This window comes from Thalassobius vesicularis (genome assembly GCF_004799325.1).
GTDB lineage: Bacteria > Pseudomonadota > Alphaproteobacteria > Rhodobacterales > Rhodobacteraceae > Thalassobius > Thalassobius vesicularis.
The window spans coordinates 668,819-760,608 of record NZ_SSMD01000001.1 but is presented as its reverse complement, the minus strand read 5'-3'; the positions used below and the strand labels follow the sequence as shown (position 1 = coordinate 760,608).

The 91,790-nt window shown below is 64.1% G+C and carries 72 protein-coding genes (1 of these 72 cut by a window edge); 37 read left to right on the top strand and 35 right to left on the bottom strand.

Features of this window, described 5'->3' with window-relative positions; translation table 11 throughout:
- From E7681_RS03675 to E7681_RS03650, 6 genes are all read right to left on the bottom strand, one after another.
- Positions 1 to 310 (bottom strand): sugar phosphate nucleotidyltransferase (locus E7681_RS03675; protein WP_246032396.1); only part of this gene is annotated, 310 nt, incomplete at its 3' end.
- 140 nt (positions 311 to 450) lie between these two features.
- Positions 451 to 2,064 carry a glucose-6-phosphate isomerase gene (gene pgi, locus E7681_RS03670; RefSeq protein ID WP_425471368.1) on the bottom strand — a complete coding sequence of 538 codons (1,614 nt, stop codon included), beginning with the start codon at positions 2,062 to 2,064 and terminating at the stop codon, positions 451 to 453.
- Positions 2,065 to 2,143: 79 nt separating this feature from the next.
- Positions 2,144 to 3,010, bottom strand: a complete 867-nt coding sequence (locus E7681_RS03665; protein ID WP_136337897.1) for an aldose 1-epimerase family protein — start codon at positions 3,008 to 3,010, stop codon at positions 2,144 to 2,146.
- A gap of 8 nt (positions 3,011 to 3,018) precedes the next feature.
- Positions 3,019 to 3,849: a 3-deoxy-8-phosphooctulonate synthase gene (kdsA, locus tag E7681_RS03660; protein WP_136337896.1), complete on the bottom strand. Its 831-nt coding sequence runs from the start codon at positions 3,847 to 3,849 to the stop codon at positions 3,019 to 3,021.
- 4 nt (positions 3,850 to 3,853) lie between these two features.
- Positions 3,854 to 4,645, bottom strand: a complete 792-nt coding sequence (locus tag E7681_RS03655; RefSeq protein WP_136337895.1) for a 3-deoxy-manno-octulosonate cytidylyltransferase — start codon at positions 4,643 to 4,645, stop codon at positions 3,854 to 3,856.
- Positions 4,646 to 4,669: 24 nt separating this feature from the next.
- Positions 4,670 to 5,638 (bottom strand): KpsF/GutQ family sugar-phosphate isomerase, encoded by a 969-nt coding sequence (locus E7681_RS03650; RefSeq protein ID WP_136337894.1) that lies wholly within the window; start codon positions 5,636 to 5,638, stop codon positions 4,670 to 4,672.
- A gap of 127 nt (positions 5,639 to 5,765) precedes the next feature.
- On the opposite strand from E7681_RS03650, the gene E7681_RS03645 reads away from it, so the two are divergent.
- Positions 5,766 to 6,797, top strand: coding sequence for a glycosyltransferase family 2 protein (locus E7681_RS03645; protein ID WP_136337893.1), 1,032 nt, complete (start codon positions 5,766 to 5,768; stop codon positions 6,795 to 6,797).
- On the opposite strand, the gene E7681_RS03640 is transcribed toward E7681_RS03645, so the two are convergent.
- A complete protein-coding gene (locus tag E7681_RS03640) occupies positions 6,798 to 7,613 on the bottom strand; it encodes an ABC transporter permease (protein ID WP_246032395.1) in 816 nt (271 codons plus the stop codon).
- A gap of 88 nt (positions 7,614 to 7,701) precedes the next feature.
- Between E7681_RS03640 and E7681_RS03635 the strand changes: the two genes are divergently transcribed.
- From E7681_RS03635 to E7681_RS03625, 3 genes are read left to right on the top strand one after another with little or no spacing between them, the layout of a single operon-like run.
- A complete protein-coding gene (locus E7681_RS03635; RefSeq protein WP_136337891.1) occupies positions 7,702 to 8,931 on the top strand; it encodes a KpsE/RkpR family capsule polysaccharide export protein in 1,230 nt (409 codons plus the stop codon).
- A gap of 7 nt (positions 8,932 to 8,938) precedes the next feature.
- Positions 8,939 to 9,601, top strand: a complete 663-nt coding sequence (locus E7681_RS03630) for an ABC transporter ATP-binding protein (protein WP_136337890.1) — start codon at positions 8,939 to 8,941, stop codon at positions 9,599 to 9,601.
- Entirely contained in the window at positions 9,598 to 10,560 is a 963-nt protein-coding gene (locus E7681_RS03625; RefSeq protein ID WP_136337889.1) for an NAD(P)H-dependent glycerol-3-phosphate dehydrogenase, read from the top strand. Before E7681_RS03630 ends, E7681_RS03625 begins: the two co-directional genes overlap by 4 nt.
- A 1,304-nt stretch (positions 10,561 to 11,864) precedes the next feature.
- On the opposite strand, the gene ilvD is transcribed toward E7681_RS03625, so the two are convergent.
- The gene (gene ilvD, locus E7681_RS03620) at positions 11,865 to 13,706 is read right to left on the bottom strand and encodes a dihydroxy-acid dehydratase (protein ID WP_136337888.1); all 1,842 of its coding nucleotides are present in this window, start codon (positions 13,704 to 13,706) and stop codon (positions 11,865 to 11,867) included.
- A 273-nt stretch (positions 13,707 to 13,979) separates the two neighbouring features.
- Here ilvD and E7681_RS03615 point away from each other — a divergent pair, with 273 nt between their 5' ends.
- The 15 genes from E7681_RS03615 (at position 13,980) to E7681_RS03545 (ending at position 32,288) form a co-directional block, all read left to right on the top strand.
- Positions 13,980 to 15,560 carry a coiled-coil domain-containing protein gene (locus tag E7681_RS03615; protein ID WP_136337887.1) on the top strand — a complete coding sequence of 527 codons (1,581 nt, stop codon included), beginning with the start codon at positions 13,980 to 13,982 and terminating at the stop codon, positions 15,558 to 15,560.
- 43 nt (positions 15,561 to 15,603) lie between these two features.
- Positions 15,604 to 16,491 (top strand): hypothetical protein, encoded by an 888-nt coding sequence (locus E7681_RS03610; protein WP_136337886.1) that lies wholly within the window; start codon positions 15,604 to 15,606, stop codon positions 16,489 to 16,491.
- 56 nt (positions 16,492 to 16,547) lie between these two features.
- Positions 16,548 to 18,647: a coiled-coil domain-containing protein gene (locus E7681_RS03605; RefSeq protein ID WP_136337885.1), complete on the top strand. Its 2,100-nt coding sequence runs from the start codon at positions 16,548 to 16,550 to the stop codon at positions 18,645 to 18,647.
- Positions 18,644 to 19,570: a sulfotransferase gene (locus tag E7681_RS03600; protein ID WP_136337884.1), complete on the top strand. Its 927-nt coding sequence runs from the start codon at positions 18,644 to 18,646 to the stop codon at positions 19,568 to 19,570. The genes E7681_RS03605 and E7681_RS03600 overlap by 4 nt, the downstream gene beginning before the upstream one ends.
- A gap of 221 nt (positions 19,571 to 19,791) precedes the next feature.
- Positions 19,792 to 21,333 (top strand): hypothetical protein, encoded by a 1,542-nt coding sequence (locus E7681_RS03595; protein WP_136337883.1) that lies wholly within the window; start codon positions 19,792 to 19,794, stop codon positions 21,331 to 21,333.
- Positions 21,323 to 22,276 carry a glycosyltransferase family 2 protein gene (locus E7681_RS03590; RefSeq protein ID WP_136337882.1) on the top strand — a complete coding sequence of 318 codons (954 nt, stop codon included), beginning with the start codon at positions 21,323 to 21,325 and terminating at the stop codon, positions 22,274 to 22,276. Before E7681_RS03595 ends, E7681_RS03590 begins: the two co-directional genes overlap by 11 nt.
- The gene (locus tag E7681_RS03585; RefSeq protein WP_136337881.1) at positions 22,273 to 23,490 is read left to right on the top strand and encodes a glycosyltransferase; all 1,218 of its coding nucleotides are present in this window, start codon (positions 22,273 to 22,275) and stop codon (positions 23,488 to 23,490) included. Before E7681_RS03590 ends, E7681_RS03585 begins: the two co-directional genes overlap by 4 nt.
- Before the next feature lie 44 nt (positions 23,491 to 23,534).
- A complete protein-coding gene (locus E7681_RS03580) occupies positions 23,535 to 24,554 on the top strand; it encodes a hypothetical protein (RefSeq protein ID WP_136337880.1) in 1,020 nt (339 codons plus the stop codon).
- Positions 24,555 to 24,627: 73 nt separating this feature from the next.
- Entirely contained in the window at positions 24,628 to 25,749 is a 1,122-nt protein-coding gene (gene gmd, locus E7681_RS03575; protein WP_136337879.1) for a GDP-mannose 4,6-dehydratase, read from the top strand.
- An 11-nt stretch (positions 25,750 to 25,760) separates the two neighbouring features.
- Positions 25,761 to 26,501 carry a sulfotransferase domain-containing protein gene (locus E7681_RS03570; RefSeq protein ID WP_136337878.1) on the top strand — a complete coding sequence of 247 codons (741 nt, stop codon included), beginning with the start codon at positions 25,761 to 25,763 and terminating at the stop codon, positions 26,499 to 26,501.
- A 7-nt stretch (positions 26,502 to 26,508) separates the two neighbouring features.
- Complete coding sequence (gene fcl, locus E7681_RS03565; RefSeq protein ID WP_136337877.1) at positions 26,509 to 27,477, top strand: GDP-L-fucose synthase; 969 nt, start codon at positions 26,509 to 26,511, stop codon at positions 27,475 to 27,477.
- Positions 27,478 to 27,499: 22 nt separating this feature from the next.
- The gene (locus E7681_RS03560; RefSeq protein WP_136337876.1) at positions 27,500 to 28,948 is read left to right on the top strand and encodes a mannose-1-phosphate guanylyltransferase/mannose-6-phosphate isomerase; all 1,449 of its coding nucleotides are present in this window, start codon (positions 27,500 to 27,502) and stop codon (positions 28,946 to 28,948) included.
- Positions 28,949 to 29,029: 81 nt separating this feature from the next.
- Positions 29,030 to 29,605, top strand: coding sequence for a hypothetical protein (locus tag E7681_RS03555; RefSeq protein ID WP_136337875.1), 576 nt, complete (start codon positions 29,030 to 29,032; stop codon positions 29,603 to 29,605).
- Between the two features lie 119 nt (positions 29,606 to 29,724).
- Positions 29,725 to 30,813 (top strand): sulfotransferase family protein, encoded by a 1,089-nt coding sequence (locus E7681_RS03550; protein WP_136337874.1) that lies wholly within the window; start codon positions 29,725 to 29,727, stop codon positions 30,811 to 30,813.
- The gene (locus E7681_RS03545) at positions 30,810 to 32,288 is read left to right on the top strand and encodes a glycosyltransferase (protein ID WP_136337873.1); all 1,479 of its coding nucleotides are present in this window, start codon (positions 30,810 to 30,812) and stop codon (positions 32,286 to 32,288) included. The genes E7681_RS03550 and E7681_RS03545 overlap by 4 nt, the downstream gene beginning before the upstream one ends.
- 30 nt (positions 32,289 to 32,318) lie before the next feature.
- On the opposite strand, the gene E7681_RS03540 is transcribed toward E7681_RS03545, so the two are convergent.
- Positions 32,319 to 38,357 (bottom strand): glycosyltransferase, encoded by a 6,039-nt coding sequence (locus E7681_RS03540; protein ID WP_136337872.1) that lies wholly within the window; start codon positions 38,355 to 38,357, stop codon positions 32,319 to 32,321.
- A gap of 247 nt (positions 38,358 to 38,604) precedes the next feature.
- Here E7681_RS03540 and E7681_RS03535 point away from each other — a divergent pair, with 247 nt between their 5' ends.
- A complete protein-coding gene (locus E7681_RS03535) occupies positions 38,605 to 39,255 on the top strand; it encodes a sulfotransferase (protein WP_168733150.1) in 651 nt (216 codons plus the stop codon).
- Between the two features lie 3 nt (positions 39,256 to 39,258).
- On the opposite strand, the gene glf is transcribed toward E7681_RS03535, so the two are convergent.
- Complete coding sequence (glf, locus tag E7681_RS03530; protein ID WP_136337870.1) at positions 39,259 to 40,401, bottom strand: UDP-galactopyranose mutase; 1,143 nt, start codon at positions 40,399 to 40,401, stop codon at positions 39,259 to 39,261.
- A 170-nt stretch (positions 40,402 to 40,571) separates the two neighbouring features.
- Between glf and E7681_RS03525 the strand changes: the two genes are divergently transcribed.
- The 5 genes from E7681_RS03525 (at position 40,572) to E7681_RS03505 (ending at position 46,244) form a co-directional block, all read left to right on the top strand.
- Positions 40,572 to 41,660, top strand: coding sequence for a DUF2793 domain-containing protein (locus tag E7681_RS03525; protein WP_136337869.1), 1,089 nt, complete (start codon positions 40,572 to 40,574; stop codon positions 41,658 to 41,660).
- Between the two features lie 11 nt (positions 41,661 to 41,671).
- The gene (locus tag E7681_RS03520) at positions 41,672 to 41,992 is read left to right on the top strand and encodes a hypothetical protein (protein WP_136337868.1); all 321 of its coding nucleotides are present in this window, start codon (positions 41,672 to 41,674) and stop codon (positions 41,990 to 41,992) included.
- Positions 41,989 to 42,393, top strand: coding sequence for a DUF4376 domain-containing protein (locus tag E7681_RS03515; protein WP_136337867.1), 405 nt, complete (start codon positions 41,989 to 41,991; stop codon positions 42,391 to 42,393). The genes E7681_RS03520 and E7681_RS03515 overlap by 4 nt, the downstream gene beginning before the upstream one ends.
- Before the next feature lie 111 nt (positions 42,394 to 42,504).
- Positions 42,505 to 44,961 carry a calcium-binding protein gene (locus E7681_RS03510; protein WP_168733149.1) on the top strand — a complete coding sequence of 819 codons (2,457 nt, stop codon included), beginning with the start codon at positions 42,505 to 42,507 and terminating at the stop codon, positions 44,959 to 44,961.
- A gap of 170 nt (positions 44,962 to 45,131) precedes the next feature.
- Positions 45,132 to 46,244 (top strand): polysaccharide biosynthesis/export family protein, encoded by a 1,113-nt coding sequence (locus tag E7681_RS03505; protein WP_246032394.1) that lies wholly within the window; start codon positions 45,132 to 45,134, stop codon positions 46,242 to 46,244.
- 76 nt (positions 46,245 to 46,320) lie between these two features.
- Here the strand turns inward: E7681_RS03505 and E7681_RS03500 are convergent, their stop codons facing one another.
- The 6 genes from E7681_RS03500 to E7681_RS03475 form a co-directional block, all read right to left on the bottom strand.
- A complete protein-coding gene (locus E7681_RS03500) occupies positions 46,321 to 47,499 on the bottom strand; it encodes a nucleotide sugar dehydrogenase (protein WP_136337865.1) in 1,179 nt (392 codons plus the stop codon).
- 126 nt (positions 47,500 to 47,625) lie between these two features.
- A complete protein-coding gene (locus tag E7681_RS03495; protein WP_168733148.1) occupies positions 47,626 to 50,928 on the bottom strand; it encodes a calcium-binding protein in 3,303 nt (1,100 codons plus the stop codon).
- A 150-nt stretch (positions 50,929 to 51,078) separates the two neighbouring features.
- Positions 51,079 to 53,646: a calcium-binding protein gene (locus tag E7681_RS03490; protein ID WP_136337863.1), complete on the bottom strand. Its 2,568-nt coding sequence runs from the start codon at positions 53,644 to 53,646 to the stop codon at positions 51,079 to 51,081.
- A gap of 170 nt (positions 53,647 to 53,816) precedes the next feature.
- Entirely contained in the window at positions 53,817 to 56,129 is a 2,313-nt protein-coding gene (locus E7681_RS19255) for a M10 family metallopeptidase (protein WP_136337862.1), read from the bottom strand.
- A 72-nt stretch (positions 56,130 to 56,201) separates the two neighbouring features.
- Complete coding sequence (locus E7681_RS03480) at positions 56,202 to 56,606, bottom strand: hypothetical protein (protein ID WP_136337861.1); 405 nt, start codon at positions 56,604 to 56,606, stop codon at positions 56,202 to 56,204.
- 221 nt (positions 56,607 to 56,827) lie between these two features.
- On the bottom strand, positions 56,828 to 57,853 hold the full coding sequence (locus E7681_RS03475) for a replication initiator protein A (protein WP_136337860.1): 1,026 nt from the start codon (positions 57,851 to 57,853) through the stop codon (positions 56,828 to 56,830).
- Between the two features lie 417 nt (positions 57,854 to 58,270).
- Between E7681_RS03475 and E7681_RS03470 the strand changes: the two genes are divergently transcribed.
- Positions 58,271 to 59,650 carry an AAA family ATPase gene (locus tag E7681_RS03470; protein ID WP_136337859.1) on the top strand — a complete coding sequence of 460 codons (1,380 nt, stop codon included), beginning with the start codon at positions 58,271 to 58,273 and terminating at the stop codon, positions 59,648 to 59,650.
- Between the two features lie 107 nt (positions 59,651 to 59,757).
- Positions 59,758 to 60,771, top strand: a complete 1,014-nt coding sequence (locus E7681_RS03465; protein WP_136337858.1) for a ParB/RepB/Spo0J family partition protein — start codon at positions 59,758 to 59,760, stop codon at positions 60,769 to 60,771.
- A gap of 41 nt (positions 60,772 to 60,812) precedes the next feature.
- On the opposite strand, the gene E7681_RS03460 is transcribed toward E7681_RS03465, so the two are convergent.
- The 9 genes from E7681_RS03460 to cysQ all read right to left on the bottom strand — a co-directional run bounded on the left by E7681_RS03460 (position 60,813) and on the right by cysQ (position 68,881).
- On the bottom strand, positions 60,813 to 61,349 hold the full coding sequence (locus tag E7681_RS03460; RefSeq protein WP_136337857.1) for an NUDIX hydrolase: 537 nt from the start codon (positions 61,347 to 61,349) through the stop codon (positions 60,813 to 60,815).
- A complete protein-coding gene (gene rfbA, locus E7681_RS03455) occupies positions 61,349 to 62,218 on the bottom strand; it encodes a glucose-1-phosphate thymidylyltransferase RfbA (protein WP_136337856.1) in 870 nt (289 codons plus the stop codon). Before rfbA ends, E7681_RS03460 begins: the two co-directional genes overlap by 1 nt.
- Positions 62,215 to 63,060: a dTDP-4-dehydrorhamnose reductase gene (gene rfbD, locus E7681_RS03450; protein ID WP_136337855.1), complete on the bottom strand. Its 846-nt coding sequence runs from the start codon at positions 63,058 to 63,060 to the stop codon at positions 62,215 to 62,217. Before rfbD ends, rfbA begins: the two co-directional genes overlap by 4 nt.
- Positions 63,057 to 64,097, bottom strand: coding sequence for a dTDP-glucose 4,6-dehydratase (gene rfbB, locus E7681_RS03445; protein ID WP_136337854.1), 1,041 nt, complete (start codon positions 64,095 to 64,097; stop codon positions 63,057 to 63,059). Before rfbB ends, rfbD begins: the two co-directional genes overlap by 4 nt.
- A complete protein-coding gene (gene rfbC / locus E7681_RS03440) occupies positions 64,094 to 64,660 on the bottom strand; it encodes a dTDP-4-dehydrorhamnose 3,5-epimerase (protein WP_136337853.1) in 567 nt (188 codons plus the stop codon). The genes rfbB and rfbC overlap by 4 nt, the downstream gene beginning before the upstream one ends.
- A gap of 96 nt (positions 64,661 to 64,756) precedes the next feature.
- Positions 64,757 to 65,740: a UDP-glucose 4-epimerase GalE gene (galE, locus tag E7681_RS03435; protein WP_136337852.1), complete on the bottom strand. Its 984-nt coding sequence runs from the start codon at positions 65,738 to 65,740 to the stop codon at positions 64,757 to 64,759.
- Positions 65,741 to 65,749: 9 nt separating this feature from the next.
- A complete protein-coding gene (gene galU / locus E7681_RS03430) occupies positions 65,750 to 66,643 on the bottom strand; it encodes a UTP--glucose-1-phosphate uridylyltransferase GalU (protein ID WP_136337851.1) in 894 nt (297 codons plus the stop codon).
- Between the two features lie 152 nt (positions 66,644 to 66,795).
- A complete protein-coding gene (locus E7681_RS03425) occupies positions 66,796 to 68,058 on the bottom strand; it encodes a glycosyltransferase family 2 protein (RefSeq protein ID WP_136337850.1) in 1,263 nt (420 codons plus the stop codon).
- Between the two features lie 25 nt (positions 68,059 to 68,083).
- Positions 68,084 to 68,881: a 3'(2'),5'-bisphosphate nucleotidase CysQ gene (gene cysQ / locus E7681_RS03420; protein WP_136337849.1), complete on the bottom strand. Its 798-nt coding sequence runs from the start codon at positions 68,879 to 68,881 to the stop codon at positions 68,084 to 68,086.
- Between the two features lie 136 nt (positions 68,882 to 69,017).
- Between cysQ and E7681_RS03415 the strand changes: the two genes are divergently transcribed.
- Entirely contained in the window at positions 69,018 to 69,839 is an 822-nt protein-coding gene (locus E7681_RS03415; protein ID WP_136337848.1) for an ABC transporter permease, read from the top strand.
- Here E7681_RS03415 and E7681_RS03410 read toward each other — a convergent pair.
- Positions 69,836 to 70,438, bottom strand: coding sequence for an alpha-ketoglutarate-dependent dioxygenase AlkB family protein (locus E7681_RS03410; protein ID WP_136337847.1), 603 nt, complete (start codon positions 70,436 to 70,438; stop codon positions 69,836 to 69,838). The genes E7681_RS03415 and E7681_RS03410 overlap by 4 nt on opposite strands.
- A gap of 198 nt (positions 70,439 to 70,636) precedes the next feature.
- On the opposite strand from E7681_RS03410, the gene dnaK reads away from it, so the two are divergent.
- From dnaK to radC, 3 genes are all read left to right on the top strand, one after another.
- The gene (gene dnaK / locus E7681_RS03405; protein WP_136337846.1) at positions 70,637 to 72,553 is read left to right on the top strand and encodes a molecular chaperone DnaK; all 1,917 of its coding nucleotides are present in this window, start codon (positions 70,637 to 70,639) and stop codon (positions 72,551 to 72,553) included.
- A gap of 72 nt (positions 72,554 to 72,625) precedes the next feature.
- Complete coding sequence (gene dnaJ, locus E7681_RS03400; protein WP_136337845.1) at positions 72,626 to 73,771, top strand: molecular chaperone DnaJ; 1,146 nt, start codon at positions 72,626 to 72,628, stop codon at positions 73,769 to 73,771.
- A 78-nt stretch (positions 73,772 to 73,849) separates the two neighbouring features.
- The gene (gene radC, locus E7681_RS03395; RefSeq protein WP_246032393.1) at positions 73,850 to 74,581 is read left to right on the top strand and encodes a RadC family protein; all 732 of its coding nucleotides are present in this window, start codon (positions 73,850 to 73,852) and stop codon (positions 74,579 to 74,581) included.
- On the opposite strand, the gene E7681_RS03390 is transcribed toward radC, so the two are convergent.
- The 3 genes from E7681_RS03390 to secA form a co-directional block, all read right to left on the bottom strand.
- Complete coding sequence (locus E7681_RS03390) at positions 74,573 to 76,141, bottom strand: substrate-binding domain-containing protein (RefSeq protein WP_136337843.1); 1,569 nt, start codon at positions 76,139 to 76,141, stop codon at positions 74,573 to 74,575. The two genes, radC and E7681_RS03390, sit on opposite strands and share 9 nt — an antisense overlap.
- 24 nt (positions 76,142 to 76,165) lie before the next feature.
- Complete coding sequence (locus E7681_RS03385; protein WP_136337842.1) at positions 76,166 to 77,170, bottom strand: hypothetical protein; 1,005 nt, start codon at positions 77,168 to 77,170, stop codon at positions 76,166 to 76,168.
- A 115-nt stretch (positions 77,171 to 77,285) separates the two neighbouring features.
- Entirely contained in the window at positions 77,286 to 79,973 is a 2,688-nt protein-coding gene (gene secA, locus E7681_RS03380) for a preprotein translocase subunit SecA (protein WP_136337841.1), read from the bottom strand.
- A 176-nt stretch (positions 79,974 to 80,149) separates the two neighbouring features.
- On the opposite strand from secA, the gene E7681_RS03375 reads away from it, so the two are divergent.
- The 3 genes from E7681_RS03375 to mutT are packed head-to-tail and all read left to right on the top strand — an operon-like array spanning position 80,150 to position 82,644.
- Positions 80,150 to 81,004: a peptidylprolyl isomerase gene (locus E7681_RS03375; RefSeq protein WP_136337840.1), complete on the top strand. Its 855-nt coding sequence runs from the start codon at positions 80,150 to 80,152 to the stop codon at positions 81,002 to 81,004.
- A 3-nt stretch (positions 81,005 to 81,007) separates the two neighbouring features.
- Positions 81,008 to 82,234 carry a bifunctional glutamate N-acetyltransferase/amino-acid acetyltransferase ArgJ gene (argJ, locus tag E7681_RS03370; protein ID WP_136337839.1) on the top strand — a complete coding sequence of 409 codons (1,227 nt, stop codon included), beginning with the start codon at positions 81,008 to 81,010 and terminating at the stop codon, positions 82,232 to 82,234.
- An 11-nt stretch (positions 82,235 to 82,245) separates the two neighbouring features.
- The gene (gene mutT, locus E7681_RS03365) at positions 82,246 to 82,644 is read left to right on the top strand and encodes an 8-oxo-dGTP diphosphatase MutT (RefSeq protein WP_136337838.1); all 399 of its coding nucleotides are present in this window, start codon (positions 82,246 to 82,248) and stop codon (positions 82,642 to 82,644) included.
- Between the two features lie 379 nt (positions 82,645 to 83,023).
- Here the strand turns inward: mutT and infB are convergent, their stop codons facing one another.
- Genes infB through rimP form a run of 4 tightly spaced genes read right to left on the bottom strand, consistent with a single transcriptional unit; the run spans position 83,024 to position 88,387 of the window.
- Complete coding sequence (gene infB / locus E7681_RS03360) at positions 83,024 to 85,537, bottom strand: translation initiation factor IF-2 (RefSeq protein WP_136337837.1); 2,514 nt, start codon at positions 85,535 to 85,537, stop codon at positions 83,024 to 83,026.
- A 9-nt stretch (positions 85,538 to 85,546) separates the two neighbouring features.
- On the bottom strand, positions 85,547 to 86,164 hold the full coding sequence (locus E7681_RS03355) for an RNA-binding protein (protein WP_136337836.1): 618 nt from the start codon (positions 86,162 to 86,164) through the stop codon (positions 85,547 to 85,549).
- Positions 86,165 to 86,189: 25 nt separating this feature from the next.
- Entirely contained in the window at positions 86,190 to 87,797 is a 1,608-nt protein-coding gene (gene nusA / locus E7681_RS03350) for a transcription termination factor NusA (RefSeq protein WP_136337835.1), read from the bottom strand.
- A gap of 2 nt (positions 87,798 to 87,799) precedes the next feature.
- Entirely contained in the window at positions 87,800 to 88,387 is a 588-nt protein-coding gene (gene rimP / locus E7681_RS03345; protein WP_136337834.1) for a ribosome maturation factor RimP, read from the bottom strand.
- Between the two features lie 189 nt (positions 88,388 to 88,576).
- Here rimP and E7681_RS03340 point away from each other — a divergent pair, with 189 nt between their 5' ends.
- Positions 88,577 to 89,275, top strand: a complete 699-nt coding sequence (locus E7681_RS03340; protein ID WP_136337833.1) for a DUF998 domain-containing protein — start codon at positions 88,577 to 88,579, stop codon at positions 89,273 to 89,275.
- On the opposite strand, the gene pip is transcribed toward E7681_RS03340, so the two are convergent.
- Entirely contained in the window at positions 89,272 to 90,255 is a 984-nt protein-coding gene (gene pip, locus E7681_RS03335; protein WP_136337832.1) for a prolyl aminopeptidase, read from the bottom strand. The genes E7681_RS03340 and pip overlap by 4 nt on opposite strands.
- A 49-nt stretch (positions 90,256 to 90,304) precedes the next feature.
- On the opposite strand from pip, the gene ubiG reads away from it, so the two are divergent.
- Positions 90,305 to 91,051: a bifunctional 2-polyprenyl-6-hydroxyphenol methylase/3-demethylubiquinol 3-O-methyltransferase UbiG gene (gene ubiG, locus E7681_RS03330; RefSeq protein WP_136337831.1), complete on the top strand. Its 747-nt coding sequence runs from the start codon at positions 90,305 to 90,307 to the stop codon at positions 91,049 to 91,051.
- Complete coding sequence (locus tag E7681_RS03325; RefSeq protein WP_136337830.1) at positions 91,048 to 91,350, top strand: YciI family protein; 303 nt, start codon at positions 91,048 to 91,050, stop codon at positions 91,348 to 91,350. The genes ubiG and E7681_RS03325 overlap by 4 nt, the downstream gene beginning before the upstream one ends.
- On the opposite strand, the gene E7681_RS03320 is transcribed toward E7681_RS03325, so the two are convergent.
- Positions 91,351 to 91,790: the 3' portion of a MarR family winged helix-turn-helix transcriptional regulator gene (locus tag E7681_RS03320; RefSeq protein ID WP_136337829.1), read on the bottom strand. It continues 1 nt past the right edge of the window; only the last 440 of its 441 coding nucleotides appear in the window; only part of the start codon is in view: it crosses the right edge, with 2 bases visible at positions 91,789 to 91,790; it ends in the stop codon at positions 91,351 to 91,353. It abuts the gene before it with no gap.

The window sequence follows — 91,790 nt, the reverse complement described above, 5'->3', positions numbered from 1 at the left end:
CATAGGCGATCTCGCCCGAGTCCATGTTGGTGGTTTCCAGCACTTTCAGCAGCTTGTCCTTGCCTTTGCGCTCCAGCTCGGCCTGCAGCGTCGGCGAGTGGTCAAAGTAATCCTCGAGCGCGGATTTCCCGCGCGAGGTGACAAAGATGAACTCTTCGATCCCGGCCGCTCGCGCCTCGTCGATCGCGTATTGGATCAGCGGGCGGTCAACCAGTGTCATGATCTCTTTCGGAACCGATTTCGTCGCGGGCAAAAAGCGCGTCCCCAGACCGGCAACCGGAAAAATCGCCTTGGTAACCTTGCGTGTCATCATGCAGTCCTTTGAAAATATCTTTACCCAAAGTCTTACCGGATTGTGCCCGCCGGTTTCCACCGCTGATTTGACGCGGGGGCCAGCAGGGCAAGGCGATTTTCCGGGATTGGCCGGAAAATGCCCATCGGGGCGCACGATCAGCTGTGGGCGGCGCGGATAAATGCGACCAGCTGCCGCGTCGAGCCATCCTTGGCCACAGCACTTTCCTGGCCTTCCAGAATCGGGCGCAGGGCGGTGGCCAGTTCCTTGCCCAGCTCGACCCCCCATTGATCGAACGAGTTGATGCCCAGGATCACGCCTTCGGCAAAGACCCGGTGTTCATAGAGCGCCACGATCTGGCCCAGCCGGTAGGGCGTCAGCAGATCGTAGATCAGCGTGGTCGAGGGCCGGTTGCCCGTAAAGGTGCGGTGGCGCGCCAGGGTTTCGGCGCGGGGGCCGGTCAGGCCGGCGGCGTGGGCCTCTTTCAGGGCGGCTTCGTAGGGGCGTCCACGCATCAGCGCCTCGGACTGGGCCAGGCAATTGGCGGCCAGCAGGCGGTGATGATGCGCCAGCTCGGGTTCGTGCCCGCGCGCGCCCAGCAGGAATTCGCAGGGCACGATCGAGGTGCCCTGATGGATCAGCTGATAGAACGCGTGCTGCCCGTTGGTGCCCGGTTCCCCCCAGACCACGGGTCCCGAGGGGCCGTTCAGCGCGCTGCCGTCCAGGGCAACGGACTTGCCGTTGCTCTCCATCTCCAGCTGTTGCAGGTAGGCGGGCAGGCGGGTCAGGCGCTGTTCATAGGGCAGCACGGCGCGGGTGGGATAGCCGCAGATCTGGTGATGCCAGATGCCGACCAGCGCCAGCAGAACGGGCAGGTTCTCGGCGGCGGGGGTGTCGCGGAAATGCGCGTCCATCGCGGCACCGCCCTGCAGGAAGGCGTCGAAATCATCCGGTCCGATGGCCAGCATCAGGCTCAGCCCGATGGGGCCCCACATGGAATAGCGCCCGCCGACCCAATCCTCGAAGCCGAAGACGCGCTCGGGCGGGATGCCGAAGGCGGCGGTCTTGTCCTCGGAGGTGGACAGCGCCACGAATTGTGCCGCCGGATCGGCCACGCAGCGCCCCATCCAGGCGCGGGCGGTGGCGGCGTTGGTCATGGTCTCGACCGTGGTGAAGGTCTTGGAGCCGACGATCACCAGCGTCGTCGCCGGGTCCAGCCCGGCCAGCGTGTCATGGATCTGTGCGCCGTCCACGTTCGAGACGAAATGCACCCGCGGTCCGTCGCAATAGGGCGCCAGCGCCAGCGTGCCCATCACCGGCCCCAGATCGGACCCGCCGATGCCGATGTTGATCACATCGGTGATGCGCCCGCCCGCCCCGGTGAAGGCGCCGCTGCGCACATCCGTCGCAAAACGGGCCATGCGGGCGCGGGTCTCCAGCACTTCGGGCATCACGTCCTGGCCATCGACCAGCACCTTTGTGCCTTCGGGGGCGCGCAGGGCGGTGTGCAGCACGGCGCGGTCTTCGGTGGTGTTGATCTTTTCGCCGCGAAACATCGCCTCGCGCCGGGCGGGCAGATCGCAGGCCTCGGTCAGCGCGATCAGCGCCGTAAGACGGGCATCGTCCAGAGAGGTCTTGCTAAAGTCGAACAGCATCCCGTCGAAAAGGCGGGAAAACCGTTCGGCGCGGTCGGGATCGGCCGCGAACAATGCCGCAATCCGGCAGTCAGGGTCCTGCTTGTGCAGGCGCAGCAAGTCATTCCAAGGCATCATCAAATCTTTAAAACACGGTCTGTTGCGCAAGCTACCCGGTTGCGGGCTCAGGGACAACAGGCGGGGACGGAGGGACGCGTCATCCGAACGGTGTGACGCTCCATCTGAACGAGAGGCTGTCGCCCGGCGGCAACAGGATCGTGCCGGGGCGGTCCTCGATCGCGGGGCCGTCGGTGGTGCGGGCGGCGGTGCCGTGCCAGGGCTCGATGCAGACGAACGGCGCGCCGGGTTTCGTCCACAGCGCCAGATCGGGCAGGTTGTCGAAGCCAAAGCGCAGTCGCGGGCCGGTGTCGGGGCCGTAGGTCAGGCCGGGGATCGCGCTGCCGGGAAACAGCATCGCGTCGGCCTCAAACAGGCTCTGTTCCAGCGTTAAACGCCCCTCGGCGAAGGGCGAGGGGTGGCGTTCGGGCGGCAGCAACCCACCCGTCAGGCGGGCCATTTCGGGATTTGCGCCACCGTCCAGCGTGACGTGATGCGGCTGGCCCTCGGCACCGGGCAGGGGCCAGCGAAAGGCCGGGTGAAAGCCCAGCCCAAAGGGCAGGGGGGCGATGCCGGGGTTCGTGACGGTGGCGGTGACGCGCAGGGTGGCCCCGTCCAGGCGATGGGTCAGCTCCAGCCGGAACGCGGGCGGATAGACGGCGCGGATCGCATCGCCAGGCGTCAGCACATGGGTGCAGGCGGTCGGATCGGCGCTGACTAGCGCAAAACGGCTGCGGCGGGCGAATCCGTGCTGGGCCATCGGGGCGTCATGTCCGGCGACGGTGATCCGATCCCCGGGCGCGCGGCCCACGATGGGAAACAGGATCGGTGAGCGCCCCGACCAGAAGGCCGGATCGCCATTCCACAGGTAGTCACGCCCCTGCGCGTCGCGCAGCGATTGCATCTCGGCGCCCAGGTCGCTGACCGTGACAGAGAGGTGATCGTTGGCAATCCGGGTCTCTGTCATGGTCGGGCTCAGAGCGTTTTGGCCAGGGCGTCGAAGTCGCGCAGCGTCTTGATCAGCGCGCCCATCTGATCGACGGGGATCATGTTGGGTCCGTCGCTGGGGGCGTTGTCAGGGTCTTCGTGCGTTTCGATGAACAGCGCCGAGACGCCGACCGCGCAGGCCGCGCGCGCCAGAACCGGGGCGAATTCACGCTGGCCACCGCTGGTGGTGCCTTGCCCGCCGGGCTGTTGCACCGAGTGCGTGGCGTCGAACACCACCGGATAGCCGGTGCGCGCCATGATCGGCAGGCCGCGGAAATCGGTGACCAGGGTGTTGTACCCGAACGAGGTGCCGCGATCGCACAGCATGATCCGGGTGTTGCCGGTGCTGGCGATTTTCTCGGCCACGTTGGCCATGTCCCAGGGCGCCAGGAACTGGCCTTTCTTGACGTTGATCGCAGCCCCGGTTTCACCGGCGGCCAGCAGCAGGTCGGTCTGGCGGCACAGGAAGGCGGGGATTTGCAGCACGTCGCAGATTTCGGCGGCGGGGGCGCATTGGGCGGCATCGTGCACGTCGGTCAGGACGGGAACGCCGAATTCTTCCTTGATGCGGCCTAGGATTTCCAGGCCCTTCTCCATCCCCAACCCGCGCTGCGTGGTGATCGAGGAACGGTTGGCCTTGTCGTAGCTGGCCTTGAAGATGAACTTGGTGCCGGTGGGGGCGCAGGCCTCGGCGATGCGTTCGGCCATCATGCGGGCGTGGTCCAGGCTTTCCAGCTGGCAGGGGCCGGTGATCAGGGAAATCGGGTTGGCGCCGCCGATCTCGATCCCGCCGATAGAGACGATTTTAGGCTCTAACATGGGCTCAAAGCTCCTTCAGGACCGAGTTGATGCGGGCGACGTCTTCGGGGTTGTTCAGCTCCCAGAACACGCGGCCGCGGCCTTCGACGATGACACAGGCGACGGTATGGCCGTTTTCGAGGAAGCGCAGCTGCTCCAGCCCTTCGCGTTTTTCCAGCGCGCCCTCGGGCCAGCCGGTATAGGCGCGCAGGGCGTCGGGGCGGTAAGCGTAGACGCCGACATGGTGATAGACCGGGATGTCATCGGCGGGCACCTTGGCGGGGTCGATATAGGGCAGCACTTCCTTGGAGAAATACAGCGCATGGCTCGCCCGGTTGAAGACGGCGGTGGTGCCACCGACGCGGCCGGCTTTGCGGTCCTCGACGAAGTGGCCATAGGTCAGCGGATCGCATTGCAGCACCGGCGTGGCCACCTGCGCCTGCGGGTCGCGCGCCATTGCGGCGATCAGGTCCTCGACGAACCACTCCGGGGTCAGCGGCGCGTCGCCTTGCAGGTTCACGACCAGATCGGCCTCGACCGCGCCCGAGGCAAAGGCCTCGGCACAGCGGGCGGTGCCGTTTTCACGCTCGGGGCTGGTCATGATCACCGAGGCGCCAAAGCTTTCGGCCTTGGCGCGGATACGCTCGTCATCGGTGACGACATGCACCTCGGCCACGCCTTTGACGCGGCAGGCGGCCTCCCAGCTCAGCTGGATCAGGGTCTTTTTCTCGCCCGAGGGCAGGGTCAGCTCGGCCAGCGGCTTGCCCGGATAGCGGGTCGAGGCGTAGCGGGCGGGGATCAGGATCACGGTCTTCATCGAGGGGCCTTTCAGGCTGGAAGATCAGGCGACGCCTGCGCGCAGCAGGTCATGCAGATGCAGGATTCCCACGGGGGCGCCGTTTTCCACGACGAACAGGGTGGTGATCTTGCGGGAATTCATCAGCGCCAGCGCCTGCGCGGCCAGCAGGCTGGGCGGCACGGAGACGGGGTTCAGCGTGGCGACCTGACCGGCGGTGGAACCCATCAGCCGCGCCATGTTGCGGCGCAAGTCGCCGTCCGAGACGACGCCGGCCAGCTTGCCATCCTGCACCACGCCGGTGGTGCCAAAACCCTTGGAGGTCATCTCGAGCAGGGCTTCCTCCATCGGGGTGTCGAAATCGACCAGCGGCAGGGCGTCGGCCTTGTGCATCAGTTGGGCCACGGTGGACAGCTGCGCGCCCAGCTTGCCGCCGGGGTGGAAGGTGCGGAACTGGTCGGGCTGGAAATTGCGCTGCTCCATCAACGCCACGGCCAGCGCGTCGCCCAGGGCCAGCGCCAGGGTGGTCGAGGTCGTGGGGGCCATGCCCATCGGGCAGGCCTCGGGCGCGGGGGGCAGCAGCAGGCGGTAATCGGCGGCCTGCATCAGCGTGCTGCCCTCGCGCGAGGAAATCGCCACCAGCGGGATCGAGAACCGCCGCGTATGGGCCAGAACGTCGCCCAGCTCCTGCGTTTCGCCGGAGTTCGAGATCAGGACGCAGATGTCGTCGGGCGTGATCATGCCCAGATCGCCATGGCTGGCCTCGGAGGCATGCACGAAGAACGAGGGCGTCCCGGTCGAGGCCAGCGTGGCCGAGATCTTGCGCCCGATATGGCCGGACTTGCCGATGCCGCAGACGATGACCCGGCCCTTGGTGGCCAGGATCAGGCGGGTGACGGCGGGAAAATCGGCGGGGATGTGATCGGCCAGAAGGTGCAGCGCCTGGGCCTCGGTCGTCAGGACGCGGGCGGCGGCGGCAAGGATCGCATCGGCAGAGGAATGATCGGTTACCATGCCCTTGCATGTGTCACAGGACGCCCCCCCGTTCAACTGGTATCGCGGGGGGAAACTCGGCGGGAAAACGCCGTTGAAACCGTTGGGGCAAACCCCGTAAGAGGGCTGTAAAGGCAGGATCGGGCGCATGGACGGCATCAAACAGACAGATCAGGGCCCGGATCGGGTGCAGGAATGGGGACATGCGGGCCGGCTGGTGGCCGTGGTCGTCACGCATAACCGCCTGGACAAGCTGAAGGTCACCGTGGCGCGGCTGCTGGCCGAACCCGCGCCGCTGCTGCAGGCGGTGGTGGTGGTCGACAATGTCAGCACCGATGGCACCGGCGACTGGCTGGCCACTCAGGACGACCCGCGGCTGGTGGTGCAGACCAGCACCGCCAATATCGGCGGGGCAGGCGGGTTCGAGAACGGCATGAAACTGGCGGTCGAACGCTTCGATCCCGACTGGCTGGTGGTGATGGACGACGACGCCCGCCCTGAACCGGACGCTTTGGCCGCCTTCCATGCCCTGGCGCCCATTCAATGGGATGGGATCGCGGCGGCGGTCTATTTCCCCGATGGCCAGATCTGCGAGATGAACCGCCCCTCGCGCAACCCGTTCTGGCACGCGCGCGAGTTCCGCCGCACCCTGTTCGGTGGTGGGCGTGGCGGGTTCCACCTGGAACCCTCGGCCTATCAGGGGCCGGCGCAGCAGATCGACGTGACCTCGTTCGTGGGGTTCTTCATCAGCCGGGCCGGGGTGCAGCGGATCGGCTATCCCGATGGCGGGCTGTTCCTGTATGGCGATGACGGGCTGTATACGCTGGGGCTGACCAAGGCGGGCGGGCGCATCGGGTTCGAACCCTCGGTACGGTTCGAGCATGACTGCTCCACCTTCGCGGATCAGGCGCAGCGGGGCCGCTTTGTGCCGCTGTGGAAGGTCTATTACTACCACCGCAACCTGCTGCTGCTGTACCGGATGGCGGCGGGCTGGCTGTTCTGGCCGGCGATGGCACTGATCCTGCCGAAATGGCTGCTGAAGATGCGCGCCCATGCGGGCGAGCGCGGCGCCTTTCTGCGGCTGATGGGCCTGGGGATCGTGGACGGGCTGCTGCGGCAGACCTCGCGCACGCTGGAGGACATCCGCGAGGTGGCCGGGGACCGCGCAGGCGACCGCTGATCAGTCGTTCAGGATGTCGCGGTGGAACCGCCGCATCAGCAGCAGCCCGAACAGCAGCGTCACCAGGCTGACCGTCAGCACATAGGCATTGTCCACGTATTGCGCCCGGTACATCGGGTAAAAGCCCGAGCGCATCTCTCCGACGATATGGACCAGCGGGTTCCACCACAGGATGTCCTGGATTGCCCGGGGCAAGCTGTCGAAGGTGAAGAAGATCGCCGAGGCCAGAAACAGTGGGCGTGTGGCGATGGACCAGATCACCTCCCATGTCGGATACAGGCCGATAAGCGCGCAGTTCAGCGTGCCGATCGCCAGCCCCAGCAGCATGGCCAGGGTGAAAGAGGTGACGATCGGGCCGATGTCCAGCACGGTGCGGGTGTCGGTCACCATCAGCAAGCCGGCCATCAGCAGATAGGCCACCAGGATATTGGTCAGTGAATTCAGGATGAAGCGGGCAAAGACCGCGTCGATCCAGCTGACCGCCGGATACATCAGCAACGGCCGCGAGAAGTTGATCGCCCGCGCCACCGCGTTGGAAAGGTTCTGATATAGGCTGAAGGGCAGAAACCCGGTGGCATAAAAGATCAGGAAACTGTTGCCGATCGGCGGGTTGCGGATGATCAGCGAAAACCCCGCCCCCAGGATCAGAATCGCGCCCAAGGGTTCCAGCAGGGCCCAGACATAGCCCCCCGGAGAGCGCCCGTAGCGGGTGCTCATCTCGCGCAGCATCAGGGCCGAGATGGTGCGAAACGCGGCAAAACTGCGGTGATGCCCCGCACCTGGGGTATGGGCAGGCAGGTCGGACGGAGACGCCATGGCCGGTTTCCTGTACTGGTCAACTTGGCAGTGTTTATGTAGACAGACGGCAACAAATTCAAATGGCTTCCGCCAGGAGCGTATTTTCATGACCGATGTTTCGCAGGCGCCGGCGCAGCAACCGGCAGGTCAGGGCAATTCCGCAAAACCGGGTGCGAAATGGCCCGGTGCGCAGCGCACCAAGCCGCTGGCAGGCCCCGCCCGCATGAAAAAGCGCCACGGCCGCCTGGTCAAAAGCTTCATCGGCCTGGTGATCGTGCCCTTCCTGATCGCGTCCTTCTACCTGTGGGCCATCGCCGACGACCAGTATGGCTCGACCGCGGGGTTCTCGGTGCGCAAGGACGAAGGCAATGCCGCCTCGGAACTGCTGGGCGGGCTGGCCTCGTTCGCGGGGGGGACGGCCTCGGGCGACAGCGATATCCTGTATGAATTTATCCAGAGCCTTGAGATTGTGCGCGCGGTCGATGCCGCGGTCGATCTGCGCGGCCATTACAGCGAGAACTGGCTGAGCGATCCGGTCTTTGCGCTGTGGCCCGATGCCACCTCCGAGGACCTGCTGGATTACTGGCAGCGCATCGTGCGGATTTCCTTTGACCAGTCCACCGGACTGATCGAGCTGCGCGTGCTGGCCTATTCCGGCGAGATGGCCCAGAAGGTCGCGACCGAGATCCTGAGCCAGAGCCAGAACATGATCAACGATCTGAACGAGCAGGCCCGCGCCGACGCGCTGCGCTATGCCCGCCAGGATCTGGACGTCGCCGTCAGCCGCCTGAAAGAGGCGCGCGAGGCGCTGACGCAGTTTCGCTCGCGCACGCAGATCGTGGACCCCGAGGATGACCTGAAGGGCCGCATGGGTGTGATGAATAACCTGCAGCAGCAGCTGGCCGAGGCGCTGATCGAGCATGACCTGCTGTTGCAGACCGCCGCCGCCAACGACCCGCGCGTGGTGCAGGCCAAGCGCCGCATCGACGTGATCCGCGACCGTATCCGTATCGAGCGCGAAGCCTTTGTCAGCGAGACCTCGGAGACCGGCTCGGTCGGCGAGGATTACCCCAAGCTGATCTCGGAATTCGAAGGGCTGACCGTGGACCGCGAATATGCCGAGCAAGCCTATCGCGCCGCGCTGGGGGCGCTGGAGCTGGCCCGCGCCAAGGCCGACCGCCAAAGCCGCTATCTGGCCGCCTATATCCAGCCGACGCTGCCGACCAGCTCGGAATTCCCGCGCCGTTTCGTGCTGTCGGGGCTGGCGCTGCTGTTCCTGACGCTGTTCTGGTCGATCCTGGCGCTGATCTACTACAGCATCCGCGACCGCAACTGAGGCCAGCATGATCCGGTTCGAGAACCTGACCAAAAGCTTTCAGGTGCGCGGCCAGCGCAAGGTGGTGATCGACAACCTGGACGCCACCCTGCCCACCGGCAAATCCCTGGCCCTGCTGGGGCGCAACGGGGCGGGCAAGTCCACGCTGATGCAGATCATCGCTGGCACCATGCGCCCCGACAGCGGGCGGGTGATCTCGGACGGGTCGATCTCGTGGCCGGTGGGGTTTGGCGGATCGTTCCACCGTGAATTGACGGGCGCGCAGAACGTGCGCTTCATCGCCCGCATCTACGGCGTGGACACCGAAGAGCTGGAGGATTTCGTGCGCGATTTCGCCCAGCTGGGCCCGCATTTCAACATGCCGCTGCGCAGCTACTCGGCGGGGATGAAATCGCGCCTGGCCTTTGGCACCTCGATGGGGATCCAGTTCGACACCTACCTGGTGGACGAGGTCACCGCCGTGGGAGACGCCGCCTTTCGCGAGAAAAGCCGCGCGGTCTTTACCGAACGGATGAAGCAATCCAGCGCCGTGCTGGTCAATCACGACATGGGTCAGCTGCGCGAGTTCTGCGACGCCGGTATCGTGTTGGAGCGCGGCCACCTGGAATATTTCGACAACCTCGAAGAGGCGATCGCCCGGCACGAGGAAAACATGGAACGCACCCGATGAGCGGGGCCGGCGTGATCGGGGCAGGGGCCTTTGGCACCGCTTTGGCGATGACACAGGGCGCGCGCGGTGGGCGCGTGGTGCTGTGGGGGCGCGATGCACAGGCCATGGCGGCGATGCAGGCGGCCCGCGAAAACGCGGTGCACCTGCCCGGCGTGCCGCTGCCGCAGGGGGTGCTGGCCACCGCCGATCTGGCCGCGCTGGCTGGGCTGGACGTGATCCTGCTGTCGATCCCCACCCAGGCCTTGCGCGGGTTTCTGCAGCAGACCGGCCCGGCCCTGGGGAACGCGGTACTGGTTGCCTGTTGCAAGGGGGTCGAGCGTGGCACCGGCCTGCTGCCCACGCAGATCATCGCCGATGTGCTGCCCGGCGCGCGCACGGCGGTGCTGACCGGGCCCAGCTTTGCCACCGATATCGGCCGGGGCAAACCCACCGCGCTGACCCTGGCCACCGATCTGCCCGACGGTGCGGCGTTGCAAGAGCGGCTCTCGACCCCGGTGCTGCGGCTCTATCTGAGCGACGATCCGGTCGGCGCCCAGCTGGGCGGTGCGCTGAAGAACGTGATCGCCCTGGCCGCCGGCATGGTGATCGGCGCCGATCTGGGTGAAAGCGCACGCGCCGCGCTGATGACCCGCGGCTTTGCTGAGATTGTCCGTCTGGCCACCAAGCAGGGCGCACATCCCGAAACCCTGTGGGGCCTGTCGGGCTTTGGCGATCTGATTCTGACCTGTTCCTCGGAAAAGTCGCGCAACTTCAGCCATGGCATCCGCTTTGCGCGGGGCGAGGCTGATCTGGGCGGCAAGACCGTTGAGGGCGTGATGACCGCCCATGCTGTTAGCGAGCAGGGGGCGGGGATGGATCTGCCGGTGATCCACATGGTCTCGGCCCTGCTGAAGGGCGAGATCTCGGTGCCGCGTGCGATGGACGCTCTGCTGCAACGCCCGTTGAAGTCCGAACGCTAAACCACCTTTCCTGGAAAACCAAACCCCGCCCATTTGCACCAGCGTGGCCAGATCGTCGCGACCATTGGACGAGTCACGCCGCGTTAGCGGGGGCGAATTTTGCGGGTTGAATAGGCGCGATTTGGGGCCGGTTGAGCTGGGGCGCGGGGGCATGGCGGCCCGGTTGAACTGGGGCCATTTTGCAGGGTTGCGGGGTTGAATAGGCGGGGGTTGCGGCCCGGTTGCCCGGTTGAACGGGGGCGATTTTGCAGGGTTGCAGGGTTGCGGGGTTGCCCGGTTGAACTGTGGCGATTTGAGCCGTGCATCTCGTCTCGGGTGCGATGCGAAAGGTTCGATTTGCGGAAATGTCACCTATTCGAGCGGGAAAATCGTTATATTACAATGGGTTGCGGCGTGATCTGGCTGCGGGTCCTTCTTTTCGACCTTAAACCTGGGCGGGGGCGCGGAGCCGCGATTCATGCTCGATTTCAAATTTTCCTCAATAACGCTGGTAAGATTATGAGTTTGGCTCAAGTTCGTGTATGTTTATCCAATTAACATTAAGCAACTGGCGGTAGAATAGTCAAACCATGACTTTTCGGCCAGGATGGCGTGAAATCCACCCCAAAACTGCGAATTTTTCCAGAGTGTGGTAGGCCCGACAAATTCGGCGCAAATGGGATAGGATCAATCTTGGCTCAGATGCGATAGGATCAATTTCCTGGTCGAACTAGACAGCCTAGACAGCCTAGACAGCTCAAGGGGGTAGCTGTCTAGGTGTTTTTCCCATTGGAATCAGTGCTTTACGCCAAAATTAGACAGCTAGACAGCTATTTGGGGTAAAGAGTATACAAGCTGAAAATACAACAAGTGGCTAAAGCGAGGGTAAACCATGGAAATGGGATACAGCCCATTTGCCATACACCCGTTATAAAAACACCCCTTGGGGCACTATATAGGGCCGAATAGCTGTCTAGGCTGTCTAGGTCGCTTTTATCAATTAAAATCAATAAGTTACGCCCTAGACAGCTTAAAATGAGCTGTCTAGGGCTGTCTAGGCTGTCTAGCTGACGAAATTCCAGGTCGATTTAAAACGATGATCGAATACAGCCTAACATGCCAGTTTTTGCATGTTTCGATATATCCCATCTTCTCGCAAATGAGATACAGACGATGATCGCATAGGATCAATCATGCAGAATTTCGCATGTTAGGCTGTATCCCATTTTGATGGGATCGGAGGTCGTTGTTCGAAAGAAAATGCCTGCCAAAATTTGGCAGGCATTATGCTTCACAATCGCTGATCTACAACCTTTTGGGTTGTATTATTCCTCGCCGGGGATGATCCGCACGCCGCCCTTGGCGGCCGAGGAGGCCAGCATCGCATAGGCGCGCAGTGCGGTGGACACCTGGCGCGGGCGGGGGGCTGCCGGTTTCCACGGCAGCGGGCCCTTGGCGGCGCGGCGCGCCTCCAGCGTGGCGTCGTCCACGGTCAGGTTGATGGTGCGGTTGGGGATGTCGATCTCGATCAGGTCGCCGGTTTCCACCAGGCCGATCAGCCCGCCTTCTTCGGCTTCGGGCGAGACGTGCCCGATCGACAGGCCCGAGGTGCCGCCCGAGAAGCGCCCATCGGTCAGCAGGGCGCATTTCTTGCCCAGGCCTTTGGATTTCAGGTAGCTGGTCGGATACAGCATCTCCTGCATGCCCGGGCCGCCGCGCGGACCTTCGTAGCGGATGACCACCACTTCGCCCTCGGAGACCTTGCCGGTCAGGATGCCGGAAACCGCGTCGTCCTGGCTTTCGAACACTTTGGCGGTGCCGTTGAACTTCAGGATCGAGTCATCCACGCCCGCGGTTTTCACGATGCAGCCGTCCAGCGCGATGTTGCCATAGAGCACCGCCAGGCCGCCATCTTTCGAGAAGGCGTTTTCCACGTTGCGGATCACGCCCTTGGCGCGGTCGCGGTCCAGTTCCTTGTAGCGGTTCTCGGTCGAGAACGCCTGCGTGGTGCGCACGCCGCCCGGGGCCGCGCGATAGAACTTGTCCACGGCCTCGTCATTGGCGCTCATGATGTCCCACTTGGCGATGGCCTCGGCCATGGTGGCCGAGTGGACGGTGCGGGCGTCGCCGTGGATCAGGCCGCCGCGGTGCAACTCGCCTAGGATGGCCATGATGCCGCCGGCGCGGTGCACGTCTTCCATGTGCACGTCCTGCTTGGCGGGCGCGACCTTGGACAGGCAGGGCACCTTGCGCGACAGGCGGTCCATGTCGGCCATGGTGAAGTCGACCTTGCCTTCGTGCGCGATGGCCAGCAGGTGCAGCACGGTGTTGGTCGAACCACCCATCGCGATGTCCAGCGACATGGCGTTCTCGAACGCGTCAAACGTGGCGATCTCGCGCGGCAGCAGGCCGGCTTCTTCGCCTTCGTAGTGACGCTTGGTGATGTCGACGATCTTACGACCGGCCTCTAGGAACAGCTCCTTGCGGTCGGCATGGGTGGCCAGCATCGAGCCGTTGCCCGGCAGGGCCAGACCCAGGGCCTCGGCTAGGCAGTTCATCGAGTTGGCGGTGAACATCCCCGAGCACGACCCGCAGGTCGGGCAGGCGGCGCGTTCGATCGCGTCGACCTGTTCGTCGGTGTAATTGTCATCGGCCGCCACGACCATCGCGTCGACCAGGTCCAGCGCCTGTTCCAGATCGTTGATCGTGACCTTGCCGGCCTCCATCGGGCCGCCCGAGACGAAGATCACCGGGATGTTCAGGCGCATCGCGGCCATCAGCATGCCGGGGGTGATCTTGTCGCAGTTCGAGATGCAGACCATCGCGTCGGCGCAATGGGCGTTGACCATGTATTCCACCGAATCCGCGATCACCTCGCGCGAGGGCAGCGAATACAGCATCCCGTCATGGCCCATCGCGATACCGTCATCCACGGCGATGGTGTTGAATTCCTTGGCGACACCGCCGGCGGCCTCGATTTCGCGCGCGACCATCTGGCCCAGGTCCTTCAGGTGGACGTGGCCGGGCACGAATTGCGTGAACGAGTTCACCACCGCGATGATCGGCTTGCCAAAATCGCTGTCGGTCATGCCGGTGGCACGCCAGAGGCCACGGGCCCCCGCCATGTTGCGGCCATGGGTGGAACGCCGGGAACGGTAATGCGGCATGGGGTATTCCTTCAAAGCTGGCGGCCCGCGGGGCCTGTCAGGGCGTAGGGATAGCGTAATTCGCGGCGGCAGAACAATGGCCGAAGCTGGGATTGCGGGGCATGGGGTCCGGATTCTTGCGCAAACCCTTGTGAGCGGGGGGCATTGTTTGTGGGCAGGGTGCTGATTTTTGCACGACCTGCGGCGGCAAAGACCTTGGCCTTTCCATTGAAACTTTTTAGGAAAGGGGTGCTAAATACATATTGAGAAATTGAATTTAAGGGCAGTGACTCTATGGCGGACAGACTGGCGGCCGATCATGGGCCGGGAGAGGGCGAGACGACGCGGATCAGTGTCTGTTATGCCGCCTTGCAAGCCGGGGATGACCGCTCCTCTGCTGTGTCCGATATCCTGACGGCGGCGTTTGCGCCCGATGAGGTCGCCTCTGTCGGGGATCCGGCCCAGGCGACCGGCCCTGTCCTGTTCCCGCTGGAGGCCCCGGCCGCCGATCTGGCGCGCCATCTGCAAGAGGGCGCCGCCCCCGCCGCCGCGTTGGCGGATTGGGTGCGCCGGACCCAGGCCAACCTGACCCTGTTGCGCGGCCATCGCCGCCGTCTGGTGCTGGTCGCGCTGGACGCGTTGTGTGCCGCCGATCCCACCTGCCTGGAGGCGCTTTCGCGCCGCCTGAAGCTGGAGTTGCGTGCCGATGTGCCGACGTCTGCCCCGGTTCTGGCAGCACCGCTCTATCTGTTGCTGGCGCGCGAGCTTCTGGCCTCGGACCCCGATGCGCAGGCCCTGGCCGAGGAACTGCGCGCGATGATGACCGGCGGGTCGGGCATGGCGCCGACCGGGCTGGACGCCGTGACCCTGATCTGGAGCCGGGACCGCCAGCGCCAGGACGCCCTGGCCGAGGCCACCCAGGCCGGTGCGCGTCTGCAAACCGACCTGTCCCGCCTGAACCGTGACCGCAAGGTCGCCGAAGATGAACTGGACCGCCTGCGCGAGCGCTCGGCCGAGGAGGTGGAGCAGGTCAGCCTGCTGCGCGACACCCTGGCCCAGACCGTCCAGCTGATCGAGGATATGGAAACCCGCCTGACCAGCCGTGAGGCCGAGCTGGACGAGCTGCGCCAGGCGGCCGCCGGGCAGTCCGATCTGTTGGTAGGGCTGGAACAGCAGCTGAAGGCCGCCAAGAAGGCCCGCGCCGAACAGGCGCATGCCGCCGAGCAACGCCATGCCGCGCTTGCCCAGCAGGGCAAGCAGCTGGAAGCCGATCTGCGGGCGCAGCTGGACGCCCTGACCGAAGAGCGCGACCTGCTGGCCCTGAGCCTGCAAGAGGCGCTGGAGCAGGCCGCCGCGCAAGAGCGCGATAACACCGACCTGCGCGGGCGGGTCGGGGACGAGAAATTGCTGAAGGCCGTCAACCGCGCCCAGGACCGCCGCTTCCAGACCGCCCTGGTGGAACGGCGCCTGCGCGAAGAGGTGCTGGGCTGCATCATTCTGGACACCGGCGAGCAGCTGCGCACACAGCAGGCCGAAACGCGGCAGGTGCGCTCGGATCTGGACCTGCGCAACGAGGCGCTGGCCGCCACCGAAATCCGGCTGGCCGATCGGGAAAAGGCGCTGAAGCGCGCCGAAACCCGGCTGGCCGATCTGGACAAGGCGCTGAAGGCCGCGGCGACGCGCCACAAGGCGCAGACCAAGACCGCCGAAGAGCTGACCCGCACCCTGGCCGAGCGTACGCGCGGTCTTGCGGAGGCCTCGGCCCGGATCGAGGACCTGTCGGCCGAGCTGGACCGGATCTATACCTCGAATTCCTGGAAAGTGACCGATCCATTGCGCAAGGCGCGCTCGCGGATCCCCGGAAGCAAGCCCTGAGGCCCCGACCGGAGGAACCCGCATGGATGGCGGAGGTGCGTACATGCCTGTCCCGACGGTGATCACCCGGCAGCCCTGCCTGTTCGTTGATGTTCAGCACGGCCTGAGCAACCGTCTGCGGGCGATGGCCTCGGCGGCGGGGATTGCTGCGCGCACGGGTCGGCAACTGGTCGTGGTCTGGCGCCCCGATCACCATTGCCAGGCCCGGATCGGCGATCTGCTGTCCTATGACTGGCCGGTGGCCGAGGACGAACCCTCGGCCCAGGCGTTCCGGGCGGGCGCGGCCGAGATCTACAATTACATGGAGATCGAGGAAGGCGCGGCCTTTCAGGCGCCGATCCTGCCGGAAGGGGCCGACCATCCGGGGCGCGATATCTACGTGCGCTCGGCCTATGTGCTGAACAGCCGTTACCGCGACCCGGCCTTTGAACGCCGGTTCCTGCGCGCCCTGCGCCCGGTGCCGCAGGTTCTGGATTTGGTGAACCGCGTGCCGCGTCCCAGTGCGGTGGCCGCGCATATCCGCATGGCGACGGGGGCGGCCTACGATCACCTCAGCTTTGAGGGGCCGCAGAACTGGCCGGCCGAACGCCATGCCGAACTGACCGAATGGCGCAGCAAAAGCCATGTGTCGCGGTTCATCGAACGGCTGGATACGCTGGTGGCGGCGGGGCAGGCCGATACGATCTTTGTCGCGGCCGATCTGCCCGAGACCTACGAGGCGTTGACCGATCGCTATGGCGCGCAGCTGCGGTATCTGCGGCGCGATCTCTATGATCGCTCGCCCCGGCAGGTGCAGTATGCTCTGGCCGACCTGCTGCTGCTGACCGCCGCACCGCGCTATCTGGCCAGCACCTGGAGCGCGTTTTCCGATCTGGCGCGGCTGCTGGGGCGGTCGGGAAGAAACATCGAACAAAGCGGGCGGGATTTCTGACATGCTGGGACTGTCAGACCCCCGCCCGGCGGGACTATTGCAAAGGAGCGTCAGGGATGACCGAGCGTGACACCATCGTGACCGGAAGCCTGATCCTGTGCGGGGCGCCGTTGCCCGCGGTGCGGATGCACCGGCAGGCGGCTCTGGGCGGGTGGCCTGAACGGGCCGTGTTGCTGGAACCCCTGGATGCCGGGCGGTTGGGGCAGGCGGGCGCGCTGCTGTCCCGCCCCGGGCTGGAGGTGATCCCCGCGCTGCCGGCCCCAGCCGATGGCGAGGCCGAGATGGCGGTCTATTCCCTGCCGGGGCTGCGCGCGCTGACGCCGCCCTTGCCGCTTTTGGGCGAGCTGTTCCCCGGCCTGACCCAGCGGGATCGCCGCACGGTCGAGCTGTTGTCCCCCGAGGCGCTGCGTCAGTGTCTGGGCGATCTGCCCGCGCCGTTGCATCTGTGGATTGACCTGCCCGGTGCTGAGCTGTCGATCCTGACCGCATTCGAGGCCGCGGGCCTGTTGGAGCGCGCCTCGACGATCCGGCTGCGCTGCGGGGCCGAACCCTATTTCGAACAGGGCGTCGACGCGGCCGCGCTGCGCGACTGGCTGCGCGAACGCCTGTTCGAGGTCAGCCTTGAGGCGGACCAAGACCCCGACTGGACCGAGGTGGCCGCCAGCCAGGACCTGGCCGCCCGCGCCCAGGCCGCGTTGCTGGCCGAGCTGGAGGAGTTGCGCGGCATCGCCGGCGTTCAGGCGCAGCAGATGGAGGCCGTCCAGCAAGAGGGCGATCAGCTGCGGTCCGAGTTGCAGGCGCTCCGCGACGTGGCCGAGAGTCAGGCCGCTGAGATCGAGGCGCGGACCGTCGAATTGGCATCCTCTCAGGAACAGCACACCGCCGCGCAGGCCAGCCTGGCCGAACTGCGCGACGCCGCCGCCCGCCAGAATGCCGAGATCGAAGTGCGCGGGGCGCGTCTGACCGACCTTAACGAGCAACTGGCGGCTCGCGGGACCGAGTTGACCACCCTGCGCCAAGAGCTCGAGGCCAGCCAAAGCCGGGCACGTGACTTGCAGGGTCAAATGGCCGAGCGGGATATGCAACTGGTCGAGCTGGAAGAATCCTCGGAGCAGTTGATCCGCCAGAGCGAGGATATGGCCACCCGGCTGGAAGCCCAGGACGCGGCCCTGGCCGAGCGGAACGCCCAGCTGGAGGAACAGAACGCCGAAATCCAGGTGCGCGGCACCCGGATTCAGGGCTTCGAGGCACAACTGGCCGAACAAACCCGCCAACTGGAAGAACAAAACGCCGAGATCGAGGCGCGCGGCGCACGGATCAATGAGTTGCAAAGCCAGCTTGGCGCGCGCGATCAGCGCATGGCCGAAGCGCAGGCCGAGCTGGCTCAACTGCGTGAAACGGTTCAGGCCCAGACCGAAAAACTGGACGCGCAGACCGCCGAGATCGAGGCGCGCGGCACCAAGATCGGCAATCTTCAGGAACAACTCGGCACCCGCGATCAGCGCATGGCCGAACTGCGGGCCGAGCTGACCCAACTGCGTGAAACGGTGCAGGCCCAGGCCGGGAAACTGGACGCGCAGACCGCCGAGATCGAGGCGCGCGGCACCAAGATCGGCAATCTTCAGGAGCAACTCGGCACCCGCGATCAGCGCATGGCCGAACTGCGGGCCGAGCTGACCCAACTGCGCGAGACGGTGCAGGCCAAGACCCGGCAACTGGAGGAACAGAACGCCGAGATCGAAGTGCGGGGCGCCAAGATCGAGGAGGCGCGTCAGCAGATCGCGCGTCAGGACCGGGCGCAGGTCGAGGCCTCCGAGGCGTATCGCCAGCTGCAGCAGAAACTGGACCAGACCCAGGCCGATCAGGCACTGCAGATGCGGATGCAGGTGATGCACAAGGTGGACGTGGACGAGTTGCGCGCCCGCTATGAGCAGAGCGAGGCGCGGCGGCGTCAACAGGAGGAGCTGCTGCTGAAGCTGACTCCGCGACTGGCGCAGGCCGCCGAGCAGTTGCGCCATTTGCAGCTGCCCGCGATGCCCGATCTGCCGGTCGAGCCGGAGGCGCCGAAACAGATCGCCAAGCCGGCCAGAAAGGCCGCGGCGAAGGCGAAAACAAAGTCCAAGACACGCAAACCACGCAAGGGAGAGCAGGCATGACCGATGCCCGCGCCCTTCAGGCCCTGATGGGCGAGCTGGAGCAGAGCCTGGCCCTGCTGGGGGACTACCGCCAGGGGCAGGGCGAACTGTCGGCCGAACCTCTGCCCAGCCTGCTGGAGCAATGCCAGGCCCTGTGCGACACGCGCCCCGATCCCGAAGGGGTGCGCAGCATCCACCACTTCGCCTGTTCGGGCGGAACGCTGATCACGAAATGCCTGGGCGCCCTGCCAAACGTGGTGACCCTGAGCGAGGTTGACCCGCTGAGCCGCATGCAGGCGACCACGCCGGGCCGTCCGCTGGCCTTTGCGCCGACCGACCTGATCCGCGGCCTGCGCCATGCGGTGCGCGGCGTCGACGAGGACATGCTGGTGGCCGTCTTCACCGCCGGGCTGCGCGCCGCCCAGGAACGGCTGAACGCGCGTGGCCATTACCTGTTGTTGCGCGATCATGCCCATTCGCAGTTCTGCACCTTCGAGGACCCGGAGGCGCGCCCGACGCTGCATGACATCCTGCAGCGCGGTTTTGCGCTTCGATCGCTGGTGACGGTGCGCCATCCGCTGGATTCATTCCTGTCGCTGCGCTCGAACGGGTGGATCCATTTTGAACCCGGCACGCTGGAGGAATACAGCCGCCGTTACATCCGGTTCATGGAGCATCACGCGGGTGTTCCGCTGGTGAAATACGAGGATTTCGTCGCCGATCCCGCCGCCGTGCTGGAGCAGATGAGCCGCATTCTGGAACTGCCCTTCTCTCCGATGGCGCTGGATATCCTGCAGGTGGTGCCGATGTCGGGGGACAGCGGGCGCTCGGGCGGTCGAATCGCGCCGCGTCCGCGCCGGCAGCTGCCGCCTGATCTGGACGCCGCCCGCCATGACAGCCCGGCCTATGCCGATTTGTGCGAGCGTCTGTTCTACGAAGCCTGAGCGACCGGGAGCGCGCGGTGACGGCGGAATGCCGCCCTGCCGCTTTTTTGGGCAGACTAACGGCCCTGTTCACTTGTCTGCCGGGAGGGGATGAGTTATCTGCGGGGTGCGGTTGTGGACGGTTTGCATTTCCTGCACCATCAGCCTGATCGTGTTTTTTGCCCGGGGCATTCCCCGTAGTTTTTTGACGTTACACGTAATAAATTTGTTATGGTGATCAAGTGGATAGCATAGCTGAAACGATATCCCCGGCGACGCTTCACGGTCGTCTGTTCAAACTTTATCAGCAGGCGGTTCAGGGTGGCCCCGAGGCCCGTCAGCAGGTGCGCGAGGCGCTGGATGTGCTGGCCGACCAGGCAGCTATCGCCGATGTGACCGATCATGAGGCGCTGGTGCAGCGTTATCGCCGCCTGATCGAACTGTCCGCCCGCACACCGAAACCCGCCACCCCCGCCGAGGTCGTCAGCGCGCCGCAGGACTTGCCGCTGGTGCTGACCTCGATCAACCCGTTCGGGCGTGGGCAGCTGCAATTGCGCTGCTTCCTGAAATGGCTGGAACTGGGTTTTGACGCCTATACCTGCAACCACGGCGTCGAGATGGAGGCCCTGATCAAGCTGGGCGTGCCGCAGGACCGCATCATGCAGCTGGGCGACAACGAAACCGGCAAGAGCCTGTACGGCAAGCCGGTGCCGAAGATCCGCTCGGTTTTGGCGCGGGCCGAGGCGATGTTCGACAAGGACCTGCTGCTGGTGAACTCGGACCTGTATCCGGCCACCGATAATACGGGCTTCCTGTCCGCCTGGCGCGAAACCGGAGAGGTGCTGGCGCTGACCCGCGAAGAGGTGCTGTCGCTGGATCACACCGTGGGCCGGATCTGCCATCCCTATCGCGGTGGGTTGGACGCCTTCCTGCTGCCGCGCGCCGCGCTGGTCGGCCTGCTGAAAGAGCTGGCACTGTTCCCGGTCAGCAACCGGATGTGCTTTGGTATCGTGGGTTGGGACTATTTCGTCGGCGCCGTGCTGGAGCGCCGTCTGGACGCCACCTTTGCCGACAGCCGCGTGCTGTTCCACGAGATGCACCAGCCCACCTACAGCAACGTGGCCGAGTTCAACCATTACCTGACCTCGATGCAGGCGCTGGGGATCGGGCTGGGCAAGGACCATGTCCACACCGCGATGGAATTCGCCAACATGATCGAGGACCACTGCGCCCGGAACCGGCCATCGCGCCGCCCCCCCGAGCTGGTGCCGACCCGCGTCGAAGGCGAAAGCGCGCTGAGCGACGAACAGCTGCTGCTGCTCGAGGATCTGGTGACGCGGGCCCCCGACCTGGTCTATGCGTTCGGTCGGTCCTATGTGGTGTCGCTGATCGGCGGAATTTCGGGGCGCGAGGATGTCTCGTTCTCGGAGATCATCGCCCGTTTCCCCGACACCGAATACAAGCGCAGCTTTGCCCAGACGCTGCTGGTTTTCGTGCTGATGCTGCACCTGCGTCCGCAGGATGACGCGCCGCTGACCAGCGCCTATCCCAAGGGCAACATGCACGCCGCTGCGGTCCGGATCATTCGCGACAATTCCCGTGAAAACTCGGACCTGCGCCGCAACGAGGTAGCCAAGCTGTTCTGCACCGAGGCCGCCGATTACAAGATTTTCAACCCGAGACTGTTCAACGTCATGGCGCTGAGCTGCGAAAACGATGCCGAACGGGCGCTGGTCTCGGAAATCCGGAATTTCATGAGTGGGAAGATTGAACATGCTGCCTGAACCGCGCCGCAAAGACTCTGTGCTGCCCTGGGAAAAGGATTTTGTCCTGGACAAGGCCGAGGACAATCTGCCGGGCGTGTCCATCGTCATTCCGATCTTCAATTCGGGCGAGTTCCTGGAAAAGACCCTGCGCAGCCTGATGTGCCAGGACCTGACCGGGGTCGAGCTGATCCTGATGGACGGTGGCAGCACCGACGACACCGCCGATATCGTGGACAAGTACCGCGACATCTTCAGCGTCATCGTGATGGAGCGCGACCGCGGTCAGTCCGATGCGATCAACAAGGGCTACCAGCGCGCCACCAAGGAAATCCTGTACTGGCTGAACGGCGATGACATCATCCTGCCGAACGCGCTGGTCGCCGTGCGCCGTGCCTTCCGCGACAATCCCGGCACCCATGTGGTGGTGGGCGATGCCTACATGACGGAAAAGGATTTCACCCCGATCCGTCACTTCCAGTTCTCGCCCGAGAAGGTGAAGTTCAAATACCTGCTGGATTACGCCGCGCATCACCTGATCCAGCCCAGCGTCTTCTTCTCGCGCGAGGCTTGGGATGCCGCCGGCCCCTGCAAGGAAGAGATGCATTACGCGATGGATGCGGATCTGTTCCTGGGCATGGCCTCGAAATACGAGTTCCTGCATATCCCGGTCGATATCGGCTACAGCGTCTATCACGAGGCCTGCAAGACCCGTGGCAAGCGCGGTGAATCCATCACCGAGCTGGCGCTGGTGCAGGCCGCGCATGGCGGTTTCGCCGAGGCCCGCGCGACGCTGGATATCCTGGTCAGCATGTTCAACGATCTGTCGAACAAGGCCGCGGCGCCCGGTGCGCCCTCGGCGCTGGCGGAAACCCTGGCCGGTCAGAAACTGGCCGCGTTGCAGGCCGAGCTGGACAAGAACCGCACCCTGCTGATGGATCTGGACATCGAGGCCACGTCATGAGCGATGCAAAACGGATCGCGGTCCTGTCCAGCGCCGGTGGCGGCGGGGCAGGCATTGCCGCGCTGAGGATGGCGCGGGCGCTGTCGTCCAGCGACACGATGCAGGCCGATTTCATCGACATCGCCACTCTGGGCGAGGCGGTGTCGCAGTCGATCTCGCCGCAGGACAGCTTTACCAACCACACGATCAGCGACACCCACCTGACGGTGGAGTATCCCGGCTACCAGCGCGGCTGGATGGTGGATCTGCTGGATCAGAACTACGACCTGGTGAACGTGCACTGGGCCAGCTACCTGATCAGCAATTCCGAACTGCTGGCCCTGGCCCTGCGCGGCAAGCCGATGCTGTTCATGATGCACGACTTCTACTACTCGACCGGCGGCTGCCATTACCCGGCGACCTGCACCCAGCTGGGCACCGGCTGCCTGGCCTGCCCGCAGGTGGATACCAAGCGGGTCTCGCGCTCGGTCATCGCCGAGAATTACAAGCTCAAGCAAAAGCTGTTCTCGCTGCCCAACGTGCATATCGCCGCCCCCAGCGCCTATCTGCGTGACGAGGTGGTCAAAAGCGGCCTGGTGCCGCGGTCGCGCGGCCATGTGCTGCGCAATGCCTATGTGCCGGTGGCCGAATTCGACGTCGAACGCCCCTTCAGCAACCGTATCCTGCTGATCGCCGACAGCCTGCACGAAGGCCGCAAGAACATGCGCTTCGCGCTGGAGGTCCTGGCCTCGCTGCGCAGCCTGGGCCAGCAGGATTTCATGGTGGATGTCGTCGGCACCGCCGCCCCCGAGATGAAGGCCTATCTGGCGGCGACCGGGGTCCGGCATGTGTTCCATGGCCGCATCACCGATCACGCGGCCTTGGCCGAGATCATGCAGAAGACCGACGTGCTGCTCAGCGCCTCGCTGGAGGACAATTGGCCCAACATTCTGGTCGAGGCCGGCAGCTACGGCTGCGTGCCTGTGGTCGGGCCGGGCCATGGCTGCGAGGAATTCGTGCGCCGCTACGGTTATGGCGCGGTGGCCGAGGATTACACGATCCCATCCTTCGTGGCGGCTTTGCTCGATATCCTCAGCAGCCATTCCGCCGAGGCGCGTGCCCAGGCCACTCTGGCGATCCGCGAAGAACATGCGCCTGCGAATGTAGCCCGTGACTTTGCGGCGCTGATGGATAGCATGGCGGCCGGGGAACGGGCCGGGAAAATACCTGCCTGATCCGCAGCCTTGCGGATCAAGCATTCAAGAAGGAACGAGAACATTTGCGCCTGACATTGCACATCGGTACCGAGAAGACCGGGACAACAACGATACAGCGCTTCATGTACGTGAACCGGGTCGGTCTTGCCGAACACGGCATTCTGGTGCCGATGTCGCCGGGGAAGATCAACCAGCGCAAATTGCCGGTGATCGCCTACAATCCGGATCGCACCGACGAATTCATCAAGCAACAAAAGCTGAACGGGCCTGTGGTCCGCAGCGAAGCGATCAAGCGCTGGTGGGATGAATTCCGCGAGGAAGTCGCCCATTTCAACGGTCAGCGGGTGCTGGTCTCTTCCGAGCATTTCCAGAGCCGCCTGCGGTCACGCGAAGAGATCGAGCGCCTGCATGGGCTGCTCAGCTCGGTTTTCGATCAGATCGACGTGGTTCTGTACTTGCGCGAACCGGTGCAGACCGCAGTGTCGCTGTTCTCGACCGCGGTGCGCAGTGGCGCGAACATGACCGAGGTGCCGGGGCCGCAGAACGAATATTTCCGCAATATCGTCAATCACCGCGAGACTATCCAGGTCTGGTCCGAGATCTTCGGCGCGCAGAACATGCGTCTGCGCTTGTTCGAGAAAGGCTGCTTCCACAACGGCAACCTGCTGGATGATTTTATCCACGCCTCCGAACTGCCGGCGATGGAATACGCGTTCCCGCCGCCGCAGAATGAATCGCTCAGCAATCTGGGGATCGGCGTTCTGAGCCGGATCAATGCCCGGCATCTGGAGCGCGTGGCCAGCAACACGCCCGATCCGCGCTATGAGCGGATCTCGAGCGTGCTGTGCAATATTTTCACCAAGGGGGCAGCGCATGTGCCCGCGCCCGAGCTGATACAAGCCTATCGGGCGGCATTTGCCGAGTCCAACGAATGGGTGCGGCAGACCTACTTCCCCAACCGCGAGCGTCTGTTCCATGACCCCGATTACGAGGCTAAGGCGCGCCCTGTTCAGTTGCCCGAGGCCGAGCTGCAGGCGCTGTGTGACGTGATCGAAACCCTAGCTGGAAAACCCCCGGCCTGACCCTTTTCCGCATTGGCTGGCCTGCGCAATCCGATGGGCTGGCAAAATTCTTCAAACTGGAGGCAGATTTGAAATGAAGAAAGCACTTATCACCGGCGTGACCGGGCAGGATGGTTCCTATCTGGCCGAGTTCCTGCTGGGAAAAGGCTATGAAGTGCACGGCATCAAACGCCGCGCGTCGCTGTTCAACACCCAGCGTGTGGACCACATCTATCAGGACCCTCACGTTAACAATGCCAACTTCAAGCTGCATTATGGCGACCTGACCGATACCTCGAACCTGACTCGCATCCTGCAAGAGGTTCAGCCCGACGAGGTCTATAACCTGGGCGCGCAATCGCACGTGGCCGTCAGCTTCGAGGCGCCGGAATACACCGCGGACGTGGACGCCATCGGCACCCTGCGCCTGCTGGAGGCGATCCGCTTCCTGGGGCTGGAGAAGAAGACCCGCTTCTATCAGGCTTCGACCTCGGAACTCTATGGTCTGGTGCAGGAAATCCCGCAGACCGAGACCACCCCGTTCCACCCGCGCAGCCCCTATGCGGTGGCCAAGATGTACGCCTACTGGATCGCGGTAAACTACCGCGAGGCTTACGGCATGTATGCCTGCAACGGCATCCTGTTTAACCACGAGAGCCCGCGTCGTGGCGAAACTTTCGTGACCCGCAAGATCACCCGCGGCATGGCCAACATCGCCCAGGGTCTGGAACCCTGCCTGTACATGGGCAACATCGACTCCCTGCGCGACTGGGGCCACGCCAAGGACTATGTCCGCATGCAGTGGATGATGCTGCAGCAGGACGCGCCCGAGGATTTCGTGATCGCTACCGGCGTGCAGTACTCGGTGCGTGAATTCATCAGCTGGTCGGCCAAGGAACTGGGCATCACCGTCGAATTCACCGGCGAGGGCGTGAACGAGATTGCCACCGTCACCGCGATTGAGGGCGACAACGCCCCCGCGCTGAAGGTGGGCGACGTGGTCATGCGCATCGACCCGCGCTATTTCCGTCCGGCCGAGGTGGAAACCCTGCTGGGCAACCCCGCCAAGGCCAAGAAGGTTCTGGGCTGGGTGCCGGAAATCACCGCGCAGGAAATGTGCGCCGAGATGGTGGCCGAAGACCTTAAGGCCGCCAAACGCCACGCCCTGCTGAAAGAGCACGGTATGGATATTCCCGTATCGGTCGAGAACGGCTGAGGATCGGAACCATGAAAAGTGCGATCTCTCTTTCGATGCACAAAGCGGGAAGCTCGGTGGCTGATCGGATTTTTGCCGAGGTTTTTCGGGCACGAGGATATGAAATCGACCAGATTTCCTTTCTCGTGCCGAAGGCGTCTGTGCCTGAACCGGAAGTGTACCGGCAATATCAGGCACAGATGAAGCCTGACGGAGTATATTATGGGATCGCACGTCATTGGGGTGCGCACGAGATGGAAATTCTTCCGTCTCTGCGTATGATTATTCAGGTTCGCGATCCGCGCGATTGCCTTACTTCGGCATATTTTTCATATAAGAAATCGCACCGCCCGCCCATCGATCCTGAAAGCCGTAAGCGTTTCGAGATGCAGCGTGCCGAGCTACAGGAAATGTCGATCGACGAATTCGCCTTGAAGAACGCGGCGAATTATCAGATGCGTCTCAATCTGCTGTCCCGGCACGCGCGGGAGCACCCGGATGTCCTCGTTGTGACCTATGAGGATATGGTCCAGAAGACCGAGGCTTGGCTGGCTCAGATCTCGGAGTTTATCGAGCAGCCGATCACGCCCGAGTTACGCCAGAAAATCGCCGAGCATATTGAGTTTTCGGTAGCCGAAGAAGATGCCTCTAGCCACAAGCGCCAAGTCACCCCTGGTGACCATCGTCGTAAGCTGAAGCCAGAAACCATTGCGCGGATCAATGCCGTGCTTGCACCTGGGCTTCAGGCGTTCTGTTACCCCGTGCAAGATTGAGATCAAGATGAAATACTATGTTGCAGGACATCGAGGCATGGTGGGGAGCGCAATTCTGCGCCGCCTTCAGGCCCGCAAGGATGCAGGCGAGGTGATCGAGTTGATTACCCGCACTCACTCGGAACTGGATTTGACCAGCCAGGCTGCCGTGCGCGACTTCATGCAGGCCGAACAGCCCGACGTGGTGATCCTGGCCGCGGCCAAGGTGGGCGGCATCATGGCCAACAACACCTATCCGGCCGAGTTCATCTACGAAAACCTGATGATCGAGTGCAACGTGATCCATCAGGCCTTTGCCGCGGGGGTGAAAACCCTGCTGCAGCTGGGGTCTTCGTGTATCTATCCCAAGGCCGTGCCGCAGCCGATGAAAGAAGACGCGCTGCTGACCGGCACGCTGGAACCCACCAACGAGCCCTACGCCGTAGCCAAGATCGCCGGCATCAAGCTGTGCGAGAGCTACAACCGTCAGTACGGTGTGGATTACCGCTCGGTCATGCCGACCAACCTTTACGGGCCTGGCGACAACTTCCACCCGGAAAACAGCCATGTGCTGCCCGCGCTGATCCGCCGGTTCCACGAGGCCGCGCAGAACGGCACCGAAGAGGTGGTGATCTGGGGCTCGGGTAAGCCGATGCGCGAGTTCCTGCATGTCGACGACATGGCCGAGGCCAGCCTGTTCGTGCTGGAGCTGGACAAACCCACCTACGAGGCCAACACCGAACCGATGCTGAGCCATATCAACGTGGGCACTGGCACCGATGTGTCGATCATGGAGCTGGCGCAGATGGTCGCCCGCGTGACCGGTTTTGCGGGCAAGATCAGCAACGATCCCACCAAGCCCGACGGCACCATGAAAAAGCTGATGGACGTGTCGCGTCTGGCCGATATGGGCTGGCGCGCGCGCGTCGATCTGGAAACCGGCCTGGCCGAGACCTATCAATGGTTCCTCGACAACCAGGACCATTTCCGCCGGTAATTTTATTCAAGGATTTCAGACTATGACCCAGGCCATTCACCCCCTTCTTCTTTGCGGCGGCTCTGGCACCCGTCTTTGGCCGCTGTCGCGCAAATCCTACCCCAAGCAATTCGCCACGCTGACCGGCGAGGAAAGCCTGTTTCAGGCCTCGGCCCGGCGGTTGTCGGGGGCGGGGTTTGCCGCGCCGATGGTGATCACCGGGTCGGATTTCCGCTTTATCGTGCTGGAACAGCTGGCCGCGGTGGAAATCGCCCCCGCCGCCACCCTGATCGAGCCCGAGGGCCGTAACACGGCCCCCGCCATTCTGGCTGCCGCCCTGGTGCTGGAGGCGCAAAGCCCCGGCGCGCTGATGCTGGTGGCGCCCTCGGATCACGTCATTCCCGACGCCGCGCGGTTCCGTGCCGCGGTGCAGGCGGCCGCCCCCGTGGCCGAGGCCGGGCAGCTGGTAACCTTTGGCATCCGCCCCGACCGTGCCGAAACCGGCTATGGCTGGCTGGCCATGTCGCAAAAGCCCGAGGCCGATTTCGCTCCGGTGCCGCAACCGCTGAAGGGCTTTGTCGAGAAACCCGACCTGGCCAAGGCCGAGGCCCTGCTGGCTGGTGGCGAGCATCTGTGGAACGCGGGCATCTTCCTGTTCCGCTCGGATGCGATGATCGCGGCCTTTGAAACATACGCCCCCGACATGCTGGCCGATGTGCGCCGCGCGGTGACCGAGGCCGAGAAGGACCTGGGCTTTACCCGTCTGGATCCCGAGGCTTGGGGCGATCTGGACGACATCTCGATCGACTATGCGGTGATGGAGAAAGCCGACAACCTGTCCGTGGTGCCCTATGGCGGCGCCTGGTCGGATCTGGGCGGCTGGGATGCGGTCTGGCGCGAAAGCGGCCCGGATGCGGATGGCGTCGTGACCAATGGTCCGGCCACGTCGATTGATTGCTCGGACACGCTGTTGCGCGCCGAAACCGACAGCCAGCAGCTGGTGGGGATCGGTCTGAAGGACGTGATCGCCGTGGCCATGTCCGATGCGGTGCTGGTCGCCCACAAGGACCGCGCCCAGGACGTCAAGAAAGCCGTGGCCGTGCTGAAGGCCAAGGGCGCCGCGCAGGCCGAAACCCTGCCGCGCGACTACCGCCCTTGGGGCTGGTACGAAAGCCTGGTCGTCGGCAGCCGTTTCCAGGTGAAGCGCATCCATGTGCACCCCGGCGCGGCGCTGTCGCTGCAATCGCACCACCACCGGTCCGAACATTGGATCGTGGTCGAAGGCACCGCCAAGGTCACCGTGGACGACACCGTGAAGCTGGTGACGGAAAACCAGTCGGTCTATATTCCGCTGGGGGCCATTCACCGGATGGAAAACCCCGGCAAGGTGCCGATGGTGCTGATCGAGGTGCAGACCGGATCCTATCTGGGCGAAGACGACATCATCCGTTATGAGGATGTCTATGCACGCGGGCAGGGCGCCAAGGGCTGATAGTCGCAGGCGCCGGACCCCGTCGGCGCTTGTCAATCATGGCCTCGGATGCTGTAAGAGCGGAAAATCAGGAAAGACAACATGACCCATCCTTGCGAACTTTTCACTTCGGCGCACATCACGACCCTGCGCGGCGCGAGCTTCGAGAAGGTGGCCGAGAATAACGGTGCTCTGGCGCCGGACATCTATCTGAACTGGGATGACGAAGAAGGGGTTGTCGCCGCACAGGTGAAATCCGAACCCAACACCCTGTTGTCGCTGCAGGCGACGGTGACCACGGCCCCGCGCTGGTTCTCGCTGAACATCGGCCTGGGCGAAGGTGCGCTGAAAGCGGGCGACGTGCTGGGCCTGGTGATCGAGCTGGAAACCGCAGAGCCGCTGCACACCGCCCCCTTCATCCGCACCGCATGGCGCAAGGGTGGCTTTGCCGATACCCGTCCCAGCGACAAGATCTCGGTCGAGGCCGGTCGTCATGTCGTCACGCTGCTGCACACGGTGACAAGCGAGGATCCCGTGCTGACCGCGGTGTTCCATACGCTGGTCGTGCCGCTGCCGCGGGCTGACTTCAACCTGTCCCTGCATGATCTGCGCCTGTTCGTGATCGACGCCGAGCGTGGTCTGCGGACCGTGCCGCTGGACATGGCCAGCATCGGCTGACAGCCCGGTGTGGCACCCTTTCCCGATGCGAAAGCGTTTTGCGGCGGAAGGGTGCCTTGTTAGGCTGGGGCAAGGTACCGGCGCTGGTTCATAAAACCGGCGTCTGATCGGAAACAGGCATGCGCAAGACTCTTTTCCTTCATATCGGGCATTTCAAGACCGGCACCACCGCGCTGCAGGTCTTCTTGTCGAACAATACCCGGTTTCTGGCCAAGCATGACATTGCCTACGCCCAGACCCAACTGCACCTGGCCAAGCATTCGGCGCTGGCGTTCTGCCTGTACCGGGCGGCCGGTGTCTCCACCCTGATGCATGGCTACAAGCGCCCCGAAACCCCGCAAGAGCTGTGGGGTGCCTTGTTCGACGAGGTGCGCAAAAGCCGCCAGTCGCGGATCATCGTCAGCTCGGAAGAGCTGATGCGCCTAGGTGCGCATCCCCAGGCCGCCAACATCCTGAAGGACATCGTCTCGCGCGCGCCGCGTGATATCGACATTCGCGTCATCGCCTATCTGCGGGCCCCCGACAGCCATCTGCGCTCGTGGTACAACCAGCTGGTCAAGATGGGCGTGAAGACCCCCGCCTTCAACGATGCCGCCTGCCGCACGATCGAGCCGATCCATACCGATTACGCCCTGGCGCTGAAGCCCTGGCTGGATATCTTCGGCCCCGACGCGGTGATCCTGCGCCCCTATGACGAGGCCAGCCGCGAGAACCTGTCGCTTTACCATGATTTCCTGGGCCTGTTCGGGACCGAGCTGCCCAGCCGGGGCGTGACCCTGCCGGTGGCAGATCCCAACCCGCGCATGGATGACCGCATGCTGGAAATGGCGCGCATGATGCACAATGCCGGGATGCCGCGTGACGTGGTGACCTGGACGCTGGAGCGCAGCCAGAAATTCTATGTCGACGAATGCGCCGACACCCTGCCCACCACCGAGGCCGATTTCGACGCCCTGCGCCAGACCGTGCTGTCGGGGTTGGAGCGGCTGCAAGACCTGCCCGGCAACGGGCTGAACCTGCAGGCCTATGCCGCCCGCCTGCCCCAACGCGAAGATACGAGCGAGGCCGAGGGGTGGCGCCTCGCCGGTCTGCTGCTGAACGAGCTGCATTTCCTGCGTCAGCGCATGACCAAGGAAAACGCCGAGATCAACGCCCGCCTGCGCGCGCTGGAAACGGCCCTGAACATGGGCGATCCATCCGGCAAATGAAGGTCCTCTACTACAACTGGGTCGATTATCTGGACGATGAAAACCGCGGCGGCGGCGTCTCTCAATATCAGCGCAACATCCTGAAGGAACTGGACCGCCAGGACGGGATCGAGGCGACATTCCTGTCTGCCGGGATCGCGTATGACCTGTTCCGCCGTCTGCCCCGCTGGGAACAGGTGCGCCACGGCCCCGCCCAGGATCGCGCCCGCCGGTACGAGATCGTCAATTCCGGGGTTCTGTCGCCCGCGCATCACTCGTTCGGGCATCCCGCGCAGCTGACGCATGAGGCAACCCTGCGCGCGTTCCACGATTTCATCGACGCGACCGGCCCCTATGACGTGGTGCATTTCAACAACCTCGAAGGGCTGCCCGTCCAGGCGCTGGATCTGAAATCGCTCTGGCCTGAAACGCGGGTGATCCTGTCGCTGCACAACTACTATCCGTTCTGCCCGCAGGTGAACCTGTGGCACCAGGAACGTGAAACCTGCACCGATTTCGAGGCGGGCGGCAAATGTGTGCGCTGCCTGCCCCATACCCACAACGTCCAGCAGCTGAAGCTGGCCAACGGGCTGGCCTATCACCTGAAATGCGCCGGTCTGCGCCCCGGTACGACCGCGTTCGAGGCGCTGTTCCGCCCCACGATCAAGGTTGGCCGCCGCGTGGCGATGGGTCTGTCGCTGGCCAAGCGCGGCGGGCGCAAGGTCGCCAAGCCGGGACGCCTGACCGAGCTGCCTCGCACCGACGGCACCCCTTTTGCCACGCGCCGGGCTGCGATGGTGCGGGCGATCAACGCCCATTGCGACCGGGTGCTGTGCGTCTCGGACGCGGTGTCGCGGATCGCGGCCCATCACGGGGTGGGCAAGGGGCTGCTACAGACCTCGTATATCGGTACGGCCGAGGCCGACTGCTTCCATCGCACACATCCGAAACCGTCGCTGTTGCGGGCCGATGGCACGATCACGCTGGCCTATCTGGGCTATATGCGGCGCGACAAGGGGTTCTTCTTCCTGCTTGACGCGCTCGAGGCGCTGCCCGAGCCGTTGGCCAAACGCATCCGCCTGGTGGTCGCCGCGCGCAATCCCGGCGGGCAGGTGATGGACCGGGTCTCGGATCTGGGGGCGCGGCTGGCCGGGCTGCAATATGCCGACGGCTACACCCATGACCGGCTGGACGATCTGCTGGCCGATGTCGATCTGGGCGTGATCCCGGTGCTGTGGAACGACAACCTGCCCCAGGTCGCGATCGAGATCCACGCCCGCCACATCCCGCTGCTGACCAGCGATCTGGGCGGCGCGCAGGAACTGGCTCACTGCCCCGAGATGGTGTTCCGCGCCGGCGACATCGAGGCCCTCCACGGCCGGCTGCGCGCGATCCTGGCCGGTCAGATCGACCTGAATGCCTATTGGGCCGGGGCGCGCCCGCCGGTTTCCATGCCCGAACATCTGGCCGAACTGCGCCAGGTCTACGCCGGATAGGGCTGGATCAGAGCCTGTTTCAGGCTCTGATCAGCGTTTCAGCAACGCCTTGACGAAGGGGGCCTCGGTCCACGGAACCGACAGGCCGTCCTCGTAGATCACGTCGCGCCCTTCCGAGATCAGCGCCAGGTATTTGCGGTATTCCTCGGCATCGTTGAAATGCTGTCGCCGCGCGACCTCGGTCTGCGCCTTGCGGCGGAAATCGGCGTTGTACTTGAAATGCGCAAAGATCAGTTCGCGCGGCGACAGGGTGACGTCGGTCAGGAAGTGCAACCCGGCCGAGACCCGCATCCACGGCTGGTATTTCAGCAGTGCGATCTTCTGGGCCACGAACAGATCCGTGCGCGACCCGGCGATCAGCCGGTGCCGCAAGGCGCTGGTCCAGGTCGGCATGTTGGAAAACGGCCCGCGCCCGGTCCAGTTGGCCAGGAACGGTTCGCGGTCCACGAAACCGGCCTCGGCGAAGGGGTCGGTCTTGAAGGTGGCCTTGGCCAGAGAGCCCTTGGGATACATGTCCAGCATGAAAATCCGCGCCGCGTCCACGCCCTGGAAATCGGGCGTTTTCAGCAGATCGGGCAAGGTTTGGGTCTGTTTTTCCTGCCAGACCAGCAATTCATCCGCATCGGCCACCATCGACCACTTGCCGACCCGGAAGGCCGCCATCAGCGCCTGCTGCCAGGCCACGCCGTAATAGGACAGGCTGTAATCGGTATCGACCGAGAACAGCGCCACGTCGGGCTGCTCCATCAGGTATTCCAGCGTCCCGTCATCCGAGCAGTTGTCGACAATCAGGAACCCGCCAACCCCCAGCTTGCGGTAATGGGCCAGGAATTGCGGCAGCATGAACATCTCGTTGCGCATGCAGGCCACCACCGCCACCTCGGCATCGCGGGCGGCGTCCAGCTTGTCCTGGGACGAGATCATCTCGAGCGCGTTGCTTTGGTAGATCAGGGTCACGTCCTGGTAGCTGGGCCAGATCTTTTTCGGCGTCAGTTCCTTGCTTTGCAGCGCGGCCATGGCGGGCAGTTGCGCCTCTTGCGCGTCCAGGTGCGCCATCTTGATCGGCGCGGCCAGGCTGGCATCAAAGCTGTTGACCCAGCGCGCGATCGGGAAGGCCTTGCTCCAGCTGCGGCGGCGCAGGGCGACGCGGTGGTCCTCGTCGGCGGGGCGGATGCCGCGCAGGGCCAGCAGGTCGCCCAGCAGCTTGTCCTCCATGAACGAGACCTGTTCCAGGTACTGCCCTTCGGGGCTGTCCAGCGCGTCCAGCGTGGCGGCCATCGCGGTGCGGCTGACCGTATAGCCCGAGCCGCCATCGGCGTAGGTCGAGGGTTCGGGCGACTTGTCCAGCTCGAACCTGCCCCGTTCCGAGGTGGACTTCTCGTTATGCCAGGCGCGGTCGGTCTCGCCCCGGTGACGGGTCAGGATGCGGCCGTGGAAGTCGTACTTGCGATAGCTGAGCGAGTGAAAGAATTCCTCGGGGTTGAGGAAGCAGTCGTCGTCGATCTTCAGCAGGTAGCCGAAATTGGTGTTCTCGTGCACCCAGCGGATCGTGGCCATGGTCTTTTGCGGCAGGCCCTCATAGTCGTCGGGGGCATCCACATGCAGCACGTCGCCCTCGATCCGGCCATCGCCATTGCCGACGATGATGACATAGGGCACGTCCAGCGCCTTGAGCAGGCTCAACCAGCCCTCGCGCATCGGCGGGATGCGGGTGGTCAGGTTCGGCAGGCAGGAAAACACCGTCACCAGCGTGTCGAACAAGGGCGAGCCGTCCAGTTTGGAGGGGCTGTCCGATGCGTCGGGCAGGGCCTTGGCCAGGGTCGGCAGGGTCTTGGCGGCCAGCGCATACTGTTTCGCGGCGGCCGGATCGGCGCGCAGGGACTGCAGCGCCATGCGCGGGGCCGGGGCGTATTCCAGCGCGCTCAGGCGTTCGTCATCCAGCGCGGCGACCAGGGTTTTCAGCAGCTCCTGCAGGGTTTTCAGCGCGGCATCGTGGCCCTTGTGCCGGGCCAGGCCACGGATCAGGGCCAGGATCAGGCCCAGCCCCAGGAACTGGCTGCGCCGTCCCGACAACACTCGCAGATCCCGCGCCAGAGGCTCGATCTGCGCCGGGGTGACGGGTTTGGCCGGGGCTTGTTGCAGCAGCGCATGCAGCAGGCGGCTGGCGCGCAATTGCGCCTGGTAATAGGGCGCGCGCGGCACGTGCGGATAGCGGGCGGGCAGGGCCTCGGCGGCGACGGCGACCATCTCGTCCGAGACGGGTGCGGCCCCCGGAAACGCCATGTGGCGCAGCGTGGCCTCTTCGGTGTTCAGCCCGGCCACGGCCAGCGCGGCGGTATCGGGGCCTTGCCCCGCAGGCAGTTGCAGCCCCGAGGGGCCCAGCAATTCGCGGCGCATCCGCAGCGCCTCGGGGGTGCCGTAGCGGGTGAACAGCTCCAGCGCGCGGTCCAGACCGGGGCGCGGCTGGCCGTCCTGCGCGGATTGCGCGACCAGATCAAACGCCTCGCGCGCGGGGATCAGCGCGGCGGGCAGGGGGGCGCCGTCCAGCGCCGTGTCCAGCATCTGCCAGAACTGGCGCGACAGCCCGTAGGCGCGGCGGACGAAATCCAGGAACGGGCCATGGGTGTAATCGGCGAACCGGTCCAGGTTCTGCACCAACTGCACCGCGACCCCAGTCAGGGCGACGCAATGGGCGCGGCTCCAGTAATCCCAGATGCGTTTGTCGACCAGATCCATATAGGCATAGAGGATGTCTTCGCAGGCTTCCTCGCTCAGGCCCGTCCCCTGGATCGCGCGGCGGGCCACCCAGGCCACGGCGGGGGTCACGGTCCAGGCGTTGGTCGGCTCGGTCAGGGTCCACAGCACCTCGCGCAGGGTGTCGACGCGGTCTTCGAGCAGCAAGAAGGGCAGCAGGGCCGAGTTTTTCCACACGTCGCCCGGTTCCGGGTTCAGCGTGCCGGCATGACCTTCGTCCAGGAACATCTGGTGGAAGGCTTCGAAATCGCGGGACGGATCGCAGAAGAACTCGCTCAGACCCAGGAACAGGTAGGGGCGCAGCTCTTTGGGCAGCTCTTGCTCGGCCAGCAGGGCCAGCGGATCGGTGTCGGGCTTGGCGCGCAGGATCCGGCCAAAGCGCGCATGGGCCTGCGCCACCGGATCGGGCGCGGCCTGAACGGGCAGGGGCTGTTGCGGAATGTCGTCGGCCTTGCTCCCCTCGGGCAGCAGGAAGGCGGCCAGCCCATAGGTGCGCTGCACCGTGGCCAGCGCGGCGCGGGCCGGGTCCGACAGCAGGCCCAGCAAGCCGCCAAAGCGGATATGCTCCAGCACCTGCATCGCGGTCAGGGCGTCGGCGCTCAGGTCCAGGCCCAGCAGGATCTTCTCGATCTGGGCGGCCAGCTCGGGGCGGCTGACGCGCAGCGGCGGGCAGGCGGCCTTGCCGTCGGGATAGCGCAGGTTGACCACCAGGGGGGCGCCTTCCTCGACGCTGTCCCAAAGGCGGCCGGGCAGCAGCGCGCGCAGGTCGGTTTCCCAATGCGGGCGGCCCTGATGGGTGATCGTGTGCAGGCTGGGCCGGGTGATCACGCGCGGCGGCATGCCCACGCCGGGCACGTCCAGCACCAGGCCGGGGTCACGATCGGGGCACAGCAGGCGGGCGCGCAGTTCCAGGCGGCTGTTCAGGCTCAGTTGGTCCTGATCGATCTGGCCGGTCTGGCTGATGTCGACGTCGATGCCGGCGGGCGCAATTCCGCCCTGGAAATCGACATAGGCGATCCGGTCGGGATCGGGGAACCGCGTGCGCAGCAGCCCCTTGCCGAAATGGAACAGCGGCTCGCCGTTGAGGGTTACCGTGATCTCGGGCGGGGCAAACACGACCTCGATGGAGACACCCGCACGCGGCAGGGTCACTTTCTGCTGGATCTCGCGCGCCCAGTCCTGGCCCGAGCGTTTGTTGCAGACGGCCAGCCCGTCCTCTTGGCGCAGCGACAGGTGGAACAGGATATTGGCCTGCTCACGGTCGTAGAAGGAAATGTTCGCATAAGGGAATTCAGAGAACTCGGCCTTGTAGCGGAACCGCGCGCCCCCTTGCACGGCAAAAGACAACATCCTGGAATCCTGTATGTGCTTTGAAAAATCAGTCGAGTTATGGCCGCTGGCCCGCGCGGGCGCAACCGCTGCGGGCCGCGTGCGACGAATTAGAGCTTCAACGCTCAGCAGCTGATCAATGCGTGGGCCCATATAGGGATCTAGCGGCGTGCGATGCCGGGTCTGGCCCCGCCACAGCGCCGCCCAGCCTGCGGCGGCGGCAAACAGCGCCTGCCCGGCGCGGCCGCGCCGGGGGTGGGCGAAATACATCTGCGCCCAGATCGCGCGGGCAAACAGGCGGCGGCGCCAGCCTTGCGGCAGCCGGGCGGCCTGATCGGGGGTCAGCGTGGCGGCCAGCCGGTCCAGCGCGCGGGCCAGTTGCCCGGCGGACCAGCGGCGGTGGAACTGGCTGCGGGCGGGCTCGGACATGTCCACGTCGCAGCCCGGCCACTGGAAATACAGCGAAACCGGCGCGGCCAGCGCGGCCTTCAGCGCGACTTGCCAGCCGGGCAGGGGGCCGGAGCCAAAGCGGATGCCGTTTTCATGCAGGAACGCGCGGCGATAGAGCTTCGAGGAGGGCTGCGCGTCCAGCAGCAGGGCGTCATGGCCGCTAAAGGCAAAGGCGGCGGCAGCAAGTTTCGCGCGCGAAACAGCCTCTTCATGGTGAAAGGCGCAATGGGTGTCGCCCTCGCCAATGCCCTTTCGGAAGGCCGAGACGACGAAATCCGCCTGCGCCTTGATCGCACCGTCGACCCAGTCGTGCAGGGCCATCTCGGCCAGCCGGTCGCCAGCATCCAGGAAGGTAACAAAGACCCCGCGCGCGGCTTGCAGGCCGGCGTTTCGCGCCGCCCCGGGCCCGCGCCCGGGCTGCACCAGCACCCGCGCATTGGGCAGGAACAGAGCCACATTTCGAGCCTGATCCGCGGCGTTTTCGTTATCGCAGACGATCAGGATCTCGCGCCCCGGCGCGCCTTGCAGGGCCAGCGCCTCAAGGCTGTCGCGCAGCAGGTCGGGATGCTGACCCGACCAGGGCAGGACGATGCTCAGCGGCAGCTCGCCCGCCAGTTCCAGCCCCCAGCCGCGCGAGATATGCGGGTCCCACTCGGGCGCATAGCGCAGCCCGTGCGCGGCCAGATACTCGGCGCAGGCGTGGGCGTAACGGGCGCGGCGCTCAGGATCGCGCAGCGCGGTCGAGCGTTCGAACAACAGGCGCGAGGCGATCTTCTCGAACGCTTCGGTTCCACCGGGATGGCCCTGCGCCATCAGGGCGCGCATATCCTCGAGCACGGCGAACTGTTCGAACACGCGCTCGCTGTCGGTGCCGGTGATCTGGCCCGCACGGCCACGGGTCTGCAGGTACAGCGGCTCGGCCAAGTGGGCGATGTGATCGGTGCGCGCGGCGGCCCGGTAGAAGAAGCCGTGATCCTCGAACCAGGTGCCTTCGGGAAAGCGCAGCCCCTCGATCAGCGAGCGGCGGTAAAGCTTGTTCCAGGCCGAGGGGAAATGCCGGATCGCATCACCCCAATCGGCCAGCACGAACCGCGCCACCCGCCCCGAGCTGTGCTGCGCCGCCTGCCCGTGAATGCCCGAATGGCAGGAGCTGACGCCGCCCGGAAAGCAGAACCGGATGGCGCAGGCGACCCAATCGGCGCCGGTCTGGTCCAGAACCTGCCACATCTGCTGCAGATAGCCGGGGGCGACCCGGTCGTCGCTGTCGACAAAGGCGATGAAGGCACCGCGTGCCAGATCCAGCCCGGTGTTGCGCGCACCCGACAGGCCGCGATTGTCCTGCCGCACCAGCCGGAACCGCGAATCCCCGTCGATTGCGCGCAGCGCCACCTCGGCGCTGTCATCGGTCGATCCGTCATCGACCACGATTGCCTCGAAATCGGGCAGGGTCTGGGCGCGCAGGCTGGCAATGCAGGCAGCGACGTGATCACGCACGTCATGGACCGGGACAATCACCGAGATCAGGGGGGCAGACACGAGAAGAACACCGTCGAAACAAGAGCTTCTTTCGTTCTAACGGCCACCGCGGCACGAAGCCAGACTTGATCCCGGCGCCATGATCGGGAAAATCCAACTGGTCATGGTTCGGTGTGGGCTGTATGTCTCGGCCGAGCGAGAAAGCAGGCAGGTTTCCGGTGCCATGGGCCGGAAAACGACAGTAAAGACGAAAGAGGCCCGGATGGGAGATCGGTTTCCCCACCTGAACAATTGCAAAGACGGCTTTGTGTTCATTGTGACTTACGGGCGCTCCGGCTCTACGCTTCTCCAGAACATCCTGAACTCGATCCCGGGCTACTGCATCCGCGGCGAGAATCACAACATGCTGCCGCATCTGGCGCAGTCCTGGCGTGCGGCGACGATGGCCGTTGAAAACGTCCTGCCCGAAGGCACGCCGGACGATCCCTCGCAGCCTTGGTACGGGGTGGGCAACATCAAGCCCGAGATCTACGGCCGGACCCTGGCCAACATGTTCGTGCGCGACGTGCTGGCCCCGCCGCAAGGCACCCGCGTCGCGGGGTTCAAGGAAATCCGGTTCCACGCGACCGAGCCGATGTTCTGGCAAAGCCTGGATTTCATCACCCGCTTCTTTCCGAAAACCCGGCTGATCTTCAACACCCGCAACCACGAGGACGTGGCGCGCTCGGGGTGGTGGAAGACCTGGGACAAGGCCGAAGTCTTTGCCGAGCTGGAAAAGGCCGAGGATCTGTTCGAGCGCGCGCTGCAACGCTATCCCAAGCGCGCCTTTGCGGTGAAGTTCGAGGATTACGCAGGCACGCCCGAAGCCTTTGAGCCGCTGTTCCAATTCTTGGAAGAGCCGTTCGACCTGGAGACCGTCGCCGCCCTGTCCAAGAAGCGGCTGACCCACCTGAAATAACGCCTAGAGCGGCGCGTTGACGAAGGCGGGCATCGCAGTGCCTGCCTTTTGCGTGTCCAGCCAGGTTTGCGCGGTGTCCAGCGCCTCGCGGATGGTGACGTCCATATCCAGATAGCGATAGGTCCCCAGCCGCCCCACAAAGGTGACGCCCGGCGTGGCCTGGGCCTGGGCGATGTAGCGGGTCAACAGCTCTTTCTCGGCGACTAGGCGGATCGGGTAATAGGGGATGTCATCCGGCCCGGCCTCGGCGCTGGTTTCACGATAGAGAACGCTGCCTTCGTGCTCTTCCCAGGGGCTGAAGTGTTTATGCTCGGTGATGCGGGTGTGCGGTACGTCGCGGTCGCCGTAATTCATCACCGCACAGCCCTGGTAATCGCCCTGCGCGGTGAAGCGTTCGAAATTCAGCGTGCGATAGCCCAGCCGGCCCAGATCGTAGTTGAAATACCCGTCCAGCGGGCCGGACCAGAACACGTGATCCCAATCGCCGCCCGTGGCCGGATCATAGGTCGTGTTCAGCTGCACGGTGATGACCGGATGATCCAGAATCCGCTGGATCAGAGCCGTATATCCGTCTCGCGGCATGCCCTGATATTTGTGGAAAAAGTAATTGTCGTCGTAGTTGAAGCGCAGCGGCAAACGCTTGAGGATCGAGGCTGGCAGTTCGCGCGGGTCACAGCCCCATTGCTTTTCGGTATAGCCCTTGAAGAACGCCTCGTAGAGGTCGCGCCCGACAAAGGCCAACGCCTGTTCCTCGAAGTTTTGCGGCTCGGGGATGTCCTCGGCCCGCTCGGCGATGAAGGCGCGCGCCTCGTCCGGGCGCATGGCGGTGCCGAAAAACTGGTTGATCGTGTGCAGGTTGACGGGCAGCGAATAGACCTGTCCCCCGACGGTGGATTTCACACGGTTCTTGTAAGGCTCAAACGTGGCGAAACGGGTCACGTAATCCCACACGCCCTGATCGTCGGTATGAAAGATGTGCGGCCCGTAGACATGCACCATCACGCCGGTGTCGGGATCGCGCTCGGTATGGCAGTTGCCGCCGATATGGGGGCGCGCATCCAGAATGGTGACGGCATGACCCGCCTCGGCCAGCTCGCGCCCGATGACAGCCCCCGACAGGCCAGCGCCCACGATCAGAATGCTCATGTCTTCACCTTTGGACGTGCTGCCTGAATTCCTGTCCCGTTCTGGCCGATCCTGCCCCGGAAGGCAACGTCCGCTCCGGTCATGGGCCGTTAACCATCCCGGCCGGGCTGTTCACGCCCGGGAAGGGGCCGCGCGATACATCTGGCGCCATCCAATCAGAGGAGAGCGCCATGCCCCTGTCTTCGCGGCTCGAGCTGCCCTATCTGGAGCCCGCCCAGGCCCAGAAACACGTCACCCATAACGAGGCCCTGCGCAAGCTGGACATGCTGGTGCAGCTCAGCGTGCAGGGGTTCAACGAAAACACCCCGCCCGCGCTGCCGGTGACGGGGCAGGTCTTTGCCCTGGGCACAGCACCCACCGGCGACTGGGCCGGTCAGGCCGACATGTTGGCCCTGCGCGAGGACACCGGCTGGACCTTTTCCGCCCCGCAACCGGGCTGGAGCGCCACTCTGGCAGGCAGCGCGGAACAGCGGATCTGGGATGGTACCGCCTGGCGGATCGTAGCGGGTCAGAGCCAGAATCTGGACGGGCTGGGGGTGAATACCAGCTCGGACGCGACCAACCGTCTGGCGGTCTCGGCCCCGGCCACGCTGCTGACTCATGAAGGCGCCGATCACCGGTTGATCCTGAACAAGGCCGGGGCGGGCAATACCGCCTCGGTGCTGTTTCAAAGCGGCTGGTCGGGCCATGCCGAGATGGGTCTGGCCGGCAGCACCGGGTTTTCGGTGAAGGTCAGCCCCAATGGCACCACCTGGACCCAGGCCCTGACCATTGACCCCGCCACGGGCAACGTCGCGGCCCCTGCAGGTCTGACGGTCAGCGGCAAAACCGCCTATCATCGCGGCAACCTGCTGGGCGGAGTCGCGCAAACCGGCGGCCAGCCCACTGGTGCTGTGATTGAGCGGGGCCAGAACGCAAATGGCGCCTATGTCCGCTTTGCAGACGGAACGCAAATCTGCAGTAAAAATTTTGCCCTGTTCGGACAAGATATCAATGTGGCCTATGGCAGTTTTGGCCAATACCGCTCGGCCAATCTGATGGCTGGGCAGGCCACGCTGCCCGCAGAGTTTGCCGGCGTGGCAGCGACGGATGTCGCATATACGCTGATGGCATATATCTCGAATTACAGTGTTGGCATGCTGATCGGCGGATCGGGTGACATCAACAACTTCCCCTCAACGCTTTATGTCGTGTCGCCCATTGCTCTGACCGAGCGCACGATCCATGTCCGCTGCCTGGCAGTCGGGCGCTGGTTCTAAGGAAAAACCCAATGCAGATCACCTTTACACCGATGCGCCAGGATGTGGCTCTGAGCCTACACAAATCCGGCGAGACGCTGATCATCAATGGCGAGGCCTTCGACTTCTCGGCATTGCCCGAGGGTGCAACCTTGCCACAGGCCGCTGTGGCCTGCGCTTGGCTGGGCTCGGATGTCGAACGTCAGGATGGTCAGGTACACCTGACCCTGATCCTGCCGCATGGCGTCCATGCTGCCCCCGAAACATTGTTTCCCGCGCCAGTCACACTTGTGGAGGACGGGCCGGTCACGCTGCCGCCCTATGAAGCCCCCGCCGAGGAGATCACAGTATGAGCAATATCGACTTTTCCACCCTGATCTCCGCACAGGACAAGCTGACCATTGCCCGTAGCGAGATGCTGGATAGTTTGGCCCAGATCCGCTGGATGCATGAAACTGCCGGGATCACGCTGGCGGATGGCCATTCGCTGGCCAGCACGCGCGACAGCCAGGCCCAGATCGCCAGCGCCGCCGCCGGGGTGCGCGCGGGGCTGATCGATGCGGCCCTGCCGTGGAAAACACCGCAAGGCTGGACCGAACTGACCCCCGAGGCCTTGCTGGAGGCTGACACCGTTCTTCGTCGTCACGTGCAGGCCTGCTTTGTCGCCGAACGCGCCGTGGCCGGGCAGATCGCTGCCTCGGACGACCCGGGCGCGCTGGATCTGCAGGCGGCTTTTCTGGCGCAGATTGGCTAAAATCCAAATCGGATTGTCGGCAAAAACCCCGATCTTGCCCCATTTGCGCACTGCTGCGGGCCCTGTCCCTCGCTGACCCTGGTGTCGGGTGAATCGATGGGGACAGGGGCTATGCCGCTGCAGTTTCAGGGCCGCGTGGGGACGGGGCAACAGCTATTGGATATGGACTTGCGCGATCTGCGGATCGTGACCCTGGACACGGGCTCCTATCTTTATGCAACGACCGGCGCCGGCGGCGGGCTAAGCGGTTTTGCCCTGCAACAGGGTGCATTGGCCACCTGGGAAAACAGTCTCTATTACAGCGCAATCGCGCCCGAGGTGATCTCGGGCGCGTTGTCGTTTCTGGACGCGGACGGACAGGATCTGCTGGTCTTTGGCGGGGCCATGATGTTGCAGGCCGTGGTGCTGGGGGCCGATGGCAGCATCGGCGCGCGAGTGCAAACCGGCAACCTGACCAGCGGCACGCAGGCGATCGGCGCGGTGGCCTCGGTCAGCCTGCAATCGGGGCTGGCAGTTTATGTGGCTGATGAGGGAACGGGCGCCTTGGCCACCTATGCCACGCAGGGCGACAGTCTGGTCCAGCAATCCGGCGGCGCGGTGCCCGGGCTGCTGGGGACGGTGGCGATGACCTCGGTCACGGTGTCGGGCAACACCTTTCTGCTGGCCGCCGATCAGGGCCATCAGGGCGTGTCGTGTTTCCGGGTCGATACCGTCACCGGCGCGCTCAGCACTACCGACACGATGGGCGCGCAGCAGGGGTTGGGTATCGCCACCCCCACCGCGATGGAGGTGGTGCAGGCCTTTGGCGCGACCTGGGTGATCCTTGCGGCAGCGGGCAGCAGCTCGCTCAGCGTGATGCAGCTGGGCACTACCGGAGAGTTGATCCCCGCCGATCACGTCATCGACACGCTCCACACCCGGTTTGGCGGTGTGCAATCGCTGGCCGTGGTCGAGGCCGAGGGCCAGGTCTTTGTCGTCGCCGGCGGGGCCGATGACGGGCTGAGCCTGTTCACCCTGCTGCCTGACGGTCGCCTGGTGCATCTGCAAAGCCTGGCCCATCCCGACGGTCTGGGGTTGATGGATGTCGGCCAGATCGCGGCGCAGCGGGTGGGCGACCAGATCCAGGTTTTCGTCTCGTCGGACGACGAGGTGGGGCTGTCGCAATTCTCGATCCCGCTGGACGGATTGGGCCAGGTGCTGACCGGCGGGGCGCAGGGCAGTGCGGGCGACGACCTGCTGATCGCCTCGGGGGGTGAAACCCTGCGCGGCTGGGGCGGCAATGACATCCTGGTGGCGGGTGACGGCGACACGGTGATGACGGGCGGTGCGGGGGCCGATCTGTTCGTACTGACCTCGGGCGGGCACAGCGCCACGATCACCGATTTCGACCCGGCCAACGACCGGCTGGACCTGTCCGACTGGCCGATGCTGCGCGACCCGGCGCAGCTGACGATCACACCGACGCGCACCGGCGCGATCATTACGTTCCGCGAGAACACGCTGGTGATCCAGACCGCCTCGGGCCAGCCGCTGAGCGGGATCGGCAGTCATTTCCTGGGCCCGGACCGGGTACTGGTGCTGGGACAGCCGGTGGGGCAATCCCTGACCGGTTCGCGCGATGGCGACACGCTGACCGGCGGCGACGGCAATGACACGATCAACGCGGGCGGCGGACACGATCAGGTCTGGGCGGGCGATGGCGACGATCTGATCGAGGGTGGCTGGGGCTTTGACACGATCGGGGCCGGGGCTGGCAATGACACGATCCGCGGTGATGGCGGCAATGACCTGATCCATGCCGGCTGGGGCGATGACCAGATCTGGGGCGGCGACGGCGACGATCAGGTCTGGGCCGATACCGGGGCTGACCTGCTTTATGGCGAGGATGGCGCGGACACGCTGGGGGGCGGCGCGGGCAACGACACGATCTGGGGCGATGCGGGGGCCGATCTGATCTTTGGCGGGCTGGATAACGATCAGCTGGGCGGCGGATCTCAGGCCGATACGATCTGGGGGGCCGAGGGGCAGGACCTGATCTATGGCGGTCAGGGCTGGGACAGGATGGGCGGCGGCGCAGGGAATGACACGCTGTGGGGCGGGTCGGAAAACGATCTGGTCTATGGCGGTTTGGGCGACGATCTGCTGGGCGGCGACGGCCAGAATGACGAGGTCTGGGGCGGCGACGGCCACGACATCCTGTATGGCGGCGCCGGAGAGGACACATTGGGCGGTGGCACCGGCAATGATCAGGTCTGGGGCGGCGCGGGGCGCGATACGCTCTGGGGTGGGCTGGGCGACGACACGTTGGGCGGCGGCGCGCAGGCCGATCAGATCTGGGGCGGAGCCGGGGCGGACCTGTTCGTCTTTGCTCCCGGCTCGGGGCAGGACACGATCGGCGATTTCACCCCGGGCCAGGACCGCCTCCATCTGACCGGCGCCAGCAACCTGTCCGACCTGAGCCTGAGCACCGGCAACGGGGGCGTATGGATCGGATACGGGGGCGACTTGATTCTGCTGCAGGGTCTGACACTGGCCGATCTGGGGGCTGCGGACTTCGTGTTTGGCTAATTTATTAACATAATGTTAATTGCGCGAGATATTTCGTGACCCTGTTGCCGCATCCGGCCCCTCAATCCCGATGCCCCCGCCCGGAATCCCGCCCACAGGCAAAAAGGGGCTGATTTCACCGGTTCAGTTGGCTAGAACCGAAGGCAACTGGATGATCGGGATTCACACACGTGACGCATTTTCTGAAACTGTCGGTTCTTGCCCTGGCTCTGGCCCTGCCCACGGCCTGCACTTCTCCGCGCGGGGCTGCCCTGACCAGCGAAATCCTGCGCGAGCAGGACAAGCCCGACGCAGGCTATGCCGTGATGCCCGTCACCCGCGCCAATGTCAGCGCCCTGCAGAAATGGCCCGGCGTTGCCGGCAACGGCACCTATCACTGGATCGGCAACAACCGCGGCCCCGACAGCCCGGTGATCCGCACCGGCGACCAGATCGATCTGGTGATCTGGGACAACCAGGAAAACTCGCTGCTGGCCTCGGGCAATGAAAAGTCGGTGAACATGAAGGGGCTGCAGGTTTCGACCTCGGGCACCATCTTTGTTCCCTACCTGGACGAGGTGCAGATCCGCGGCATGACCCCCGATCAGGCCCGCCGTCATATCCAAGAATCGCTGGCCCCGATCGTGCCGCAGGCGCAGGTGCAACTGGCGCTGAGCGCGGGCAAGCAGAACTCGGTCGATCTGGTTTCGGGCGTGGAAACCCCCGGCACCTATCCCCTGCCCGACCGCAACTATTCGATCCTCAGCCTGATCGCCCAGGGCGGCGGCATCAACAAGAGCATGCGCAACCCGCTGGTGCGGCTGCAACGCAACGGCGGCAGCTACGCCATCCCGGCCAGCGCCCTGTTCGAGGATCCGCGCAAGAACGTTCCCCTGCGCGGCAATGACAAGGTCATCGTCGAGGAGGACGACCGCTACTTCACCGCGCTGGGGGCCACCGGCAAGGAAGAGCTGGTCTATTTCACCAAGGAAAACGTGACCGCGCTGGAATCGCTGTCGATGATGGGTGGCCTGTCGGAATACCGCGCCAACCTGAAGGGCGTGCTGGTGCTGCGCGAATACCCGGCCGAAGCGGTGCGCTACAACGGCAGCGGCCCGGCGTCCGAGCGGATGGTCTTTACCTTCGATCTGACCTCGGCCGATGGGCTGTTCGCGGCGCGCAAGTTCCCGATCCAGCCCGAGGATACCGTGATCGCCACCGAAAGCCCGCTCAGCGCGACTCGTACGATTTTGGGCCTGATTGGTACGGTCTTCGGTGTGGTCAACGTGGCACCCGGCGGCTGAACCCGCGCACTCGCTATTTCATAGCGAAAGGCCGCCCCAACGGGGCGGCCTTTTTCATGGGAACAAACCGAAGGGCCTAGTCACTGCCGAACAGATCGCGGGTAAAGACCTTGCCGCGCACGTCCTCCAGATCGGGGGTGATGCGGTTGGCGACGATCAGATCGCAGCGCGCCTTGAACGCCGCCAGATCGTTCACCACCGGCGAGCGAAAGAAATCCGCCGCCTCCAGCGTGGGTTCGTAGACGATGACCTGGATGCCCTTGGCCTTGATGCGCTTCATGATCCCCTGAACCGAGCTTTGCCGGAAATTGTCGGAGCCCGCCTTCATCACCAGCCGGTAAATCCCCACCACCTGCGGATCGCGCGCCACGATGCTGGCGGCGATGAAATCCTTGCGGGTGGTGTTGGCATCGACGATGGCGCGGATCAGGGTCTGGGGGACGCGCTCGTAATTGGCCAGCAGTTGCTTGGTGTCCTTGGGCAGGCAATAGCCGCCATAGCCGAAGGACGGATTGTTGTAGTGATCCCCGATGCGCGGGTCCATCCCGACGCCCTCGATGATCTGGCGGGCGTTCATGCCATTGGCCAGCGCGTAGCTGTCCAACTCGTTGAAATAGGCGACGCGCATGGCCAGGTAGGTGTTGGAGAAGAGCTTGATCGCCTCGGCCTCGGACGGGTCGGTGAACAGCACCGGCACATCGATTGCCGCCGCACCCTGCACCAGCAGCGCCGCGAACCGTTCAGCCCGGGCCGAGCGTTCGCCCACCACGATCCGGCTGGGATGCAGGTTGTCGTAAAGCGCGCGCCCCTCGCGCAGGAATTCCGGGCTGAAGATCACATGCGCCCCGGTGCGGTCCGCCAGATCGGCCGTGAACCCGACCGGCACGGTGGACTTGATGACGATCAGCGCCTCGGGGTTCACCGCCTGGGCCTGGGCCACCACCTGTTCCACGCTGGACGTGTCGAAATGGTTGGTCAGCGGGTCATAGTTGGTGGGGGTGGACACCAGGATGATCTCGGCCCCGGCCAGCGCGGCTTGCGCATCTGTGGTCGCGGTCAGGTCCAGCGGGTGATGGCGCAGGTACATCTCGACCTCGGGGTCGATGACCGGGCTTTGGCGGGCGTTCAGCATCTCGACCCGGCGCGGATCGATGTCCAACGCGGTGACCGGGTTGTGCTGGGCCAGCAGCACGGCATTGGACAGGCCGACATAGCCGATGCCGACGACGGTGATCCTAGCCGGAGGGGTGTGCATGGTGGGTCTCTCTGCTCGGTCTTTTGCGGCAGGGTCGGTGCTTGGCGCGCAAAAAGCAACCGTCAAACCCGAAAGACAAAGGCCCCGGATGTCCGGGGCCTTTGCGGTCGTTAAAAAGGGGTCGGATCAGATGATCACGATATGGCTGTCCAGACCGGCCAGCGAGCCCAGGCCGTTCAGGGTGATGACCTCTCCGCCGTCGAAGGTGAAGACGACATTGCCACCGCTGACCGAGCCGAACTGCGCGATCACCTGCGCCGCGGTCAGCGTGCCGTAAGAGGCCCACAGCGCGTCGTCCAGCGCCAGCTCGTCGCTTTGCGCCAGGCTGAAATCGGTCGCCACGTCGTTGCCAAAGCCGGTGCGGAACACGAACCGGTCCGCGCCGCCGCCGCCGGTCATGACGTCATCGCCCTCGCCACCGATCAGGGTGTCATCGCCCAGACCACCATAGAGCGAGTCATTGCCAGCCTCGCCTGCGACGGTGTCGTTGCCGCCGCCGGCATAGAACAGGTCGTCGCCAGCGCCGCCCCACAGCTCGTCATCATCGACGCCGCCGCCCAGGGTGTCATTGCCCTGGCCAGCATAGATCGTGTTCTGGCCAGAACCGCCCCACAGCTCGTCGTTGCCGGTGCCGCCGCCCAGCAGGTCGTCGCCCAGACCGCCGTAGATCGTGTCGTTCTGATCGCCGCCCCACAGCTCGTCATTGCCGTCGCCACCGCCAATGGTGTCGTTGCCCAGACCGCCATAGATCAGGTCGTCGCCCGCATCGCCCCACAGCTGGTCATAACCCGTGCCGCCACCCAGCGTGTCGATACCGTCGCCGCCGAACAGGGTGTCACCGCCGTCAGCGCCCCACAGCTCGTCATTGCCGGTGCCACCTCCCAGCTGGTCGTTGCCCGCGCCGCCATAAAGCGTATCCGCGCCGTCATTGCCCCACAGCTGGTCGTCGCCGGTGCCGCCGCCCAAGGTGTCGTTGCCCAACCCGCCGTACAGCGTGTCGTTGTCACCGTCGCCCCACAGCTGGTCATTGCCGTCGCCGCCGTTCAGCACGTCGTTGCCGTTGCCGCCAAAGGCGGTGTCCAGGCCGGTGTCGCCGATCAGCGTGTCGTTGCCGTCGCCGCCGCCCAGCCGGTCGTTGCCTGCACCGCCCAGCATGCTGTCATCGCCAGCCATGCCCCACAGCTCGTCATCGCCGCCGCCGGCATCCAGCGTGTCATGACCGGCGCCACCGTTCAGCATATCGCCCCACTGATCCGCCGTCAGAACATCGTCGCCGTCACCGCCGTACAGCACGCCCCAGCCGTCGCGCGTCGTCAGGGTGTCGTTGCCGCCCAGACCATACAGCGTATCATTGCCGCCCCGGCCCTCCAGACGGTTGCCATCGTTGTTGCCGGTGATCTCATCGGCAAAGCCGGTGCCGCGGACCCACTCGATCCCGGTGATGCTGTGCGAGAAGCTGGAGCCGTTGAACGAACCCGTCGCGGTTCCGGCCAGCAGGTTCACCACGACCGCGCTCATGCCCGAACGGTCAAAGCGCAGACGGTCGAAGCCCAGCCCGCCGTCCAGCACGTCATTGCCGCCTTCCAGGATGAAGCTTTCGTTGTTGGCGCTGCCGGTAAAGGTGTCGTCGGCATTGCTGCCGCGCAGTTCCCAGACGGTGCCGTTGATCACCTCGACATTGCCAAAGCCGTCGTCGTTCACGGTGCCAGAGGACAGGTCCACATCGGCGCCGTTACCACCGCGGAAGTTCAGCCGGACCGAGCCCGAGCCCGCGATGTTGTAGGTGTCCACACCGTCACGACCGTGCATCGACATCCACTGACCCGCGGCCAGGGTGACGTTGAACGTGTCATCGCCATCCGTACCCTCGGTATCCAGCCCGTCGCCATACAGCGCGTTGTTGATGTTGATGATCGTGTCGGACCCCGCGCCGGTCACGCTACCGGTATTGGCGGTGCCGTCGATGTTAAAGATCACGGGAGCCGTGACATCCGAGTAGCTGATAAAGACCCAGCCCGCCCCGGTGACCGCACTCAGGTCGATCGTGTCATCGCCACCGCCGGCCCAGATGTTGTCGAAGTCATTGCCGATGATCAGGTCGTTGCCGTCACCACCGATCAGGGTATCCCCGCCGCCCATGCCGTTCAGCGTGTCGTTGCCGCCCATGCCCTCCAGCCGGTTGGCGTTGCCATCACCGATCAGCTGGTCGTTGCCGGTACGCGAGCCGCGCACCCATTCCACACCCGAAACCGTATGGATGAAGGCCGAGCCATACCAGACGCCCGAGATCAGGCCGGTGGACAGGTCCACTGTCACATACTCGACACCGCCACGGTCATAGCGCAGACGGTCAAACCCGGCGCCCGCATCCAGCGTGTCGTTGCCCAACTCCAGGATGAAGCTTTCGTTGCGGGAACTGCCGGTGATCTGGTCGGTGTTGTTGGTGGCGCGGATTTCCAGCCGGCCGCTGCCGGTGACGTTGATCTGGTCGGTGCCGCCGAAACCGTCATTGCTGACCACGCCCGTGGACAGATCCATGATCAGGCCCTGGGTGGCCCCCATCTCGACGATGCTGCGGAAATCCACCCGCATCCCCGAGCCAAGCGTCAGGTTGAACGTATCGTTGCCCGCGCCCCCAACGACCGAGGCCCACTGCGTGCCGGTCGTGGTGACGTTGAACGTGTCGTTGCTGCCGGTGCCGACGATGGCCAGACCGCCATCCGAAGCGGTCATCGCGGCGTTGATGTTGTTCAGGGTGTCGGTCCCCGAACCGGTCACGGTGCCCTGCCCCGCCACACCATCCAGCGTCACGACGATCGGGCCGGTCTGCATCTCGTAGGTCAGCGTATAGTAGCTGTTGGAATCAGCATCGCCAAAATCGTAGACGTCATTGCCACCCGAGCCACCAATCAGGTCGTTGCCGTCATTGGCGCCCGCGTTGATCGTGTCATTCGCTGCGCCCCCCATCAGCGTGTCGTCATGGCTGGAGCCGGTGATGGTGATCGTGGCCGTGATGAAGGGCGACAGGTCGGCGATATCGCTGAAATCGAACCCCCCGGTCGCGGTGCTGGCATCCACGACGATCGGGCTGGCCGAGAACAGCGCACCCATCGGGGCGTAGTTCTCGTTCTGGTCGATCTCGTCCAGTGCCGAGATGAAGGCCACCAGGTTCCAGCTGATATCGGTGATCGTGGTCTGGACCGTCCCGTTCAGCGACATGCTGAAACCGGTCACGGTGCCGCCAGTGGGCTGCCCGGTGCCATCAAAGGTGAACCCGGTGCCGGTGGCCACGGTAATCACCCCCGTATCCGGCTGTTGCACGACGATCTGCGTCGAGGTGCCGCTGAGCAGCGTTACGTCTTGTCCGAACGGGCCGAAAAAGGCCGTTCCAAAAAAGACATTGTCGGATCCGGTATAGGTAATAAGCATGCGGTGGGTCCCCCAAAAAGCCTGCCAGACAAGCATGCCCTTGGGGCATGTGGTGTGGCGAAATGTACCGGCAAACCTAGCATCCTACGGAAACAAGTAAATAAAAAACCCGGCCCACGAATGGACCGGGAGGCTTTTTATTAGGCGTCATCAGACGATGAACAGGGCCCCTTCGAGGGCAACCAGATCGGTGACGCCCTGCAGGATCAGCACCTGACCGCCGTCAAAGGTAAAGACGGTGCTGCCCCAGGCGTTCACGCTGGCGAATTGCGCGATCACCTCGGCCGCGGTCATCGTGCCATAGCCGTGATCCATCCACAGGGAGGAGCTCATCTCGACCATGTCGCCCTCGGCGATGTTCATGTCGGTGACGATGTCGGTGTCGCAATCGGGCTGGAACAGGAAGAAGTCGGCCCCCGTCCCGCCGGTCAGCGTATCGGTGCCCAGACCGCCAAAGATCCAGTCGTCGCCGTCTCCGCCGCGCAGCACGTCATTGCCTTCGTCGCCGTACAGGTAGTCGGCACCGTCACCGCCATTCAGCGTGTCGTTGCCCCAGCCACCCGACACGAAGTCGTCGCCCAGCTCGCCGTTCAGCACGTCATTGCCGCCATCGCCCGCGACATAGTCATTGTCGGCGCCGGCCCAGACGGTGTCGTTGCCGTCACCGCCGTGGATGTCGTCGATCCCCAGGCCGCCATAGACGACGTCACCGTCGCTGCCGCCCCAGATGTAATCGTTGCCCGCGCCGCCCCCCAGGGTGTTCTGCCCCGAGATGCCATAGAGCACATCGCTGCCGTCCATGCCCCACAGCGCGTCATCGCCCGCGCCGCCATAGAGCGTGTCATCGCCCAGGCCACCATACAGCGTGTCGTTCCCGGCCTCGCCATAGAGCTGGTCATTGTCCGCGCCGCCGCCGATCTGGTCGTTGCCGTCACCGCCCCAGGCGGTGTCATTGCCGGTATCGGCCCAGATCTGATCGTTGCCAGCCCCACCATAGAGCAGGTCCGCGCCTGCGCCCGCATAGACCGTGTCGGCATCGACGCCGCCCCAGACCGTATCGTCGCCGGTACCACCGCCCAGGATGTTGGCGCCGCTGGTGCCGTACAGCAGGTCGTTGCCATCGCCGCCCCACAGCTGGTCATTGCCAGCGCCGGCCACCAGGGTGTCGTTGCCGGCCTCGCCCAGCAGCAGGTCATGCTCGGACCCGCCCCACAGGCTGTCATTGCCCAGACCACCGATCAGCGTGTCGTTCATCTGGTCGCCGTTGAGCGTGTCGTCACCGTCCTCGCCCTCCAGCAGGTCATTGCCCCAGCCGCCCGACACGAAGTCGTTGCCAGCCCCGCCATAGAGCGTGTCATGGCCGAAATTGCCCAGGATCGTATCCATCCCGGCGCCGCCAATGCCGATGTCATCGCCACCCAGCAGGTCGATGGAGCCGCCAGCATCATCCAGCGCGATCACGTCATCCAGCCAGGTCGGCGTGCCGTTCAGCACCGGCACAAGGAAGCTGCGCGAATAGACCCCGGCCGCGGTATCGCCGCTGCCATTGTCCACCCAGATCACCGTGACCAGCCCGTCGGGGCCGATCTCGATCCGCGGCGTGGTCTGCCCGCCGGTGACGGCACTGGTGATGCGGAACGCCCCGCCCACGGTGCTGCCATCCGCCATGAACCGCTGGCCGTAGATGTCGTAAGAGTTGCCCGACCAGTCATCGGCCATCTGGAACACCACGAAGAACCCGCCATCGGGCAGGGCCACGGCCTCGAACCCGTTCACGTAATAGCGGTCGAACTCGTAGTCGTTGACCAGGAACTCGCCCCCTTGCGGGGTGCCGTCCGCGTTGAAAATCTGCGCCCGCACCGAGTACTGGGTGCGCGACTCGGCCTCGTTGTAGCCCGAATACCAGAGCACCACATAGCCGCCATCGGCCAGCGCGGTGACCACGGGTTCCTCTTGCCCGCGATAGGTATCGGTGTTCACCACCGCCTGCGGGGCCGCGATCGTGCCATCAGCATTGTACTGCTGCACGATGATCCCCGCGCTGGACCCGTCGACACCATCGTTATCTTCCCACACCACGACGAAACCGCCATCCGGCAGCGCCGTGACCGAGGCATAATGCTGGTACTGATCGGCCAGGGTATTGACCTGGAAATCATTCAGAACGGTCACACCATCCGGGCCGTAGATGCGCAGCGACAGGTCCAGGTCGTTGTAATAAACCAGCACGACATTGCCGTTTTCCAGCGTGGTCAGCGCGGGCTCCAGCTCCCAGCTCGAGGTGCTCACCCATCCGCCGGGGCTGATCTGGTAGACCGCCGTGTAGGGCTCGGTCAGGGGGGTGCCGTCGGCCGCATAGTGCCGCATCATCACGTTGCGCCCGGTGTTGTAACCGCTGTTCCATTCCTCGGTGGTCCAGGCCACCACGAAAGAGCCATCCGCCAGCCAGGTCACATCCGGATCCCACTGATCCATGCCGTGCACGGTGTCGGGCGTGCTGACCGCAAAGGGCTGGGTCAACGGCTGCCCGGTCGGATCCAGGACACAGCCCCAGACCTCATTCACGCCCGAGTCGGGCCGGTTATCCCACACGACAACGTAGTTGCCATTCGGCAGAACGGTCAGGTTCACCCCATCCGAGAACGTGCTTAAGTTCACGATATCGGCGCCCGCAACGAGCGTATCACTGGTGATCGGCAACAGAACAGAACTTGGCATATCTATTTTCCCCCAAATGCTGCGGAATACGCAGTTGGGGGAATTTTATGCGGTTTGCCGCATGTGGACGTTGACCCGGATCAATCGTCAGACGATGACGTAAGGTCATTCAGAAACGCAAACGCCCGGCCAAAAGGCCGGGCGTTGTGGGTCTGATATGTCGGGCGCGATCAGTAGATGTCGATCAACCCGGCCAGGGTGCCCGCATCGTTCGCCCCCAGAACGGTCAGGTACTGACCGCCGAAGTTGAACACGGTGCCCCAGCTGTTCACAGTGGCGTAGGTCGAGATCACCTGCGCGGTGGTCATGCCGCCACCCCACAGGATGTCGTCCAGCAGCAGCCGGTCGCCATCGCTGAACGAGAAGTCGGTGATCTCATCGTTACCCCAGCCGTTGGTGTACTGGAACACGTCCGCGCCGGTGCCACCGGTCAGGGTGTCGTTGCCCCATTCACCCAGCAGGGTGTCATTGCCGGACTCGCCAAACAGACGGTCGTTGTCCGCGCCGCCCCGGATCGAGTCGTTGTCCAGACCCGCCCAGATCGTGTCGCTGCCGGCATCTCCCATCAGGCTATCGTTGCCGTAGCCACCAAAGATCAGGTCGTCGCCCGACCCGCCCGAGCAGTAGTCGTTATGCAGACCGCCACCCAGCGTGTCGTTGCCAGCATCGCCATACAGCGTATCCACACCGTCCGAGCCCCAGAGCGCGTCGTTGTCATTGCCACCATACAGCAGGTCGTTGCCCAGACCGCCATACAGCAGGTCAGCGCCATCATCGCCCGACACGGTGTCATTGTCGGCACCGCCGCCCAGGGTGTCATTGCCCCAGCCGCCGATCAGGGTATCCATACCGGAATCGCCCCAGATCTCGTCGTTGCCCGACCCGCCATTGGCATAGTCGTTGCCCGCGCTGGCATAGAGGGTGTCGTTGCCGGCTTCGCCCAGCAGGCTGTCATTGCCGCTGGCACCGCCCAGGATGTCGTTACCTTCATCACCCAGAAGGGTGTCGTTGTCGGTACCGCCCCACAGCTGGTCATTGCCCAGGCCGCCATCGAGGAAGTCAGCGCCCGTGCCGCCAACCAGCGTGTCCGCACCGTAGTCACCCGTGAGCGAGTCGTTGCCGGCGCCGCCGTCCAGGTAGTTGTTGGCATAGTTGCCGACGATGGTGTCGTTACCCGACCCGGCGCGCGCGCTTTCGATGATCGTACCGCGGGCGATGCCCACGTTGCCGATCCCGCCGCCGATGTTCGAGAAGGTCGAGTGCCACAGGCTGATGAAGTCGTTGGTCATCGAGGGTGACACGTCCAGCACGTCCCAGCCGCCCTGGTCGTAGATCGTCAGCGCCACGGGTTCACCGCTGTAGACCCCCGAGGTGGTGCCGTTCACAACGCTGTTCAGCAGCAGACCCAGGTAGTTGGTCAGGTTGGTGTTGGCGCCCCAGGTGGTGGCCCCCGCCGTCGCGCTCGAGCTGCCGGGCGCGCCATACAGGTTCTGGATCGCGATGATGTCGGACATCATGGCGGTCAGCAGATAGGCGAAGGTGGCGTTGGTCGTGGTGTTCTCGGTCTGGCTGAAATACGACATGATCGAGATCTGCCAGCTGTCGTTGCTGAAGGTCTCGTCGACGCCGTAGGTGGCCGCGCCGTTATAGGCACCCTGGTGACCCAGACCCAGCGCGTGACCGATCTCGTGCACGAAGGTCTGGAACGAGTAGCTGTCGATCGTGGTGCCGTAGGACGCGATCCAGCTGGTCGAGATGTTGACATGCGACGAGATGATCTCGGAGCCGACGGTGGTCGAGGTCGAATAGGCGCCCGAGTCGTTGTCGTCAAAGGTGATGTCGCCGCCCGTGGTGACTTCGACGAAATCCAGGTTGGCGACCATTGCCCAGGCATCCAGCGCCCAGCGGGCCAGCTGCTGGCCATCGGCGGTCAGGCCGGTCAGGTTCACGGTGATCACGTTCGAGGACGAGGTGTCGAACGCACGGCCGGCACGGCCGGTCGATTCCCAGTACCCATCGGTCAGGAAGGCCGCCAGTTCATCCAGCGTGCCGGGGGCCGGCGGGACATCCTCGACGATGCTCATCTCGTAGGTGCCGGTGTCGTTGGCGCCATAGGACGAGGCCACCAGATAGTAGGTGCCGCTATAGGACGCGACAAAGCTCAGCAGCGAGTCATAGCCGGTGCCGCCATCGTCGTTATAGGCGATCAGATTGCCCGACGAATCGTACAGGTAGAAGTAGGGATCGGGCAGGGTGCCGGAGCCCGAGGGCGCGCCCGACAGCGACGCGATATAGGTGGTGCCCGCGGTCAGGGTCACGGCCACCCAGTCATAGGCGTCCGAGCCGTTGGTCAGCGAGCCCGAAAAGACGTCGCCGACATTGATGGAATACGGCGTGCTGGTGCCTTCGGGGGCGTCAGACGTTTCGGTAATCAGGGCGCAATCCGGCTGGGCCGGATGCAATTGAGCGCAAATCGTACACATTTGAAAATCTCCGTTGGATGTTCCGTTTGTAATTCACTCTTGAAGAACGCCATCTCCCCCAAAGGGAAGCGCTCACTGGTCTTGGTCCTGCCGTTCGGCAGGCAGCGGCAGTCTGCTGGCCCGGACCAACCCCTCGGCATAGCGCGACAGCATCGAGCCGCGCAGCGCCACGTCGGGGGAATCCAGGGCCACCTCCGGGCCGGTCTCCCAGCCAGCCCCGGATGTGGTTTTCCATTGCAGCTGGGTGACGATCCCATGGCGGGTTTCCCGAACCGCCACCAGCTTCAGCGCCAGGCTGCCCGCCATCGGGGCGACCTCTTCACCGTCGCGGATCACCGCATGGGGGCTGGCCTGCCGCAACGCCTGTTTCAGCGCGTCGCACAAGGCCCGTCCAATCTCGGATGCGTCCTGCGGGCAGGACAATGCGATCACGGGACGCGCGCGCTGTTCGGACATGGCCGAGACGGGGGCGGACATCAGCATTCCCCCCACAACACAGCCAAGACCGGCAAGAAAAACCCGTCTGGCAAATCGGCAGCTTGTTCCGAGCCTCTTTCCACGCATCGCACCTCCGGTATGCGACCGCCTGCAACATACCAACCCTGCAGACAGTCCGTGGCCCCCAAGGGCAAGTCTATCAGCAAAGCGCGCGTCTTTTCAACGCGCAAGCCGTCACAGGGAGGGATTTGTCCGACCACTCAGAGGCCGCGCGCCACGCGGGTCTTCAGCCAGGCCAGGAACGCGCGGTCAGGGGCGTGCAGACGCGGGCGCCCGGTCTCGACCCAGAAGGCGCGCCATTCGGCCTCCAGCGCGTAGATGTCGCCGCCCGGCGCCAGTTCGCGGGCCTGGGCAAAAGTGTCCTCGGACAGCTGCGGCGCCTCGCCCGGGGCGATGACCTGGCCCTGGCGGGTAAAGACGATCAGATCGCCCGCCGCCTCGCTCATGTCATAGTCGGGCAGGGTCGCGTCCTGGATGATCCCGCGCACCGCGGCGCGGAACACCCGCAGGGGCGCGGTCGAGCCCGCCTTCTTGTGCAGGGTCGCCAAACCCACCTGCCACTCGGGCTGACGGCCGCAATGCTTGCGCGCCAGCTCGTAGATGCGCCGCTCCAGCGGTTTGCGCAGACGGAAATAGGCGCGGTTCAGCGTCAGCACCGATTTCGACACCACCGCCCGAAACAGCCATTCCGACAGCGTCACCGCCACGCTGACCATGCGCCCGCCGCGGGACTTGCGGATGATCTCCCAGCTTTCGATCAGGCCGAACCCGCTGGTCACCTCTTGTCCGCCGGTTTCCAGGTTGGTCGTGATACGCGTGCCGGCCAGCCGCTCAAAGGCTTCGCGCAACCGGGCATAGCTGTCGCCGCCGGTATCGCGATTGGTGGCCACCAGCAGGTCATGCGCCTTCAGCTGCAGGGTGCGCGAAATCTCGCGCCCCGCGTTCAGCGCCGCGATCAGCTGGCTGATGCAATAGATCAGGATATCCTTGTCGTGGATCGTCGCCCGCCCCCGCACCGAGGGCGTGACCGTCACCTCGACCCCGTTATGCGCATAGCTCAGGATGCGCCGGTCGGGGCGGGTGGACAGCGAAAAGATCGGATGCTCCATCGAGCCCAGGTCGTCCTTGGGCGAGGCATCAAAGATATCGCAGACGAACATGTCGCCTGTCGGATGCCGGTCCGGCAGCAACCCTGCCCCCCGCATAACGCCTGCCTGCCCGTTCATGGCCGCCTGTCCCGTGTGTCGTCTGCTCTGAGTCCCCGTTTATGTTTCGGGGTTTCACTGACACCCTAAAGTTATCCACAGCCTGCGTCCAGCGCGCCGTGGCCCGCCTTCGGGGGATCGGAGTCGGATCAGCGGCGGATCAGAGTCACCTCATCGGGGTTTCAGAGTCGCCTGTGCCGATCTGAGCATCAAAAACCCCCATGACTCCAAGAGCTTGCCAGATCAGCCCGCCCCCTGTAACTATAAAATTAACAGAATTCTAACCGTCTTTTTTTTTGCCAGGGCCCTCAGATCTGCCGAATTTCCCCTGAAAAGCCGGGGATTTGGCTATGAAAAGGCAAGGGAGGTGAGGGTTTTTCTTCCATGTTACGCGTTTTCCGGTATGTTGAGGAAAAGAGCGCACATGAGGCCCGAGCAATGACATCCTCCCTGCCCCCCTATTTCACCATCGACCCCGATCAGGCGCTGGCCGCTTTGGGCCGTCCTGCCGGAACCGACGGCTTTGCCACCATCGCCACCGCCTGCGAACGCGGTCGCACCGATCTGGCCAGCCGGGGTTTGCAAGAGGACGGGCACCGCTCGTTGCGGATGTTCTCGACCTGGGAGATTACCCGCTACCTGATCCCCGTCGCGCAAGGCCATTTCCGCCGCGTGCTGAAACAGAACCCCGAGCTGCCGCAAGGCCGGTCCGAGACCGAGGGCGGCGCCAAGTGGTTCACTCTCGACGAGGTACTGAAGCTGCGCGCCCATTTCGCCGCCGAAGGGTCGAAGACCAAGAACTACCTGCCCTACCGCCCCAAGGGCCTGCCCGCCAAGCTGGTCGCCGTGGCCAACTTCAAGGGCGGTGTCGGCAAGACCTCGACCGCGGCGCATCTGGCGATGTCGGCAGCGCTGGATGGCTACCGCGTGCTGGTGATTGATCTGGACAGCCAGGGCTCGATGACCTCGATCTTCGGCGGCAAGGTCGAGGATGAATGGCAAACCGTTTTCCCTCTGCTGGCCCGCCATTACGCCAGCTACCTGCGCTCCGACAACCAGCGCCGGATGGACCGGGGCGAGGCGCCGATCCCGCTGGACGACACGCTGAGTGCCGCGCTGGACGTGAAAGCGCAGTCGCTGATCCAGCCGACCCACTGGCCCAATATCGACCTGATCGGCGCGCAGCTGAACCTTTACTGGGCCGAGTTCCAGATCCCCGTCTGGCGCATGCAGGGGCGTGGCTGGAAACTGTGGGACGCGCTGACCGACAGCCTGCAGGCCGACGGCATTCTGGATCAGTACGACATCGTTTTCGTCGATACGCCCCCCGCGCTGGGGTACCTGACGATCAACGGTCTGGCCGCCTCGGACATCCTGCTGGTGCCGCTGGGGGCCTCGTTCCTCGAGTTCGACTCGACCGGCCGGTTCTTCGACATGCTGCACACCACGTTCAAATCCATCGAGGACGGAGAGAACATGGCCGCGCGAGCTTTGGGCCGGGCTGAACTGAACTTCGAATGGGACGCAGTGCGCGCGGTGATCACCCGCTATGACGGCAGCCAACAGGCGGAACTGGCCGCGTTGATGCAGGCCTATCTGGGGCCCACGTTGTCGCCGCACCGTCAGGATTTCACCGCCCTGATCGGCCAAGCCGGCGAGCAGGTGCAAGGCATCTACGAGGCGGATTATCGCGACTTCAACCGCGAGACCTATGCCCGCGGGCGTGAAACCTTCGACGCCACCTATGCCGCGTTCAAATCCCTGCTGATCGGTGCCTGGCGCCGCGACGAGATCAGCCAACAACAGGCGGCGGAGTGAGCCCCCGCCCCACATGTTTCGCGCGCGAAACAGCGGCGCTCGGTCGGGTCAGGGTCTGTTCACCCTGTCGCCCCACCCTGCCCCGCACACGAGAGGAGACCTGAGCCATGGCCAAACGCCGCCGCCTTGCCCCCGCAAACACCGATTTCCTGGCCGAGGCGCCCACCCCCTCGATCTTTCCGGAACCGCGCCGCGCGCCGCCCATCGCCGATGTGGCCGGTCAGGCCAGCGCCACCGCCGCGATGGAGGAGATGTCCGAAACCCTGCGCCGTGCCCGCGAAGATGGCCGCATGGTGCTGGAACTGCCCATCGCCGAGGTCGTCCCCGATTACCTGGTGCGGGATCGCCTGAACGTGGACGAGGGCGAGATGGAGGTGCTGATGGCCTCGATCCGTCAGCGTGGCCAGCAAACCCCGATCGAGGTCGCCCCCCTGCCCGACGGGCGCTATGGGCTGATCTCGGGCTGGCGGCGTCTGCGCGCGATCTCGCGTCTGGCCGAGGCCGGCGAGGCCGAGCCGGTCGTGCTGGCGTTTCTGCGCAAGCCTGAACAAGCATCCGACGCCTATCTGGCGATGGTCGAGGAAAACGAGATCCGCGTCGGGCTGAGCTATTACGAGCGCGCCCGCATCGCCCTGCGTGCCGTTGAACAGGGCGTTTACGAGGACGAGCGCGAGGCGCTGCGCAGTCTCTATCACGCCGCAAGTCGGGCCAAACGGTCAAAGATCGGCAGCTTCCTGACGCTGGTGAAATTGCTGGACGGCATCCTGCTGTTCCCCGAGGCCATCGGCGAGCGCACCGGCCTGATCCTGGCGAAAGAGCTGGAGCACGCCCCCGCCATCGCGCAGGTCATCGCCCGCCACATCCAGGCCGATCCGCCGAAATTCGCGGTCGAGGAAATGGACCGGATCAACGCTGCCCTGGGGGAATTGGCGCGGGCCAATAAACCCACGAAACAGTCTCTGAAACGCAAGACAGGGACTGATATCACCCGCACCATCCGCCCCGGATTGCAGGTGGTGCGCCACCACAAGGGCGGCAAGCTGACGGTCAAGGGCAACGCGGTCGATGAAAACCTGGCCGCCGATCTGATCGCCTGGCTGGTCGAACGCGACCAAAAATAGACTCTGATCCTGCGTTAGAGTCTGTTTCGCGCGCGAAACATTTACGGCCTGTGCATCAGCCACAGCCCCCAGGCGGCGACATGGTGGATCACGCTGAACTGCCCGGCCTTCATCGCGGCGTCGATCTGGTCGGGAGTCAGCTCTTCGTAGGCGAACTCCTCCAGATCGCCGGGCGCGGGCTCGGCCACGCGGCGGCAATTCAGCGCCGCAAAATAATGCCCCGTGCTGCCGGTCTGGTTGCCGTTGTCCACGTAAGCGCCCATCGGGATCAGACGCTCGGCCTGCAGCCCCGTTTCCTCCATCAGCTCGCGCGAAGCGGTCAGATCGGCCGGTTCCCCCGGATCGACATAGCCCGCCGGAAAGCCCAGCATCTCGGCACCCGGGCCGTGCTTGTACTGGCGGATGACCAGCACCTTGCCGTTCTCCAGAAACGGGATGATCAGCGCAAAGGGGCGCAGGTCGATCTTGTAGAAATCGTCGATGATCTGGCCGGGGCGGACCTCGACCTGTTCCTTGCGGACGCGCAGAAAGGGCGCGTGCTCGAACACGGTTTCGTCTTTCAGAACCTTCCAGGCCATCAGTCCAGCAGCCTAATCAGGTAGGCACCATAGCCGTTCTTGCCGAACTTCTCGGCCCGGGCGCGCAGCTGGTCGCGGCTGATCCAACCCTTGGCAAAGGCGATTTCCTCGGGGCAGCCGACCTGCTGGCCCTGACGTTCCGAGAGCGTCCGCACGAAGTTGCCCGCATCCAGCAGGCTGGCATGGGTGCCGGTGTCCAGCCAGGCATAGCCGCGCCCCATCTGCTGCAGGGTCAGCTGACCGTCGGCCAGATAGCTTTCCAGCAGGGTGACGATCTCCAGCTCTCCGCGTGCGGACGGGGTGATGACACGGGCGCGCTCGGGCGCGGTGCCGTCCAGGAAATAGAGCCCGGTGACCGCATAGGGCGAGGGCGCTTTTTCCGGCTTCTCGATGATGTGGCGGACAGTGCCATCGGGGGCGAAATCCACCACGCCGTAGCGTTCGGGGTCGGCGACGCGATAGCCGAACACCGTGCCCCCCTGCCCTTGTGCATCCGCTGCCGCCAGCCGCTCGGGCAGGCCGTGGCCAAAGAAGATGTTGTCGCCCAGGACCATCGCGCTGGGGGCGCCGTCCAGGAAATCCTCGGCCAGCAGATAGGCCTGCGCCAGACCGTCCGGGCTGGGCTGGACGATATAGGTCAGGCTCAGGCCCCATTGGCTGCCATCGCCCAGGGTGCGGATGAACTGTTCCTGATCCTGCGGGGTGGTGATGACGGCGATGTCGCGGATACCGGCCAGCATCAGCACCGACAGCGGGTAGTAGATCATCGGCTTGTCATAGATCGGCAGCAGCTGCTTTGAGACGCCAATCGTGATGGGATAGAGCCGCGTGCCAGACCCGCCAGCCAGAATGATACCCTTGCGTTTCATGCGCATACCTTTCGTACAACATCGGCCAGAGCGGCCTGCCAATCCGGCGCTTCGATTCCGAAATCCGCCCGCGTCGCGCTGCAGTCCAGCCGCGAGTTCAACGGCCGCCGCGCCGGAGTGGGATAGTCCGCGGCGGGGATGTCCGTCACCTGCACGGTGCGGCCCGCCAGCGCAAATGTTTCGCGCGCGAAACATGCCCAGCTGGTATAGGGCAGGCCCGCGTAATGATAGGTGCCGCCCCCCTGCCCGTCTGCCATCGCCTGCGCCATCGTGACCAGCGCCTGCGCGATGCCGGTGGCGGGGCTGGGTCCGCCGATCTGGTCGGCCACGACGCTCAGCGCGTCGCGGGTTTCCGACAGGCGCAGCATGGTTTTCACGAAATTCGCCCCGTGCGCCGAGAACACCCACGAGGTCCGCAAAATCGCCCAGTGCCCGCCGGCTTGCGCAATCGCGCGTTCCCCCGCCAGTTTCGAGCGGCCATAGGCGTTGATCGGGCCAACCGGATCGCCCGGTTTCCACGGGGTCTGACCCGCGCCGTCAAAGACGTAATCGGTCGAGATATGCAGGAACGGCAGGCCCCGATCCGCGCAGGCCTGGGCCATTGCGCCGGGGGTGGTGCCGTTGATCAGGGTGGCAAGGTCTTCCTCGCTCTCGGCACGGTCCACGGCCGTATAGGCGGCGGCGTTGATCACCGCGTCGGCCTGCGCCTCGCGGATGATCGCGGCGCAGGCGGCGGGGTCGGTCAGATCGGCGGCCGAGCGCGGCAGCGCGGTGATGTCCTGCGGCAGGGCTTGCAGCGCATGGGCCACCTGCCCGGTCTGGCCGAAAACCAGCAGCCTCATTTGCCCGTCCCCAGACGCTGCCCCACGCCCGCACGGGCTTGCAGCGGGCGCCACCAATCCTCGTTCGCCAGATACCATTCCACGGTTTTCTCCAGCCCCTGTTCCAGCGTCACGGAGGGGCGCCAGCCCAGTTCGGTGCGGATGCGGGTGGGGTCGATGGCATAGCGCAGGTCGTGGCCGGGGCGATCCTGAACATAGGTGATCAGGCTGGCATAGGGTCGATCCGAGGGTCTGAGCCGGTCCAGAATGGCGCAGATCATCGTCACCAGGTCGATGTTGCGGGCCTCGTTCTCGCCGCCGATATTGTAGCTGCGCCCGTTTTCGCCGCGAAACAGGACGGTCAGCAGGGCATCGGCGTGATCCTCGACATAGAGCCAGTCGCGCACGTTCAGGCCTTGGCCGTAGACGGGGATCGGCTTGCCCGCCAGCGCGTTCAGGATCACCACGGGGATCAGTTTCTCGGGGAAATGGTACGGCCCGTAATTATTCGAGCAATTGGTCAGCACCACCGGCAGGCCGTAGGTTTCGTGCCAGGCGCGCACCAGGTGGTCGCTGGCCGCTTTGGAGGCGGAATAGGGACTGTTCGGCGCGTAGGGCGTGTCCTCGGTGAACTGGCCGGTGTCGCCCAGGGTGCCGAACACCTCGTCGGTCGAGATATGGTGAAAGCGGAAGTCGGCGGGCCTTCCCAGCCCTTCCCAATGGGCGCGGGCGGCTTGCAGCAGGGTGTAGGTGCCGTTGACGTTGGTCTCAATGAACGCACCCGGCCCGTCGATCGAGCGGTCCACATGCGATTCCGCCGCCAGATGCATCACCGCCGTAGGCTGGTGCGCTGCGAAAATCCGCGCCATCGCCTCGGCGTCGCGGATATCGGCGTGCTCAAAGGCGTAGAGCGGGTTGTCGGCCACGCTGGCCACGTTCTCCAGGCAGGCGGCATAGGTCAGCGCGTCCACGTTCACCACGCGCTGCCCGCGCGCCACGGCCTGACGCACCACGGCAGACCCGATGAAGCCCGCGCCGCCGGTAATCAGCAGGGTCATTGCGCGCCCTCCCACGTGAAGGGGGTGTCCAGATCGGCCAGCCAGGGGGCGGCCTCATCCTTGGCCGACAGAACCGGGGCTGTGGTCAGGCCCCAGTCGATGCCGATCTCGGGGTCGTCGAAGCGGATCGCCCGGTCGCAGTCGGGGGCGTAATAGTCATCGCATTTATAGACGATCTCGGTGTCCGGCGCGCGGGTGACAAAGCCATGCGCGAACCCGGCTGGGATCAGCAATTGGCGGCCGTTCTCGGCAGTCAGGTCCACGCCGACCCAGCGGCCATAGGTCGGGCTGCCGCGCCGGATGTCCACGGCCACGTCGAACAGCGCTCCGCGTCCGCAGCGCACCAGTTTGGTCTGCGCATGGGGGGGCGTCTGGAAATGCAGGCCGCGCACCGTGCCCTCGGTGGCGGACAGCGAGTGGTTATCCTGCACGAAGTCGATCGCCAGCCCGTGATCGGCCATGCGCTGACGGTTCCAGCTTTCGCTGAAGAACCCGCGATGATCGCCGAACCGCTGCGGCGTCAGGATCAATACGCCGGGCAGGGCGGTGTGTTCGATCTGCATGATCCCTCTCCTTTTGATCAAAGGCTTAGTGGATCGGGGCGTAACCGACAATCTTGGCATGAAAAGGCCCGCCGGGGGGCGGGCCTGTGACTGCGGTTATTTTTCGTAATGCCCGCTTTGGTGCCAACGCCAGGCATCGGCGATCATCCGGTCCAGCGTCGAGCGGCCGGGCGTCCAGCCCAGTTCCTCTTCGGCGCGGGTCGAGCCCGAGACCAGTTTGGTGCAATCGCCCGCGCGGCGCGGCCCCTCGTTGAAGGGGACGGTGCGGCCGGTGACCTGTGCGGCGGCGTCCATCACCTCGCGCACGGAAAAGCCCGAGCCGGTGCCAAGGTTGAACACCCGGCTGCCTTTGTCTGCCCGCAGCCAGTTCACACCCAGCACATGGGCGTCGACCAGATCGCAGACATGGACGTAATCGCGGATGCAGGTGCCATCGGGCGTGTCGTAATCGGTGCCAAAGATCGTCAGCGCGGCGCGCTTGCCGTCGATGGCGTCCAGGATCAGCGGGATCAGGTGCGTCTCGGGGCGGTGGAATTCGCCGATCTCGGCCTCGTCATCGCCGCCTGCCACGTTGAAATAGCGGAAGATCACCGATTTCAGCCCGTGGCTGGCGTCGAAGTCGCGCAGCATGTCCTCGATCGCGCGCTTGGAGGCACCATAGGCGTTGATCGGCAGCTGCACGCTGTCCTCGTTCAGCACCACGTTGTCCTGTTCGCCATAGGTGGCGCAGGTCGAGGAGAAGACGAAGTTCAGACAGCCCGCCGCGCAGGCCGCCTCGATCAGGTTCAGCGAGCCGCAGGTGTTGTTCAGCCAGTACTTGCCCGGGTTCGACATGCTTTCGCCGACCTGGGACAGCGCTGCGAAATGCATCACCGCGACGGGCTGGTACTTGGCGAACACCTCGTCCAGGCGGGGGCGATCCAAGAGGTCGCCCTTCTCGAACGGGCCGAATTTCACCGCGTCTTCCCAGCCGGTGCACAGGTTGTCAAAGGTCACGGGGGTGAACCCGGCCGCTTTCAGGGCCTTGCAGGCATGCGACCCGATATATCCGGCGCCGCCGGTTACCAGTACGTTGGTCATCGGTCGTCCTTACTGCGCGGCTTTGGAGGTCTGGGTGACGGCTTGGAGGTAGTCCATCAGCTCGTCGCGCAGGTCGTCGCGGGTCAGGCCGAAGGCGACGGTGGCCTGCAAAAAGCCCGCCTTGGAGCCGCAATCGAAGCGTTCGCCGCGGAACCGCAGGCCGTAGACGCCGTGCCCCTGGGTGATTTCCCGGGCGATCGCGTCGGTCAGCTGGATCTCTCCGCCCGCGCCGGTTTCCTGATTGTCCAGGTTTGTCAGCACGTTGGGCGACAGGATGTAGCGGCCGATCACCGCCAGGTTCGATGGCTCGGTGCCGGGGGCGGGTTTCTCGACCATGCCCTTGACCGACACGACCGAGCCCATGTCCTGATCCACGTCCAGCACGCCATAGGCCGAGACCTTCTCGGGCGGGACCTCCATCGCGGCGACCATGGAGCCGCCGGTTTCCTGATACGCCTCGACCATCTGCTGCAGGCAGGGTTTTTCCGCCGCGATCACGTCGTCGGGCAGGATCACGGCGAACGGCTCATCATGGATCAGACGGCGCGCGCACCAGACCGCGTGGCCTAGGCCCAGGGCCTTGTGCTGGCGGACATAGGCGATCTCGCCCGAGTCCATGTTGGTGGTTTCCAGCACTTTCAGCAGCTTGTCCTTGCCTTTGCGCTCCAGCTCGGCCTGCAGCGTCGGCGAGTGGTCAAAGTAATCCTCGAGCGCGGATTTCCCGCGCGAGGTGACAAAGATGAACTCTTCGATCCCGGCCGCTCGCGCCTCGTCGATCGCGTATTGGATCAGCGGGCGGTCAACCAGCGTCATGATCTCTTTCGGAACCGATTTCGTCGCGGGCAAAAAGCGAGTGCCCAGACCGGCAACCGGAAAAATCGCCTTGGTAACCTTGCGTTTCATGTCATTCCTCTCGCTGAATATGCAGCTGTTCGGGTCAGCCTTTTGATAAAACAATTGCAGGCTTTTTCTTACGTGGAAAAAGCAGCAATGCGTAACCAAGCCGGATAGGAATTCAGCCGTTTGCGCCAACTCACAGAGAACCGGATAGGGACTCAGCCTTTTGCGCCGCCTCGCTCGGAATTTAGGTGGCTTTCCCGAACTCTGGCCACTCTCAAGCGCTCTTTCTCCGACCGCTTTTTCCGAGTCGAAAGTTGGAACACTGCCCCGTCACGCAAGCTGCGGCCAAAAATGCCCCCGGTTTGCAGCCAGTAGCCTTCGGGCTGGAATCGCACGTGGTGATACAAAGCGGTGGCCGACAACAGGTAGAGCGTCACCGTATGACCCTGTTGCGCCAGTTCCGCCGCCTGTGCCTGTAGCGCGGCGCTGCCAAAGGGGCCGCCCACCAGATTGACCGGCGGACGGGTCGCCAGCGAGGGGAAGCGCCGAAACCCATCTTGCCGGCGCGCGATCTGGGCCGAGGGGATCAGCGGCGTCGTGCGCCCGTCCTCCAGCCCCGCGCGCAGGCTGCGCAGGGCGTTGCGGACGTCGCGCGGCTCTAGCAGTCCGTCGCGCATTTGCTGTAACACCCGGCGACGTTGCGCAGAGATCAGCGCCGCCTCGGCCGCGGCGCGAGCCGCATGTGGCAGATGCTTGCGCCAGAACACGGCCGAGCTGCGGCCAATGTCGCTCAGATCCTTCACCGCGCGATTGGCGGCGCGTCGAGGGCCCGCCGCGTAGGCATGGTGAACGACGGCCAAGGGAACGATCGCCGTTGCGTACCCCCCGCGGGCGAGGCGCATGTTCAGGTCGGTCTCGTCCAGATAAAACCGAAAACCCTCGTCAAACCCGCCAAGCTTTTTCAGCACCCAGCGGCGCACGGCCATGTTGGTGCCTTCGGTCTTGATCGCATGGCCCGGCGGTGGGGTCAGGATGGTAGGGCGCACGGGATCGACCGTCAGGGGCGTCGCCTCTCCGTCAGGTCCAACACTGCGGGCGGTCCATTGCCAGGAAATCCCGTTGCGCCCGATCACAAATCCACCCGCAGCCGCAACATCGGGATCGTCGAACGGGGCGATCAGGTGGTTCAGCCAGGTCGGCTCTGGCACCGCGTCATCGTCGATGAAGGCCACCACCTCTCCGGCGGCGGCCGAGATGCCGATGTTGCGGGCGGCCGAGATGTTCGGCTCATCGTACGAAATCAGCCGAAAATCGTACGAAAACGGAAGCGCGCGCGCCGCGTCGATCCCCGAGGGATCGGCCACGACGATGATCTCAAAGTTGCGGTAGTGCAGCCGCGCCAGCCCGGTCAGGCACAGGCGCAGGCTGTCGGGCCGTCCCCGGCTGACTACGACCACGCTGACGGGAAGTTGCTGCATCGCCGCCCCTGGCCGGGGGTCCGGCTCAGGCCTTTTTCAGTTCCACACTCGGAGAATAGGCGATGAAGAACGGGTTCGCATAGCCTTCCTTGCCGTAGACCAGCGGCGAGTGGTCGTCAAAACGCACCACCTTGCCACCTGCGCCATGCAGCACGGCGTGGCCTGCGGCGGTGTCCCACTCCATCGTGCGGCCAACGCGGGGGTAGATGTCGGCCTCGCCGGTCGCAACCAGGCAGAATTTCAGCGACGAGCCCGCGCTTTTGGAATCCGCCACCGCGTATTTGTTGATGTAATCATCAGTCGCCTGATCGCGGTGCGATTTCGAGGCGACGACCAGCAGCGCCGCGTTATCGGCGTCCGACACGTTGATCGGGGTCAGCTCGCCCACCGAGGTCTTGGCGAAGGGGCCAGCCTCTTCGACGGCGGTGCCATCGCCGAGGGTGAAGAACATACGTTCCTTGGCCGGGGCATAGACGACGCCACGGGTCGGCACGCCGTTCTCGACATAGGCGATGTTGACGGTGAAGTCGCCGCGGCGGTGGACGAACTCCTTGGTTCCATCCAGCGGGTCAACGATCAGGAAGGTGTCGGCGCGCTGGCTGTGCGAGGCGGCCTGCTCCTCGGTCACCAGCAGGACATCGGGGAATTCGGCGCGCAGCCCGGCCGAAATCAGGGCGTCGGCAGCCTCGTCAGCCTCGGTCACGGGGCTGGCGTCGGATTTGGTTTTCACTTCGAAATCGTCGGCGTTGTAGATCTCCATGATCTTGTCGCCAGCCTCGAGCGCCAGACGGCGCATGACAACGGAAAGTTTATCGTAATCCAAGGTCTTCGTCCTAATATGGGGACTGCGCAATCGCAGGTTTTGTTGATTATCGGCGTCGTTCCCCTTATGGTGAACCGATAACGGAACGGCAAGAATTCCGTGCGAAAAATCCTCAAAACGGCAGATCGGCACGGACATGTTCCAACTAAAAAGGCGAACATCGGCTCTGACCTCGGCATTCACGATTGCCGAGCTGATTTACCATTCCATCGCCCGCTCGATCCGCAAGACGCATGGCAACGCGTTCATGTCGCTGTTCATGAACATGCTGCAGGTCATCATTTTCGTGATGGCCTTCTACATCATGTTCTCGGTTCTGGGACTGCGGAAGACGGCCATTCGCGGGGATTTCCTGCTGTACCTGATGTCGGGCGTGTTCCTGTACATGACCCAGATTAAGACGCTGGGCGCCGTTGTCGGGTCCGAGGGGCCGACCTCTCCGATGATGTTGCACGCGCCGATGACGACGTTCATCGCCATCGCCTCGGCCGCACTGAGTGCGCTGTACATCCAGGTCCTGTCGCTGTTCGTTATCCTGTTCGTCTACTACGTGGGCTTCAACCAGTTCACCATTCACGACCCCGCCGGCGCGTTCGGGATGCTGATGCTGGCGTGGTTTTCCGGCCTTAGCATCGGCATGGTCCTGCTGGCGGCCAAGCCGTGGTTCCCCACCCCGGTGCGGATCATCACGATGGTGTATCAGCGGGCGAACATGATCGCCTCGGGTAAGATGTTCGTCGCCAACTCGCTGCCGCCGTTCATGCTGCACCTGTTCAGCTGGAACCCGCTGTTTCACTGCATCGACCAAGCGCGCGGGGACGTGTTTCTGGACTATGTGCCGCGCAACACCTCGGCCACGTATCCGCTGTATTTCGGGCTGGTGTTCCTGATGATCGGGCTGATGGGCGAGTTCTATACGCGCCGTCATTCCTCGGTCAGTTGGAGCGCGCGACGCTAATCCACCACCCGGCAGGTCAGGTTGATCCGTCCGCCATTGGGCAACAGGCTGGAGGAGCCGAAGCGGATCCGATCCACCCCGTGATAGGTCAGCCGCGCCTGACCGCCCATCACCACGACATCGCCGGACGCCAGCCAGATGCTCTCGGTCGTGCCGCCGCGTGTGGCGTTGCCGATGCGGAACTGCCCGTCGTCCCCCAATGAGATCGACAGAACGGGCCACGAGAAATCAGCCTCGTCCCGGTCCTGATGCATGCCCATCCGGGCGCCCTCGCCGTAGAAGTTGATCAGACAGCAATCCGGGTCGCGCTGATCACTGACCTGCTGCCGCCACAAGTTCAGGATCGCCTCGGGGATCTGCGGCCAGTCCACGCCCGAGGGGTGCTTGCGTTCATACCGATAGCCGCGCCGGTCGGCGTACCAGCCATACCGTCCGGCCGAGGTCATCCGCACCGTCATCGGCTTGCCATAGGGCGTCAGCGGGGAAAACAGCGGCGCGGCGCGGATCACCCCTCGCAAATCCTCGACCAGCGCCTCTTGTGCGGGGCGATCCAGCGCGCCGCGCAATATCTGGAACCCTCTGAGATGTAGCCGTTCCATCCCGTCCCTCTTGGTGCAAAATCCCCGGATTCCTAAAATCCGCTGCGTGGCAACGCTTGCAGGGTTCAAAACCCCTCCTTATATACGCCGGGAAGCGCGGTGAACCCAACCCGGAACACCGCTAAACAGGATCGGGGCCGGATGCCAAAACGGGTCCACGCCTCGTGCAATCGCCTTGAGTAAGAAGGGATCGAAGACATGGCCAAAGTCATTGGTATTGACCTGGGAACCACCAACAGCTGCGTCGCCATCATGGATGGTGCTCAGCCCAAAGTTATCGAAAACTCCGAGGGTGCGCGTACCACCCCCTCGATCGTCGCGTTCACGGATGACGAGCGCCTTGTCGGCCAGGCCGCCAAGCGTCAGGCCGTCACCAACGCCTCGAACACCATTTTCGGCGTGAAGCGCCTGATCGGCCGCCGTGCGGATGACGCGCACCTGGCGAAAGACAAGAAAAACCTGCCCTTTGCTGTCGTCGATGGCGGCAACGGCGATGCATGGGTCGAAGCCAAGGGCGAGAAATACAGCCCGGCGCAAATCTCGGCCTTCATCCTGGGCAAGATGAAAGAAACCGCGGAATCGTACCTGGGTGAAGAGGTCAAGCAGGCCGTCATCACCGTTCCGGCCTATTTCAACGACGCCCAGCGTCAGGCCACCAAGGACGCCGGCAAGATCGCCGGTCTGGAAGTTCTGCGTATCATCAACGAACCGACCGCAGCCGCACTGGCCTATGGTCTGGACAAGGAAGACACCCACACCATCGCGGTTTATGACCTTGGTGGCGGTACCTTCGACGTGACCATCCTGGAAATCGACGACGGCCTGTTCGAGGTCAAATCGACCAACGGCGACACCTTCCTGGGTGGCGAAGATTTCGACATGCGGATCGTCAACTACCTGGCGGACGAGTTCAAGAAAGAGCATGGCGCCGACCTGACCAAGGACAAGATGGCCCTGCAGCGTCTGAAGGAAGCCGCTGAAAAGGCCAAGATCGAGCTGTCCTCGTCGCAACAGACCGAGATCAACCAGCCGTTCATCGCGATGGACCCGAAATCGGGCGCACCGCTGCACATGGTCATGAAACTGACCCGCGCCAAGCTGGAATCGCTGGTTGGCGACCTGATCAAGGCCTCGCTGAAGCCCTGCCAGGCCGCGCTGAAGGATGCTGGCTTGACCACCTCGGACATTGACGAGGTCGTTCTGGTCGGCGGTATGACCCGGATGCCGAAAGTCATCGAAGAGGTCACCAAGTTCTTCGGCAAAGAGCCCCACAAAGGCGTGAACCCAGACGAAGTGGTCGCCATGGGCGCTGCCATTCAGGCCGGTGTTCTGCAAGGCGACGTCAAGGACGTGGTCCTGCTGGACGTGACCCCGCTGTCGCTGGGCATCGAAACGCTGGGTGGCGTGTTCACCCGCCTGATCGACCGCAACACCACGATCCCGACCAAGAAATCGCAGGTCTTCTCGACCGCCGAGGACAACCAGTCGGCCGTGACCATCCGCGTGTTCCAAGGCGAGCGTGAAATGGCCGCCGACAACAAGATCCTGGGCCAGTTCAACCTGGAAGACATCCCGCCGGCACCGCGCGGTATGCCCCAGATCGAAGTGACCTTTGACATCGACGCCAACGGCATCGTCTCGGTCGGCGCCAAGGACAAGGGCACCGGCAAGACCCAGAACATCACGATCCAGGCCTCGGGCGGTCTGTCGGACGAAGACATCGAAAAGATGGTCAAGGACGCCGAGGACAACGCCGAGTCGGACAAGGCGCGCCGCGAGCTGATCGAAGCCCGCAACCAGGCCGAAAGCCTGATCCACTCGACCGAGAAGTCGATCGAAGAACACGGTGACAAGGTCGACCCGACCACCGTCGAAGCGATCGAGCTGGCCATCGCGGCCCTGAAGGACGATCTGGACAAGGACAACGTCAAGGCTGACAAGATCAAGTCGGGCATCCAGAACGTGACCGAAGCGGCCATGAAACTGGGCGAAGCGATCTACAAGGCCAGCCAAGAAGGCGACGCGGACGAACCGGCAGCAGCCGATGCGCGCCGTGACGACGATGACATCGTCGACGCCGACTTCGAGGACCTTGGCGAAGACAAGCGCAAGTAAGCGTCCGTCGGAACCTCTGGGGGCCGGTCCTGACCGGACCGGCCCCAATCGTTCCTGAAAGGGGAATACCCAATGTCCAAACGTGACTATTACGATGTGCTTGGCGTTTCCAAGGGTGCCTCTGCCGACGAGATCAAGAAGGCCTATCGCAAGAAGGCCAAAGAGCTGCACCCCGACCGGAACGCCGACAACCCTGAAGCTGAAAACCAGTTCAAGGAAGTCAACGAAGCCTACGACTGCCTGAAAGACGCCGACAAGAAAGCCGCCTATGACCGCTTCGGTCATGCAGCATTCGAAGGCGGCATGGGCGGCGGTCATCCCGGCGGCGGTTTCCGCGGCGGCCAGGGCGATTTCTCCAGCGCCTTCTCGGACGTGTTCGACGACCTGTTCGGCGATTTCATGGGCCAACGTGGCGGTGGCCGTCAGCGCGCCTCGCGCGGGGCGGACCTGCGCTATAACCTGCGCGTGACGCTGGAAGAGGCGTTCACCGGCGCGCAGAAAACCATCAACGTGCCGACCTCGGTCGCGTGCGGCGAATGCAGCGGCACCGGCGCCGAGGGCGGGTCCGAGCCGACCACCTGCCCCACCTGCTCGGGTATGGGCAAGGTGCGCGCACAGCAGGGCTTTTTCACCGTTGAACGCACCTGTCCGACCTGCGCCGGGGCTGGCCAAATCGTCAAGAACCCGTGCCGCGCCTGTAACGGCCACGGCCGTATCCACAAGGATCGCGCGCTGAGCGTGAACATCCCCGCCGGCGTCGAAACCGGCACCCGCATCCGCCTGACCGGCGAAGGCGAGGCCGGGATGCGTGGCGGACCCTCGGGCGATCTGTACATCTTTATCGAGGTGACCCGGCACGAACTGTTCGAGCGCGAGGAAACCAACCTGTTCTGCCGCGTGCCCGTCAGCATGACCACGGCCGCGCTGGGCGGCGACATCGAGGTGCCCACCATCGACGGCGGCCGCTCGCGCGTGAAAATCCCCTCGGGCAGCCAATCGGGTCGCCAGATGCGCCTGCGCAGCAAGGGGATGCCTGCCCTGCGCGGCGGCGGTGTCGGCGACATGTTCATCGAGCTGGCCGTGGAAACCCCGGTCAACCTCAGCTCGCGCCAGAAGGAATTGCTGCGCGAGTTCGAAAAGCTGAGCGACGAAAACAACCCCGAAAGCTCCTCTTTCTTCAAGAAAGTGCGTGGTTTCTGGGACAGCATGAAGAGCTGACGGGAAACCGTTAACCATTCTGTAAGCGAATCGGCGGAGCCTTGGCACATGTCACGGCTCCGCTCTTCTTTTCAGGAAATGCCTTCGCTGTTTTCCTTCGACCCTGATGAAGCGGTCGTGGAAAAGGCCGGGAAACAGCCGTCCTACATCCGCGATCACCGCAAACGTCTGCGCGAACGGTTCATGACGGGCGGCGCGGGCGCATTGCCGGATTACGAACTGCTGGAACTGGTGCTATTCCGTGCCATTCCGCGCCAGGACGTGAAGCCGCTGGCGCGGTCTCTGCTGGACCGATTCGGGGATTTCAACGGGGTGGTTTCGGCACCTGTACCCCGGCTGGAGGAGGTTTCAGGCGTCGGTGAGGCCGTGATTTGCGAACTGAAAATCATCGAGGCCGCCGCCCACCGGCTGGCGCGCGCGCGGGTGCTGCGCAAGCAGGTGATCTCTAGCTGGGACGCGCTGCTGGACTATTGCCACACCTCGATGGCGCATCGTGAGACAGAGCAGTTCCGCATTCTGTTCCTGGACCGCAAGAACATCCTGATCGCGGACGAGGAACAGGCGCGCGGCACCGTCGATCACGTCCCGGTCTACCCGCGCGAGGTGATCAAACGGGTGCTGGAGCTGAACGCTTCGGCGCTGATCCTGGTGCACAACCATCCGTCGGGCGACCCGACACCGTCCGAGTCGGATATCGACATGACCAACCAGATCCACAACGCCTGTCAAACCATGGGAATTACGCTGCACGACCACCTGATCATCGGTCGCTCGCGCGAGCTGAGTTTCCGGGCGGAGGGGTTACTGTAGCGGCTGAACCCAGACCTCGACCCGGCGGTTAACCTGACGACCCCAGGCGCTGTCGTCGCAGGCCATCGGCATTGCCTCTCCGAACGCGTCAACGTCCAGTTTGAGCTGATCGAAATTCGCCGTTTCCGCCGCGACCATCACCGCTTCGCGAACGGCCTCGGCGCGGCGCAATGCGATGGCCTGATTGGCGCTCGCCGGCCCCTCACCGTCGCTGAAGCCCACGAACAGCAACCGTTGGGTGTCGTATTGCCCGGCCTCCACCGCCTGCGCCAACTGCTCGACGTTGGAACGGGATTGGGCATCCAGCCGGGCCGAGCCTGCCTCAAACCGGAAGGTCGTGGTCAGGCGTTTCATCGGCATGAGGACCGAAACCATGCGCTGCAGGTCGTCCAGCGTGATCTCGTCCCCGGCGCGCGCGATGGCGTTGACGAAGCGGTTGCCCTGCTGGTCGACCCCCAACAATTCCGGGGCCTGATCGGTATACCCCGCCCGCCGGACCACCAGCTGCGCTGGCGTGCTGCGGGTAAAGGTCAGGAAATCACGCCCCAGTTTCGGCAGGCGCCGCGCGGGCAGATACAGGAAAATGGGCGCGGTCAGGGGGTAATCCTCGGTTTTCACCGTCTTCCGCTCGGCCCGCAGGCTGAAACCGCAACTGCCGCTCAGAGGGACGGCGCGCGCCTCGCGGGTTTCGGACTCGCCCGCCAGTCCGATGCCGAAGGGGTCCGCCGCGACGGCCTCGGCCAAATCCCGGTTGGTGCGGTGGCTTTTGGCACCGGCAACCGGCACCGCCCCGATCGGGGCAAGCAGACGGTCAACCGCCGCCTGACGCATGCCGGACTGACCATCACGCATGTGGACGGTGATCGGCGCGTCGGGGCCGCCCAGCTCGGACCAGTTGGTGATCCGACCGGCAAACACCTTGGACAGCTGCGCCGTCGTGATGCTGGCCAGCGGGTTTCCGGGCGCCACGATGGGCACGAAGGCATCCAGCGCCAGAACCCGGCTGCGACCGATCCCGGTCAGGTCACCCAGACCGGCCTCTTTCGCGAGGCTGGTTTCGTTTTCGCGCACTTCGCGCATGGACATGACGATATCGGCCTCGTTGGCCAGCAGGTCGGCAAAGCCTTCTTCGGTATTTGTCGCGCGGACGGTGAAAATGCCCAGCAGTTTGCCGGTGGCGCGGTCGGTCAGATTGAACGCCGTCATCGTGTCCGAGACCGTCTGGCGTTTCAGCGTCAGACCGGCGCGCTGCGCAAACGCCTCGATCAGGGCGGGCAGCAGGACATTGCCCACGGACGCCTCGCCCGAGATGCCCAGTTCGGCAACGTAATCTTCCAGATTGGGGCAGGCCGGCCCCTCGCAATTCACGCCAGAGCCATCGACCGTCAACTCTCCGTAAACCGTGTCGACGCGGTAGTATTCGCCATCAAACCCCAGCAGATTGCCGCTGATCTCGACCTTGCCGTCGGGCGAGACAAGCGTCACGTCCTGCGCACGGGCGACCGTCGAAAACCCCAAAAGAAAAAGTGCGGCGAAGATCACCGCACGGGCCGGTTGCATGAAAATCAATCCTGATCCGTCAAATCACTTGGAAGCGACTTTCAGGTCTTCCAGCACGTTTTTCAACACCAGAAAGTCACCGACGGCATCACAATTCGGCATGGACAGTTCCAGATCCTGCACGCGCGGCTTGCCTGCCTCGGACACTTGCAGGGATTGCGCGTTGACCTGACGGCCGCAGTTGGCCTTGGTCACTTCGGCTTCGATCTCGAGCAGGATGTCGCCGGTCCGGGCCGAGGTGCCCGACGGATAGGTGTAGACCTGCGCCTGCAGGCTTTCGGGCAGCGTGGGGTCGCCCATCTGGGTCAGGAATCCACCCTGGCCGTGCACGGTTTTTTCCAGAGAGCCTGCGTGCTCTTCCCAGACGTGGCCTTCGTCGTCGAAGCCCGCGCCGAATTCCATCGCGTGCAGGCGCAGACCCGCGTTGCCCTTCCATTGCACCAAAGCACGATCAAAGAACCGCAGCGACGGCACCGAGGTGGTCGTGCTGGCGGTCTTGCCGCCGCCCAAGTCAGCCATGAACACGGCGGCCTCGGTCAAGGCGGGGATGGTCACGAAAAGCTCGCCCTGATCGTCGGTCATTTCCGAGATCATCAGGCCATTATGATGCAGCGTCACGCGGGTGTTCGCCATGCAGGGGGCATGCAGTTCAATATTCACAAGCGCCGCGATGGTCGCGTCGGCCGCCATGGTGATCTCGCAGGAAAAGCCCTTTTGGGCAGGCATGGTCTGCGGAACGATGATTTCGCGTTCGGTCACGGCGACGGGGATCGGCTGGCGTTCCGGCATGTTCAGCTGCTGGAAAATGTCCACAGGCATTTCGGGCAGCGGCGAGGCGGTCAGCTCGACCTTGTCCAGCGCGGCCACCTGGGGCGCCTGCTGTTGCGGCAGCTCGGCCACGACAATCGGCGCGGCTTTGACATTGGGCGACACCGTGGGGGCGCTGTGCTCCATGAAATAGCCCGAGCCAAGCGCGATGCCGACGGTGCCGACCATCAACGCGATGCTGGATGCTCTTTTCGTGTTCATTTCTGCCTCCAACCCAACTCAGGTTGAAGGGAATGTGTCAATCAAAAATGGCGTGCTTGTGGCGCACTAAGGGAGTGAATCGGGCCATTTCAGGCCCGATTTCGCCGAATTGCGTTCAGGCCAGACGGCCGTGGCAGTGCTTGAACTTCTTGCCAGACCCGCAGGGGCAGGCCTCGTTCCGGCCGGGGTTGCCCCAAGTGTCGGGGTTGTTTTCGTCGAACCCCGGGACCGGGTCGCCGGCAGGTTCTTCGTCGTCCGACGCCTGCACGGGAACACCCTGCTGAGCAGCCATCTGGGCCATCATCGTGCGCTGTTCCTCTTCCGTCAGCGGACGGATCTGGCCCAGCTTCTGGCTGACGTCTTCGCGCAGCGAGTTCAGCATGTTCTCGAACAGCTGGAAGGCTTCGTTTTTGTACTCGTTCAGCGGATCACGCTGCGCATAGCCACGGAAACCCACGACCGAGCGCAGATGCTCCAGCGTCAGCAGGTGTTCGCGCCACTTGGAGTCGATCGTCTGCAGCAGGATCTGCTTTTCGATCATGCGCATGGTTTCATCGCCGAAGGCTTCGGTCTTGGCGACCATCTGCTCGTCCGCGGCGTCCGCGATACGCTCGATGATCTCTTCGGGGTCGACGCCTTCTTCGGCGGCCCAGTCGATGACCTTGCTATCCAGGTTCAGCTTTTCCAGAAGCGCGGCGTACAGGCCCTGAACGTTCCACTGGTCGGCATAGGTCTTGGGCGGCATGAATTCGTCGACCAGATCGCCGATCACCTCGTGACGCATGTCACCGATGATTTCCGACAGATCGTCCGCTTCCATGATCTCAAGGCGCTGCTTGAAGATCACCTTGCGCTGTTCGTTCATCACGTCGTCGAACTTCAGCAGGTGCTTACGGATGTCGAAGTTGCGCCCTTCGACCTTGCCCTGCGCGCGTTCCAGCGACTTGTTCACCCAGGGGTGGACGATGGCCTCGCCCTCTTTCATGCCGAGGGTAGACAGCACTTTCTCCAGCTTTTCCGAGCCAAAGATGCGCATCAGGTCGTCTTCGAGCGACAGGAAGAACGACGAGCGCCCCGGGTCGCCCTGACGGCCCGAGCGGCCGCGCAGCTGGTTGTCGATGCGGCGGGATTCGTGACGTTCGGTTGCCAGAACGAACAGGCCACCGGCGGCTTTCACCGCGTCTTCGTCGGCTTTGTGCTGCTCTTCGATCTGCGCGCGGATTTCGTCGGGGTGAGTTTCGGGATTCGCGGCGATGGCCTCCATCACCTTGAATTCGACGTTGCCGCCCAGTTTGATGTCCGTCCCGCGGCCAGCCATGTTGGTGGCGATGGTCACGGCGCCCAGCTTGCCGGCATCGGCCACGATCTGGGCCTCCTGCTCGTGCTGGCGGGCGTTCAGGACGTTGTGCGTCACCCCGGCCTGGGTCAGCAACTGGCTGAGGAATTCCGACTTCTCGATCGAGGTGGTGCCGACCAAGATCGGCTGACCCTTGGCGTTTGCCTCTTCGATGGTCTTGACGATCGCCTCGTACTTTTCGCGCGCGGTGCGATAGACGGCATCGTCCTCGTCGATACGGGCGACGGGGCGGTTGGTCGGAACCTCGACCACGCCCAACTTGTAGATTTCCGCGAATTCATCCGCCTCGGTGGCGGCGGTGCCGGTCATGCCGGCCAGCTTGTCGTACAGGCGGAAGTAGTTCTGGAAGGTCACCTGCGCCAGCGTCACGTTCTCGGGCTGGATCTGGCAGCCTTCCTTGGCTTCGATCGCCTGGTGCAGACCGTCCGACAGGCGGCGGCCCGCCATCATGCGGCCGGTGAATTCGTCGATCAGCACGATCTGGCCGTCACGGACGATATAGTCCTTGTCGCGGGTGAACAGCTTGTGCGCGCGCAGGCCCTGGTTGACGTGGTGCACGATGGTAGTGCTTTCCGGGTCGTACAGGCTCTGGCCTTCGGGCAGCACGCCCATTTCTTGCAGGCGCTGTTCCAGGAATTCGTTGCCCGCGTCGGTGTAGTTCACGTTGCGGGTCTTTTCGTCGAGGCTGTAATGCTCCTCGGTCAGTTCGGGGATCAGCTTGTCCATCGCGATGTACAGGTCCGAACGGTCCTGCGACGGCCCCGAGATGATCAGCGGCGTCCGTGCCTCGTCGATCAGGATCGAGTCGACCTCGTCCACGATCGCGAAGTGGTGGCCGCGCTGGTTCATGTCGGCCAGCTCCATCTTCATGTTGTCGCGAAGGTAGTCAAAGCCCAGCTCGTTGTTGGTGGCATAGGTCACGTCGCAACGATAAGCGTCTTTCTTCTCGGGCTCGGGCTGCTGCGGGTAGACGACGCCGGTCGTCATGCCCAGGGCACCGTAGACCTTGCTCATCCACTCGGCGTCGCGGCGGGCCAGGTAGTCGTTCACGGTGACGATGTGCACACCCTTGCCGGTCAGCGCGTTCAGATAGGCCGGGAAGGTGGCGACCAGGGTTTTGCCCTCGCCCGTCTTCATTTCCGAGATATTGCCCTGATGCAGGAAGATCCCGCCCATCAGCTGCGTGTCAAAGGCCCGCAGACCCAGCGCGCGCTTGGCGGCCTCGCGGCAGTTGGCGAAGGCTTCGGGCAGCAGCGCGTCCAGGCTTTCACCCTCCGCAAGGCGGGTCTTGAACTCTTCGGTTTTGGCGATCAGACCCTCGTCGGACAGCTTTTCGAACTCGGGCTCCAAGGCGTTGATTTTTTCCACCAGCGGGCGCGTCGCCTTGACCTTGCGGTCGTTCGGCGTTCCGAACACCTTTTTGGTGAGAGTTCCCAAACCCAACATATCTTTTCCGATCCGGTCGTTGACATCATCGTGCGCGGCATCTGCTTGCCCGCTGAAACCACAGCGCCTAAAACGTCATGGAAACCCAGCATTCAAAAGCCTCAAGGCGATGTAAGGGCCGGGTGGTGCAGTGTCAACGTTGGCGCCCCGAGTGCCGCAATCAAAGGACAAAACTAATGTCAAAACGTCTCACTTTTCTGTCGGGAGCGGCCCTGGCCCTGTGTCTGGCCCTGCCCTCGTTCGCAGATGAGACCCCCAATCCGGATACCGTCGTGGCGACGGTGAATGGCACTGAAATCACGCTGGGCCACATGATGCTGGTTCAGCAGAACCTGCCCCAGCAATACCAGACCCTGCCCGCCGAGATGCTGTTTCAGGGCATTCTGGACCAGATCATCCAACAGACCGTGCTGATGCAGGCCGGCCCCGAGGCGGATTCGCGCCTTGTTCGTCTGTCGGTGGATAACGAACGCCGCGCGCTGAAGGCCGGCGAAGTGCTGCAAGGTGTCGCAGACGCCGCCGTGACCGAAGACGCCGTGAAAGCCATGTTCGAGGCGAAATACGCCGCTGGCACCAACGAGCAGGAATTCAACGCCTCGCACATTCTGGTCGAGACCGAGGAAGACGCCAAGGCCATCATCGAGCGCCTGAAGGCAGGCGAGGATTTCGCCACCGTCGCCAAGGAAAAATCCACCGGCCCGTCCGGTCCGAATGGCGGCGAACTGGGCTGGTTCGGCCCCGGCCAGATGGTCAAGCCGTTCGAGGACGCCGTCGCCGCGCTGGACGTTGGCGCAATCTCCGAGCCGGTCAAAACCCAGTTCGGCTGGCATGTCATCAAACTGAACGACAAACGCGCCAAGGCCGCACCGACCCTTGACGAAGCCCGTCCCGAAATCGAAGCTGAGATCGAACGTCAGGCCATCGACGCCAAGATCGCGGACCTGACCGCCAACGCATCCATCGACAAGGCGGGCTCGGAAAAGATCGACCCCGCGCTGATCAAGCAAATCAACATCCTGCTGGAGGAATGATCCATGGGTAAAGCTCTTGCTGTTTCGCCGCTGGCGCCCACTGCCTTCCCCGACCTGCCGGTGATCGGTGGCGTCGAATTCGCCGCCGCGCAGGCCGGTGTGCGCTATGCGGGCCGGACCGACGTGATGCTGGTCCGTCTGGCCGCCGGAACCGCGATGGCCGGGGTTTTCACCCGGTCCGCCACCCGTTCTGCCGCCGTGTTGGATTGCCAGGAAAAGATCGGCCACAAGGACAGCGGCCCCGCCGCGATCATCGTGAACTCGGGCAATTCCAACGCTTTCACCGGGCGCAACGGGGTCGAATCGACCCATGCCGTGACCTCGGCAGTCGCTCAGACGCTGGAGATCGAGGAAAACCGCGTGTTCTCCTCTTCGACCGGTGTGATCGGCGAACCCCTGCCCCACGCGCGTATCACCGCCAAGCTGGACGAGCTGAAGGCCAACCTGAACCCCAACGGCATCGCCGAGGCCGCCCGTGCGATCATGACCACCGACACCTTTCCCAAGGGGGCCACGGCCACGATCGAAATCGACGGCAAGCCGGTGAAAATCGCCGGGATCGCCAAAGGCTCGGGCATGATCGCGCCGGATATGGCGACGATGCTGGTCTACATCTTCACCGACGCGCAGGCTGATCAGGCCAAGCTGCAAAAGATGCTGTCGAAGCTGACCGACGTCACCTTCAACGCCATCACGGTGGACAGCGACACCTCGACCTCGGACACGCTGCTGTTGGCGGCGACCGGCGCGTCGGGCGTCAACGTGGACGGCAACGCCGCGTTCGAAGCCGCCCTACACGAGGTGATGCTGGATCTGGCGCATCAGGTCGTCCGCGACGGCGAAGGCGCCACGAAGTTCGTCGAGGTCAACGTGACCGGTGCCGCCAGCGACTCGGATGCCCGTGTCCACGCGATGGCCATCGCCAACTCGCCGCTCATCAAAACCGCCATCGCCGGCGAAGACCCGAACTGGGGCCGCGTCGTCATGGCGATCGGCAAATCCGGCGCGGCGGCGGATCGTGACCTGCTGACCATCCGGTTTGGCGACATCCTGGTGGCCGAAAAAGGCTGGGTTTCGCCGACCTACAAGGAACAGCTGGGTGCCGACTACATGAAGGGCCAGTACCTGGCGATCAACGTCGATCTGGGCCTGGGCGTGGGCAAATCCACCGTCTGGACCTGCGACCTGACGCACGGCTACATCTCGATCAACGCTGACTACCGGTCGTAAGGAAGACACGCATGAAAATGGTTCTCGTCTCGGCGGTGGCGCTGATCGACATCGACGGACGGGTTCTGTTGGCCCAACGTCCCGCCGGGAAATCCCTGGCGGGGCTGTGGGAATTTCCGGGCGGCAAGGTCGAACCAGGTGAAACCCCCGAACACGCCCTGATCCGCGAACTGGAAGAAGAGCTGGGCATCAACACGTGGTCCAGCTGCCTGTCGCCGCTCAGCTTTGCCTCGCACAGCTACGACGACTTCCACCTGCTGATGCCGCTATTCGCCTGCCGCAAGTGGGAGGGCATCCCGACCCCGCGCGAAGGCCAGGTGCTGAAATGGGTCCATGCCCGTGATCTGGCGAACTATCCCATGCCGCCAGCGGACATCCCGCTGATTCCGATCCTGCGCGACCTGCTTTGACGGTCAAAAAGCGGGCAAACTACGGGTTTTCCACAGGGTTTTCGTAGATCACAAGAAGGTTTTTGTAACTCTTTCGTATAAGACGCCTGTAGAATGCCCCTTTTTTTGGTGTTTTGTTTACCAAAAGCGATTACCTTTTTCTTACGTCAATGTCGTTTGGGGAGGAATTGACTTGCTGAGAACCGTAGTGATTGGGAGCTGTGTCTCCGTACAGGGTACGTTCGTTCGCGGGCTTCCGGATGGAAAGATTCTGGTGCGTGTGGGCGATCGTGAGTTTGCTGGCAAACCGGTGCCAATCCGGGCCGCATAACAAACCTATCTGGCAAAGAAAAAAGGGACGGCAAACGCCGTCCCTTTTTCTTTGGTTTGCGCACCCCGATCAGGTCAGGCTGCGTTCGACTTCTTCGCGCTCGAAAATCTCGATCACGTCGCCGGGGCGGATATCGTCGTAGTTCTCGAACGCCATACCGCATTCCTGACCCGACTGGACCTCTTTGACCTCGTCCTTGAAGCGCTTCAGCGTCTTCAGCGTGCCTTCGTGGATCACCACGTTGTCGCGCAGCAGACGCACGCCGGCGGAACGACGCGCCACGCCTTCGGTGACCAGACAGCCGGCAACCTTGCCAACGCCCGAAACCTTGAACACTTCTTTGATCTCGGCATAGCCGATGAAGTTTTCGCGGATCTCGTTCTTCAGCAGGCCGCTTGCGGCGGCTTTCACGTCATCCACCAAGTCGTAGATCACCGAGTAGTAGCGGATCTCGACGCCCTTCTGGTTGGCGGTGTTGCGGGCCGAGGCATTGGCACGAACGTTGAAGCCCATGATCGGTGCGCCCGACGCTTCGGCCAGGCCGACGTCGGTATCGGTGATCGCGCCCACACCGTAGTGCAGCACGCGCACGCGCACTTCCTCGTTGCCGATCTTCTCCATCGCCTGAACGATGGCTTCGGCCGAGCCCTGCACGTCCGCCTTGACCAGAATCGGCAACTCGCTGACGTTCTTGTCGTCCTTGGCCTTCTGCATCAGCTGTTCCAGCGTGGTCGACGCACCGGCAGCGGCGCGCTTCTCTTTCGCCAGATTTGCGCGGTACTGAGCGATCTCGCGTGCCTGTGCTTCGGTTTCGACCACATTCAGCACGTCGCCCGCTTCGGGGGTGCCGTTCAGGCCCAGAACCTCGCACGGGACCGAGGGGCCCGCTTCGGTGATACGCTCGCCCTTGTCGTCGACCAGTGCACGGACCTTGCCCCACTGTTCGCCCACGACGAAGATATCGCCCTGACGCAGGGTGCCCTTCTGGACCAGCACGGTCGCAACGGGGCCGCGGCCCACGTCCAGCTGAGCCTCGATCACGGCGCCTTCGGCGGCACGGTCGGGGTTGGCCTTCAGTTCCAGGATTTCTGCCTGCAGCGCGATGGCTTCCAGCAGGTCATCCAGACCCTTGCCCGTCTTGGCCGAAACCTCGACGTCCTGCACTTCGCCCGACATGGCCTCGACGACCACTTCGTGCTGCAGAAGCTGCGTACGCACGCGGTTCGGGTCGGCGGCAGGCTTGTCGCACTTGTTGATGGCAACGATCATCGGAACGCCGGCAGCCTTGGCGTGGTTGATGGCTTCGATGGTCTGCGGCATGACCGCGTCATCGGCAGCAACCACCAGAACCACGATATCCGTGACCTGAGCACCACGCGAACGCATCGACGTGAACGCGGCGTGGCCGGGCGTGTCGAGGAAGCTGAGGACGTTGCCACCCTTGGTCGTCACCTGGTAGGCGCCGATGTGCTGGGTGATGCCGCCAGCTTCGCCTGCGGTGACGTTGGTGTTGCGGATCGCGTCCAGCAACGAGGTCTTGCCGTGGTCGACGTGACCCATGATCGTGATGACCGGCGGACGCGACTGCATGTCCTCGGCGGCATCGTCGACCGACTGGATGACGTCCTCGACGTCCGCGTCCGAGACGCGCACGATGCGGTGGCCGAAATCCTCGATGATCAGTTCGGCGGTGTCTGCGTCGATGGTCTGGTTCTGCGTAACCATCATGCCCATCTTCATCAGCGCCTTGACCACGTCGGCGACGCGCTCAGCCATACGGTTGGCCAGTTCCGAGACCACGATGGTTTCGGGAACCTGCACGTCGCGTACGATCTTTTCGCGCTCCTGCATGCCCATTGCCTTCTGGCGGGCACGCTCTTGCTTGCGCTTCATCGCGGCCATGGATTTCTGACGGCCACCCTCGTCACCCGACAGGGCGCTGTTCAGGGTCAGCTTGCCCGAGCGACGACCATCGTCACGCCCCTTGCGGCCACCGCGATCCTGATCGGCCTCGCGTTCCTTGCGGGCAACGGCGCTGCCACGCGGCACGGGGGCTGCGGCTTCTTTTTCCTTGGCCTTGCGGGGCGCGGCTTTTTCCTCGGGAGCGGCTGCGGCAGCTGCTGCCTCGGCGGCGGCGCGCTTGGCGGCTTCCTCGGCTTCGCGCGCCTTGCGCTCGTCCTCTTCCTGCTTGGCGCGCAGGGCCTCTTCGCGCTCGCGCTCTTCGCGTTCCTTGGCCTCGATCTCGGCGCGGCGGCGTTCACGCTCCTCTTCGCGGGCCTTTTCCTCGGCTTCGCGGGCGGCTGCCTCTTCGACTTCGCGGGCTTTTGCAGCCTGCAGAGCCTTCAGGCGGCGCTCCATCTCGGCATCGGAAATGCCTGCGGGACGCTTCGAGGGATCCCCAAGCGCGGGATTGCCGGTTGCGCCGGGTTTGGCCGCACCGGGCTTGGGAACCACGACGCGCTTGCGCTTGGTCTCCACCACGACGTTCTTGGTCCGGCCGTGGCTGAAGCTTTGCTTCACGTTGCCCGCGCGCGGGCCTCCACCACGCACGCCCAATGTCTTCTTACCGTCGTTATCGCTCATGTGGGTCTTCTATCCTTTCCGGCGGTCGGATCCGCCGTCCGAAGCTCGCAGTCCTTTAAGTCTTGCGGCTTCCTCTACAACACGTCGCGTCAAACCACCAGCGGCTAGCGCAACGTGGATGACAGTTTGCCGGCTGAAGGCCTGGCCCAACTCGTCCGCCGTCAGCCAGCCGATAAACTTGCCGCCCTCTGGCGTGCTCAGCTTCGACTTGCCGCGGCCCGAGCCATCGCTGGCCTGCATCAGCACTACGGCTTCTTCTTTCAGAAGCCAGTCCTTCACCTTTTCGTACCCGGCCACAGCGTGCCCGCTTTTGCGGGCCAGGCTGATCAGGTCGATCACGCGTTTGGTCAGCATCTTCTCGACCTGCGCGGGCAGTTCGGGCGACACTTGGACCGGCGCCTTGGCCGCGCGCGAGAACAGGTTCTTCGCCACCGCCTTGTTCAGCGCCTCGCGATCGGCCGAGACCCAGATGCCCCGGCCGGGCAGTTTTTCAGCCAGGTCCGCAAAGACCTGTCCATCGGGGCCGATGACAAAGCGGATCAGCCCATGCTTGGGCTGCACCTCGCCCGTGACGATGCATTTACGCTCCGCTTCGTCCTGGTCCTTGGTCTTGCCGCCACGCGTCATGCGTTACACCCCAACCGAAGCCTGATCAGGCCTCGCCTTCCTCTTCGATTTCGCCGTCTTCGTCTTCGGCCAGCTCTTCGGGATCAACCCAGCCCAGCGCGATGCGGGCGGTCATGATCATGTTCTGAGCTTCTTCCAGCGAGACGTCGAATTTCTCCAGCAGGCCATCGTCCTTGACGCGCTCGCCGTTGACGGTGGTCCAGCCGCCGGCCAGTTCCCAGTCGGCGCAGGTGGCGAAGTCTTCCAGCGTTTTCACGCCGTCTTCGGCCAGGGCAGCAATCATCTGGGGAGTCAGACCCTCGAATTCAACCAGGCTGTCCTCGACGCCCAGCTCGCGCGCACGTTCCATCGCGGCGTTTGCTTCGGCTTCCAGCACGTCGCGGGCACGGGCCTGCAGTTCCGAGGCGGTGTCTTCGTCCACGCCGTCGATGGTCAGCAGTTCGTCGATCTCGACATAGCCGACCTCTTCGAGGTTGGTGAAGCCTTCGGCCACCAGCAGCTGTGCAAAGAATTCGTCCACGTCCAGCGCGTCCATGAACAGTTTCGTACGTTCTTCGAACTCTTTCTGACGTTTTGCGCTGTCCTCGGACTCGGTCATGATGTCGATGTCCAGGTTGGTCAGCTGGCTGGCCAGACGCACGTTCTGACCACGACGGCCGATGGCCAGCGACAGCTGTTCGTCGGGAACCACGACTTCGATACGCTCGGCGTCTTCGTCCAGAACCACTTTGGACACTTCGGCCGGCTGCAGCGCGTTCACCAGGAAGGTCGGGACGTCCTCGTTCCACGGAATGATGTCGATCTTTTCGCCCTGCAGCTCGTTCACGACGGCCTGCACGCGGCTACCACGCATACCGACGCACGCGCCGACCGGGTCGATCGAGCCATCGTACGAGATCACGGCGATCTTCGCGCGCGAACCCGGATCACGGGCCACGGCCTTGATCTCGATGATGCCGTCATAGATTTCCGGCACTTCCATCTTGAACAGTTCGGCCATGAATTCCGGCGCGGTGCGCGACAGGAAGATCTGCGGGCCACGTGCTTCGCGGCGGACGTCCTTGATGTAGCAGCGGATACGGTCGTTCGGACGATAGGCTTCGCGGCCGATCTTCTCGTTGCGGCGCAGGATGGCTTCGCCACGGCCCACGTCGACGATGACGTTGCCGTATTCCTCGCGCTTGACGGTGCCGTTGATGATGGTGCCCTGACGGTCCTTGAACTCGTCGTACTGGCGGTCACGCTCGGCTTCGCGGACCTTTTGCAGGATCACCTGCTTGGCCGACTGAGCAGCGATACGGCCCAGCTCGACCGGGGGGATTTCCTCGACGAAGGTGTCGCCGATCTGCGGGTCGGACATGTACTGCTTGGCTTGCTGAACGGTCAGTTCCGCCTGGTAGTTCTCCAGCAGGTCATCCTCGACCACGGTGCGCACACGGGTAAAGGTCGCGCGGCCGGTCTTGCGGTCGATCTTCACGCGGATGTCCATCTCGCTGCCGTACCGGCTCTTGGCGGCGCGTGCCAGCGACTCTTCCATCGCTTCGACCACCAGGCCGGGGTCGATCATTTTCTCGCGCGCGACGGCTTCGGCGGTTTGCAGAAGCTCCAGCTGGTTTGCGGAAGTGATTGCCATGTTCAGTCCTCCTGAGAACCGGTATCGGTTTCGATCTCGTCAAATTCTTCTTCGTTGAAGTTGCCCGCGGCCTTGCGCTGGTTCAGCGCCTCGCGGATCAACTCGTCAGTCAGCACCAGCTTGGCATCGGCCAGCCAGTCAAAGTTCAGGCCCACGGTGATGGTCTCGCCGGCCTCTTCGATATTGATCAGCACTTCGTCGCCTTCGATGCCGGCCAGCTCGCCCTTGAAGCGTTTGCGGCCCGCGACCATGTCGGCGGTTTCCAGCTTGGCTTCGTAGCCCTCGTAGGTCTCGAAGTCCTTCATCCGGGTCAGCGGACGGTCGATGCCGGGGCTGGACACTTCCAGGATATACTGGTCGGTCAGCGGGTCTTCGACGTCCAGGATCGCCGAAACGGCGGTGCTGATCTCGGCGCAGTCGTCAACCTCGATCCCGCCTTCGGGGCGTTCGGCCATGATCTGCAGGGTGTTGGTCTTGCCGCCCATCAGGCGCACACGGACCAGTTCGAATCCCATATCGGCGATCACGGGGCCGACGATCTCGGCCAGGCGGCGGTCGATCGCGGTCTTCGCTATCAGGTCGTTGCTCATCATTCGTCCAGACACAAAAAAACGGGCCAGCGGCCCGTCGAAATTTCCGATGGAGCGTTGGGATTTTCACCCCAGCGCACCGCTGTTGGAGCGTCTATACGCCGGTTCCCCACCGCTTTCAAGTCCTGCTTGCCAGCCTTGCGGAAATGCGCGCCCCGGCTAGTCTGCCGGAAAACGACCCGAGGCCCCATGTCCACAGATACCCGCGATGAAATGGTCCTGTCCTATGTCCGCGTCCGTCAGGCCCTGGGCTATCTTGGCGTGGGCTTTCCGATCCTTCTGGTAATCGGCGGACTGCTGGCCGAGCACGCCGTCGCCCCCTCGGTCAGCGATTACTACCACACCACGATGCGCGATCTGTTCGTCGGCTCGCTGTTTGCGATCGGGGTCTTCCTGATCTCCTACAAAGGCCACCCGCTGAAGAACGGCGAACGCCTGTCCGACGATCTGGTCGCCACCATCGCCGGGATCGCGGCCTTTGGCGTGGCGGTCTTTCCCAACGAAACCGTCATCCCCGAGCACGCCGCAACCCTGTCGCAAGCCATCATCGGCTACAAGGCGGCGGCGATCGGTCACTATGTCAGCGCAATGATCTTCTTGGGATCATTGGCTTATTTCTGTCTGGTGAAGTTCGCCAAAACCGCAAAACCGGCCCGCAGGCGGATTTACCTGGCCTGCGGCTGGTACATCGTGCTGGCCGGGGTCGCGGCCACCGTCGCATCCTATTTCAAGGTCGCCGGCAACCCCGATTGGCGCGCATTGGTGATCGACTGGCGCGTGGTCTTCTGGCTCGAAGCGTCGGGGATATGGGCGTTCGGCCTGTCCTGGCTGACCAAGGGCCGGGCCGAGTACGGGCTGGTTCAGGGCCTGCTGAAACGCCGGTCTTAACTCAGCTCGCCCTCTTCCGCGATGCGATCCATGATGCGCACCAACTCGGCGCTGATGCCCGGTTCGGACAGGGCGTGCCCGGCGTTGCGGATCATCCGCAGCTCGGCGTTGGGCCAGCGTTTCGCCAGTTTCCACGCGCCATCCGGCGGGCAGATCATGTCGTATCGCCCCTGAACGATCACACCGGGCAGATGCGCGATGCGGTCCATCCGGTCCAGAATCTGGCCGTCTTTCTCCAGAAACGCACCGTGGGTGAAATAGTGATTCTCTAGCCGCGCAAAGGCACGGGCGTATTCACCGGGCGCCTCTCCGCCGTGGCCGGTGGACTGGATCGAGGCCAGCGCGTTCTCCCACTCGGCCCAGGCGCGGGCGTATTTCAGCTCTTGCCCGTAATCGCCGCTGAACAGCCGCTTGTGGTAGGCAGCGATCATGTTGCCACGCTCGTCCTCGGGGATCAGGTCGGCGAAACGGCTCCAGGTCTCGGGCCAGAATTTGCCCGCGCCGCCGCCGTAGAACCAATCCAGCTCGGCCTGAGTCGCCAGGAACACGCCGCGCAGGATCAGCGCGCGGACCCGCTCGGGGTGCTCTTGCGCGTAGATCAGCGCCAGCGTTGCACCCCAGCTGCCGCCGAACACGATCCAGCGGTCAATCTCCAGCGCGTGGCGGATCGCCTCGATATCGCGGACCAGATGCCAGGTGGTGTTCGCCTCGACGCAGGCATGAGGCCGCGACCGCCCGCAGCCGCGCTGATCGAACAGCACGATCCGGTAAACCTTGGGGTCGAAATACCGCCGCATCGCGGGGCTGGAGCCACCCCCTGGCCCGCCGTGAAACACGACAACGGGCAGCCCCTCGGGGTTTCCGGATTGCTCCATATAGATCTTGTGCCCGTCGCCAACATCCAGCATGCGCTGATCGAACGGATCGATCGGCGGGTAAAGATATTGCACTGCGCTTTTTTGGCCCGAGAACTTGTCCATGATCATCCTATATAGGATAGCTGACCCAAAGAAGCACAGGGAGAGCAGAATGCAAACCGCTCAAACCACCGTTGACCCGTCCGAGGTCGCCAAATTCGAGGCAATGGCCGCCGAATGGTGGGACCCCAAGGGCAAGTTCAAGCCGCTGCACCTGATGAACCCCTGCCGGCTGGACTATATCACGCGCCAGATCGCCGGTCAGTACGGCCGTGATCTGACCCAGCCCGAACCGTTCAAGGGCCTGCGCCTGCTGGACATCGGTTGCGGTGGCGGGTTGCTGTCCGAACCGATGGCCCGTCTGGGCGCCACGGTGATCGGTGCCGACGCCGCGCCGCGCAACATCCCCGTCGCACAGATCCACGCCGAACAGTCGGGGCTACAGATCGACTATCGCAACATCACCGCCGAGGAACTGGCCGCCGCGGGCGAACAGTTCGACGTCGTGCTGAACATGGAAGTGGTCGAACACGTCGCCGACCCGCAGGCCTATATCACCGCCTGCCATGACCTGCTGAAACCCGGCGCGCTGATGATCTGCTCGACCATCAACCGCAATCCGAAATCCTTTGCCGTCGCCATCGTCGGCGCGGAATACGTGATGCGCTGGCTGCCCAAGGGCACGCATGAATGGCACAAGTTCATCACCCCGGATGAGCTGTACGGCCTGATCACCACCGCCGGGCTGACACCGGTGGATCGCAAGGGTTTTGTCTTCAACCCGATCTCGTGGCAGTGGTCGATCTCGGATCGCGACCTGTCCGTCAACTACGTCACCGCCAGCACGAGGCCCGCATGAGCACGATCCCCGAAGGTCACACCCTGTTCGTCGTCGACATCGAATACACCGTCCCGATGGAGCAGATTCAGGCCGTGATCGAACCGCACATGGCCTTTGTCCGCAACGCCTATGCCGAGGGGCGCTTCATCGCCTCGGGCGCAAAGGTGCCGCGGACCGGCGGGGTGATCGTGATGACCGCCCCCTCGCTTGAGGACGCGCAGGCCTATCTGGCGGCTGACCCCTTCGTGACGGAAAACGTGGCCAGCTACAGCTATACGCAGTTCATGCCCAGCAACCTGCACCCGGCGTTGAAGTAATCAGCTGTCTTCCAGCTTCAGCCGCAATTCCCGCAGGATCGGCAGGACGGCGCGCACCTTTTCGTCGCCCAGCTCGCTGACCAGCTCGGAAATCATGGGCGAGATTGCCGCCAGCGCCGCATCCCGCGCCTGACGGCCCGCCGGGCTGATCGCCACCATCTTGCGGCGCGCGTCGTCCCAATCGGGGCGGATGTGGATATAGCCCGCCCATTCCAGCTTGTTCAGGGTGTTGGTCATCGCCCCGCGCGTGACGTGAAAGCTTTTGGCCAGCTGTGCGGGGGTGCGTTCGTCGGCGATGCGCCCCAGCTGGTTCAGCACCGAGAAATGCGAGATTTCCATACCCTTGGGCAGCACCTTGCTCAGGCGGTTCCGGATCAGCTGATCCGCCGTCAGCAACTCGCTGAACAGGGCAATGGCAAGGGCGGCGTTTGGGTCAGTCA

Bases quoted from the DNA above. Each gene is read 5' to 3' on its own strand.
- pgi (WP_425471368.1), bottom strand. From the start codon at position 2,064: ATGATGCCTTGGAATGACTTGCTGCGCCTGCACAAGCAGGACCCTGAC.
- E7681_RS03665 (WP_136337897.1), bottom strand. From the start codon at position 3,010: ATGACAGAGACCCGGATTGCCAACGATCACCTCTCTGTCACGGTCAGC.
- kdsA (WP_136337896.1), bottom strand. From the start codon at position 3,849: ATGTTAGAGCCTAAAATCGTCTCTATCGGCGGGATCGAGATCGGCGGC.
- E7681_RS03655 (WP_136337895.1), bottom strand. From the start codon at position 4,645: ATGAAGACCGTGATCCTGATCCCCGCCCGCTACGCCTCGACCCGCTAT.
- E7681_RS03650 (WP_136337894.1), bottom strand. From the start codon at position 5,638: ATGGTAACCGATCATTCCTCTGCCGATGCGATCCTTGCCGCCGCCGCC.
- E7681_RS03645 (WP_136337893.1), top strand. From the start codon at position 5,766: ATGGACGGCATCAAACAGACAGATCAGGGCCCGGATCGGGTGCAGGAA.
- E7681_RS03640 (WP_246032395.1), bottom strand. From the start codon at position 7,613: ATGGCGTCTCCGTCCGACCTGCCTGCCCATACCCCAGGTGCGGGGCAT.
- E7681_RS03635 (WP_136337891.1), top strand. From the start codon at position 7,702: ATGACCGATGTTTCGCAGGCGCCGGCGCAGCAACCGGCAGGTCAGGGC.
- E7681_RS03630 (WP_136337890.1), top strand. From the start codon at position 8,939: ATGATCCGGTTCGAGAACCTGACCAAAAGCTTTCAGGTGCGCGGCCAG.
- E7681_RS03625 (WP_136337889.1), top strand. From the start codon at position 9,598: ATGAGCGGGGCCGGCGTGATCGGGGCAGGGGCCTTTGGCACCGCTTTG.
- ilvD (WP_136337888.1), bottom strand. From the start codon at position 13,706: ATGCCGCATTACCGTTCCCGGCGTTCCACCCATGGCCGCAACATGGCG.
- E7681_RS03615 (WP_136337887.1), top strand. From the start codon at position 13,980: ATGGCGGACAGACTGGCGGCCGATCATGGGCCGGGAGAGGGCGAGACG.
- E7681_RS03610 (WP_136337886.1), top strand. From the start codon at position 15,604: ATGCCTGTCCCGACGGTGATCACCCGGCAGCCCTGCCTGTTCGTTGAT.
- E7681_RS03605 (WP_136337885.1), top strand. From the start codon at position 16,548: ATGACCGAGCGTGACACCATCGTGACCGGAAGCCTGATCCTGTGCGGG.
- E7681_RS03600 (WP_136337884.1), top strand. From the start codon at position 18,644: ATGACCGATGCCCGCGCCCTTCAGGCCCTGATGGGCGAGCTGGAGCAG.
- E7681_RS03590 (WP_136337882.1), top strand. From the start codon at position 21,323: ATGCTGCCTGAACCGCGCCGCAAAGACTCTGTGCTGCCCTGGGAAAAG.
- E7681_RS03585 (WP_136337881.1), top strand. From the start codon at position 22,273: ATGAGCGATGCAAAACGGATCGCGGTCCTGTCCAGCGCCGGTGGCGGC.
- gmd (WP_136337879.1), top strand. From the start codon at position 24,628: ATGAAGAAAGCACTTATCACCGGCGTGACCGGGCAGGATGGTTCCTAT.
- E7681_RS03570 (WP_136337878.1), top strand. From the start codon at position 25,761: ATGAAAAGTGCGATCTCTCTTTCGATGCACAAAGCGGGAAGCTCGGTG.
- fcl (WP_136337877.1), top strand. From the start codon at position 26,509: ATGAAATACTATGTTGCAGGACATCGAGGCATGGTGGGGAGCGCAATT.
- E7681_RS03560 (WP_136337876.1), top strand. From the start codon at position 27,500: ATGACCCAGGCCATTCACCCCCTTCTTCTTTGCGGCGGCTCTGGCACC.
- E7681_RS03555 (WP_136337875.1), top strand. From the start codon at position 29,030: ATGACCCATCCTTGCGAACTTTTCACTTCGGCGCACATCACGACCCTG.
- E7681_RS03550 (WP_136337874.1), top strand. From the start codon at position 29,725: ATGCGCAAGACTCTTTTCCTTCATATCGGGCATTTCAAGACCGGCACC.
- E7681_RS03545 (WP_136337873.1), top strand. From the start codon at position 30,810: ATGAAGGTCCTCTACTACAACTGGGTCGATTATCTGGACGATGAAAAC.
- glf (WP_136337870.1), bottom strand. From the start codon at position 40,401: ATGAGCATTCTGATCGTGGGCGCTGGCCTGTCGGGGGCTGTCATCGGG.
- E7681_RS03525 (WP_136337869.1), top strand. From the start codon at position 40,572: ATGCCCCTGTCTTCGCGGCTCGAGCTGCCCTATCTGGAGCCCGCCCAG.
- E7681_RS03520 (WP_136337868.1), top strand. From the start codon at position 41,672: ATGCAGATCACCTTTACACCGATGCGCCAGGATGTGGCTCTGAGCCTA.
- E7681_RS03515 (WP_136337867.1), top strand. From the start codon at position 41,989: ATGAGCAATATCGACTTTTCCACCCTGATCTCCGCACAGGACAAGCTG.
- E7681_RS03510 (WP_168733149.1), top strand. From the start codon at position 42,505: ATGCCGCTGCAGTTTCAGGGCCGCGTGGGGACGGGGCAACAGCTATTG.
- E7681_RS03500 (WP_136337865.1), bottom strand. From the start codon at position 47,499: ATGCACACCCCTCCGGCTAGGATCACCGTCGTCGGCATCGGCTATGTC.
- E7681_RS03495 (WP_168733148.1), bottom strand. From the start codon at position 50,928: ATGCTTATTACCTATACCGGATCCGACAATGTCTTTTTTGGAACGGCC.
- E7681_RS03490 (WP_136337863.1), bottom strand. From the start codon at position 53,646: ATGCCAAGTTCTGTTCTGTTGCCGATCACCAGTGATACGCTCGTTGCG.
- E7681_RS19255 (WP_136337862.1), bottom strand. From the start codon at position 56,129: ATGTGTACGATTTGCGCTCAATTGCATCCGGCCCAGCCGGATTGCGCC.
- E7681_RS03480 (WP_136337861.1), bottom strand. From the start codon at position 56,606: ATGTCCGCCCCCGTCTCGGCCATGTCCGAACAGCGCGCGCGTCCCGTG.
- E7681_RS03475 (WP_136337860.1), bottom strand. From the start codon at position 57,853: ATGAACGGGCAGGCAGGCGTTATGCGGGGGGCAGGGTTGCTGCCGGAC.
- E7681_RS03470 (WP_136337859.1), top strand. From the start codon at position 58,271: ATGACATCCTCCCTGCCCCCCTATTTCACCATCGACCCCGATCAGGCG.
- E7681_RS03465 (WP_136337858.1), top strand. From the start codon at position 59,758: ATGGCCAAACGCCGCCGCCTTGCCCCCGCAAACACCGATTTCCTGGCC.
- E7681_RS03460 (WP_136337857.1), bottom strand. From the start codon at position 61,349: ATGGCCTGGAAGGTTCTGAAAGACGAAACCGTGTTCGAGCACGCGCCC.
- rfbA (WP_136337856.1), bottom strand. From the start codon at position 62,218: ATGAAACGCAAGGGTATCATTCTGGCTGGCGGGTCTGGCACGCGGCTC.
- rfbD (WP_136337855.1), bottom strand. From the start codon at position 63,060: ATGAGGCTGCTGGTTTTCGGCCAGACCGGGCAGGTGGCCCATGCGCTG.
- rfbB (WP_136337854.1), bottom strand. From the start codon at position 64,097: ATGACCCTGCTGATTACCGGCGGCGCGGGCTTCATCGGGTCTGCCGTG.
- rfbC (WP_136337853.1), bottom strand. From the start codon at position 64,660: ATGCAGATCGAACACACCGCCCTGCCCGGCGTATTGATCCTGACGCCG.
- galE (WP_136337852.1), bottom strand. From the start codon at position 65,740: ATGACCAACGTACTGGTAACCGGCGGCGCCGGATATATCGGGTCGCAT.
- galU (WP_136337851.1), bottom strand. From the start codon at position 66,643: ATGAAACGCAAGGTTACCAAGGCGATTTTTCCGGTTGCCGGTCTGGGC.
- E7681_RS03425 (WP_136337850.1), bottom strand. From the start codon at position 68,058: ATGCAGCAACTTCCCGTCAGCGTGGTCGTAGTCAGCCGGGGACGGCCC.
- E7681_RS03415 (WP_136337848.1), top strand. From the start codon at position 69,018: ATGTTCCAACTAAAAAGGCGAACATCGGCTCTGACCTCGGCATTCACG.
- E7681_RS03410 (WP_136337847.1), bottom strand. From the start codon at position 70,438: ATGGAACGGCTACATCTCAGAGGGTTCCAGATATTGCGCGGCGCGCTG.
- dnaK (WP_136337846.1), top strand. From the start codon at position 70,637: ATGGCCAAAGTCATTGGTATTGACCTGGGAACCACCAACAGCTGCGTC.
- dnaJ (WP_136337845.1), top strand. From the start codon at position 72,626: ATGTCCAAACGTGACTATTACGATGTGCTTGGCGTTTCCAAGGGTGCC.
- radC (WP_246032393.1), top strand. From the start codon at position 73,850: ATGCCTTCGCTGTTTTCCTTCGACCCTGATGAAGCGGTCGTGGAAAAG.
- E7681_RS03390 (WP_136337843.1), bottom strand. From the start codon at position 76,141: ATGCAACCGGCCCGTGCGGTGATCTTCGCCGCACTTTTTCTTTTGGGG.
- E7681_RS03385 (WP_136337842.1), bottom strand. From the start codon at position 77,170: ATGAACACGAAAAGAGCATCCAGCATCGCGTTGATGGTCGGCACCGTC.
- secA (WP_136337841.1), bottom strand. From the start codon at position 79,973: ATGTTGGGTTTGGGAACTCTCACCAAAAAGGTGTTCGGAACGCCGAAC.
- E7681_RS03375 (WP_136337840.1), top strand. From the start codon at position 80,150: ATGTCAAAACGTCTCACTTTTCTGTCGGGAGCGGCCCTGGCCCTGTGT.
- argJ (WP_136337839.1), top strand. From the start codon at position 81,008: ATGGGTAAAGCTCTTGCTGTTTCGCCGCTGGCGCCCACTGCCTTCCCC.
- mutT (WP_136337838.1), top strand. From the start codon at position 82,246: ATGAAAATGGTTCTCGTCTCGGCGGTGGCGCTGATCGACATCGACGGA.
- infB (WP_136337837.1), bottom strand. From the start codon at position 85,537: ATGAGCGATAACGACGGTAAGAAGACATTGGGCGTGCGTGGTGGAGGC.
- E7681_RS03355 (WP_136337836.1), bottom strand. From the start codon at position 86,164: ATGACGCGTGGCGGCAAGACCAAGGACCAGGACGAAGCGGAGCGTAAA.
- nusA (WP_136337835.1), bottom strand. From the start codon at position 87,797: ATGGCAATCACTTCCGCAAACCAGCTGGAGCTTCTGCAAACCGCCGAA.
- rimP (WP_136337834.1), bottom strand. From the start codon at position 88,387: ATGAGCAACGACCTGATAGCGAAGACCGCGATCGACCGCCGCCTGGCC.
- E7681_RS03340 (WP_136337833.1), top strand. From the start codon at position 88,577: ATGTCCACAGATACCCGCGATGAAATGGTCCTGTCCTATGTCCGCGTC.
- pip (WP_136337832.1), bottom strand. From the start codon at position 90,255: ATGGACAAGTTCTCGGGCCAAAAAAGCGCAGTGCAATATCTTTACCCG.
- ubiG (WP_136337831.1), top strand. From the start codon at position 90,305: ATGCAAACCGCTCAAACCACCGTTGACCCGTCCGAGGTCGCCAAATTC.
- E7681_RS03325 (WP_136337830.1), top strand. From the start codon at position 91,048: ATGAGCACGATCCCCGAAGGTCACACCCTGTTCGTCGTCGACATCGAA.